Raw genomic sequence first — 115,343 nt, 5'->3', positions numbered from 1 at the left:
GTCCGCCGGAGAGACTGGTACCGGGCTGGTCGAGGGAGTCCTTGACCTCATCCCAAAGGCCTGCTCGTCGCAACGAGTTCTCGACCACTTCTTCGAGTTCCGCCTTATTCTGCGTCAAGCCGTGGATGCGCGGTCCGTAGGCAACATTCTCGTAGATCGACTTCGGAAACGGGTTGGGCTTCTGGAATACCATGCCGATCTGCGCCCGCAGCGGCACAACGTCCATCTGCGGGTCGTAGATGTCTTGCCCGTCAAGCTGGATGGAACCCGTTACGCGGCAACCGACGATCGTGTCGTTCATGCGGTTCAGGCAACGGATGAAGGTCGATTTGCCACAGCCGGAAGGGCCGATCAGCGCGATGACCTCATTCCGCCCGATATCGAGATTAACCCCGTGAATCGCCTGTTTCGGACCGTAGAACACGTTCACATCCCGACAGACCATTCTTGCATTGGATGCCGTGACTTCGCCTACGGTATCGCCGTAGTCACGATCGAACGAGACGTTCGTACCTAGCCTCTTGGCCGGTTTCACCTCGGTCCTTTCGTCTCTCATAGCCGTTTTCAGTTCCAGCAAGCTGTTCATGGACGTTTTTGTCTCCTACCTCGACGCCTTCCTACCAGCGGCGCTCAAAGCGCCGCCTCAGGTAAACCGCCAGGCCATTCATCAATATTAGAAACGCCAATAGCACCAGAATGGCGGCGGACGTGCGTTCCACGAAGGCGCGTTCCGGACTGTCCGCCCAAAGATAGATTTGCACCGGAAGGACAGTGGCCGGATCCATCACGCTCCCCGGCACATCCACGATGAAGGCAACCATGCCAATCATCAGGAGCGGTGCACTCTCACCCAGAGCCCTTGCCATGCCGATGATGCCACCGGTGAGCATGCCCGGCAGAGCCAGGGGCAAGACGTGATGCAATACGGTCTGCATCGACGAGGCGCCGACGCCAAGAGCTGCTTCACGAATCGATGGGGGGACTGCCTTGAGAGCCGAGCGGCCCGCAATGATGATCACCGGCAAGGTCATCAGCGTCAGCACCAAGCCACCGACGAGCGGGGATGACCGAGGCAGTTGAAAAAAGTTGATGAATACCGCCAGACCAAGCAGACCGAACACGATGGACGGTACCGCAGCAAGGTTATTGATGTTGACTTCGATCACGTCCGTCCACCGATTGCGCGGAGCAAACTCCTCGAGGTAAATGGCGGCCGCGATACCCATCGGCAGCGACAAGGACAGGGTGACCAGCAGCGTGAAAAATGACCCCACGGCCGCCCCCCAGATACCCGATTGCTCGGGCTCGCGGGAATCGCCCGCCGAAAAGAATTGGGTATTGAACCGCTTCTCCAACCGATGATCCTGCTTCAGGCGCGCCAGCCATTCGATCTGGTCACTTTTGAGCCGGAAAGAGTCCGCATCTGGCGCCCCGAGTTGGCCCTTCTCGAACATGTCCACGTCGGGCGAAGCGGTAACCCAGATTGGGATCGTCTGACCGATGAGGGCGGGATCGGCGACGACGCGGTCGCGAAGCTCATATGACGCGCCTCCGCTCAGCAGCGCGCCCAGCAAGCGCTTACGCCCGCGTTCGGTGACCTCGGGAAACAGCTTACCAAGGCTCTGCCGGATCATCCCTGAATAATCGGCCTCCATCAGGCGCGTCCTCTCATCGCTGGAAGCCGCCACCATGGCGGGGTCGACAAACACGTCGAGTTCAATGCGAGTCTGCCAGAACGCCGAATGTCCCTTGAACAGGATATCGAGCAGCAAGATCGCGAGGACTGCCAGACCGCCGACGATGGCTGCGAGACCATAGGCGCGGAAACGCCTTTCAGCCGCTCGGCGCCGCGGCAGCCCCGCCTTGACCTTGGCGAGTGTTTCGCCGGGTGTGATCGGACGCGATGAGGACGCACTATTCATATTGTTCCCGGTATTTGCGCACGATCATCAGGGCCGCGATATTTAACATCAGCGTGACCAGGAACAGCACCAGACCCAGAGCAAATGCAGCCAGCGTCTTCGGGCTATCGAACTCTTGGTCACCGACCAGCAGTGTGACGATTTGCGTGGTCACCGTCGTCACGGCGGCCAGTGGATTGGCAGTGAGGTTGGCCGAAAGCCCAGCGGCCATGACGACGATCATCGTCTCGCCGATCGCGCGCGAAACCGCCAGGAGGATACCGCCGACGATTCCGGGAAGCGCTGCCGGAATGATGACTTGCCGGATGGTCTCGGATTGCGTCGCTCCCAGTGCATAAGCCCCGTCGCGCAGCGATTGCGGCACGGCATTGATGAAGTCGTCCGACAGCGACGACACGAAGGGGATGATCATGACGCCCATGACCAGACCGGCCGCGAGCGCGCTCTCGGACGACACGTCGAGCCCGAGCGACTGCCCGAGATCGCGGATGTACGGGGCAACGGTCAGCGCGGCGAAGAAACCGTATACCACGGTCGGTACGCCGGCCAGAATCTCCAGCAACGGCTTTGCGACCGTTCGCACCCGGGGACTGGCGTATTCGGCGAGATAAATGGCCGACATCAAGCCGATCGGGACCGCAACGACCATCGCGATAAAGGAGATGAGCAGAGTGCCTGTGAACAGGGGAACGGCCCCGAAGGCTCCGGAGGAGCCCACCTGGTCAGCGCGGATCGCCATCTGCGGACTCCAGCGCAACCCGAAGAGAAAGTCCGATACGGGCACTTTCTGGAAAAACAGAACGGATTCGAACACGACCGAAAGCACGATGCCGACCGTGGTGAAGATCGCGATCGTCGAGCAGGCGATCAGAAAGACCATCGTGCCCTTCTCGACCTTGTTGCGGGCGCGCTGCTCGACCTCGATTTGGCGGTGACCGAACCAGCCTCCAAGCGCGGCCAGAGCGATGACGCCAAGGCTCAACAGCCAGTCGCTGACAGCCTGCAGGTGCCGGTAATGATTGGCTGCTGCCTGTATGGACGGATCGCCACTTCCGGACCCCGCCCCGGCCATGGTATTCCTGATCTCGTTGATCAGAAGTGCAGCGCGTTCGCCGGAGTCGCCCTGTAGCTCGCCCGGCAAATCAGCCACCACGAGACGGCTAAGCACCGTGCCTTCGAACCCGAGCCAGATGAGCAGCAGCAACAGCGTGGGGACGCCGACCCACATCGCAAGGTAGTAGCCGTAGTAGCTAGGCAGCGAATGCAGTTCCTGGACCTTGCCCGACACGATGTCCAGTGAGCGCTTGCGACCGAAATAGTAGCCAGCGGTCGTCAGGACGAGGATCAGCAGAAGGAGAGTGGGCTTGTCCACGCGGTGCTATCCGGGGGAGGGTTCCAGGGCGACCGACACGTGTCGGTCAAGGTTTCGTTGATTCGAGGCGGGTGTCGCGTTATTGGCTTCCGACTGCGCGTCTCGCCGCCGACATGCCGTTGCCATGGTCGCGCGCGCTCCCGTCGGTACCCGCTGGGGCAAGCGCCTCGTGCGGCGTGAATTGTATACCCCTGGATTGGCATCATATAGGCCAAGTGTTACAGAAACATGTCGACGCGGCGTTCGTGCTCAGTTACATCTAACGGCTCAAGGCCTTGGCCAGCTCCACCCGCTCCCCGAGCGCCTCGGGCACGGCATGCAGTCCCTCGACCGTCCGCAAACGCTTCAAGAGGCCGGTGCGGTTCGCCAATTGAATCGCCAGTCCTGGGCGCGCATTCATTTCCAGCATCAATGGACCCAGCTCGCGGTCCAACACGATATCCACTCCGAGATAACCCAAACCGACCAGATCGTGGCAGCGCGCCGTGAGGGCGAGGATATCCTCCCAGTGAGGAATCTGCACACCCTCGATCTCACCGCCCGTATCGGGATGCTCCCCGACCAGGCTGTCGTGCCACACGCCCGAGTAGGTGCGCCCCGTTGCCAGGTCGATCCCAACACCGATCGCGCCCTGATGCAGGTTCGCTTTGCCATCCGAGGCGCGAGTCGGCAGCCGCAACATCGCCATGACCGGGATCCCACGAAATACGATGGTCCTGATGTCCGGAACGCCGAGATAGCTGATATCGGTGAAGATCGGGTCGAACTTCACGCGATATTCGATCAGCGCGCAGTCGGGCATGCCGCCCAGGCTATACATGCCACTCAGGATATTCGAGATGTGGTGCCCGAGTTCCTCCTCCGAAGCGACTGAGCCGCTGGCGCGACGATACGCATCATTGACCCGACCCGTGATCACCAGAACCCCCTCACCGCCGCTGCCGTGCGCCGGCTTCACGACGAAATCATCGTGCGGAGACAACCGCTCGCGCAGTTCTTCGATCTGGTGTTCGATTTCCACGACCCCGTACAGATCCGGTACCGGGATACCGGCCGCGACCGCGATGGCTTTGGTCTTCTGCTTATCGTCGACCAGCGGGAAATTGGGCCGCGGATTGTAGCGCAGAATGAAATCACCGTTCCGCTCGTTCATGCCCATGATGCCGTGCGCGCGCAGACGTCGCCAAGGCAACCATTCCCGGGTACGACTCATGATCCCGGGCGCGAAAACAGCACGGCGCGGAAACGCCAGAGTTCCAATAGCCGGTAGCCGGTATAGCGGCCAATCAGCAGGGTTGCCGCCAGCACGATCAGCAGGAGTTCCGGAAACACGAAGACAAGATGCCCGAGGTAGACGCTGCTCATCGACAGATAACCGAGTGCGGCGACAGAGAGGCTGCCGAAACCCTGCCGAAAGGCCGCCGCCGGTCCAAGCTCCTCCCAGACCAGGGACATGCGCTCGATGGTCATCGCAAGAATGACCATGGGGAACAAGGCCACGGACAGGCCGCGATCGATCCCCAGCTTATGGCTGACCAACCCGACGGCAAGCATCAACATGACGACGATAATCAGCACGGCAGCGAGCCTGGGCACCAGAAGCAATTTCAAATACTCGAGGTAAAACCGGATCACCAGGCCAAGCGCAATCAATGTCGTGAAAAGGATCAAACCCCACAGCAGTTCGGTTTCGCGAAAGGCCAGTGCGATCAGGATCGGCATGAAGGTACCGAAGGTCTGCACACCCACGATGTTGCGCAGAATCACGATCAGCAACGCACCAATCGGGACCAGCAGCAGCACCCGATACACGTTCTGGGTCTGCACCGGAAGACTGAACAGGGAGAATTCCATCAGCCTTGAGCCCATCTGGCGCGCTCGCTCCTCGGCGACCAGCGTCATTTCCTGCGTCTGCTGGCTGATCGAGTACTCGACCTTGCCGTGTTTGCCTCCCTGAAGGTCGAGCAGTTCCGCATCGCCCATCAACCAGACGACAGCGGTCTCGGGCAACCCTTGGTCACCGGTCTCCGGGTTGAAAGGCAACCAGGTCTGTCCATCGTGAATTTCGATCCAGGGAATCAGAGCGCCGTGGCTAACCCCGTCCTTCAGCAGCAGCACACGCACCAGGCGCGCGGGGATTTGCGCCACGGCAAGGACATCGACCAGACGCCGCGCCCAATCCTCGTCGCTCTGGATGTCCTGATGCAGCAGCATGACGTTGCTGTCCTGTGAGGCCAAATGCAGGCGCGTTACCAGTTGCTTTGCGAAGGTGGCGGCATCGGCCGACTTCCGCTGAACTTCGGCCAGAATCGCCCTGACCGCGGAGTGGATCGGCTCGGGAAAATCCGCGGACTCGGTAACTGGCGGCGGCGGCGCAGGCAGGGATTCGTGGGCGGGATCGCGGGCGAGTTGAATGCGGTAATAGAGGACCTGCCAGCCCCTCATTTTCCGGACCGCCCACTGCGCGAAGCGGTTGAGGCCATCGTCCTCGGTAGTCAACCCGTAGTTGCTGGCAACGAAGCTCTCATGAACCACGGTATAGCCATCCGGCGCTCTCGGGATCCCGAGCCGCACCTTGACCGGCGTATCGTGGCGGGCCTTGAACTCGACGCGGGCCTCGACAGTCCAGACCTCGGCATGCTGCGTCGGCAACAGCGGCAAGCCCAGCCGCGTCACCTTGTAGTAACACAGCCCGGCGCCGACCAGGACCAGCACCAGTGCCAGTATTTTGACGTGGAGATTGCGCACGCTGCTCTCGCTAGCCTCAGGCCCGCCGGGCGAGCGTCATGTTGCAGTGCTTAGTCGGTGTCCGCCTTTCGGCAGGGGTCGGTGTCCGCCTTGAACAGGAAGGTACTGCCGGCATCGACCAAGGCGTTATCCTTAAGAAAACTGCGACCGAGAAGTACGGGGTAAGTGAAATTGCTCCGGTCGACCAGCGTGAACTCCGTTTCGTACTCCCTGCCGTTCTTGCACAACGTCATCTTGACGACTTCGCGCTGCGACGAGCCCTTGCCGTGCTGCTTGATGTTGGCCATGCGGATTACCGGGCGCTCCACCGCCAATTTCTTGTGGTCGTCACCCCGGCCGAGTGCGAATCGCACCCACTTCTCCCCATTTCTGGAGAACCGCTCGATGCGCTCGGCGTGCAGCGACGAGGTGTTGGCGCCGGTATCGAGCTTCGCGGTCATCCGTACGTTCCACGGCCGGAAGAACACGGATTCGAGCCACCCCATCACCGCACGCTCCCTCGGTTGATCGCGCGCCGGGTCCCCAGGAGTCTTCGCCGCGGCCGTACCCGTGGTAACGGCGAGTCCCCATACCATGATGAGCACGGCGCCGTTCGCAGCGCGCCGCCGCGCTGCAACGCACGATCCGATCATGTCACCTCGCATCCTTCGGGTATCAGTTGACAGGTCCGATGTTCGGGACTTGGCTACGCGGGGGAACCGCCCCCGCCCGTCTCGTCAGACCGCGCCTAAAGTCAGTCCTGAACGACCAGTAGGCCCCGGCGCTGGCTCGCATAGAACGCGGACAGATCCCGAATCTGCTCCGGAGACAACTGTCCCGCGATGCTGTTCATGATGGCGTGCTTGCGTTCACCCGACTTGTACGCCTCGAGCACGTGAGTAAGGTAGCCCTGGTATTGCCCGGCCAAGCGCGGAAAACCCGCCTTGGGATCGCTGTTGCCATCTTCGCCATGGCAGCCCGCACACTCGGCTGCTTTCGCTTTGCCTGCAGCCACATCGCCATTGATGGGTAAGTCTACGGTGATGGACCGGAAACCGGCGACGTAAGCCGCCACGTCCTGCATATCCTCGTCCGAAAGGCTCACCGCATTGCCCTGCATGCTCCCGTGTTGGCGCTCGCCGGAGCGGTAAGCCTTCAGAGCGCTGACCACGTAATCAGCGTACTGCCCGCCAATTCGGGGCACAGGATACGAAGGATAGCTATTGGAATAACTGCTAATGCCGTGGCAACCAACGCAGGTATAGAACTTCGTTTTGCCCGCTTCGCGATCACCCGCTGCCTGGCTGGGGGCCGTCGACAGCGCGGCACTGAGTGCGGTCACCAACAAAGTCCAGTGGACGTTTTGTTTCATGTCAAAGTAGCTCCAAAGGATAAATCTCTCGCCGACAAGGTGCGGGTCGGGCAACGGGCAAACCGTGCAAATCACAAGACCGAGGCAGCGCCGCCATAGTTTAGCGGGGGGCGTGCGTTTCACAACCACACTGGCAGGAACCAGCGCGTCACCATGCGATCCGCAACCGCAACGAACTCGGTACGGATACGCCCGGCGCTGAACGAGATGGCTGTCCGGCGACCAGCGCCCCTGCCGCGAGCCTCGGCCGCAGCAGGGGCGCTTCCGGGTCGCGGCAGCTCGTTACGACCCGGCTTCGGTCAGTGCCTGTTTCAGCGCTTCCTCGACGTCGCTCGTATCCGCGACTGCGGATTCGGACTCCTCCGCCTCATCCATCCGGCTGCGCAGCTTGCGCTCCAGATGGTAGGCGAGCCCGGTACCCGCGGGGATCAGACGTCCGACGATGACGTTTTCCTTGAGCCCCAGCAAGCGATCGACCGAACCCCGAATCGCCGCCTCCGTGAGCACGCGCGTGGTTTCCTGGAACGAGGCCGCGGAAATGAACGACTCGGTGGTCAGCGAGGCCTTGGTGATACCCAGCAGCACCGGCTCGTAACAGGCGGAAAGCTTGCCCTCGGCCTCCAAGCGTTCGTTTTCCTCCAGCACACGGGAGCGGTCTACCTGCTCGCCGGATAGGAAGATCGAATCGCCGGCATCGGTGATCTCGACCTTGCGCAACATCTGTCGAATGATGACTTCGATGTGCTTGTCATTGATCTTGACACCCTGCAAGCGGTAAACGTCCTGGATCTCCTTGACAAGATAGGATGATAGCTCCGCAACACCCCGCAACCGCAGGATGTCGTGAGGTGTCAGATCGCCCTCGGCAATCGTTTCGCCCTGCTCAACGTGCTCGCCCTCGAACACCGTGATGATCCGCCACTTCGGAATCAGCAATTCGTGCTGTTCACCCTGTGCGTCGGTGATCACGACACGACGCTTCCCCTTGGTCTCCTTACCGAAGGACACCGTTCCGGTCGCCTCGGCCAGAATCGCCGGATCCTTAGTCTTCCGGGCTTCGAACAGATCCGCGACACGTGGCAAACCGCCGGTGATATCGCGCGTCTTGCTCGACTCTTGGGGTATTCGGGCTACGACATCGCCGATCTCCACCGAGTCGCCATCGCGAAGGCTGATGATCGCGCCAGCCGGCAGGAAGTACTGAGCCGCGATTTCGGTCGACGGAATACGGATGTCATTGCCGGCTTCGTCCACCAGCTTGACCAGCGGGCGGAGCTCCTTACCGGTGGTGCCGCGCTGCTTCGGATCGATCACGACCATCGAGCTCAGACCGGTGACGTCGTCCGACTGCTCCCTGACGGTGATGCCGTCGATGAAGTCGACCATGCGCACGCGACCCTTCACTTCGGTGACGACCGGATGGGTGTGAGGATCCCAGTTCACAACGATCTGCCCCGCACGAACGGGCGCGCCCTCCTTGACGGACAACACCGCCCCGTAGGGGATCTTGTAGCGCTCGCGTTCGCGTCCATGCTCGTCGATCACGCTGATCTCGCCCGACCGGGACACCGCGACAAGATTGCCATCCTTGTTGGTGACGGTCTTCAAATTGCCCAGCTTCGCAGTACCGTTGGACTTCACCTCGACATTGCTGATAGCCGCAGAACGAGAAGCCGCGCCGCCGATGTGGAAGGTGCGCATCGTCAGCTGCGTACCCGGCTCGCCGATCGACTGCGCGGCGATGACCCCGATGGCTTCGCCGATGTTGACTTTGTGTCCACGCCCCAGATCGCGCCCGTAGCACGAGCCGCACACGCCGTAGCGGGTCCGGCACGTGATGACCGAGCGGACGCGAACGTTGTCCACGCCGCGGCGCTCCAACAAGGCCACGGCCTGCTCGTCCAGCATCGCACCTGCTTCCAGGATCAGCTCGTCGCTACCGGGGTCGATGATATCCTCGGCCAACACGCGACCTAAGACGCGCTCGGCGAGCGGCTCCACGACGTCACCGCCTTCGATCAACGGCGCCATCAACAGGCCATCGGTCGTGCCGCAGTCGTGTTCCTTGATGACCAGATCCTGGGCCACATCCACCAGACGCCTCGTCAGATAGCCCGAGTTAGCCGTCTTCAACGCAGTATCCGCAAGGCCCTTCCGGGCGCCGTGGGTGGAAATGAAGTACTGCAGTACGTCTAGCCCTTCACGGAAGTTCGCCGTGATCGGCGTTTCGATGATCGATCCGTCTGGCTTGGCCATCAGGCCGCGCATCCCAGCCAGCTGTCGGATCTGTGCCGCCGAACCACGCGCCCCGGAATCCGCCATCTTGAAGATCGAGTTGAAGGATTTCTGCTCGATGACTTCCGGTCCGAGCTCATCATCCGAAACTTCCCCGGACGCTCGCGCCGTCAGGATCCGTTTCACTTCCGCCTCGTAGGCCGCGGGAGCAAGCTCACCGGCCTGCTTGCGGGCTTCCGCTGCGCGCAGCGCGTTAACGACCCAGCGGTTCAGCCGGCCCCGGTTGCTTACCCGCACCGGTTCAGTGCCAAGCCCCTCCATCATGACCTTCGCCACCTGGTCGTTCGCGTGCGACCAGATATCGACGACCTTGTTGTAGCGCTCGCCATCCGTCACCAGACCGGAGGCAAACTGGTTCTGGATTTCCTTCACCTCGCGCTCCGCGGCCTCGATGATCGCCGGCTTCCCTTCGGGGATCGCCATGTCGTCGATGCCGAACGATACGCCGGCACGGGTGGCGTAAGAGAAGCCCGTGTACATCAACTGGTCGGCGAAAACGACGGTCGCCTTGACGCCGAGCGTGCGATAACTGTGGTTGATCAGGCGGGAAATCGCCTTCTTGTTCATGTCCTGGTTGATCATCTCGAAGGGAATACCCTCCGGCACGACCCTCCAGATCAGGGCACGCCCAACCGTGGTCTCCACACGGCGCAGCTGCGAAACCGACTCCCCATTGGCGTCGGTGACACGTTCCCGGATACGCACTTGCACGCGCGCGTGCAACTCTACGGCCTTGCCAATAAACGCGCGCTCCAGTTCGTCGAGGTCACTGAAGGCCTGATGCTCGCCTTTCGCCAGCGGACGTTCCCGGCTCATATAGTAAAGGCCAAGCACGACGTCCTGCGTGGGATTGATGATGGGCTCACCGTTCGCCGGAGACAGGATGTTGTTCGTCGCCATCATCAGCGTGCGTGCTTCGAGCTGCGCTTCCAGCGACAACGGCACGTGCACCGCCATCTGGTCACCGTCAAAGTCCGCGTTGAACGCGGTGCAGACCAGAGGATGCAGCTGGATGGCCTTGCCTTCGATCAACACGGGCTCGAAGGCCTGGATGCCGAGGCGGTGCAGGGTCGGTGCCCGATTCAGCATCACCGGATGCTCGCGGATCACTTCATCGAGAATGTCCCAGACTTCCGGGGCCTCGCGCTCCACCATCTTCTTGGCCGCCTTGATGGTGGTCGCCAGGCCGCGCAACTGAAGCTTGCTGAAGATGAACGGCTTGAACAATTCCAGCGCCATCTTCTTTGGTAGCCCGCACTGGTGCAACTTCAGTGTCGGGCCCACGACGATCACGGAACGGCCCGAATAATCAACTCGCTTGCCCAGCAGATTCTGGCGGAAACGGCCCTGCTTGCCCTTGATCATGTCGGCCAGGGACTTCAACGGGCGCTTGTTGGACCCGGTGATCGCCCGGCCACGTCGGCCATTGTCCAGCAGCCCGTCGACCGCCTCCTGCAGCATGCGCTTTTCGTTCCGGACGATGATATCCGGCGCGTTCAGGTCGAGGAGTCGTTTCAGACGGTTGTTGCGGTTGATCACGCGACGGTACAGATCGTTCAGATCCGAGGTCGCGAAGCGGCCGCCATCCAGCGGCACCAACGGACGCAGATCAGGCGGCAGCACCGGCAACACCGTGAGGATCATCCACTCGGGCCGATTGCTCGATGTGATCATCGACTCGATGGCCTTCAGGCGCTTGGTGTGTTTCTTGATCTTCGTTTCGGAGTTGGTCGCATTGATCTCTTCCCGCAGTCGCGTGACCTCGGCGCTGAGGTCCATCGTACGGAGCAACTCGCGGATCGCCTCGGCTCCCATCTTGGCTACGAAGTCATCGCCGTGGGTCTGGGCAGCCTCCTGGTATTCCTCTTCATTCAGCAGCTGGCCCCGTTGCATCGGGCTCATGCCCGGGTCCACAACGACGTGCGACTCGAAATACAGCACGCGCTCGATTTCCCGCAGCGTCATGTCGAGCAGCAGCGCGATACGGGACGGGAGCGATTTCAGGAACCAGATGTGGGCCACCGGGCTGGCGAGTTCGATATGGCCCATGCGCTCCCGCCGCACCTTGGACAGCGTGACCTCCACACCACATTTTTCGCAAATCACGCCACGGTGCTTCAGGCGCTTGTACTTGCCGCACAGACATTCGTAGTCGCTGACGGGCCCGAAGATCTTCGCGCAGAACAATCCGTCGCGCTCTGGCTTGAAGGTCCGATAGTTGATCGTTTCGGGCTTCTTGACCTCGCCGTAGGACCACGACCGGATCATGTCCGGCGAAGCCAGACTGATCCGGATCGCATCGAACTCTTCGCTTTGGGTTTGGCGCTTCAGAAAATGGATCAAATCTTTCACGTACGTTATCTCCCCGTTACCGAGCCTCGGCGGGACACTGCCCAACCGGCATCGCAGGCCACTGCAGACACCCGCTGAACACCGATTCTGGACACACTCCCGGTACGACCCGGTCAAGAACCTTGCGAATCTGGGGCAGACACTCAGTCACCATCGGCTGTGCCTCCGGCTGCTTGGTCTGCCCGCCTTCTCCCCGAACGAAACACCCCGCAAACCGCGGGGCGCGGCCCCTCAATCCTGCTCCAGTTCGATGTTGATGCCGAGTGACCGAATCTCCTTGATCAACACGTTGAACGACTCGGGCATCGCCGCTTCCATACGGTGATCGCCGTCGACGACATTCTTGTACATCTTGGTACGACCGGTGACATCGTCGGACTTCACGGTCAGCATTTCCTGCAACGTATAGGCAGCGCCATAGGCTTCGAGCGCCCAGACCTCCATTTCCCCGAAACGCTGTCCGCCAAACTGGGCCTTGCCCCCGAGCGGCTGCTGGGTCACGAGACTGTAAGGCCCGGTCGAACGCGCATGCATCTTGTCGTCGACCAGATGGTTCAACTTCAGCATGTACATGTATCCCACGGTGACATCGCGATCGAACATCTCGCCGGTCCGGCCGTCGTAGAGCTTGGTCTGACCGCTCGCCGGTAATCCCGCCAGGCGCAGCATGCTCTTGATATCGTCCTCGCAGGCCCCGTCGAATACCGGCGTGGCCATGGGTACACCACCGCGAAGATGCCCGGCCAACTCGAGAATCTCAGCGTCGGACAGCTCGTCCAGGTGTTCCGTACGCCCGGTCCGGTTGTAGATCTCATCTAGAAAATCCCGGAGTTCCTGTATGCGGGACTTGGCATCCAGCATCTCGCCGATCTTTAGGCCGAGACCCTTGGCCGCCCACCCGAGATGGGTTTCGAGCACCTGACCGACGTTCATACGGGATGGTACGCCCAGAGGATTCAAAACGATGTCGACCGGCGTTCCGTCGGCAAGATGCGGCATGTCCTCGACGGGGACGATCTGCGAGATCACACCCTTGTTACCATGTCGTCCCGCCATCTTGTCGCCCGGCTGGACGCGGCGCTTGACCGCGAGATAGACCTTCACCATCTTCAGGACACCGGGGGCGAGGTCATCGCCCATCGTGATCTTGCGGCGCTTTTCCTCGAGTCGCGTGTTCATTTCCTCACGCTGCAGGGCGATCTGTTCCGCGATTGCCTCCAATTGCAGATTCGCATCCTCGTCCTGCAACCGGATCTCCAACCACTGGGCGGGCTTCACCCCGTCGAGGTACTCGGCCGTAATGGCGGTGCCACGCTTCAATCCGCCCGGTCCGGCGTCCGCGACCTTGCCGACCAGCATCGCTTCGACGCGCTGATAGAAGTCCTTCTCGATGATTCGCAACTGGTCATGCAGGTCCTTCTTGGCGCGCTCGATCTCCGCTTCTTCGATCTGCCGGGCGCGCTCGTCCTTCTTCACGCCATCACGGGTAAAGACCTGAACGTCGATGACCGTACCATCCATGCCCGAAGGCACGCGCAAGGAGGTGTCCTTCACGTCGGAAGCCTTCTCGCCGAAGATGGCACGGAGCAGCTTTTCCTCCGGGGTGAGCTGCGTTTCGCCCTTGGGCGTCACCTTGCCGACCAGGATGTCACCCGCCTTGACCTCGGCACCGATGTAGACGATGCCTGACTCGTCCAGCTTGGCCAGTGCCGCCTCGCCAACGTTCGGGATGTCGGAGGTGATTTCCTCCGGCCCGAGCTTGGTATCGCGTGCGACGCAGGTTCGCTCTTCGATGTGAATCGTCGTGAAACGGTCATCCTTCACGACCCGCTCCGAAATCAGGATCGAGTCCTCGAAGTTGTAGCCGTTCCAGGGCATGAACGCGACCAGAAGATTCTGGCCGAGGGCCAGTTCACCCATGTCGGTCGACGGCCCGTCGGCGAGGATGTCACCGCGCGCCACGGTGTCACCGGTCCGCACCAGGGGACGCTGGTTGATGCAGGTGTTCTGGTTCGAACGTGTGTGCTTGGTCAGGTTGTAGATATCGACGCCAGGGATACCCGCTTCGGTTTCGTCATCGTTGACTCGGACGACGATTCGACCGGAATCCACGAATTCGATGGAACCACCACGCCGGGCGATCACCGTTACGCCGGAGTCCTTCGCGACAATGCGTTCCATGCCGGTGCCGACCAGGGGCTTCTCGGAACGCAGCGTCGGCACGGCCTGACGCTGCATGTTCGATCCCATGAGCGCGCGGTTGGCGTCGTCATGCTCAAGGAAGGGAATCAGCGACGCCGCCACTGACACGATCTGCTTGGACGAGACATCCATGTAGTTGATCATGTCGCGCGATGCCAGGCTGAACTCGTCCTTGTGCCGGCAAGACACCAACTCGTCCTTCAGGCGCCCTTGCTCGTCCAGAGCCACACTGGCCTGAGCGATGTAGTACTGGCCTTCCTCGATGGCCGATAGGTATTCGATCTCGTCCGTCACCACACCATCAATGACCTTCCGATAGGGCGTCTCGAGGAAACCGTATTCGTTTGTCCGGGCGTAGACCGCCAGCGAGTTGATCAGACCGATGTTCGGACCTTCCGGCGTTTCGATCGGGCACACGCGACCGTAGTGCGTGGTGTGCACGTCGCGTACCTCGAACCCTGCACGCTCACGCGCCAACCCGCCCGGGCCGAGAGCGGACACGCGGCGTTTGTGGGTAACTTCCGACAAGGGGTTGTTCTGGTCCATGAACTGAGAAAGCTGACTGGACCCGAAGAACTCCTTGATCGACGCGGCAACGGGCTTGGCGTTGATGATTTCCTGCGGCACCAGGCTGTCCACGTCCGGCAGCGACAGGCGCTCCTTCACCGCGCGCTCGACCCGAACCAAGCCGAGACGGAACTGATTTTCGACCATCTCCCCTACGGAGCGGACGCGGCGGTTGCCGAGATGATCAATGTCGTCGACCGTGCCGCTGCCATTGCGGATCGCGATCAGTTGCCGCAATACGTCGATGATGTCCTCGTTGCTCAGGACCCCCGGGCCCTGGACCTCCTTGCGGCCCAGTCGGCGGTTGAACTTCATGCGCCCGACCGGCGACAGGTCATAGCGATCGGCGGAGAAGAAAAGATTCTCGAACAGCGACTGCGCTGCATCCTTGGTCGGTGGTTCGCCGGGACGCATCATCCGGTAGATCTCGACCAGGGCGTCGAGCTTGCTCTCCGTGACATCGATCCGCATCGTGTTCGACATGTACGGACCGCGGTCCAGGTCATTCACGAACAGGGTCTCGATAACCTTGACGCCGGCGGCCATGATGCGGCCGATGACCTCGTCGGTCAGCTCCTGGTTGACCCGCGCAATCAACTCCCCGGTGCTTTCGTCAACGACGTTATGGGCGAGGATGCGACCCACCAGGTAATCGCGGGGCACCTCGAGCTGCTTCAAACCCGACTTCTCAAGCAAGCGAATGTGCCGTGCCGTGATGCGATGGGCCGTCTCGACCAGCAGCTCGCCGTTCAGATGGATGTCGAAGCTCGCGATTTCACCGCGGAAACGCTCCGGGATGAGGTCCCATAGGATGCCCCGGTCGGTGAACTCGAAACGGTTCAGGTCGAAAAAGCGCCCGATGATCTCTTCGTTTTCCAAACCGAGCGCGCGCAACAGCACCGTGGCGGGCAGCTTGCGCCGCCGATCGATCCGCACGAACACGCAATCCTTGTGGTCGAATTCGAAGTCCAGCCAGGAACCACGGTAGGGAATGACGCGGGCATTGAACAGCAGCTTGCCCGAGGAATGTGTCTTTCCGCGGTCGTGATCGAAAAAGACGCCTGGGGAGCGATGGAGCTGCGACACGATGACCCGCTCCGTGCCATTGATGACGAAGGTACCCGTGTCGGTCATCAATGGGATTTCACCCATGTAGATTTCCTGCTCCTTGATGTCCTTGACCACCTTCGCATTGGCGGGCGCTTCGCGGTCGTAGATCACCAGGCGCACCAGGACGCGCAGTGGCGCCGCATAGGTTGCGCCCCGTTGCTGGCACTCCTTGACGTCAAACGTGGAATCCCCGAGGCGATAGCTCACGTATTCGAGCATCGCGTGCCCGGAGTGGCTGGCGATGGGGAAGATCGATTTCAGGGCAGCGTGCAGCCCCTCGTCCAGGCGTTCCCGATGCGCGGTATCGCTCTGCAGAAAACGTTTGTACGAATCCACCTGCGTCGCCAAGAGATACGGCACATCGAGTACGTCCCGGCGCTGTCCGAAACTCTTACGTACGCGTTTCTTTTCGGTGAAGGAGTAAGCCATAGTGATTCCCAAGCTGACTTGCTGCTCAATGCTGGTTATGCTGTACGCATTGCTCGGGGAGATTGAGCACGGCCCCGAACCACCGCGGCGGCGCTCGGCGCCGACGCATCGTTAGCAACACCAAAAGGCCGGCGACACGAGGTCGCCAGCCTTGGCTCAAAAACTGCCGATAGTGGAGTCGACAATTATTTGATGTCTACCGAAGCTCCGGCCTCTTCCAGCTGCTTCTTGATGTCGTCCGCCTCTGCCTTAGGCACGGCTTCCTTGACCGTCGAGGGCGCTCCCTCGACCAGATCCTTCGCTTCCTTGAGGCCCAGACCCGTGATCGCGCGAACGACCTTGATCACGTTGACCTTATTGGCGCCGAAGCTCGTCATCACAACGTCGAACTCAGTCTGCTCCTCTGCCGCGGCAGCAGCCGGCCCGGCAGCCGCCATCGGGACCGCAGCGACAGCAGCCGCGGCGGAGACGCCGAACTTTTCTTCCATGGCGGAAATCAGGTCGACGACCTCGAGGACCGTCATATTCCCAATGGTTTCCAAAATGTCTTCTTTAGATACAGCCATTTCGCACTCCAACGAAAAATCGATTCACCAGTAGCCCAGGGACTTAGGCAGCCTGCTTTTGGTCCCGTACGGCCGCTACGGTCCGCACCAGCTTGGCATGGGGTTCCTGTAGCGTACGAGCCAACTTTTCGATCGGCGCCTTCATCACGCCCAGCAGCATGCTGAGGGCTTGATCCCGCGTCGGCAATTTCGAAAGTCTCTCGAGCTCAGACGCCCCGTACTGCTTACCGCCCACCGCCACCAATTTCACGGACAACTTGTCGTGAGTCTTGGCAAAGTCGCTGAACAAACGCGCCGCCGAACCCGGGTCCTCAAGCGAGAACGCGAGAATGAGCGGACCGATCAGACTTTCCTGCATACAGGCAAAGTCGGTCCCCTCTACGGCTTTACGCGCCAGGGTGTTCTTCACGACCCTCAGGTACACTCCCGATTCCCGCGCGGTCTTGCGCAAGGTCGTGAGGTCCGAAACGGTCAGACCGCGATACTCTGCGGCCACGGCGGAATGGGCTTTTGCGGCGATAGCGGCAACTTCAGTGACGACAGCTTTCTTGTCATCCAGTCTCAGTGCCACGTGCTACCTCCAAGATAAACCGAGCAACCCTACGAGTCACTCAGAGCCTCAAAAAGCACCCCCTTTCCAGGGGGTGCGCTCTCAAAAACGGTTTCCGCGGCCGAATTGGCTTCAGTTACCGTCTGCGCAGGCAGATCATTAAGCAGCCACGCTGCACCTGCGGTCTTTGACGGCTACCGGGCTCACCCGGCAACCCAAAGTCTGCTTAGATTCAGGCCGACAGGCTGCTCTGGTCGACGCATAGGCCCGGGCCCATGGTCGACGAGACGGTGACCTTCTTCACGTAGACGCCCTTGGACGTGCTCGGCTTGGCCTTCTTCAGGTCGACCAGCAAGGCTTCGAGGTTCTCCCGCAGCGCCGCCGGCGTAAAGCTCACCTTCCCCAGCGTGCAATGGATGATGCCTTTCTTGTCGGTGCGATAACGGACCTGACCCGCCTTCGCATTCTTGACGGCGGTGGCCACGTCGGGGGTCACCGTGCCGGTCTTCGGGTTTGGCATCAAACCGCGGGGCCCGAGAATCTGACCCAGCGTCCCGACGACGCGCATCGCATCGGGCGCGGCCACGACCACGTCGAAATTCAACTCTCCGGCCTTGACCTGTGCCGCGAGGTCATCCATGCCGACGATGTCGGCACCGGCCTCACGAGCCGCATCGGCCGCAACGCCCTGAGCGAACACAGCAACCCGAACGGACTTCCCCGTGCCATTCGGGAGCACGGTGGCACCGCGCACGGCTTGATCCGACTTCCGGGGATCGACGCCGAGATTCACGGCTACATCAATCGCCTCGACGAACTTAACTTTCGAAAGACTGGTCAGCAGAGCGAATGCCTCTTCCGCGGCATAGACCTTGCCCGCCTCGACCTTGCTACGGAGTTCCTTCTGCCGTTTACTCAAACCGGCCATCACACGCCCTCCACTTCGAGGCCCATACTCACGGCGCTGCCCGCGATGGTGCGGACTGCCGCATCCATGTCCGCAGCGGTCAAATCCGGCATCTTTGCCTGAGCAACGGATTCAAGCTGCGCTCGCGTGACGGTCCCGATCTTGTTGGTGTTCGGATTGCTGCTTCCCTTGGTCAGCCCTACGGCCTTCTTCAGCAGCACGGTCGCCGGGGGCGTCTTGGTAATGAAGGTGAAGCTGCGGTCGCTATAAACCGTGATGACCACGGGCAACGGCAAACCCTTTTCGACGTTCTGCGTGTGAGCGTTGAACGCCTTGCAGAACTCCATGATGTTAACGCCGCGCTGACCCAGCGCCGGACCTACTGGAGGACTCGGATTTGCCTCGCCAGCCTTGACTTGCAGCTTGATGTAAGCCGTGATTTTTTTTGCCATGATGTTTCCTGATGGGTTGTAGCGCTTACGGGTAAGCTCCCCTGGGGCGACTGCGTACGGCAGTCAACGTGTTGATCAGGCCTTCTCGACCTGACCGAATTCAAGCTCGACCGGGGTAGACCGACCGAAGATCAGGACCGAGACACGCAACTTGCTCTTGTCGTAGTTCACTTCTTCGACCACGCCATTGAAATCCTTGAACGGCCCCTCGATGACCCGTACCACTTCACCGACCTCGAACAGCACCTTAGGACGAGGCCGCTGTGAGCCTTCTTCAACGCGACTAAGGATCGCGTCTGCTTCCCGGTCACTGATCGGTGCCGGCTTGTCAGAGGTGCCGCCGATGAAACCGAGCACTTTCGGCACTTCCTTCACCAAATGCCAAGTCTCGTCGTTCAACTCCATTTGCACGAGAACGTATCCGGGGAAGAACTTCCGTTCGCTGCGACGCTGCTGCCCCATGCGCATCTCCAGCACTTCCTCGGTTGGGACAAGGATCTTGCCGAAATATTGTTCGAGGCCGGCGCGAACGATGCGCTCTTCGAGGGACTTCTTTACGTGATTCTCGAAATTGGAATAAGCGTGGATCACGTACCAGCGCAATGACATCGTCACCCACCCTGCCCGGTCAGCGTCGTCACGACCCAAAAAAGCGCCATGTCGAGCAGCCACAAAATGAGGCCGACCAGGAAAACGAGAGCGAAAACGATCAAGGTCGTCTGCATGGTTTCCGGGCGCGTCGGCCAAACCATTTTGCGGACTTCGCTGCGGGACTCACGAAAGAACGCCCACAGTCCGCGCCCCAGACCGGTCGTAAAGACCAATGCACCCGCCAGCGCCGCCGCGCCCATTACACCGAGCACACGGTAGAACACGGACTGCTCAGTGAAGTAGTAGTACGCGACCACTCCAGCCACCATAAGGACGCCCGCGAAGACGAGCTTCGCAGTGTCAAATGCACTGGACATCGATTCTGCCTGGGTTGTCATCGGACTAACGACACGCGTGGGAAAAAGTGGCAGGCCAGGAGGGGCTCGAACCCCCAACCTGCGGTTTTGGAGACCGCTGCTCTACCAATTGAGCTACTGACCTGTAAAAGTGACCGGTCTCGCTCGCCACTGAGCGAGACCGGCTCGAGAACCGATTACTCGATAACCTTGGAAACGACGCCAGCACCGACGGTACGGCCACCTTCGCGTACCGCGAAGCGCAAGCCCTCTTCCATCGCGATCGGCGCGATCAACTTGATCTGCACCTTGATGTTGTCGCCCGGCATCACCATCTCGACACCCTCCGGCAACTCCACCGAACCCGTCACGTCCGTCGTCCGGAAATAGAACTGCGGCCGATACCCATTGAAGAACGGCGTATGACGACCACCCTCTTCCTTCGACAACACGTAAATCTCGGCCTCGAAATGCGTGTGCGGCGTGATCGAACCGGGCTTCGCCAACACCTGTCCGCGCTCGACATCTTCCCGCTTGGTGCCGCGCAGCAGCACACCGCAGTTGTCGCCCGCCACGCCTTCGTCCAGCAACTTGCGGAACATCTCAACACCGGTGCAGGTCGTCTTGACGGTGTCCTTCAAACCCACGATCGAGACTTCGTCACCGACCTTGACCTTGCCACGCTCAACACGTCCCGTCACCACCGTGCCACGACCGGAAATCGAAAACACGTCTTCGATCGGCATCAGGAACGGCTTCTCAATGGCCCGCTCCGGCTCCGGGATGTAGCTGTCCAGCGCCGCCACCAGGGCCTCGACCGCCGGCACGCCAATCTCGCTGGTGTCGCCTTCCAGCGCCTTCAGCGCCGAACCCTTGACGATCGGAATGTCATCGCCCGGGAAATCGTACTTCGACAGCAACTCACGGACTTCCATCTCGACCAGTTCCAGGAGCTCCGCGTCATCGACCATGTCCGCCTTGTTCAGGAACACCACGATGTACGGCACACCGACCTGACGCGCCAACAGAATGTGCTCCCGCGTCTGCGGCATCGGACCGTCCGCCGCCGAACACACCAGAATCGCTCCGTCCATCTGCGCCGCACCCGTGATCATGTTCTTCACGTAGTCGGCATGACCCGGACAATCCACGTGCGCATAGTGCCGGCTCGGCGACTCGTACTCGACGTGCGCCGTCGCAATCGTGATGCCCCGCGCCCGCTCCTCCGGTGCATTGTCGATCTGATCGTAGGCCTTGAACTCGCCCCCGAACTTAATCGCCATCACCTTCGTCAGCGCCGCCGTCAGCGTCGTCTTGCCATGGTCCACATGACCAATCGTCCCGACGTTCACGTGCGGCTTCGTGCGTGTAAATTTCTCTTTGGACATCCGCCGATACCCCTGCTCTTAGATTTATTAAAAGTCCTACAGCAAACTGGAGCCCATAACCGGATTTGAACCGGTGACCTCTTCCTTACCAAGGAAGTGCTCTACCGACTGAGCTATATGGGCGCGAACATGTAGCGCACCTGGAGCGGGTGATGGGAATCGAACCCACACAGCCGGCTTGGAAGGCCGGGACTCTACCGTTGAGCTACACCCGCTGGAAACAATCGAAACTGGTGGAGGGGGGAGGATTCGAACCTCCGAAGGCTGAGCCGTCAGATTTACAGTCTGATCCCTTTGACCGCTCGGGAACCCCTCCGAAATTAAGACGGCAATTATCGTCGCACTTGCGGCACGCTGTCAACCACCATCATGAGATCATCTTTGCGGCGGAGCGTTCAGCGCGTTCATCGCCGCAGCGAGATCGCCAGCAATCAAGGTGGGAAGCGAATCGGCGACTCTCCCTACGGCCGCCCTGATCGCCTCCTCCTCGCTGGCCGGCGCTTTCGCCAAAACATAAGCAGCACCTCCCTCTTTGGAGGTCGCCCGCCCGATGCCCAGGCGGAGGCGAGGAAAATCCGCAGTCGCGAGAACGGCGATCAGGTCGCGAAGACCATTGTGCCCGCCATGACCACCACCAAGCTTGAGCTTCGCCACACCCGGGGCAAAATCCAATTCGTCATGTACCACAAGAATCTCCGCTGGGGAGATATTCCGATACCGGGCATACGTCTGGACGGGCAGCCCGCTGCGATTCATGAACAACAAAGGCTTTAAAAGGTGGACAACTCGACCATTCACGGCGATTTCAGCCGCCTCACATTGCCCACGATTTTCGGACCGAAAAGTTCCGCCATGACGCCGCGCGACTTCCTCGACAAACCAGAACCCGGCGTTATGTCGGGTCCGCTCGTACTGCACACCCGGGTTCCCGAGCCCAACGATGAGCCGGATGCACGTTGGCGCCATGGATCCCTACCCGAGGTCGACGAGACAATGCTAACTTGCCAGCGCCGCGCCGACCGTCGAACCTCAGACTGACTCGTCCGTCGTCTCGGTGCCGGTGCGACTATGCTGAATAGCCACCACAGGCAAGTCATGCTCCGGACCCTGAGCCAACGCCGGCAGCTCGACGTTTGCGGGTAGCTTCAAATCGGACAGATGGAAGGTCTGCCCCAGATCGAGGAGCGCGAGGTCGACCTCCAGAAATTCAGGCAGATCAGCCGGAAGGCAGGCGACTTCGACATCGATAAGATTGCGACTGACCATACCGCCCTTTTTCACGCCCGGGCACGTACCCTCGTTGATGAAATGCAACGGAACATGAACACGGAGCTTCTCGGTCGCGCTGACGCGTTGAAAATCCATGTGCATGACGATTGGCCGACTGGGGTGGCGCTGGAGGGCTTTCAGCACCGCCTTCTCTTCGCGACCGCCAACCCTGATGGTCAGCACGTGGGAATACACTGCCTCGTTTTCCAGCTTCTTCAGCACATCATTATGGTCCAGTGAAACCGACACCGGGTCGGCCCCTGCACCATAGATGACGCCCGGGACGCGACTCGTACGCCGCAGCCGGCGCGCCGCGCCCTTGCCACATGGGGCTCTCAATTCCGCTTCAAACTCAAATCCGCCTACCATCTTTCTCTCCAAAATACTCTAAGCAGATAAAACACAGATTCGCTCAGTCCACATACAGGGAGCTGACCGACTCACCCATTGCGATGCGCCGGATCGTTTCGGCCAGCATCTCGGCGATGCTGAGCTGCCGAATCTTCCCGCACGCGGCCGCCTCCGCGCTCAGCGGAATCGTGTCCGTGACGACGAGCTCGTCCAACACGGAGCGGTTGATATTGTCCACCGCGGGCCCGGACAACACGGGATGGGTGCAATAGGCAACCACCCTCAGCGCGCCGTGGTCTTTCAACGCGCCAGCAGCCTTGCAGAGCGTACCGGCGGTGTCGACCAGATCGTCCACCATCACACAGCTACGCCCCTCGACGTCACCAATGATATTCATGACCGTCGACTCGTTCGCCCGCGGGCGGCGTTTGTCGATGATGGCCAGGTCGGCTTCGTCCAGACGCTTCGCCAAAGCCCTGGCCCTCACGACTCCGCCCACATCCGGCGAGACCACCATGAGCCCCTGATACTTCTGCCGCCAGACATCGCCGAGCAGGATCGGCGACGCATACACGTTGTCCACCGGGACATCGAAGAATCCCTGGATCTGATCAGCGTGCAAGTCGACCGTCAACACCCGATCGGCACCCGCCGAGCAGATCATTTTCGCCACCAGCTTGGCGGTAATCGGCACCCGGGCCGACCGGATGCGCCGATCCTGCCGGGCATACCCGAAATACGGGATCACGGCAGTGATGACCGAGGCCGATGATCGCCGCAGCGCATCAATCATGATCAACAACTCCATCAGGTTGTCATTGATCGGAGCGCACGTGGGCTGTACCACGAAGACCTCGCGTCCTCGAACGTGCTCATCGATTTCCAGCTGGATTTCGCCATCGCTGAAACGTCCGACGCGAGCCATGCCCAGTCGCATGTTCAGCTTGCGCGCGATGCCCTCCGCGAGGGGGAGATTGGCATTGCAGGAAAAGACCATGAAGGACGCGTCGGACATGGTACTGACCAAGACTGTTTCAGAGAGGATTCGCGCGAAAACTGGCTGGGGCGCTAGGACTCGAACCTAGGAATGACGGGATCAAAACCCGTTGCCTTACCGCTTGGCTACGCCCCAAAAAAATAAAAGACAGCTCCCTACGGCGCCGACGGCAGCGCCTGAAGCAAGGGCGAGCGATTGAGTGCCCGCGCCGTGAAACACAACCACTGCGACTCCAACATCTGCTCGGCCGCGCGCTCAGCCTGAGCCTGCTCCTCGAACGTCGCAAAGACGCACGCACCCGTTCCCGTCAGCCGCGGCTTCGCGCCCAGATCGGTCAAAGCCGCGAAGGCAGCCCGAACGGCCCCGTAACGCCCGAGAACTACCGGCAGGCAGTGATTCTCGTGGCTGCCGTCGAAAAAAGCGCGTATTGTGACGGGCGGGTTATCCCTTGTCAATTCCGGCGCATTGAACACGTCTGCGGTCGACACATGGCAGGCCGGGACGACAACGAGGTACCAGGGCTCAGGCAAGTCCAGGGGCACAAGCTGCTCCCCAACCCCCTCCCCCCAAGCAGCCTGACCGAACAGAAAGATCGGCACGTCTGCACCGAGCCTCAAGCCCAGATCCTGCAACTCCTGCAACGTCAAGCCGCATTCCCACAATGCATTCAGGCCAGCGAGAACCGTCGCTGCGTCGGAGCTACCCCCGCCCAGTCCGCCACCCATCGGCAGATTTTTCTCGATCGCAATGTCGACGCCCCGACGCGGGCCGGTGTGACTTTGCAACAGGGCCGCGGCACGCACCGTCAGGTCCGAGTCTGCAGGCACACCGGGAAGCGGGGTCTGCAGACGGATGCTACCGTCGCTGCGCTCCCGCAGCGTGATCCAGTCGCAGCGGTCAATGAATTGAAATACCGTCTGCAGCAAGTGGTACCCATCCGGCCGTCGCCCCACGACACGCAGCATCAGGTTCAGCTTGGCCGGCGCCGGCAAGCGCAGTACCTTCGCATCAGCCACGTCCGACACCCCTACGGCAGAACTTCCCATTCATCGACCACCAGCTTCAGTTTCATTTCATCTCCGCTCGCCGACAGCTTGCGCGGCAACGCCACGCCCTGCGCCGACACAAACTGCTCGTAGGCCAGCGACCAGCCTTCCTGCTTCAATTCCCGCAGAAGACCGGCAGCATCGTACCGTGGCACGGCGGCCCGAGCGGGCCGCGGCACACCGATCACCCAGTAGCGGAGACTGGACAATGGCACGGGAAAACCGAGTTCCTGCCGCACCAGCGCTCCGGCATCGCGTGAAGTCTTGACCTCGCCGCGGTCGTCCCGAATCAGGATCCAGTCGTCCTGTAAAACGATCGATACACCACCCTGACTCAGGGGACCGGAAACCTGGACGCGGTCCTGCGCGTTCTCGTGCTCCCACCGGATGCTGCCATGGAACCCCTCCGACGCGGTCTGGACCCCGATGCGACCCACCATCCGCCAGTGGGCCAGCCCGAGCAACCGACTTTGGGCGTCAGGCGTTGCAGCGACCGGCGGCAAGCGCGGAGCACAGCCCGACGATGCGAGACCGAGCAAGAAGGAGATCAGGGCATAGTAAACGCAAGACCGAAGGCTCACCGCAGAAACGCTTCCCGGTACTTGGACCGTATGCGCTGCATCTCCCGATGCTCCGGATCCTTGCTTAAGGCGCCCCGCCATACGCGCCGCGCTTCTTCCCGGCGCCCGCTTTCCCACAATACTTCACCGAGGTGGGCGGCGATTTCCGGGTCCTTGAAAAGACGGTGGGCACGCTCGAGATAATCCAGCGCGACATCCAGATTACCCAGGCGATAGTGGAGCCAACCCCAACTGTCCATCACCGCCGGATCATTCGGTTTCAGTTGCATCGCCCGTGCGATGAGGGACTTCGCCTCGTCGAGCCGAAGGTTGCGATCGGCCAGTGTAAAGCCGAGCGCATTCAACGCATTCGCATCGTTGGGGCTCTTCTCGATGACGGCGCGAAGATCTGCCTCCAGCAGATCCGCGCGACCCAGCTGATCAGCAACCAGCGCCCGGCTGTACAGAAGTTCTGCCCGTCCCGGATCCTCCGCCAGTGCCGAGGTCAGCAGATCGAAAGCCGCCTGCGGCTCCTTACGCTTCACGAGGAGATCGGCCTCGACCAGATACAGGCGCAGCGACTCGTTCGGAAAGCGCTGACGCAGTTCGCTAAGCCGGCCGCGCGCTTCGTCCACGCGTCCGAGACTGACCAGTACGGTCACCGCGTTGACTCGCGCATCGAACTCACTGGGCCCCGAGTCGACACGATCGAAAAAGACCAGCGCATCCGGGAGGTGGTTTTGACGCAGTTCGAGCAGACCGAGGTAGAAACTGGCCTGCCCGCGCCACTTCTCGGTACCCAGCAGTTTGCGCAACTCCCCCCGCGCCGACTCTTCCTTGCCGGTCTCCAGTAACAGCACCGCGAGACCAAATCGCGCATCATCGTTACCCGGATCACGGGACAGAACGCCTTTCAGTTCCCGCTCTGCGCCACGCAGATCGCCCGTCTTGGTCAGGAATTGCGCCAATATCAGGCGCAGTCGATCGTTCGCGGGATCGCGGCTGACGGCCTTGCGAATGATATCTCGCGCCGACTCGGAGTCACCCATTTGTGACATCAACTGAGCCTGCAGCAGTTGCGCGCGGCTCCACCGTGGCTGCATCGATAAGGCTTTCTGGGTCTGATCCAGTGCCAGCGCGTATTCCCCCTTGTTGGTGGCAAGCAACGCATAGGCGAAGTGGACCTCGGCGACATGCGGAAAGGCTTCCTGAAGCGACTTCATCACACTCAGGCCGTCTTCCTTAGACAACTCGCCGTCCAGCATCTTGACCAATTCGATCAGCGTGCTCTCGACATCGACCGACGGCAGGCTCAATAGCGTCCGCAACTGAGCCACCCCCTGTTCGAGATTGCCCTGCTTCAGATTCAGGATTGCGGAAATTCGCTTCGGGGCCGTGTTCGACGGATCGCGTTGGCTCCACAGAGACGCCGCTTCCGCCGCACTGCCGAGATTTTTGGCGTAGAGGGCTATCTGTGTCGCACGCTCCGCCACCTTGGGATCGGGGGTCAGCTTCGCGGCTTCGAGGTAATGCTCCAGTGCGCCTGCGTAATCGCCCCGCTGTCCAGCGATTTCGGCGCTGAGCACCAGATAGACATACTCCGAGGCCTGGGGCAACGGGGAATGGCTGGTCCGCAGGTCGTTCGAGGCAAAATCCACCCCATTGCGAGCCGTTCCGAAAAGCCCATTGCAGGCAACCAGCAGCGCGGCCAGCACAAGGCCGGGAAGCAAAGGTCTCAAGATGGAAATCACAATTGGCGCAACAACAGTCCGCGGGTCATGTCTGAAACCGCAACCGTCTGCGCGCACGGCCCGCAGCGCAGTCCCCCCCCCCTCCAACGAACGGCAGGAATCCTGCCGAACAAAGGATCGAGCGTAAGGTCGAGCGATCTGAGGTTTCCGTAAGCGACACGTCGAAATGGAAGGCTGGCCGCAGCGCGCTATGACGTTGCGCTTTGGACTTGAGGACGGGCTTTTCTTACAATTATACGCTTGATCGCCGCGATATTTCAGTAGATGTCGATTTTGACTTTGGGCTTAAGCCATCATACCGCCCCGCTTTGCGTTCGGGAACGGTTAGTGCTGCCCTCTGATCGGCTGGCCTCTGCGTTGCGCGATCTTGTCGCGATACCTGACGTGGAAGGTGCAGCGATTCTCTCGACCTGCAATCGGACCGAGCTGTACTGTGAATCGGAAGTGACCCAAAGCGAGGTGCTCATCGACTGGATCGCTCGCCAGCAGCAAATGTCACCCGGTGATATCCGCCCTTATCTCTATCAGCACCGCGGCGCCGACACGATCCGTCACATGTTCCGGGTCGCCAGTGGCCTCGACTCGATGGTTCTGGGGGAACCGCAGATCCTCGGCCAGTTGAAACAGGCTTACCAGACGGCCAATGCGGCCGGAACACTCGGCAAGGTCCTGAGCCGGCTCTTTCACCACGCATTCTCGGCCGCCAAGAAAGTTCGTACCGACACGGCGATCGGATCCAGCCCCGTATCGGTCGCGTTCGCTGCCGTGCGGCTGGCACAGCGCATCTTCGACGACCTGAGCGAGCAGACTGCGCTGCTAATCGGCGCCGGCGATACCATAGAGCTCACTGCGCGCCACCTCGCCGAAAACAGGATCGGCCGCCTGATCGTTGCCAACCGGACTTTTGACCGGGCCCATGCGCTGGCATCCCAGTTTGGCGGCTTTGCAATATCGCTCGACGAGTTGCCTCTGCATCTGGCCAAGGCGGACATTCTCGTCTCGTCCACTGCCAGTCCGCTACCGATACTCGGCAAGGGAAGCGTGGAGAGTGCGATCCGCGCGCGCAAGCACAAACCGATGTTCATGGTCGATCTCGCCGTGCCACGCGACATCGAAGCCGAAGTCGAACAACTCCCCGACGCCTACCTGTACACGGTCGACGATCTCAAGGACACGATTGAAGAGAACCTTGAATCGCGTCGCGAAGCGGCAAAGAAGGCTGAGGAGATCCTCGACGTCGAGGTGGCACATTTCGTCGGGTGGCTCAGGGCGCAGGGAGTAAACACGACCATCTGCGATGTCCGGGCACATGCTCAGGAATTGCGCGACCGCGCCTTGTCGAAAGCACTGCGCGCCCTACGCAACGGGCGGGCGCCCGAAGACGCGTTACAATTGCTGGCCGACACGCTGACCAACCAGCTGCTGCACACCCCCAGCCTGCAGATCCGCATGGCGGGCATCAATGAACGCCCCGATCTTGTCGCCGCGGCTCGGGAACTCTTTCAGCTCAAGGACCCCTCCGACCCGTGAAGGCGAGCATCCAGACCCGACTCGAAAGCCTGTCCGACCGCTTCGACGAAATCACGGCGCTGCTGACCGACCCCGAGGTACAGGGCGATCAGGACCGCTTCCGATCCATGAGCCGTGAGTATGCACAGCTGAACCCGGTGATCACCTGTTTTCGCGCCTACCGCGACGCACTGGACGCCGTCGTCTATGCCGAATCACTACAACAGGATCCGGATCCCGACGTGCGCGCCATGGCGCGCGAGGAATTGGACGACGCTCAAAACAAACGCGACGAACTGGACCAGCAACTCCAGATCTTGCTGTTGCCCCGCGATCCGAACGACGAACGCAATATCTTTCTCGAAGTCCGGGCCGGCACCGGAGGCGCTGAGGCCGCCTTGTTCGCGGGCGACCTGCTGCGCATGTACACACGCTATGCCGAAATCTCCGGCTGGAAAACGGAGATCGTCAGCGAAAGTGAAGGAGAGCACGGCGGTTACAAGGAAGTCGTCTTGCGGATCACGGGCCAGGATGTTTATTCGCGGCTGAAGTTCGAGGCCGGCACCCACCGCGTCCAGCGTGTGCCGGAGACCGAAGCCCAGGGCCGCATTCACACGTCGGCCTGCACCGTCGCAATACTCCCCGAGGTCGACGAGGTCGAGGTCGACATCAATCCGGCCGACCTGCGCGTGGACACCTACCGCGCCTCGGGTGCAGGGGGCCAGCACGTGAACCGGACCGACTCGGCAGTGCGCTTGACGCATATCCCCACGGGCATCGTTGTCGAATGCCAGGACGAGCGCTCGCAGCATAAAAACCGGGCGCGCGCGATGTCGCTGCTGAAGTCGCGCATCCTGGCCGCCGAACAGGAAAAGCAGAGCGCCGAAATCGCCGCGTCGCGGAAACTGCAGGTGGGTAGCGGCGATCGCTCAGAGCGCATCCGCACATACAACTTCCCACAGGGCCGGCTGACGGATCATCGCATCAACCTGACCTTGTACAAACTCGATGCGATCATCGCCGGCGACCTCGACCCGGTCATCCAGCCGCTGACCAACGAGCATCAGGCCGAATTGCTTGCCCAGCTTTCTGAAGCCTGACGGACCGGCGCCGACTCTGGCCGAGGCGCTCCGTACTGCCTCGCGTCGGCTCGAGACCGCCAGCCCCTCGGCACTGCTCGACGCCGAGATCCTGCTGGCGCATGTGCTCGGGAAATCCCGCACTTACCTTCGCGCGTGGCCAGAGGCATCCCTGGAACCGGAACCGCGGGCGCATTTCGATGCATTGATCGAACGGCGCGGCAACGGCACACCAATTGCCTATCTGACCGGGTCACGCGAGTTCTGGTCCCGGGACTTTCTCGTGACACCCGCGGTATTGATCCCGCGCCCGGAAACGGAGTTGCTCGTGGAGGTGGCGCTAGCCCACCTTCGTGAACATCCGACCGCGACGGTACTCGACCTTGCGACCGGTAGCGGCGCCATTGCCGTGACGCTGGCAACCGAGTATCGGACCGCCACCGTGTCCGCCTCCGATATCAGCGCTCCAGCACTGACAGTCGCTCGACGCAATGCGGCACGCTGGGGAGCCGCGGTGCGTTTCTTGGAATCCGACTGGTTCGCAAATTTGCCGGCCGGGCTGGAGTTCGATCTGATCGTCTCGAACCCGCCGTATATTCCGGACACCGACCCGCACCTGGGAGAGGGCGACCTCCGATTTGAACCACCGGTCGCGCTGCAGGGAGGGCCGGACGGCATGGCTGCCTACCGGACCATCGCCGAGCAGGCCTGCGCTCGCCTGCGCCCGAACGGCGTGTTACTGCTGGAACACGGCTTCGATCAGGCGGATGCCGTTGGCGCACTGCTGAAGCAGCACCGCTACCGCCACATCGACCATCACGCCGACCTCCAGGGGCACTGGCGTGTGACCCGCGCGACGGCCCCCGAGGGGTGAGCCGCTGCGTGGGCGCGGAGCCCTGAGGCTGCCGGAAACCCAGCTACTTGACCCGCATCCCGGGCTGCGCGCCGGCGTCGGGTGATAGCAGGAAGATGTCCGCGCCACCAGGTCCGGCCGCGAGCACCATGCCCTCGGACAGGCCGAACTTCATCTTGCGCGGCGCCAGATTCGCAACCATGACCGTCAACCGCCCGATCAATGCTTCGGGCGGATAGGCCGACTTGATGCCGGCGAACACTGTCCGGTTCTCGTTGCCGAGATCCAGCGTCAGCTTCAGCAACTTGTCCGCCCCCTCGACATGCTCGGCGTTCGCGATCTTCGCCACACGCAGATCGAGCTTGACGAAATCGTCGATCGTGATCGTTTCGGCAATGGGGTGAATCTCGTGCTGCTGATGCTCGCTGGGCTTGGCCGACGAGCGGACCGGCACTTCCGTCGCTGCCAAGCTGGCCTGATTGGCCGCGACCAGCGAATCGACGCGCGCCTTGTCGATACGTGTCATCAAGTGCTGATAAGGCTTAATGCGGTGCCCCGCCGTCAGCGGCATACCAGCATCCTCCCAACTCAGCGGCGGTACGGCCAGAAACGTCTCGACGGCCTCGACGACGGCCGGCAACACCGGCTTCAGGTACACGGTCAGGATTCGGAACAAATTGAGACTTAGCGAACAGATGCGCTGCACATCCGCCTCGCGGCCCGGTTCTTTGGCGAGTGCCCACGGCGCCTGATCGTTCACATACTGGTTGACGCGGTCGGCGGCCAGCATGATCTCGCGCATTGCCTTTGCGCAGTCGAGCTTTGCATAGCCCGCCTGCGCGCGAAACCCAGCCGCCAGCACGTCCGCTACCGTCGCGATGGCATCGTCTGCAGGTTCGGTCGCTTCCGCGCCCTGAAGCTCACGCCACTCCTGCGCTGCGAGCAGCCCGACTCCGAACTCGCCGAGGATCTCATTCGCGTAGTGCTGACCGCGATGGATCACCTGACGATACGCATCGAAAATCCGCTGGACTGCAGGCTCGGGTGCGGCGAGTTCTCCGCCGCTGCGCTCGGAAATGAACTTCGCGGTACGGCTCGCGATATTGACATATTTACCGACCAGATCGCTGTTGACGCGCAGCACGAAGTCATCGAGGTTCAGATCGATGTCTTCCATGGTGCCGTTCAGCTTGCAGGCGTAGTAATAGCGCAGCCATTCGGCATTCAGCCCCTGCTGCAGATAGCTTTCAGCCGTGATGAAGGTACCCCGGGATTTGGACATTTTCTCGCCGTTCACGGTCAGGAAACCGTGCGCGAAAATCCGGGTCGGTGTGCGGAAGCCGGAAAAACGCAGCATGGCCGGCCAGAACAGGGCATGGAAGTACAGGATGTCCTTGCCGATGAAGTGGTACAACTCGGTATCGGAATCCGCGCGCCAGTAGTCCTCGAAATCGAGGCCGGTGCGGCCGCACAGCTTCGCGAAGCTGCCCATGTAGCCGATCGGCGCGTCCAGCCAGACATAAAAGTATTTCCCCGGCGCGTCCGGGATCTCAAAGCCGAAATACGGCGCATCGCGCGAAATATCCCAATCCGCCAGTCCTGACTCCAGCCACTCGTTCATCTTGTTCGCAGCTTCCGACTGCAGGTGACCGGCCCGGGTCCACTCCTTGAGGAATGCCGCACATTCGCCGAGCTTGAAGAAGTAGTGCTCGGACTCCTTCCGGATCGGCGGAGCCCCCGAGATGGCCGAGTACGCATTGATCAGGTCGGTGGGCGCATAGGTCGCGCCGCAGGCTTCGCAGCTGTCCCCATACTGATCCACCGCGTGGCAGCGCGGACACTCGCCCTTGATGAAGCGGTCGGGCAGGAACATCGCCTTGACCGGATCGTAGTACTGTTCGATCGCCCGTACCTCGATCAGGTCCTTGTCGCGCAGCGCGCGATAGATGCGCTCCGCAAAAACGCGTGTCTCGTCGGAATGCGTCGTGTAGTAATTGTCGAACTCGACCCGGAAACCGGCGAAATCGCGCGAATGCTCGGCGTGCACGCGGGCGATCAACTCTTCGGCGGGAATGCCTTCCTTCTCGGCGCGGAGCATGATCGGCGTGCCATGCGTGTCGTCCGCGCAGACATACCAGCATTCGTGCCCCTGCATCCGCTGGAAACGCACCCAGATGTCGGTCTGGATGTATTCGACCAGATGGCCGAGATGGATGGGGCCATTGGCGTAAGGCAGGGCGCTGGTGACCAGGATTCGTCGCGGCGTGTTCATCGGGTTATGGCAGTCCATAAGGCAAGCCGGTCATTATCCCATATCCGCCGGGCGGCTCGTTCGCGGCGCCCTGCAGCTGCCCTGCCAGTGCGACGGCAGCGGCCCCACCGTGTACAATGACGATTACAACCGACCTGGCAGATTTTCCCGCATGCCTCTCTCGAACAACGACGTAGAAGCCGTTCTCCGCACTCTGATCGATCCCAACCTCGGCAGCGATCTGATCAGCGCCAAAGCCGTCAAGCAGATCGCGATCGACGGCACGTCCATCGAGCTATGCGTGCGGCTCGGTTATCCGGCCCGCAGCTTCTGGCCCGAACTGACCGAAGCTATTCGCGAGAGCCTGACGGCCACCCTCGGCGCGACGGCAGTGAGCATCGACATCGGCACAGAGATCGTCTCGCACGCGGTGCAAAAGAACCTGGCACCACTGCCCGGTGTCCGGAACATCATCGCAATCGCGTCCGGCAAGGGCGGCGTCGGCAAGTCGACGACCGCCGTCAACCTCGCGCTCGCGCTCGCCGCCGAGGGTGCCCGCACGGGCCTGCTCGATGCCGACATCTACGGCCCGAGTCAGCCCCTGATGCTCGGCGTCACAGGACGCCCCCAGACGGACGGCAAGAGCTTCTCGCCGGTCACGGCGCTTGGCTTGCAAACCATGTCCATCGGCTACCTGATCGATGACGACACGCCGATGATCTGGCGCGGCCCGATGGTCACCGGCGCGCTGACGCAACTGCTGAAGGACACGAGCTGGGACGATCTCGACTATCTTGTCATCGACCTGCCGCCCGGCACCGGGGACATCCAGCTGACCCTCGCGCAGCAGATCCCCGTTTCCGGGGCCGTCATCGTCACGACGCCTCAGGATATCGCGCTGCTCGACGCGCAGAAGGGACTCAAGATGTTCGAAAAGGTCAGCGTCCCGGTGCTCGGCTTGATCGAGAACATGAGCATTCATATCTGCAGCCAATGCGGGCATGCCGAGCCGATTTTCGGCGCCGGCGGCGGACAGCGGATGGCGGAGCGCTACGGCGTGGAGTTGCTCGGTGCCCTGCCCCTGGACATCCGGATCCGGGAAGCGGCCGACGGCGGTCGGCCGACCGTGATCTCCGACCCGGATAGCAGCGCAGCTCAGATGTACAAATCCATCGCCCGCAAAATGGCGGCGCGCCTCGCGCGCAAAGCCAAGGACTACAGCGGCCGGTTTCCCAAGATCACCGTCACGAACACCTGAACCTCCGCCGCCTGACACGACATTATGGGTATCAAGTCGGACCGCTGGATCCGCAGCATGGCGGCCGAGCACGGGATGATCGAACCGTTCGAGCCGCAGCAGATACGTCACGCCGCCGGTGAGCGCGTCATCTCGTACGGCACGTCGAGTTACGGGTACGACATCCGCTGTTCGAACGAATTCAAGATCTTCACGAACATCAATTCGGCCATTGTCGACCCGAAGAATTTCGATGAAAGCAGCTTCGTCGACGTCAAGTCAGAGGTCTGCATCATTCCCCCGAACAGCTTCGTGCTGGCCCGCACGGTGGAGTACTTCCGGATTCCGCGCGACGTGCTGACGATTTGCCTTGGCAAGTCGACCTATGCCCGGTGCGGCATCATCGTGAATGTCACCCCTCTGGAGCCCGAGTGGGAAGGCCACGTGACGCTCGAGTTCTCCAACACGACACCGCTGCCGGCAAAAGTCTACGCCAACGAGGGCGTTGCCCAGGTGTTGTTCATTGGCGCCGACGAGCCATGCGAAGTTTCCTACCGCGATCGCGGCGGCAAGTATCAGGGCCAGACCGGCGTCACCCTGCCCAAGGCCTGACCTGCCGCACCGTCCGCCGCGGAATACAGCCCCTCCCCGAGGACTCCATATCATGAATGCATCCCACGATGCTTTTCTGGAAGCCCAGCAGTACATTCCGGGCGGCGTCAACTCGCCGGTGCGAGCGTTCCGTGGGGTCGGCGGCGATCCGCTGTTCATCGCGCGCGCGGCAGGCCCCCACCTCTACGACACCGCTGGTCGCACCTACATCGATTACGTCGGCTCCTGGGGTCCGATGGTTCTCGGTCACGCCCATCCCGCGGTGTTGAGCGCGGTACATGCCGCCGTGGACCGGGGCCTCAGCTACGGTGCGCCGACCTTGATCGAAACAGAGATGGCAAGGCGACTGTGCGAATTGGTGCCCTCGCTGGAACTGGTCCGCATGGTCAGTTCCGGGACCGAGGCAACGATGAGCGCGATCCGGCTGGCGCGCGGCTACACCGGGCGCGACAAGATCCTCAAGTTCGAAGGCTGTTATCACGGTCATTCTGACTCGCTGCTCGTCAAGGCCGGTTCGGGCGCGCTGACGCTCGGCGTGCCGAGTTCTCCCGGCGTGCCCGCCTCGCTCGCCGAACACACGCTGACCGCCGCCTTCAACGACAGCGAACAGACCGAGCTGCTCTTTGCCGAGTATGGGGAGCAGATCGCGGGGGTCATCGTCGAGCCAGTGGCCGGCAACATGAATTGTGTGCCGCCTGCTCCCGGCTTTCTGGAGACACTGCGCGAGCAATGCACACGCTACGGCAGCGTGTTGATTTTCGACGAAGTAATGACCGGTTTTCGGGTCGGTATCGGCGGCGCCCAGGCGTTGTACGGCGTCATACCCGACCTGACGACACTCGGGAAGGTGGTCGGCGGCGGAATGCCGGTCGGCGCGTTCGGCGGCCGGCGCGACATCATGGAGCGGATCGCACCGCTTGGTCCCGTCTATCAGGCAGGGACCCTGTCGGGAAATCCCGTCGCGATGACCGCCGGACTGAAGACCCTGGAATTGATCGCGAAGCCGGGGTTCTTCGAGCGGCTTGCCGACCTGACACGTTATCTGACGGAAGGACTCAGTGAGCGGGCGCTAAGGGCGGGAATTCCGTTCATGGCGCAGAGCGTCGGCGGCATGTTCGGGCTGTTCTTCACTCCCGAGGCGGAAATCACCCGTTTCGAGCAGGTCATGGCCTGCGACCAGGAGCGGTTTCGCCGCTTCTTCCATGGCATGCTGGAGGAAGGCGTCTATCTCGCCCCGTCAGCTTTCGAAGCGGGATTCGTCTCGATTGCGCATGACGAACCCGTGATCGACCAGACACTGGCAGCGGCGGACCGTGTTTTCGCCCGCCTCTAGGCGGAACGCTGCGGGCGAAGGCTGACGCGCCTGGGGGCGCGCTTGCGTGAAGCTCGCTGACGAATGTCAGCGCTTCATCATGTTGAAAAACTCGGCGTTCGTCTTGGTGTCCTTCAGTTTGCCGAGCAGGAATTCGCTGGCCGCCATTTCATCCATCGGCTGGAGTATCTTGCGCAGGATCCAACATTTCTGCAGCTCGTCCGCCGGCACCAGGTATTCTTCGCGGCGGGTCCCCGACCGGTTGATATTGATCGCCGGATACACACGTTTCTCGGCAATCTTGCGGTCCAGGTGCAGCTCCATGTTGCCGGTACCCTTGAACTCCTCGTAAATGACCTCGTCCATGCGCGACCCGGTATCGACCAGCGCTGTGGCGATGATGGTCAGGCTACCGCCCTCCTCAATGTTGCGTGCGGCGCCAAAGAAGCGCTTCGGCCGTTCCAGCGCATTGGCGTCGACACCACCGGTCAGGACCTTGCCCGAGGGCGGGATCACGGTATTGTAGGCACGTGCGAGGCGCGTGATGGAGTCGAGCAGTATCACCACATCCCGCTTGTGCTCGACGAGGCGTTTGGCCTTCTCGATCACCATCTCGGCGACCTGCACGTGCCGGGCGGGCGGTTCGTCGAAGGTGCTGGACACCACGACACCCTTCACGCTGCGCTGCATCTCGGTGACTTCCTCGGGCCGCTCGTCGATCAGCAGCACGATCAGGTAGCACTCCGGATTCTTCTCGGCGATTGATTGCGCCAGATGCTGCAGGATCATCGTCTTGCCGGCCTTCGGCGGGGACACGATCAAGCCGCGCTGCCCCTTGCCGATGGGCGCGATCAGATCGATCACACGCGCCGTCAGGTCCTCCGTCGTACCGTTGCCCAACTCCAGCGTGAAACGCTCGACCGGAAACAGCGGCGTCAGGTTCGAGAACAGGATCTTGTGCTTGGCGTTTTCGGGCGGCTCATAGTTGATCTGCTCGACCTTGAGCATCGCAAAGTAGCGTTCGCTGTCTTTCGGCGGCCTGATCTTCCCCGAAATGGTGTCCCCGGTCCGTAGACTGAACCGCCGGATCTGGCTGGGCGACACGTAGATGTCATCCGGACCGGCCAGGTACGAGCTGTCGGTCGAGCGCAGGAAGCCGAAGCCATCCTGCAAGATCTCCAGCACCCCGTCCCCATAGATATCCTCGCCATTTTTCGCGAGCTTCTTGAGCATCGAGAAAATCAGGTCTTGCTTCCGGGTGCGGGCCACGCCCTCGATGTCCATCGACTCGGCGAGTTGGATGAGTTCGGATACGGGCTTGCGCTTAAGATCGGTCAGGTTCATGGCGTTAGAGCACGGCAGGATGATGCGAGGAACGAGAGTCTTGGAGATCGGAAGGAAGATCCCGGGAAGGGAGCCTGAACAGGCGGGCTTCCGCGACGTACGCGGAGCGGGGATCTACAGATGTGAACGGTCGTAGGTTACCACACGGGCCGCGCCCCGTCCACCGTGATGGGACGAGAGGCAGCCTGTGGCGAAGAGCCGCAAATTTACAGGTGCGTATCCAGGAAAGCGGTCAACTGGGACTTCGACATCGCACCGACTTTGGTTCCCTCGACCTCGCCATTCTTGAACAGCATCAGGGTGGGAATACCGCGAACGCCAAACCGCTGCGGCGTTGTCGGGTTGTCATCGATGTTCAACTTGGCCACGGTCAGTTTGCCGGCGTAATCGGCAGCGATTTCGTCGAGTATCGGCGCTATCATCTTGCAGGGCCCGCACCATTCGGCCCAGTAGTCCACGAGCACGGGTTCCGGAGACTTGAGAACCTTCTCCTCGAACTCTCCATCGGTCAAATGCACAATGTTCGCGCTCACCATTAACTCCTTGATCTCAGCACCAATTCGCAAACGGGTCCGGGCAACGCCACGGACCGGAACCACATGTAGGCAGAATGAACCGGAATTTGAGCCTAAACCGGGCGATTTTGCAAGCCCAAGGGGCAGCCGCAGAACGAGCCAAGCGACTCCGAGCAAGGCCTGTAGCTTGGAAGCCAGGACGACCCGGCAACCTTAGTTGCGGTTTCGCCGCAAACCGTGAACGAGATGCTCTGCCGAGTCACCCCCCAGAGCCGACACCACGTGTGAGCGGGTCTGTGCTGCCAGTTCATCCCGCGCCTTACCGCTGGCGGTGACCGGCGGACAGAAGCTCAACTCAACGGCGATGCGCCTTTCCCCGAGCAAGCGCCAAAGATGCGGCAGAAAGTCATCATCCCCAACGAACGGGACATGCTCGCGGCCCGCGCCGTGATAACGGATCGCGACCGGCTGGACCCGGGCTCCGACCCGCACGGCCGGCCCGAACAACCGTGCGTGGAACCGCATTACTGCGGCCCCGGTACTGCTTGTGCCCTCGGGAAACAGGGCGACGGCCTGCCCTTGCCGCAACAGCCAGGTCATCCGGTCGGCCACCAGACCACTGCTTGCCAGATCGCCGCGCCGGACGAGCAGAGTTCCCGTACCCTTGGCCAGAAAGCCGACAAGGGGCCAAGTTCCCACTTCACTCTTGGCAACAAAAGTCAGTGGTCGGCAGGTGCCGAGCAGCACGATATCCAGCCAGGAAACATGGTTGCTGACCCACAAAGCCGCGTCGGGACACGGACGCCCTGTTACCCGCACGTTCACGCCCAGGATGCTCAGCAAGGCGCTATACCAAGCCACTTGGATAGCCCCTTCCAAACGGCGGGCGGGCAAGAGCGGAAGACAGCGAAGCACCGGGAAAAGCAGGCCGACAGTCGCCAAGCCAGCGGCGAACATGAGCCCGATCAGCGCGGCTCTAGACCATTGCAGAAATCGTCGCATGCTCGGCTTCCTTGACTCCGACGAAGCGGCGCTCGTAACGTTCCGCCAACCGGTCCAGCGACAGCAGGACGAATACATCCATGACGTTGAAATCAGGATCCCAGCAGGGATCGCCGCAGACCCAGGCGCCCAGCCTCAGATACGCCTGTAGCAGCGGTGGAATGCCACTCTCATCACGCTGGCAACGCTGTTGCGCGGGCACCGGGAGACGCGACCGCACGCCCAGTTCAGCCGGCCCCAACTGCGCCGGCGACAATTGGCTGTAGACCGCATCGACCGCAAAGCCGCTCGGGCCGGGCGGGATGCTCGCGCAGCCCATCAGATAATCGAAACCTCGTTGCGTGGCGTAGTCGGCCAATTCGGCCCACAGCGCCGCAATGATGACCCCTCCACGATATCCAGGCGCGACGCAGGTTCTCCCGATCTCGAGGAAACGGCCGGGACGCGCCAGCAGTCGGTCGAGTTCGAACTCGCTCTGCGAGTAAAATCGCCCGAGCCGCCGAGCCTCGGCGTCGCGCAACAGCCGCGTGCAGCCGATGACTCGATCGGACACCTGATCGACCACGACCAGATGATCGCAGTAGGCATCGTATTCGTCACAGTCGAGACCGGGTACCAGGGAGTGCAAACGAGCCCCCATCTCACCGGCAAAAACCTGGTAGCGCAAAGCCTGCGCCTTGCGCACCATTTCTCCGTCGCGCGCCAAGAGTGTGGCGAAGCGGCGCGATCGGGACGGCCGCGCCCCTGCAGTTGAGTCCAGCACTGTGCAATCTCCCGCGAGTTGGTAAATATCACGCCACCTTAGGGCAGGTGCGTGACAACTTGCGGAAGCTCAGATGACGCTAAGATGAAACGGCGCGGACCCGAGTCTCAGTCAGGCGTTACGGCGCGCAGGTCGTCGATTGCAGTAAATTCGTCGATGTGCCGCGGCGGTTGATTGAGGTCCGGCCTGCGGACGGCTATGGTCTGGCCTATCCCCTGACGCCGGGCGGACTGGAGCACTGCAAGGCTGTCATCGATGAGCACGCTCCGGTGCGGCAGGAACGGCTCGACCTCGTGCAGCCGCGTCCAGAAAACAGACGACTCCTTCGGCACACCGAGTTCATGTGAACAAACCTGTGCCGCGAAGAACCGATCCAGGCCGGTGCGGTCCATCTTCAGGGAAAGACTCGCCGGATGAGCGTTGGTGACCAACACGACACGCACCGGGAGTGCCTGCAAGGCTTGCAGGAAAGCCTCCGCGTACGGCATCACCGTAATGGCCGATGCGACTTCCCGCTTGAGCGCGATCAGGTCCAGCTCGAGTTCGGCGCTCCAGTAATCGAGGCAATACCAGGCCAGCGCACCCTCCTGGGTCTGATAGCGCGCCGTAATCCGTGCCTGAGCATCGAGAACGCTCAAGCCGCGGGCTTCGGCATAGCGACGCGGCACCAACTCGCGCCAAAAATAATTATCGAACCCCAAGTCCAACAAGGTGCCATCCATATCCAGAAACACCGTGTCGATCCTGCTCCAGTCAATCATCGGTTATGATCCTCCAAAGAAACATGATCCCAACCCGACGAATGTGAGCAGCAAGGGAACCTATTCCATGCCAATATCCAGAGAACCATCGCAATATCTCGAATCCGTTGTCGCCTTGACACGCGAAGCGGGAAAGAAAATCCTCGACATCTACGGCACCGACTTTCTGGTTGACCTGAAGGGTGATGATAGCCCGTTGACACAGGCCGATCTTGCGGCACACGAAAGTCTGGTCCGCGGCCTGGCGACCCTGCACCCCACTCACCCGATCATCTCCGAGGAATCCACCGCCGTCGCGCCGGAGATCCGTAAGGCCTGGCAATCCTGCTGGATGATCGACCCGCTCGACGGCACCAAGGAATTCATCAAGCGCAACGGGGAGTTTACCGTCAATGTTGCGCTGATCTTCGACGGTCAGCCGGTGCTCGGCGTGGTTTACGCGCCTGTGCTCGACCTCACGTATTTCGCCGCGGAAGGTTGCGGCGCCTACAAGCAGAGCGGAGACGAGGTTCCCGAGCCAATCCGCGTCAGGGACCGCCGCGGGGATAGGCTGACGGTCGTCGGGAGCCGGTCGCACCAGACCGAGGAACTGATGCAGTACCTTACCCGCCTGGGGGATCACGACCTGACATCCATGGGCAGCTCGCTTAAGTTGTGCCTCGTCGCCGAGGGCGCCGCGGACATCTACCCGCGTATCGGGTTGACGTCGGAATGGGATACGGCCGCCGCGCACTGCGTCGTGCGTGAAGCGGGCGGCCGAGTAACGGATCTCAAGGGACTGGAACTTCGCTACAACGAACGGGACACCTTCCTGAATCCCTACTTTCTGGCGTTCGGCGACAAGACGACAGACTGGTGCCAGTACGCGGAAGGGATCGCTGGCTGATCGAGCGTCTAGGCCAACTTCCGCAACTGCGTCGGCCCCGCCACGTCACCGGCGCCGTAAACGACACGCTCCCAGACTGACGCAATCCAACGGGGATCAACCCGAAGATCCCCTCCCAGCAGCCACTCCACCACGGCCTCGGCGACGCGCGGATAGACCACGCGTCGCGCCTGGCCGTGCTTCAGCCAGAAACCGACGCTTGCCGCATCGAGATCCGGCATAACCGTGCCGAACCCAAGCTGCTCCAGCGCGAGCGCATTCGATAGCTGTTCCAACTGCGCGTGCAGCGGCTTGACCAGAAGCTTTTTTCCCATTTGCAGGGCTTCGCTGGCAAGCTCGAAACCGGCGTTGCAGATGACCCCGACGCAGTCACGTAGGTCATCGTGGAAGCCGTCGCGCGACGGAGGTCGGACGTGGATATGGCTCGGCTTGTCAGCGACCGGACCGGTCCCGTAGACATAGAACTGAAAGTCAGTGAAGCCCTGCAGCAGTCGCACGATCATCCGCGCATCTTCGAAGGGCAGATAGACGAGGATTTTCTCCGGAGCGACGCGATCCGGCTCGGCGGGCGTCTCGATGATCGGCGGGAGAATGGGCTGGTCGAAGTGATGCCAGTGCAAGCCGAGACTGATGCTGGCAGGGGCAAACGACTTCATGACCGTCCGCGCCAGGAAATCGTCGCCGGTGCGCGGAATCGGGAACGCAAAAGCATACTGATGCCCGATCCCAACCGCCCGTACGCCCCTGAGTTTTGCCGCCCAGGCGGTCACGGGTTCGAAATCGGTGATGACCAGATCGTATTCCCTTACCGCCAGTCTGTGCACATCCCGAACAAATCCCGGCAGATCGTTATGGAGGGCGGTCCTGAAATAATCCACCTGACCCGCGTGAGTCTGGAAGGTCAGCCCGGCGCGCCATTCGAAATCGCCGAAAATTTCCATGTCGAACAAGCGGGACCACGGTCGCCCGGTAAACAAGAACGTCACCTCGGCCCCCGCGGCACGCAGCAAAGGCGCCATGACCCGAGCGCGCGTGATGTGGCCGTTGCCGGTCGCCTGAACGCCGTAAAGGATTTTCACTAGCCCAGCACCCGCAGACTCACCGCCGCGACCGTGATTCCCATGGTCATTCCGACCAGCACGTCGGTCGGGAAATGCACTCCGAGAGAGATCCTGGACAAGCCCACCAGGCCGGCCCACAGATAGCCCGGCCATAGCAGCACGGGGCAGAAATAGCCCAGCAGCGTCGCCATCAGGAACGCGGCAGAGGTGTGCCCGGACGGGAAGCTGAAGCGGTCCGATGGAACAATGAGACTACGAAAGTTCGGCAGTGCCTGTTGTGGCCGCCCCCGCCTGAAGCCCTGCTTCAGCAACAGATAGCAACTCCGCTCGATGACGAAGGCGGCCGTGGCGCACGACAGGAACAGGGAGGCTGAGGGGAGTTCCGACCGATATCCATAGCAGTACAGGCCGATCAGCAGGTAGAGGTAACCGTCACCGGTGCGCGAAATCCACCGACTAACGCGAGCGCAGCGGCTAACCGGCCGGCAACCCATGAACCAGTTGAACATGACGACGTCATATTGATGAATCGTCTGGATTAGCTTCATGATCGGATCCTCAGCGCCATTGTCAGCACGAGACAGTAGGCTTACCGCATGAAACTATTCGGACAATCACTTGACCATTCAGTGACAGAATGCAGACAAAGCCCAATGAACATGCGTCCAAACTCGCCCAGACCTGACCTTCATACCGGAGGGATCGCCCCATGAGTACGGCCCGGGTCGCGTTGATTACCGGCGCAGGAAGGCGGCTCGGGGCTGCGATTAGCGCGGCCTTGCATGATGCCGGCTACCACGTCGTGCTGCATTGCAGGCATTCCGTAGCCGACGCCGCGGCACTCGCGGAAAGTCAGAATGCGAAACGGATGAATTCGGCGCGCGTCATTCAGGGCGATCTGCGGGATGTCGCCGCACTACCGCAACTGGTCGCGACCGCTTTTTCGTTCTGGGGTGCGCTGGATGTGCTGGTCAACAACGCGTCAGTGTTCTATCCGACCCCGTTCGAAACAGCGACTGACGCGATGTGGGAGGATCTGCTCGGAACCAATCTCAAGGCCCCCTTCTTTTTGGCCCGCGCGGCCGCACCCTATCTCACGAAGTCCGGCGGAACCATCGTCAACCTCTGTGACATCCACGCCGAACACACGCTCGAAGGCTATTCCATCTACAGCATCAGCAAAGCCGGCCTTGTGGCGCTGACCAAGAGCCTAGCGAAAGAACTGGCCCCAAGCGTTCGCGTCAACGGCGTCGCTCCCGGCGCGATACTCTGGCCGGAAAGCGCATCGAACCCCGAAGAGGAAAGGCAAATCCTGGCACGAGTGCCGTTGGCACGCACCGGATCTCCCGGCGACATTGCGAATGCGGTCGCATTCCTTGTCGATCGAGCGCCCTACGTCACGGGACAGATACTGGCCGTCGACGGCGGACGCACCCTGTTCAATTAGGCATGAGCCGCAGGTCCAGACGCCGCTGTCGCAGGCAGCGCTTGTCGAACGCTGCCCACAGTGTGGCGAAGCTGGTACCCAGCTCAGGGTGGACAAGATCCGCGGCCAATTCGGTTAAAGGTTCCAGGACAAAGGCATAGCGCGTAATGTCATCTCTCGGTATTCGAAGACTCCCGGCCTCGAACACCGCGTTGCCGTAGAGCAGCAGGTCGAGATCAAGCGTACGCGCCGCAAACTTGTCGTCAGCGCGGATTCGCCCCACGTGGGCCTCGATCATCGTCAGGCGTTCCGCCACTTCCAGCGCTGGCAACGTGCAGTCGAAACCGACGACCAGATTAAAAAAAGGATCGCCGACAAAGCCAACGGCTTCGCTCTCATAAACGCTGGACAAGCGCAGGGGACCAAATTCCCGACCGAGTCTCTGCAGGCCGGCACCGATGCTCAATTCCCGGTCGACGTTGCTGCCGACGCCGACGAAAATCTCAGGCACCCGCGCACCCGCGCTCGATGATGATGCCGACATCACTCGCTCCGCTGATGGCCCCTTTCTTATTTACGGTCAAGCGCAACCAGGGGATGGAGAATTCCCCGAGCAAAAGGTCGGCCACGCGTTCGGCCAGCGTCTCAACCAACAAAAACTCGCTGCTTTCCACGAATCCAATCAGGCGTTTCGACAACGCCTTGTAATCCAGTGTGTCGGCAATGTCGTCCGATGCCGCGGCTTTGCGGATATCGGTCCCCATCTCGAGATCAAGGATCACAACCTGCTTGATAACGCGCTCCCAGTCGTAGATGCCGATCGTCGTCTCGATCTGGAGTCCGCGTAGAAATATAATGTCCACCGCTCTCTATTCCCCTATGTTTCCGCCGGCATTGGTAACACACAACTTCGCCGACTGACAACCGACAGACCGCACTCATGATCAACTGGTTCCTAGTGCCCCTGGCCTATCTGCTGGGCTCCGTGTCGACGGCCGTCATCGTCAGCCGGATCGCCGGCCTGCCGGATCCGCGCGAGCAAGGGTCGAAAAATCCCGGTGCGACGAACGTGCTTCGCCTGGGCGGCAAAAAGGCCGCGGTCATCACCTTGCTCGGGGATGCCGCCAAAGGGTTGTTGCCGGTACTGATCGCGAAAAGTCTCGGCGCGGAACCGACGGTCATCGCGGCGACCGGCCTGGCGGCATTCCTCGGCCACCTGTTCCCTGCGTTTTTCAACTTCAAGGGCGGCAAAGGAGTTGCGACCGCATTGGGCGTGCTGCTCGGGTATTCGAGTTGGGTCGGCCTGGCGGCCGCACTGACTTGGCTAGGAATGGCCGCCGCATTCCGCATTTCCTCACTGTCGGCCCTGGTCGCGTCACTTTTGGCCCCGGCCTATTCCTGGTTCCTGATCGGGTCACCGGAGTTGGCAGCTGCGACGGCCGCGATGTCGGCATTGCTGATCGTTCGACACCGGGCCAACATCCAACGACTGCTACGCGGGGAAGAGGGCCGCATCGGCCGCTGAGGGCGGCAGGACAAGGGCTGGCTGGGTCGCCGTGAGACGGACTCAGAGCGGAGCCAGACTGTCCAACGGCCAGCGCGGGTAAGCCGCAATCCGAAGCGGCTCGGCGTGTCCGGCAAGGAGGCGCTGGCAGCCGGCATAGGCGATCATGGCGCCGTTGTCGGTGCAGAACTCGAGCCGTGGGAAATAGACCCGAACCCCTTCCTCCGCCGACATCGCGAGCAGCGCGCTCCGCATCGCGCGGTTGGCGCTGACGCCGCCCGAGACGACCAGGCGTTGCAACCCGGTTTCACGCAGCGCCCGGCGGCATTTCACCAGTAGCGTATCCACCACGGCGGCTTGAAACTCCGCGGCGACATCGGCACGTACGCCCGCGTTGTCGGGGTGAGCGGCGAGCACCTGCAGCACGTGGGTCTTCAGACCGCTGAAGCTGAAGCCGAGTCCCGGACGGTCGGTCATCGGCCGCGGGAAACGGAAACGTCCCGGCATACCGCGCTCCGCCAGCGCGGCCACCGCGGGTCCGCCCGGGTAACCGAGCCCAAGCATCTTGGCCACCTTGTCGAAAGCCTCACCCGCCGCGTCATCCAAGGACTCGCCCAGAATGCCATAACGACCGATACCGGCAACGTCGATCAACTGGGTATGCCCTCCGGATACCAGCAAGCACAGGAATGGGAAGTCCGGCCGATCCACCTCCAGCAACGGAGCAAGCAGATGCCCCTCCATGTGATGTACTGCCAGCGCTGGCACATCCAGGGCCCAGGCAAGCGCCCGGCCAGTGGCCGCGCCGGCCAGTAAAGCCCCCACCAGCCCGGGGCCGGCCGTGTAGGCGATACCATCGAGCTCCGAGCGCCCGATCCCGGCCGCCGAGAGCACCTCGCGCAGGAGTGGCAAAAGCTTGCGAATATGGTCTCGGGACGCCAGTTCGGGAACCACCCCGCCGTAGTCCGCGTGGAGTTGAACCTGACTGTGGAGCGCGTGCGCCAGCAGGCCGTACCGGCTGTCGAATACGGCCAGACCGGTTTCGTCGCAGGAGGTTTCGATCCCGAGCACCCGAAACGAAGTGTTGCTTTGCATGACCACCCGTTTATAATCTCTCGTTTTTCCAGGTCGGGCTGTCTTCAGGCCCGTAGTTTGAGTAGCTTGAGGAGCCCCGGGAAGTCATTCATGCCGTCCATCAGAATCAGAGAAAACGAACCTTTCGAAATTGCCATTCGCCGCTTCAAACGTGCCTGCGAAAAGGCTGGCGTACTGTCCGAAGTGCGGCGCCGTGAATTCTACGAGAAACCGACCGAAGAGCGGAAACGGAAGGCAGCAGCAGCCGTAAAGCGGCATTTGAAGAAGCTCTCCCGCGAGCGTTTCGCATTGCAAAACCTTCGTAAGGGCCGTCCCCAGGTCTGATTCGCCGGTGCGTACACCCCCGCATGAGTGACTCATCCCTCACACTGAAGGAGCGGCTGCAGGCCGACGTGAAGTCGGCAATGAAGTCGGGCGACAAGGCGCGCCTCGGCGCGCTGAGGCTGGCCATGGCGGCCATCAAGCAGCGCGAGGTGGATGAACGCGTCGAACTCGATGATGCGGCAGTCATCGCCGTGCTCGACAAGATGCTGAAGCAGCGACGGGAATCGATCAGTCAGTACGAAAAAGGCGGACGGCAGGACTTGGCCGAAATCGAGCGCGCTGAAATCGAAGTGCTCCAGCCGTTCCTCCCCCATCCGCTGAGCGAAGCCGAGTTGACAAGCCTCATTGAGGACGCGTTGAATCGGACAGCCGCGAACGCCATCGGCGACATGGGAAAAGTTATGGCAATTCTGAAGCCAGCGCTGCAGGGCCGCGCCGATCTGGCGGCCGTTAGCAAAACCGTTCGCACCCGTTTGGGGGCGTGAAGCGAGGTCGGGCAAACCCCATCGAGACCCGCTGCAGCTAGATGGCTGGACGCTTCTCACCCCAGTTCCTCGAAGACCTGCTAGCGCGCATCGACATTGTCGACCTGATCGACTCCCGAGTCAGCCTCAAGGCCAGCGGCACCAACTTCACCGCCTGCTGCCCCTTCCACACCGAAAAGACCCCGAGCTTCACGGTCAACCGACCGAAGCAGTTCTACCACTGTTTCGGCTGCGGTGTGCACGGTGATGCGATCGCTTTCCTGATGGCCTTCGAACGCCTGTCGTTTCCGGAAGCAGTCGCCAGCCTGGCACACAGCGCCGGTGTCGCACTGCCCGACACCCCTCCGGACGACCCGCGTCTTGCTGCCGAGCGGCGCCGCACGCAGAAGCTCTTCGAAATCCAGGACCGCGCTGCGCAGTTCTATGCACGCCAACTCAAAAGCCACCCGCATGGGCGCCGAGCGCTAGATTACCTAAGTCAACGCGGCATCAGCGCGGCGAGCATCGACCGCTTCCGCCTGGGTTATGCACCACCCGGCTGGAGCAACCTGCCGCCGGAGTGGGACCAGGACGACCTGCGGGAAGCCGGCCTCATGATCGCCCGAGAGCGTTCGCAATACGATCGCTTCCGTGACCGGATCATGTTTCCGATTCGCGATCGCCGGGGACGCACGATCGGCTTCGGCGGCCGGGTTCTGGATGACTCAACGCCTAAGTATCTGAATTCCCCGGAGACCGCGATGTTCAAGAAACACCGTGAGGTCTACGGCCTGTCCGAAGCGCTGGAAGCCCAGCGTAATCCGCAGCAGTTCCTCGTCGTCGAAGGTTACCTGGATGTCATTGCGCTGGCCCAGTTCGGCTTCACATCCGCGGTGGCCACGCTGGGGACGGCGATCTCAGAGGACCACATTTCCCTGTTGTTCCGCCACGCCGACGAACTCGTGTTCTGCTTCGATGGCGACGCCGCAGGGATCAAGGCCGCCTGGAAAGCGGTGCTGGCGACCCTCCGCATCCTACCGGACGGCAAGACGACGCGCTTTCTCAGGCTGCCAGACGGCCACGATCCGGACTCCCTCGTGCGCCAGGAAGGCATGGAGACCTTCGGGAATCGCGTTGCCGCAGCGCCCCCCTTGTCCGACTACTTTTTCTCCGAATTGGGGCGGACCACCGCCGATCTGAATACGATCGAAGGACGCGCGAAACTCATCAAGATTGCGACACCGCTGCTGCAGGGCATCAAGCCTGGCCCGTTTCGTCAGATGATGCTGGGGAAACTCGGGGAATTGACCACCCGGAAGGGAACGCCCGTTCCAACCCGGCGCTGGCAGGGGCGCCCACAGCGCCCCGCATCCTCACCCCGCCCCTCGGTACTCCTGCGTATGTTGTCGCTGCTCATAGCGCATCCGCGCCTGGCCAGCCTGATCGACGAGGACAGTCAGGCGAGCGCGGCCGCAGACCCCCGCCTGGGGCGCCTCTTCACGGCGATCATGTCGTTCCTGAGCGCACACCCGGCCGCAGCCGACACCGACCTCCGCGCCTATCTGCTGGGCATGCCCCAAAACGCGTTGATCGACGAGGTGCTAGCGCAGGATGCACTCGTGCCCGAAGGGGGTCTGGAGGCGGAGTTCGAGGGGAGTTTGCGACGCATCGTGGCACAAGCCCTCGACAGGCGTCACGACGAACTGATTCAAGGATCGCGCTCCCGCGCTCTCACACAGGACGAACGTACTGACCTCCGCCAGATCGATGAACTGGGTCGGAAACTGCTGTCCGGCGGACTAAACGCGCAGGAGCGCGCGGAGATACGACGCCTGATAGCCCGAATCGACCGCCAGATTTGACACATCATGCACCGACAGCGATAATTTCGCGTTTTCAGTCTTTCCAAGAATCGAGGTTTCGCTTTGGCCAACATTGCCTCCGCCAAAAAACGCGCTCATCAATCCGAGGAACGCCGCGCTCGCAACATGGCGCAGCGCAGCCGCCTCCGGACCTACATCAAGAAGGTTTTGCTCGCCGTGGAAAGCGGTGACGTGGCTCAGGCTCAGACCGCCTTCCGGGAGGCTGTACCGGTGATCGACTCGTCGGTGAACAAGGGCCTGATCCACAAGAACAAGGCGGCCCGCAGCAAGAGCCGTCTGAACGCCCGCGTCAAGGCGCTGGCGCTTGGTTCAGCAGCATCAGCCGCTAGCTGACCACGAGGTTGTCGCGGTGGATGAGCTCCGACTCGTCCACCCAGCCCAAACAAGCCTCGATTTCGCTGCTCGGCCGCCCCATGATGCGCTGGGTTTCGTCCGCTCCATAGTTGACCAAACCCCGGGCGATCTCAACGCCACTTGAATCGAGGCAGGCCACCAGATCCCCGCGCCTGAACTCACCCTCGACCGCGGTCACACCGATGGGCAGGAGGCTCCGCCCCTCGCCACACAAAACGCGCACGGCGCCGTCGTCCAGGCGAACCGCGCCCTTCAATTTCAGCTGACCCGCCAGCCAGCGCTTGCGCGCCAGCATGGGTGAGATATCCGGAATCAGGAACGTTCCGACCTCCTCACCGCGAAGGACCCGAGCCAGCACCTCGTGCTCGCGACCGCAGGCAATCACCGTCGCGGTACCGGAACGCGCCGCCAGACGCGCGGCCCGCAGCTTGGTTATCATGCCACCGCGCCCCAGACCACTCCGACTGTCACCGACCATGGCCGCGAGGCCCGGATCGTTGATGCTGGCCTGCGTGACCAATGCGGCGTCCGGATACAAGGTCGGATCCCGCTCGAACAGGCCCTGTTGATCGGTGAGGATGATCAGCAACTCCGCCTCGACCGAATTCGCCACCAAGGCCCCGAGCGTATCGTTGTCGCCGAAGCGGATCTCATCGGTTGCGACCGCATCGTTCTCGTTGATGATCGGGACAGCGCCGAGTTCCAGCAGCGTCAGCAGCGTACTGCGCGCATTGAGGTACCGCTGTCGGTCCGACAGATCGTCGTGGGTCAGCAAGACCTGGGCGGTAGGTAGCTGGTGCACCTGAAACAAGGTTTCATAGGTCTGCACGAGACCCATTTGCCCTACCGAAGCCGCGGCCTGCAGCCGATGCAATGAACGAGGCCTTACCTTCCAGCCAAGCCGGCTCATCCCCTCCGCAACCGCGCCCGACGACACTAGAACGACCTGGCGCCCGGAGCGACACAGCTGCGCGATTTGGTTTACCCAGCCCGTGACAGCCGAGTGATCGAGGCCGCGCCCGCCGCCGGTCAGCAGCGCGCTGCCGATCTTGACGATGACGCGTTTAGTCCGGTGAAAGTCCGTCCGGCTCTGCATATTCCGTATCCGCGCGTTCGAGAAAACTCATGATGTCGAAGACCATCTGTCGCAAACCGTCTCCGCGCAAAGCGGATATGCGGTAAACCGGACCTTGCCAGCCCAACGCCGCAATGATCTCGTCACAGCGCGCCGCCGCCTCGACAGCGGTCCAGGTATCGAGTTTGTTCAGCACCAGCCAGCGCGGTTTCAGGTCGACACCCTGCCCCCATTTAGCGAGTTCGGCATCCACTTTGGCAAAAGCGGAGATCGGTTCGTCATCGCTGACGATGCCCACATCGAGCACATGCAGCAACAGATGCGTGCGAGCGAGATGGCGGAGAAACTGAACGCCGAGCCCTGCACCTTCGGCCGCCCCCTCGATCAACCCAGGAATGTCGGCTACCACGAAACTCTGCTCGTCGTCGACGCGCACCACGCCAAGGTTGGGATGCAGGGTCGTGAAGGGGTAGTCGGCGACCTTCGGCTTGGCTGCGGAGATGGCCCGAATCAGGCTCGATTTCCCGGCGTTGGGCATGCCGAGCAGACCGACGTCAGCGATGAGTCGCAATTCGAGCAGCAGATCGCGTTTTTCACCGGGAGTGCCAGGGGTCGCGCGCTGTGGCGCGCGGTTGGTACTGCTCTTGAATCGCGTGTTGCCCAGACCGTGGAAACCGCCTCGCGCCACGACCAACCGCTGTCCGGCCACCGTAAGGTCGCCCAGTTTTTCGCCGGTTGCCGGATCGTGCACCACCGTGCCTACCGGCACCCGCAATACACAGTCTTCGCCGCGGGCTCCGGTGCAGTTCGCTCCGCCCCCTTTCTCGCCCCGCCCGGCGCGATGGACCGTGTGAAAACGGAAGTCGACCAGGGTGTTCAGGTTCTCGGCAGCGTCAAGTATGACATCCCCGCCGTCCCCGCCATCACCCCCGTCGGGACCACCGAAGGGAACGTACTTCTCGCGACGGAAGCTGACGCAGCCGTTGCCGCCATCGCCTGCTTCGACCCGAATGCGAACTTCGTCTACGAATTTCATTCGTGCATAGAAAAAGCCCCGGCAGCCGGGGCTTCTTGCGTTACTGAGCGCTGCCTGCGAGCGAGGCAGGCGTGTATGGCAGCACGACGGCCGTCAGTTACTACCGTGCACCGGCACCCGCCAGGCGGCGGCACAGCCGAAAGGATCAAGCGACGATGCTGACGTACTTCCTCTTGTCCGCACCCTTCACCCGAAACTGCACCTGACCGTCGGCCAAAGCGAACAGCGTGTGGTCCTTGCCCAGACCCACGTTTTCACCGGGATGGAACTTGGTTCCGCGCTGCCGGATGATGATGTTTCCGGCTTGCACGAACTCACCGCCGAAACGCTTTACGCCCAGCATTTTGGGCTTTGAATCGCGACCATTACGGGAACTGCCGCCCGCCTTCTTGTGCGCCATGGGTAGATCTCCTGATTGCTGGCTAGCCCGAGATGCCGTCGATTCGGATCTCGGTGTAGTTTTGGCGGTGCCCCATCTGTTTCATGTGGTGCTTGCGGCGCCGGAACTTGATGATTCGGATCTTCGGGTGCCGACCATGCGCGGTGACGGTCGCGGTGACCTTGCCGCCTTCGATGAACGGCCGGCCGACCCGGTTACCCTCTTCGCTAGCGATCATGAGCACGCGATCGAGCTCGATGACCTGACCTGCCTCGGCGGCGAGGGTTTCGATCCGCAGGGTCTCCCCTGGCGCAACCCGGTACTGCTTGCCACCCGTCTGAATTACCGCATACATGCCAACACTCCGCGTCGGTTTGTTACCGAAAGCCGCGCATGGTACAGCGAAAGGTCCGCAAGCGTCAACGACGGCCGGCACCGCGCGCCTTCGCTCAAGCGCGCCGCCGTGGGTCGGGCGCGAGCCGGGCTGCTCGTGACCCTCTCCGTGCTTGCATTTTTTGGGAACATTCTTTATAAAAACGCGGTGCCCTCAGGGCATAAACAAAGAAGCTTGTTATCTGACTTCGTACTAAGAAAGAGGAGGATTTATGAAAAAGGTACTGGTCCTGCTGAGCCTGGTCATGATGTCTCTGGGCGTCGTGGGTTGCGGCAACTCTCCCGATGGCGACAAGCAAAAGCTCGAATCTTCGTTCAGCTCGCTGCGCTGATCTTCGCTTCCGGATTGCCGGTTGCCTCGCCTGAACAACAACGAAGCGCTTACTAGCGAACAAACCACAAGCGAGAGGCAACGCGAGAGAATAGAGCCCGAGCATAGACTCGGGCTTTTTTATGGCCAACGGCGTCCGGGGGAAAGGTCTAAACGGCATCGGCTTGGGGAATCGGCGTACCCCAGCCCATCCGCCCCTATCGCTTTACTTAGATCGCTGACGCGTTTCTTCCTTGACAGCAGGTCAGCAACGGGTAACATATCGCCGCGATAGCAGCCGGATATCAATCTGCAGCCTATTCTGACTAAACTCCACTCAACTAAGGTAGGTAAAATGGGAGCTATACTCGATCTGGTCGAAAAAATGAGATCCCCGATGGGCATCGTGGTCACGATCGCCATCATTGCTATTGGTGTATTCTTCATTCGTTGGGTGTTTTCCGACAACGACAAGCAGTAAGCTGCGGGTGCGAGGCAAGCGTAGGGCGTGCCTCCAAAACAGCCGCATTAGTTTGCGCGTCTACTGCCCTTGCCCCGCAACGTTTCTGTCAGATAAAGCTGGAGCATACCGGCTTCAGCACGAAGAATTCGGTCAGTCACTATCGCCCCCGGCGTTCGCGTGTCGCAACCCGCGATCTTTAGTGGATAGTTTCAAATGCTAATCCTGGTCACGGGCGGGACCGGATTCATCGGGCGCTCTCTCTGCAACCGACTGTTGGCTGACGGCCACTCGGTCGCTGTACTGAGCCGGCAGCCCGCCAAAGTGGCGGGCCTGTTCGGTTCGAATGTTAGCCCTGTTCAGCCACATAGCCTGGCAGGCACCCTGCAACGGTGCGATGCCGTCATTAATCTGGCTGGAGCACCGATCTTCGGCCCGCGTTGGTCCGCCGCGCGCAAACGCGTGTTGCTGGACAGTCGGGTCGCTCTGACCGACCAGCTCGTCACCCAAATCGCGGACCAGCAAAATCGGCCGCGCATACTGCTCAGCGGATCGGCGATTGGCTACTACGGCGATCGCGGCGATGTGTCGCTCTCCGAAACCACCACTCCCTCCGACGGATTTCCCCACGAGTTGTGCGCTGCCTGGGAACGCGCGGCTGGCTGGGCTACCGAACTCGGTGTCCGCGTCTGCACGCTGCGAACGGGGCTGGTTCTGGGACCTAAAGGCGGTCTTCTGCAACGCATGTCGCTACCGTTTCGGCTCGGTCTCGGGGGTCGACTCGGCACCGGTCGTCAATGGATGTCCTGGATTCACATCGACGACCACGTCGAGGCGATGCTCGCGCTGTTGAACACGCCGCACGCTCAAGGCCCCTACAATCTGACTGCGCCGACCCCTGTCACGAATAGGGTGTTCACCGAAGCGCTCGCGCGCCAATTGCATCGGCCAGCCATAGCCCACCTTCCGGCCCCGCTACTGCGACTGCTGCTAGGCGAAATGGCGGAACTACTTCTTGCCAGTCAAAAGGTCATGCCACAACGCTTGACGGAGGAATTGGGCCTCGTCTTCAAGTTTCCAACGCTGGAACTTGCGTTGTCCGACTGCCTGAAGCCCTCCTGAACCGGTCTACCCGGCGCGTCTCGGACGGTGGCTGTTTGGCGTGTGACCGCACGAACTGACAGGGCGGACTTTCTCGTAATGCTAAACCTGATCTGAGCCGGTGCGAGTCCTGATCACGGGAGCCTCTGGCTTCGTCGGGCGCGCGCTCTGTCACGCCCTGAGCCGTGCAGGCTTGTGCGTCCGAGGCGCAAGCCGCAGGCCGCTGTCTGTCTCCGAGGATACCGAGGCCGCGTTGGTCGAGGAACTCGGACCAGACACCGATTGGTCCGCGGCACTGGCGGGCGTCGATGCCGTCGTACATTTGGCCGCCAGAGTGCATGTCATGCACGACCCATCAGCCGACCCGCTGGCTGAGTTCCGCCGGGTCAATGTCCTGGGCACGAAGGCGCTGGCGCGCGCTGCTGTGCGATCCGGCGTTCGCCGTCTCGTTTTCGTCAGTTCGATCAAGTCCATGGGAGAGCGGACACTGCCCGGACAGTCGTTTGACGAGAACGATCGCGCCGAACCGCTCGATCCCTACGGCATCTCAAAGTGGGAAGCAGAACAAGCGTTGACCGAAATCGCCGCGGAAACCGGCCTCGAAGTCGTCATCGTCCGCCCGCCGCTGGTCTACGGGCCGGGTGTCCGCGCCAATTTCCTGGGCCTGATGAAGCTTGCGTCCCTCGGCCTGCCGCTGCCGGTTGCCCGTCTCGACAACCGCCGCAGCCTCGTCTACCTGCCCAATCTGTGCGACGCGCTATTGCGGTGCACCATCGATCCACGCGCCGCCAATCAGCTGTTCCTGGTAGCCGATGACGAACCTCTCTCGACGCCCGAACTGATCCGCGCACTAGCGCCGTCACTGGCGGCCAAAACACGGCTGCTGGCCGTGCCGCCTGCCATGCTGAGGTTCGCGGCGGTCCTGACCGGCCAATCGGCCGTGTTTTCGCGACTTTCGGAGTCGCTCGTCATCGACAGCCGCAAAATTCGCGAGCATCTTGACTGGACGCCCCCGTTCTCGGCGCGGGAAGGGCTGGCCGTGACCGCGCAGTGGTACCGAAGCGGCCGGAACGCCTGATCTGCTGCCAGGCAGTTCAGCGCCCGCTCTGTTCCATCTCATCCACCATCTCGGCGAGCGCGTGCCCCAAGAACACCGGATATGGCTCCGCCCGTTCCAGTGTTTGCAAGGAGTCCGGCAGTTTTTGCAACTGTTGGGCCACTCGCGCGCGAATTTCATTGAGTGGTTCAGTTGCCGAGATCCGTTGCCCGCCGCGCATGACCTCAGTCAACAACGGCTCCCCCTCGGCCGCATGATCACAGAGTTCGATGACGTCTTGCCGCATCCTGCCAGCCTCGTCGAAGGCACGAAAGACCTGCTTTTGCCCCGGCAGCGTCTGACGGCCAGGAGAGCGCTTGCGGCGCGGACGACCCGCATACTCTTCGAGTTTGTAGGCGCAATTCAGCACCGGCACATCCGCAGACGTCACAAGCTGTGTTCCTATCCCAAAGCCGTCGATCGGCGCCCCAGCCGCCATTAGATCGTGGACGGCATACTCGTCCAGATCCCCGCTAACCACCACCTGGCATTGCGTCAGTCCCCCTTTGTCCAAGATGTCCCGGGTGCTGCGCGAAAGAGCCATCAGGTCACCGCTGTCGATCCGGACTCCCTGGAGACCGAACCCCTGCTCAAGCAGGCACGGTGCCAGCTGGACGAGTGTCTGCGCGGCCCGCAACGTGTCGTAGGTATCAATCAGCAGAACCGTCGGTACCGGCTGGGACGTGACGAAACGCACAAAGGCCTCGGCTTCGCTGTCATGGGCCATCACATATGAATGCGCCATCGTCCCAAACAGCGGAATGCCGAAACGCCGGCCTGCGAGCACATTCGATGTCCCTGCAAAACCTGCGAGATAGCTCGCGCGGGCTGCCAACAAACCGGCTTCCGCGCCGTGAGCTCGGCGTAGGCCAAAATCGACCACAGTCCGGCCACGCGCAGCGATCACCGACCGTACGGCTTTCGATGCGATCATCGTCTGGAACTGCAGTAAGTTGATCAGGCGCGTTTCGACAATCTGAGCCTCGGGAAGCGGCGCCGTGATCCGGACCAGCGGCTCGTTCGGGAAGCAAATCGTGCCTTCCGGCATTGCCGAAACATTGCCCGTGAAGCGCAAGTCTCGCAAATACTCGAGGAAGTCAGCGGCAAAATGACCCGTGGATCGCAGCCAGTCACAGTCCTCGGCGCTGAACGCCAGCCCGGACAGATACTCAAGCAGTTGTTCCAGACCGGCCGCGACGAAAAAATTCCGTGACGATGGAAGCGAGCGAATGAAGAACTCGAAACTGGCGGTTTCAGTCAACGACTCGCGGAAATACCCCTGCAGCATGGTTAGCTGATAGAGGTCCGTCAACAGCGCATCGCCAGCCGCCATCACAACCCCAACTGATCGAATGAAATGAAACGCGCTCCAGCCGCAGCCATGCGTTCGATCGCCCGTGCGCCGTCGCCGGGGTGCCGGTCCATGGCAGCAATCGCGTCGACCAGCACGATGACGGCGTAGCCGCGGTCCAGTCCATCCAGCACCGTCTCGAGCACGCAGTACTCAGTGGCGAGACCGCCGACGAACAGGCGATCGATCCCATTGCTTGCCAGCCTGACCTGCAGACCATCCGCGCCGAAACCCGAGAAATCTTCCCGATCCGCCGTCACAGCCTTGTCGACGACAGGGCATTGATGGGGCAAATGCAGCTGTTCCGGAAAGCGGGCGCCGGTACTGCCCGCGACACAGTGTGCCGGGAACGAACCGCCCTGTTCCCGGAATGAACAATGGGTTGGCGGATGCCAATCGCGCGTCGCAATAACTGTCAGACCATGCCGCGCGAAAGCGGCGACGTAACGGTTCAGAGGCTCGATCACCCGATCGCCGTCGGGAACCGGCAACGCGCCGCCTTTCAGGAAATCATTCTGCACATCGATGACGATCAGCGCGTCACCGATACCCAACTCCAGCGACTGACTGTGCTGCTGCGACATGCAAACACCCACCGAGAAACCATGTCGGACATGTTATGCCGGTATAATTTCAAGTCTCGGCTGGCGACTCAAGCCCGGAGCGGCCAGACGCCCGGCAAGCTACGGTCAGCCCCACTAAAACTGAAGGAGAGCGCATCATGACGACGGTCCAATTGAAGGTACAGGGAATGAAATGCGGCGGCTGCGAAAACAATGTCAAGGAAGCGGTCGGAGCGTGCCCTGGCGTCAAGTCGGTGAATGCGTCACATAAGGAATCCCGGGTCGAAGTCGAATACGACGAAGGCATCGCCGATGTGGCGGCCATTCGCAAGGCCATCGTCGAACGCGGTTTCGTGGTGTCCGACTAAGCGGGAATTCGACCCGAGCCGGCTTACCGCCCGGACCCGGGTGCCTCTTGCATGACACACTTCCCGATTGCTTTTCCATGGCACTTGGCGTCCAATAGCGCGCCGTGATGACGCTGCCTCGACGGCCTCCTGCCGCCTGAGACAGCCAGATCGCCTCGCTTGCACCCCAAGACCGCGGCCACTCGTGGTGACAAAGGGCGGTTACGAGACACAACCCCACCCACGGGAAACGCCAAGGGAATGACTTGAATTGACGAGGCAGCCTATGAGACCACCGGTACACATTGCCGTAACGGGCGCCGCGGGACAGATTAGCTACGCCCTAATCTTCCGCCTGATCGCCGGTGACCTGCTCGGCCCAGAACAGCCGATCGTGCTGCGGTTACTGGACGTGCCGGATGCCATCGGCGCCCTGCAGGGCATCGTCATGGAACTGGTCGACTGCGCCTCCCCTCTGCTGGACGACGTCGTCATCACCAGCACGCCCCAGATCGCCTTTCAGGATGCGGACCTCGCATTTCTGGTCGGCGCCCGACCGCGCACTCAAGGCATGGAACGGCAGGATCTGCTGATCGTCAATGCCGGTATTTTTTCGGAACAGGGCAAGGCGCTGAACGAAACCGCGAAGGAAACGATCAGGATTCTGGTCGTCGGCAACCCGGCCAACACAAACGCCCTGATCGCCATGACCAATGCCCCGAGATTACCGCCAGCCGCATTCTCCGCGATGACGCGTCTCGACCACAACCGTGCGGTAAGCCAATTGGCAATGAAATGCGCCTGCAGGGTTGGCGAGGTACGCCGCGTTGCGATCTGGGGCAACCATTCAACCACCCAGTTTCCGGACATTCATCACGCGATCATCCGTGGACAACCGGCGCTGGACTGCGTCGACTTCGACTGGTACGTGCAGGATTTCATCCCCACGGTGCAAAAACGCGGTGCGGTGGTCATCGAGGCCCGAGGCAAGTCGAGCGCTGCTTCAGCCGCCAACGCAGCGATCGATCAGATGCGGAACTGGCTCTATGGGACGCCGGACGGTGACTGGACCAGCATGGCGATTCCATGCCAGGGCCAGTACGGCATGGCAGACGACTTGGTGTTCTCCTTCCCGGTGACCACCCATGACGGCCACTACCAGGTTGTTCCGGGACTCGAACTGAACGAATTCAGTCGCAAGCAACTCGCGCTCACCGAACGGGAGTTACTGATAGAACGGGAGATGGTTGCCCACTTGTTGTAAGCGCGTTCGCCATGTTTGCGTTCGATCAATCGTCGCGATTCAGCAGCTTGACAATGTAGCCACCGGATTTCTCATCGTATTCCAGACCGAGCAACTTACGGTTCTGCGCCTCTTCCAGCAGTTTTCCGAAAGTCCGGAACCCGTGATAGGTTTCGTTGAAACCGGGATTACGGCGCTTCAAGGCCTGCTTGACCATTGAACCCCAAACCTTCTCCTCTTCCCCGCGTTCCTCGCTCAAGTCATCGATGGTAGCCATGACGAGATCGAGCGCCTCCTGCTTCTTTCGCTCGTCGTCGTTTGCCTTGTCCTCACCGGACTTCTTCTGGCTGGGCTTTTTCTCCGCCTCAGGTTTGACCTTGGCCTTTTGACTCTTTTCGGCGCCGCGGACCAGATCGTCGTAAAAGATGAACTCGTCGCAATTGGAGATCAAGAGATCGGAGGTCGACTTCTTGACGCCGACACCGATGACGAGTTTGTTGTTTTCACGAAGTTTGCTGACCAGCGCCGAGAAATCCGAGTCGCCGCTGATGATGACGAAGGTATCGACATGCGACTTCGTGTAGCACAAGTCCAGGGCGTCGACGACCATGCGGATATCCGCCGAGTTCTTGCCCGACTGACGCACATGCGGGATCTCGATCAGTTCGAAGGCCGCCTCGTGCATGCCTGCCTTGAATTCCTTGTAACGGTCCCAATCGCAGTAGGCCTTTTTGACCACGATGTTACCCTTCAGGAGCAGGCGTTCCAGGACCTTGCGAATGTCGAAGGCCGCGTACTTGACCTCGCGCACGCCCAAGGCGATGTTCTCGAAGTCACAAAAGAGCGCCAGGCTCTGGGTCTTCAGCTTTGCAGTCATGCCATCTCACAGATAAAGAAGAAAGAAAGGTGCCGTTCAGGCAGGATGGGCAGATCGGCAATCAGCCCGCACGAGCAAATCGGCCGCGATGGAGGACGAGTCCGGTAGCCGCGCGCCCGCACCCTTGGGCTCTAGCGCTGAAAACTCGATCTCGCTCTGCGATCACCGCGACCGGCGGGTGAATCCGGAAGGCCCAGATGCGCGCCCGCAAGCAAGCGTTCGGGAAAGTCGGGGTTGGCGAGAAATGAATGGCCGAAGCCGGTGCAGTCGGGACGGCCCTCGGTGACCGCCGCTGCCCGCCCCCCCCCTTCTCCGGGCGCCGCAGCCTCGAATGCAAAGCGAAAGGCGAGAGACCCTTGCGGTTAGGATAGTCGCCGCCGGCTTGATCAACCCGGCAGTCTCGGGGAGGCGCCAGGTCGGGATTGCATATGCTGCCGGCGGAGCTTGGCGCTTCTCGAGTGGCCGAGTAAGGGGGATCCACGAACCGCAGATCCGCCCGATTGTCGCCTGCTCCGCCGGTGACCGATGGCGAGCCGACCAAGCCAGCGCAGCTAGCCGAGATTCTGCGCAGCCACCATGAAGTACAACATCGGAATCGACAACATCGTGTTGAAACGGCTGGTCAGCATCGCAGTTCGCGCTGCCGCCTTCTTCTCATCATCGGATGCAGTGACCATACCCAGCGCTTTCTGCTGGTTGGGCCAGATGATCATCCAGACGTTATAGGCCATCACAAGCCCCAACCACATGCCGACACCGATAAAGGTCGCCTTGCCCCCCTTGAAGTAGCCGAGCAGCATGGCTTCCAGAATGTATTCGTTCAGCGCGGCGAGAATGAGTCCGGTCACTAGGGTTGCGAGCGCCGCCCATCGAAACCAGAACAAGGCCGTTGGCGCGATGACCTTGCCGATCGCCGGTTTCTGCTCATCCGGAATCTTGGGCATGGACGGAATCTGGACGAAGTTGAAGTACCACAACAAGCCAATCCACATGACACCGGACAGCACATGCAGCCAGCGGAACAGGAACGTCAGCCACTCCCTGGACATCTGGAAACTGCCCGTGACGAAAGCCAGGATCACCAGGATACCGGCGCCGAACATCAGTGCACGTTCCAGTTTGTCGAGGCCAGCCTTGCCTAGGCTATTGATCAGGATGAGCATGACATTTCGCATCGTTCTCCTCTCCCCTGTAGTCTGATGATGTTATTCGAGCCGGCGCTCAAAAGGCACCGGAGGGCACAGAGTAGTCGGTTGTCGAGCGCACCGCAAATGCCGCAGATATGTACTCAACAATTCAGCGGACGTGCTGGCGTTTGGACTGGAGCCGGGAGCGCCGGAAGCCAGTTACCCCCTGGGATCGCTGCCGCATCAAGTGTCAATTCCGCGTCATCAGCACTACGCCAGCCATCAGCAGCAGCGCACCAAGCACGCGAGGGCCGCTGAAGGGCTGCAAGGGCAAGCCCAGCCAACCGAAGTGATCCATCACCAGCGCAGCCATGAGTTGGCCGGCCACCGTGACGGCGACCAAGGTCGCCGCGCCCAACCGCGGTGTCACCAGGATCGCCGTCACCACGTAGAGCGCCCCGAAGAGACCACCGAGCCAGGCCCACCACGGCGCCAGGACCGCGCTCCGTAGATCGGCCATCGGTATGCGGCTCAGACCGATGTAGGCAATCAAGGCCGCCGTGCCGACGACGAATGAAATCAGCGCCGCCAGCACCGGGCTGGTCATGGACTGCCGGAGCTGCGCGTTCACGGCCGCCTGTATCGGCAGTACGACCCCTGAGACAAGGCCAATCAACACATAAGTCCATTGCATCAGCGCTTACCCCTGGCTTGTGGCACCGGCGCGCTAGAGGCTGCCATCACCTCTGAGCCCGACCCTGCGAGCCCCTCAGGCAGCGGCCGATTCTGCCGCCTTATCCCGATAGTCCGCGATCTGATCGAAATTCAGATACCGATAGGTGTCATCCGCATCCTTCTGAATCTGTTGCATGAAGCCCATATACTCCTGCATGGTCGGGATGCGCCCGAGGATCGAGCAAACCGAAGCCAGTTCCGCCGATGACAGGAACACCTTGGCACCGGCCCCAAGCCGGTTGGGAAAATTTCGGGTGGAGGTCGAAACCACGGTGGCGTTGTCGGCGACGCGGGCCTGGTTGCCCATGCAGAGCGAGCAACCCGGCATTTCCATGCGAGCCCCCGCCTTGCCATAGGCGCCGTAAAAGCCCTCTTCCATCAACTGGGCCTGATCCATCCGGGTCGGCGGCGCTATCCAGAGCCGGCCTGGGACTTGACCGCCGGCCTGCTCCAGCACGCGGCCCGCAGCCCGGAAATGCCCGATATTGGTCATGCAGGAACCCAGGAATACTTCGTCGATCGCGGTACCCGCCACCTCCGACAGGGGCTTGACGTCGTCGGGATCGTTCGGACAGCAGAGCAGCGGCTCGCGGATCGCATCGAGATCGATCTCGATGATTTCCGCGTACTCCGCATCGGCGTCAGCTTCCAGCAATACCGGATTCGCGAGCCACTCCTCCATGGACCTGATGCGCCGCTGCAAGGTGCGGGCGTCCCCATAACCCTGACTGATCATCCACTGCAACAGGACGACGTTGGAGCGCAGGTACTCTGCGATCGGCTCTTTGTTGAGGCGCACCGTACAAGCCGCCGCAGACCGCTCGGCTGAGGCGTCGGCCAGTTCGAAGGCCTGTTCGATCTTCAGGTCGGGCAAGCCCTCGATCTCGAGGATCCGCCCGTTGTAGACATTCTTCTTGCCCTTCTTCTCCACCGTCAGCAGACCCCGCTGCAAAGCAGCATAAGGGATCGCATGCACCAGATCGCGGAGCGTGATTCCGGGTTGCATCGTGCCCTTGAAGCGCACCAGCACCGACTCGGGCATGTCCAGCGGCATGACACCCGTCGCGGCAGCGAAAGCCACGAGGCCCGAACCGGCCGGGAACGAAATGCCGATCGGGAAGCGCGTATGCGAGTCGCCCCCGGTGCCAACCGTATCGGGCAGCAGCATCCGGTTCAGCCAGGAATGGATGATCCCATCCCCGGGGCGCAGCGCCACCCCGCCGCGGTTCATGATGAAATCAGGCAAGGTGTGGTGAGTCTGGACGTCGACCGGCTTCGGGTAGGCCGCCGTGTGACAAAACGACTGCAGCACCAAGTCAGCCGAGAAACCGAGACAGGCCAGATCCTTGAGTTCATCGCGCGTCATCGGACCGGTCGTGTCCTGCGAGCCCACTGTCGTCATGTGTGGTTCACAATAGGTCCCGGGGCGGACACCGGGCACACCGCAGGCTTTCCCGATCATTTTCTGGGCGAGGGTATAGCCTTTGCCAGAATCAGCGGTAGCAACAGGCCGTCGGAAGACCGGCGAGGTTACCAGTCCCATGGCCTTGCGAGCTCGGTCGGTGAGCCCGCGCCCGATGATCAGTGGAATACGCCCTCCGGCCCGGATCTCGTCGAGGAGGATCTCGGTCTTCAGCGCGAATGTGGTCACCAACTCGTCGGTCAGATGCCGCTTGATCTGGCCTTGATAGGGGTAGATGTCGATGACGTCACCGGTCGCGAGGCCGGTCACATCGCACTCGATCGGCAGTGCTCCGGAATCTTCCATGGTGTTGAAGAAGATCGGTGCGATCTTGCCACCGATACAGACACCGCCGGCTCTCTTGTTCGGTACGTGCGGGATATCGTCGCCCGTGTACCACAACAAGGAATTCGTTGCGGACTTGCGCGATGAGCCGGTGCCGACCACATCCCCGACAAAGGCGACCGGATGACCCTTGGCCTTGAGCTCGGTGATTTGCTGCTCGGCGTTGACGACACCCTCGCGCGGATTCTTCAGCATCGACTTCGCATGCAGCGGGATGTCGGGCCGCGACCATGCATCGGTCGCCGGGGACAAGTCGTCGGTATTGATCTCGCCGGGGACTTTGAACACCGTGACGGTAAGCTTCTCCGGCAAGGGCGGGCGCGAGGTAAACCAGTCCGCCTCGGCCCAGGATTGCATCACGGCCCGGGCGTGGGCGTTCCCGCTGTCCGCTTTTTCCTGGACATCGTGAAAGGCATCAAACATCAACAGGGTATGCGACAAGGCCTTGGCGGCCGTGTCACCGAGCGCCGCATCTTCGAGCAATTCGACCAGAGGCGCCACGTTGTAGCCGCCGAGCATGGTTCCGAGCCATTCCGTCGCCTGCAACCGATCGAGGATGGGCGACACCACGTCTCCACGAGCGACCGCAGCCAGAAAGCCCGCCTTGACGTATGCTGCGTCGTCGACGCCAGCCGGCACGCGGTTGCTCAGCAGATCCAGCAGAAACTCGGCCTCACCTGCCGGGGGATTCCGGATCAAGTCGACCAGAGCGGCCGTCTGCTCGGCCGTGAGCGGCTTCGGCACAAGCCCCATGGCCGCGCGCTCGGCGACCTGCTGGCGGTATTCTGTTAGCATCGGATCTACCCTGCGAATGATGGTTCGAGTGACGACACGGTCCGGCGGGATCCCAACGGTGGCCGTCAACCATTATAGGGGCGGACTTGGCCGATTTTCACACTGAAACAGTATGTCTACTTGGTATTACAGCCATCCCAGCTGCTTTCGACACGACACCGGCCCGGGGCATCCGGAGAGCATTCAGCGCCTTGAAGCCATCGAGCAGGCGCTCCAGGATCCGGGTTTCGCGAGCCTGGTTCGGTGCGAGGCGCCTGCCGCGGTGCACGAGCAATTGCTGCGCGTTCACTCCGAAGCCCATGTCAGCCGAGTTCTGGAAGCGATCCCGAGACAGGGCCGCGTGCATCTGGATGCCGACACCGTAGTATCGCCGGGCTCCGGGGAGGCGGCCCTGCACGCGGCAGGGGCGGTGTGTGCCGCCGTCGTCGCCGTGACCAGCGGTAAGGCGCGCAACGCGTTCTGCGCGGTCCGCCCCCCCGGACATCATGCGGAATCGGGTCGCCCCATGGGCTTCTGTCTTTTCAATAATATCGCCATCGCGGCGCGGCATGCCCAGCGGGCGTGTGGGCTCGCGAAAGTTGCCGTGGTGGATTTCGACGTCCATCATGGGAACGGGACCCAGCAGATCTTTCAGAAGGATCCCTCGGTGTTGTACGCATCGACCCATCAGTACCCCTGGTATCCGGGAACGGGTGGTGCCGAGGAAATCGGCGTCGGCAATATCGTCAATGTGCCGCTGCGCGAAGGCACCGATTCAAAGAGTTTCAGAAACGCGGTCGCGAACCGCATCCTGCCGGCCGTCGATACCTTTCGGCCGGACCTCATCCTGATCTCGGCCGGATTCGATGCCCACCGCGATGATCCGCTGGCCTCGCTCGATCTGATCGAGGAAGACTTCGAATGGATCACTAACGAGTTGAAACGGATCGCGGAGCGGCATGCCCGCGGCCACATCGTCTCGGCGCTGGAAGGCGGCTATGCGCTCGAAGCGCTCGGGAGGAGCGTTGCCGCACATGTTCGCGCCCTGATGACAACGCCCTGAGCGATCCCAGGGACGGGCCTGATCGAACGGAACGGCAGATACGACGCGAGTCGGCGTGCCCCTGCACCGAAGCGAGGGCACCGTCAAATCGCTATCGACACACGGGCCTATAGGGGCGAAGTCCCGCGCCCGATCCCGTAGTAGGTGAACCCCAGTGCCTTCATCCGCTGTGGATCGTACAGATTGCGCCCGTCGAAGATGACGGGCGCAGCGAGAGACGTCCTGAGGCGCTCGAAGTCCGGGCTCCGGAACACGTTCCATTCGGTCACGATGACCAGCGCATCGGCTCCGTCGAGCGTCGACTCCAGCGTCTCGCAGAGTGTCAGATCCTGACGCTCACCATAGATCCGCGCTGCTTCCTCCATCGCGACGGGATCGAAAGCCCGCACCGCCGCCCCGGACTCCCAAAGGGCTTCCATGAGCACGCGGCTCGGCGCTTCGCGCATGTCGTCGGTGTTCGGCTTGAACGCCAGCCCCCAGATCGCGAAGGTCTTCCCGCGGAGAGCCTCACCAAAGTGGGTACGGATCTTTTCAAGCAGCTTCAACTTTTGGCGATCGTTGACGTCTTCGACTGCCTTCAGCAGCTGCGCCGAGTACTGCACATCCCGGGCCGTGCGCTCCAAAGCCTTGACGTCCTTTGGGAAACAGGAGCCGCCGTAACCGCATCCGGGATAGATGAAGTGATAGCCGATGCGCGGATCGGACCCGATACCGACCCGTACCTTCTCGATGTCCGCACCGAGACATTCGGCCAGATTCGCCAATTCGTTCATGAAGCTGATCTTGGTCGCCAGCATCGCGTTGGCGGCATACTTGGTCAACTCCGCGGAACGCACATCCATCCCGACCATCCTGTCATGGTTACGGTTGAACGGCGCGTAGAGCGCCCGTAGCAACTCGAAAGTGCGCGGGTTGTCGGCGCCGACGACGATCCGGTCGGGCTTCATGAAATCATCAATCGCGGCGCCTTCCTTCAGGAACTCGGGGTTCGATACGACATCGAACTCGACCGCATCGCCCCGCTTCTCCAACTCGCCCGCGATCGCGTTCCGCACCTTGTCGGCCGTTCCGACGGGTACGGTCGACTTGTTGACGACCACGCGGTACTCCTGAAGCCGCGCGCCGATGCTGCGTGCGACAGCCAGCACATACTGCAGGTCTGCCGAACCGTCTTCATCGGGAGGTGTGCCAACCGCGATGAACTGAAACAACCCATGGGCTACCGCCGCGTCGACATCGGTCGTGAAGCTCAACCGCTTCTGCGCCATGTTCCGCGCAATGACGGCATCCAGACCCGGCTCATGGATCGGCACGACGCCTCGATTCAGCCCATCGATCTTTTCCTGGCTGATGTCGATACACAACACGTCGTTGCCCACCTCGGCCAGGCAGGCTCCCGTGACTAAACCGACATAGCCAGACCCAAACACTGTGACTTTCATGTCACCTCTCCTTTTGGCTGAGTGAAAGACGTTCTAGGCAGGAAGTCTAGTCAGGACTCGAGCCCCCGAGCCAGATCCCTTTGAATGTCGTCGCCATCCTCGAGTCCGACGGCCACACGAAGCAAACTTGCACCGATGCCGGCGGCGGATCGTTCAGACTCGGTGAGTCGGCCATGAGTGGTCGTCGCCGGGTGGGTGATGGTGGTCTTGACATCCCCGAGATTCGCCGTGATCGACACGAGGCGCGTCGCGTCGATCACCCGCCACGCAGCCTCTTGTCCTCCCCTGACATCGAAACTCACAATGCCGCCACCGGCGACCTGCTGCTGCTGTGCGAGATGGTATTGGGGATGTGACTCCAGCCCCGGATAGTAAACCCGATCGACCCAGGACCGGTTCTCGAGCCAGCGCGCCAAGCGCAGCGCACGTTCGGAGTGAGCCAACATGCGCAAGGATAGCGTCTCGAGCCCCTTCAGAAAGACCCAGGCATTGAACGGGCTCATCGCGGGCCCGCCGGTGCGGGAGAACGGGTAGATCTCGCCATCCAGTAGCGCCTGCGAACCGATAATGGCGCCGCCAATACAGCGCCCCTGACCATCGAGGTACTTCGTCGCGGAATGAATGACGATATCGGCACCCAGATCCAGCGGTCGCTGCAAAGCGGGCGTGCAAAAGCAGTTATCGACGATCAGCAGCGCTCCGCCGTCACGGGCCAGTGCGGCCAGACGCGTGATGTCCACGATTTCCGTCAGCGGATTGGACGGCGTCTCGACGAACAGGAACCGGGTGTCCGTCCGGATCGCCGCCTGCCAGCCGTCATAGTCCGTCAGGTCGACGAAGCTCGTCGTCACACCAAACTTCTCGAGATAGTTCCGGAATAGCAGCGTCGTGTTCCCGAACACGCCACGGGAGCAGACCACGTGATCGCCGCTCTTAAGCAGCGCAAAGGCCACGGAAGCGATCGCGGCCATACCGGAAGCTGTCGCGATACATCGCTCTCCTCCCTCCAGCATCGCCAGTCGTTGCTCGAAGGCGCGCACGGTCGGGTTCGTGAAGCGCGAATAGATGTTCCCAGGCTCCTTGCCACTGAAACGCGCTGCGGCTTCGGCGGCGCTGCGGAAAACGTAGCTAGAGGTCGCAAAGATCGGATCGCTGTGTTCCTGTTCTGCAGTCCGGCTTTGGCCGGCCCGGATCGCCAGCGTCGTCAGCGCGCACTCGCTCAAGTCGAAATCACTCATGCTGGCCCTGCCCTGAATCCCTACAGTGACGGATCAAACCGTGTTGTACATCTCGATGATCGAGGTTTCCGATTCACGCGCCCGTTTGGCGTGATCGGAGCGATCCTCACCCAGACGATCCAGATAGTCCTGGTTCACGTCCCCCGTCACGTACTCGTTGTTGAAGCACGATGTGTCGAAGCGGCGAATCTCCGGGTTACCCCGATGCACCGCATCGATCAGATCGTCCAGGTCCTGATAGATCAGCCAGTCGGCGCCGAGTGCCTGCTGCACCTGTTCGTCGGTGCGATCGTGTGCGATCAGCTCGTGAGCGGCCGGCATGTCGATACCGTAGACGTTGGGAAAACGCACCGGTGGCGAGGCGGAAGCAAAGTAGACTTTCCGGGCACCAGCGTCGCGCGCCATTTGTATGATCTGCATCGAGGTCGTGCCCCGCACGATGGAATCGTCGACGAGCAGCACGTTCTTGCCACGAAACTCCAGGTCGATCGCATTCAGCTTTTGCCGAACCGATTTACTGCGCTGCTGTTGTCCGGGCATGATGAATGTCCGACCGATATACCGGTTCTTGACGAAACCTTCACGGTACTTGACGCCGATCCGGTTGGCCAGTTGCAATGCGGACGTACGGCTCGTGTCCGGAATCGGGATGACCACATCGATGTCATGGTCGGGACGTTCCCGGAGCAACTTGTCGGCCAGCTTATCGCCCATCCTCAGGCGCGCCTTGTAGACCGAGATGTTGTCGATGATCGAGTCGGGACGCGCGAAATAGACATACTCGAAGATGCACGGCGAGTGCCAAACATGCTCGGCGCATTGGCGTGTGTGGAGGACGCCATCGTTATCGATCAGCACGACTTCACCGGGAGCGACATCGCGTATCAGTTTGAATCCCAGCACATCCAGCGCGACGCTCTCCGACGCGATCGCGTAGTCCTTGCGACCATGCCCGATGGCGCGCTCACCGAATACCAGCGGCCTGATGCCATAGGGGTCACGAAAACCGAACACACCGATGCCGGTGACCATCATGACGACCGAGTAGGCTCCGCGGCAGCGACGGTGCACCCCAGCTACGGCCTTGAAGATATCCTCGGCGTTGATCTTCAACTTCCCCAACTCTTGTAATTCGTGGGCGAAGACGTTGAGCAGTACCTCCGAATCGGAATCGGTGTTGATATGCCGCTGATCCTGCACGAATAACTCCCGCTTCAAGACTTCGGCATTTGTCAGGTTGCCATTGTGCGCCAGCGAGATGCCATAGGGAGAATTCACGTAAAAGGGCTGGGCCTCGGCCGAACTGGTACAGCCTGCTGTCGGATAGCGCACGTGTCCGATGCCCATCGTTCCACGCAGCGTCAGCATGTGGCGCGCATGGAACACGTCCCGGACCAGGCCGCTTTCCTTGCGAAGGTAGAGGCGATCATGCTCGCAGGTCACGATGCCGGCGGCATCCTGACCCCGGTGCTGCAACACCGTCAGCGCCTCGTAGAGTTCCTGGTTGACCTCGCCATGGGAAACCATACCGACTACGCCACACATAACTTCGTACTCCGGATTCAGTGAGCCGTCAGCGATAGTTCAAATTGCTCAGCCAACTGGCCGGCATCCTGTCTCGCATCCATAGCGCTGCCTTCTCGAACGGGGGAATGAGTGTTGCCTCTTTCCACCAGATTGCACGCGGCGCGGGCGTCAGACCCCCGACCAGAACCAACAAAGCCACCAGGATACCGCCGCGGAACACCCCGAAGATGAGACCGACAATACGGTCCGTACCCGAGAGCCCGGTTCCGGAGAGGATTCCGGCGAGCAGACTGCCAATCAGAGCGCCCAGGATCAGCACTACAAACAGGATCAGACAAAAAGCGGCGGCCTTGCGCAGCGGGGCTGCTTCGATCAAGTGCTGGAGATACACCGCCACTTGATCGCTGAAATGCACCGCCAGCGTAACGGCCGCCACCCAGGCGATCAGCGAAAAGATTTCCCGGACGAAACCCCTCATCAGGCCGAGCAAGCCTGAAATGACGAGTATGCCGAGGATCACATAGTCGGCCCAAGTGAAATGCATGACCAGCGCCAGACCTAGTCGCGGTCCAATCCCATCGTGCCGCTACCCATACCGGCAAAGGCAAACCCTGCGGATCTGATCATTTGCGGCCGCTAACCGTGCCGCTCATGCCTACCGACGCTTCGAGGCGCTTGCGGGCCTGCTCGGCACGTCCCTTGTCCGGCTCAGGGCCCACCGACACTCGGTAGTTGACACCCCCGGCCCCGGGAACGGTCTCTACGAAAGCATCGAACTTGTTCTTGCGCAACTTCTCTGCCAATGCCCTGGCGCTCGCTTCGCTGGTGAAGCTTGAGGTCTGGACAACCCAGCGTGTTGGAGCATCCTCGCCCTTCGGTTTCCGGGCCACCATCGACTTGGCCTGGGCGGGCGCCTTCGCGGGCTGAGTAACCGCAGAACCCGGAGCTGCGCCCTCGCCAGTGCCAGCCTCTGCGACGGTCGTCGCCGATTTACCTGCGACTTCGACCTTCTTTTTTTGAGGTGTCGCCGGGCTCGTCGCTTTCGAGGGTGCGGCGGACTTCGCCGGCTCACTGTGCTTTACGGAGGCTTTCTTCTCCTCCCGCCGCGCCGTTCCGCCGGTGGCGGCAGGCTTGGCCGCGGAATGGGACGGAGCTGGTGGCGGGGCGGAAGGAGGCGCCTTGGCCGCTGTCGGCTTTTTGGCAACCTCGGCCGATGCTTTCGGATGCGGTGGAGCGGCCTTACCAGCGGCCGGCTGAGTTTTGACCGGCCGGTCATCATCCGGCACCTTCGCTACAGCGCCATGCGACAGGTCGTTGCCGGGCGCCTCGCCCGCCGGCTTCTTCTTCGCCAAGGATTTCTCTGCGGCAGGGGCAAGAGGCGCGACGCTGCGAGCACCCTGTCCCAGTGGGCTATCAGGTGTTGGGACTTCAACGGTGCCGGCGCCCTCGTCTTCCAAATATTCGGATTGCTGCTCTGGACTCGATACCGTTGACGGTTCATCCCTCCGGGGGGTAACGGCCACGGGTTCCGAGCCGGCCGAGTCGGTGAGGGGGATGATCTTGTACCCGTCACCCTCGACCGATGGCTCGCTGACGCCAGCCACAGGCTCAACGACCTCGGTGCCCGGAGGCAGCGACTGCGCGGCCGTTTCGTCAACGGCTTCCGTACTTGGATCTGGCGCTGCGTCGAACAGCAAGGGAACGAACAGCACGACCAGTGCGACGATGATTGTCGCCCCAATGAGCCGCTGCTTTAATTCATCATCCAATGGCATTCACCCAATCGATCGGCCATCTTGAGCAAGGTACTCGGCAATCAGAAAAAAGGAACCGAAGACGACAATGGGCTCACCGGCAGCCGCTCCGTCGCGTGCTGCCGCGACGGCATCGCTGACCCGGCTGAATCCACATTCTACCCTCTCCACACCAGAACTTCTAAGCACATCCCTCAGTTGCTCCGGCGTTGCGGCGCGCGGCACTTGCAGGCGAGGAAGATACCAGGCCGCAACCAGATCCTTCATCTGCGTCACCACCCCAATCTGGTCCTTGTCGCGCATCAAGGCGAAGACTGCATGTAAGCGCCTCGCGGGAAAGTGCTCCCGCAGTTGCGCCGCGAGTACACCGACGGCCTGAACGTTGTGAGCAACGTCGATCACAATCGGATGGTCACCGGGAACCACCTGAAACCGGCCGCTAACGCGAGCCTCCGATAGGCCTGCCCGGATGGCCGATTCGCTGACCGGCAGCACGCCCGCGATCAGATCGATGGCCTGCAACGCTCCGGCCGCATTCCGAAGTTGGTGGGTGCCGCCGAGGAGCGGCAGCGGAAGATCGTCCACCCGAACCGCACGGCTGCGCCACGACCACCCGGCAGAGGATTCGAGAAAATGAAAGTCCCTCCCGATGACTCGCAAGTCGACCGAGAGGCTGTAAGCATGAGCCAACATCGATTCGGGTGGCTCGGGATCGGCAATCACTGCCGGACGTCCGCGCCGCATCACACCGGCCTTTTCTAGGCCGATCGCCTCGCGGGAGTCGCCGAGCCATTCCTCATGGTCAATACCGATGCTGGTCACCAGAACCACGTCGGCGTCTACGATATTCACGGCATCCAGGCGGCCCCCAAGCCCCACCTCGAGCACCTGAACGTCGACGCGTTCCCGACCAAAAATATCCAGAGCCGCAAGGGTCCCGAACTCGAAGAAGCTCAGCGTGGTTTCGCCGCGCGCATCATCGATGTCCGCGAACGCGCGGCAGATAGCGGCATCGCCAACCGGCTCCCCATCGATGGAGATGCGTTCGTTGTAACGCAGCAGGTGAGGCGAGGTATAACTGCCGACACGGTAGCCCTGCGCCCGGAGGATAGCGGACAAATAGGCTACGGATGAGCCTTTGCCGTTCGTTCCCGCAACCGTGATAGTTACCGGAGACGGCCCCGGAGACGGCGCAGCGAGCCGTCGATGCACGGACTCGACGCGGTCCAGGCCTAAGTCAATGGTGCGCGGATGCAGCGTCTCCTGCCAGGCCAACCAGTCAGCCAGCCTCCCGAAACGCATTGTTCAGAGGGCTTCGGGACTATCCAGCGCCGAGCGAAAGGCTGACGTCGGTGCGGCAACCTCCGGTCGCGACAGCTCCGATTCGCGCCCCTTGTCTCTGGACTGGGCGCCCGTGAGCAGCAACAGCAGCCGATGGATACGGTCACGCATTTCACGCCGATCGAGTATCAGGTCGATAGCGCCATGCTCCAACAGAAACTCGCTCCGCTGAAACCCTTCCGGCAGCTTCTCGCGGACCGTCTGCTCGATGACTCGTGGACCGGCAAAGCCGATCAGGGCGGCCGGCTCTGCTACGTTGATGTCGCCCAGCATGGCGAGACTCGCCGAGACTCCCCCCATCGTCGGATCGGTCATGATTGAGATGAACGGCACACCCGCAGCGGACAGCCGGGCGAGGGCAGCACTGGTCTTGGCCATCTGAAACAGGGAGATGAGCGACTCTTGCATGCGTGCGCCGCCGCTGGCACTGAACACGACCAGTGGGATACGCTCGCGTAGGCTCTCGTTGACGGCACGCACGAAACGTTCGCCCACGACCGAACCCATCGAGCCGCCCATGAACTCAAAATTGAAAGAGGCGGATACGATGGGAAGTCCTTTCAGATACCCCCGAACGACGATCAGCGCATCTTTCTCGCCCGTGCCTTTCTGCGACTGTACCAAGCGATCCTTGTACTTCTTGCTGTCCTTGAACTTCAGGGGGTCCACCGGCGACAGTTGCTCACCGATCTCCTGACGATTGCCGGGGTCAAGGAAGAAATGCAGACGACGTCGCCCATTGATACGCAAATGGTGGGCGCATTTCGGACAGACCTCGAGGTTCCGTTCCAACTCGGCCCGATACAGAATCGCGCCGCAGTGCGGGCATTTCGACCACAGGCCTTCGGGAACGGTGCTCTTGGTCGATGCCTCGGTCCGGATCTTTGCCGGAACGAACTTTTGAAACCAGCTCATGCGTCCCTCGCGGCGCTTGCGTCCATAGCCTCGCGCATGGCCCTGAGGATGTCAACGATCTGGGCCTGCGCCTGGTCCGGACTGTCCTGGAAGGCTTCGATCTGGCTCACCAACGCGCTCCCGACCACGACCGCATCCGCGAAACGCGCAATCGTGCCCGCCATCTCGGCATTCTTCACGCCAAATCCGACGCCGACGGGCAATGCGCTGATTTCCTTGATCGCTCGAATGCGTCGTTCGACATCATCCAAGTCGAGATTCGACGCACCCGTTACGCCCTTCAGCGAGACGTAGTAGAGGTAGCCGCGACCGAGATCGGACATCTCTTGAACGCGCTCCGGACCGCTATTCGGTGCCAATAGGAAAATGGGATCCAGCCCGGCCTCGAGCATCAGGGGCAGCAACTCCCCTGACTCTTCGGGCGGCAGATCAACCGTCAACGCCCCATCGACACCAACTTCCCGTGCGCGCTCAACAAAAGTTCGATAGCCCAGACTCTCGATCGGATTCAGGTAACCCATCAGCACCACCGGCGTAACGGTGTCGGTTCGGCGGAACGCCTCCACCAGACCGAGCGTCTTGCGCAAGCTCATCTTGTGAGCGAGTGCGCGCTCACTTGCACGCTGAATCACCGGCCCGTCGGCCATGGGATCCGAGAACGGAATGCCCAGTTCAATGATGTCGGCGCCTGCCGCGACCATCGCATGCATGCAAGGCACGGTGAACTCGGCCGTCGGATCCCCGGCGGTCACAAACGGGATCAGCGCCTTGCGCCCGGACTCCCGCAGCGCAGCGAACGTGTTCTGGATCCGACTCACAGGCGGATACCCTCTCGTGTGGCTATCGTGTTGATGTCTTTGTCACCGCGACCGGAAAGGTTCACGAGGATCTGCTGATCGGGCCTCATCGTAGCGGCCAGCTGGATCGCGTATGCCACGGCATGACTGGACTCGAGAGCCGGAATGATGCCCTCGGTCAACGTCAAGGTGTGGAAGCCTTCCATCGCCTGCGCATCGGTGATGCCCACGTACGTCGCCCGACCACTGTCCTTCAGCCAGGCATGCTCGGGGCCAACGCCGGGGTAGTCCAGCCCGGCAGAAATGGAATGGGTTTCGATGATTTCGCCATCCTCGTCCTCCATCAGATACGTCCGGTTGCCGTGCAGCACCCCGGGCCGGCCCGCGCTCAGCGGAGCTGAGTGTCGACCGGTCTCGATGCCATCGCCCGCCGCTTCCACCCCATACATCGCGACATCGCAGTCGTCGATGAAGGGATGAAACAAGCCGATGGCATTCGACCCGCCGCCGACGCAGGCCACCAGCGCGTCGGGTAGTCGCCCCGTCAGTTCCCGCATCTGCTGTTTCGCCTCGCGCCCGATAACGGACTGGAAATCACGAACCATGGCCGGATAGGGATGCGGCCCGGCCACGGTACCAATGATGTAAAAGGTGTCGTCCACATGCGTCACCCAGTCCCTTAGCGCCTCGTTCAGCGCGTCCTTCAGAGTCCGGGAACCCGACTCCACGGGCACCACCTCGGCACCCAGCAACTTCATGCGGTACACATTGAGGGACTGGCGCTCGACGTCCACGGCCCCCATGTACACAATGCACTTGAGACCGAGGCGCGCAGCCACTGTTGCCGTTGCGACCCCGTGCTGACCGGCACCGGTTTCGGCGATGATGCGCGGTTTATTCATGCGGCGCGCCAACAACGCCTGGCCAACCGTGTTGTTGACCTTATGCGCACCGGTGTGATTCAGGTCTTCACGTTTCAGGTAGATCTGCGCTCCGCCGACCTCCCGGCTCAATCGCGCGGCGTGATACACGGGCGATGGACGGCCGACATAGTGCTTGAGGTCGTAATCAAGCTCGGCGATGAAATCGGGGTCCGTTCGGTAGCGTTCATACGCGGCACGCAGCTCGGTCAGCGGCTCCATCAGCGTTTCCGCGACGAAAATGCCGCCGTAGGGGCCGAAGTGCCCCCTTTCGTCCGGGAGATTGTAGGGTCCGCTAACGCGACCGCTGTCTTTGATCAAAGTCATAAACCTCTGTTAAGAAACGCGCGATCCTGGCAGCATCCTTGATGCCCTTCGCGCTCTCCACGCCGCTCGACACGTCGACGGCATAGGGTCTTGCTACTTCCAGCGCCTGCCCCACGTTGTCGGGGTTCAGTCCTCCCGCCAGAATGAGCCGCCGGCCCGGCGGCGCGACCGCGCGCTGCCAGTCGAAAGCCTGCCCGGTACCACCGCGGATATCTCCGTGGTAGGCGTCGAGCAACAGCGCTTGCGCATCGGGAAACCGGGCAAACTCCGCTACGAGATCGATGTCCGGCGCCATCTGCAACGCCCGGACATACGGTTTTCGAAAGCTGGCGCAATACTCGGGGGACTCGTCCCCATGGAACTGAAGCAAATCGATGCGCACATTGGACAGAACGCCGTTCACTTCGTGCCAGGTGGCGTTGACGAACAGGCCAACCACCGTCACGAACGGTCCGACCGCCGCCAGCACGGCCTGTGCGCGATCGATATCGACCGCCCGCGGGCTTGGTGGGTAGAACACCAGTCCGATCGCATCGGCGCCCAGCGCCACGGCCTGCTCGGCATCGCCGGGCTGAGTCAGGCCGCAGATTTTAACGCGAGTTCGTTGCCAGGGATACGCCGTCATCGGGATGATGGGGTCTGAAGCGGTCCACGCCCGGGGGCAGGCGCGAAAAGATCGAATCTTGTGGCACGGCGAAAGTGGCCGGGTACATGACGCTGGCGAAATATAACCCATCCGGCGGTGCGGTGACACTCGCGAGCGACCGGGATCGGGCGTCGAGGACTTCCTGGGCCCACTCGGGTTCAGCCTTGCCCGCACCTATTGTCATCAGAACACCGACGATGTTCCTAACCATGTGATGCAGGAATGCGTTGGCGACCAGATCCACGACGACCTGATCACCGTCACGGCTCACGTCGAGCAAGTGCATCCGACGGAAGGGGCTTTTCGACTGACAGCCCTGAGCCCGAAAAGACGAAAAATCGTGCTCGCCGAGCAGATGCTCGGCCCCACGCTGCATACGTACCTCGTCCAGTGGGTAGAAACACCAGGTGGCCCTGCGGTGCAATAGCGCCGAACGCATCGGGCGATTCAGTATGGCATAGCGGTAATACCGGGCGATCGCACTGTAACGTGCATGAAAATCACACGGAACCACCTGAGCCCACAGCACCCTGACATCGTCGGGAAGCGCGCTGTTGGTCCCCATGATCCAGCCCCGCATTGGGCGCTCCACCGCGCAATCGAAATGGACGACTTGTTGCAGGGCATGGACGCCGGCGTCGGTGCGCCCTGACGCATGCACCCGAACGGAAATGGCCGCGACGCGACTCAGAGCGGTTTCGAGAACCTCCTGCACGGTCCTGCGCCCCTTTTGCCATTGCCAGCCCGCGAAGCGACTGCCGTCGTACTCGATCCCGAGGGCAACGCGCACTGGCCTCTCGCCATTCCGGACCTCGGAACGACTCACGGAGAAGACCGGGAAGGCATGGCCCGCGCCCGAACAGGCTGTCCTGATTTCATGTTGGCTGCGGCCCCATCACTCGGGTACGAAGGCGCGGGACCCACCCGCGTGTCAGGTAAGCGGCCGCGAGCCGCCACTTGAATGGGCGGGTCACGACGCGCAGCAGGTCGTACCCGCGCTGGATGCGCTGCCAGTGCTCCTGTTCTGCTGCCTCGCCACCCAGGCCACGCACCTCACGGAGATGAACCACAATCGTATCCCTGGCCAGCGCGGCATGTCCGCTCGCAAGATTATCGATCGACTGGTGCAGCCTGACGATTTGGGCATCGATGCCCCAGTATTCGAGATCGCGCGCGACCCGTCCGTACGACGCGCCCAGGCCGCTGACCTCGATCGCCAGATTCAGACCCAACAACTCGGGCAGGAAGCGATGGGTGTGGACCGAAATCGACAGCAGCAGCGCCGGAAGCTCGAAGGCCGCATCGAGAAAGCGGGGACTCGATGCAAAGTCTATCGACTCGACCGCCGGACAATCGATGCCGAGGCTGACCAAGAGCCTCCGATAGATCCAGGGATGATTCTGAACGACGTTACTGCTGCCCAGTTCGTCGGCGTAAATGGTGGTGAGCCGCCGCGCAACCCCAGGGGACACGCGCGCCAGACCGTCCACCCGTTGCAGCCAGCACCCATCAACCAGAACCGCGGGGGCGAGTTGTTCGATACCGAACACATAGGCCCCACGAGGCAGCTTCGGTACGCTTCGCGGCTTTGGTGAGGCTGAGTCGGTCTGGCGCCGGTAGAGCGCGTTCAACCACGTTTCGAAGGTTGCCTCGGAATAGGGAAACCGGTCGCATCGGTGCCATAGATCGCGGGCTACCCGCTGCAGACAGCGCTCGACGTAGCGGCGTGCCGAGCAGAACGCCCCCGGTTGCTGTTCCTCCGGATTGACCAGCGCGTGAAACAGGCTTCTGGGAACCGTGCGCAACCTCCGGGCATCCCGCCGCACCAACGCCCCGACGCCGACCTCAGCGACCACCTGCGGCGCGCCACCACCCGTTCCAGCGGCAGCTCTATCTCCCGACTCCACCGCCATCGGAACCTTGTACGTAGGATCTGACACCGGTCGTCTGAGTCCGGCGAGCCAGGCTCGCAGCGTGGCTTCCTCGTCGGCGGTCAGTACCCCGAACATAGGCCCGCCGAATCGGAACAGGGTCAACAGATGACTCCGCTCGGGGACCTCGCGGTCGACCCATGCCGATGCCGCCAATGCTGACAGAAAGGCATCGGTCTGGAATGGGTGATCAGCAAACCATGTGTCCAGACTGCGTCCGCCGATCGTCACGCCGGCGTGATAACCCGTCGCGAACGGTGCCTTGCTCAGCAGCAATCGTCGCATCGCGCCGACAACATCCACTGCGTCACGGGCACGCGCTTCGAGCGCCCGCCAAACCTGTTCGGTCAGCGATTGATGCAGGGCGATGCCGCGGACAATGCGCGCATTGAGCAAGCTTCGGGTCTGGCCAGTGGCGCTGCGCCGCGCGGCTTTCCAAGCAGCAGCCAACACCGGGCGTTCGGCCTGCAGGCAACGCGCCTGAGTTTGCAGAACCTCCAGCACGCCAGCGTGCTCCCGCGTGACATCACGCAGCCGTTCACACAGCAGAGCGGCGCTGCGAAGCTCGGCGAGCACGTAACCCAGAATCTCGGGGAAGAATGAGACCGGAAAACAGCCGAGGCCAAGGCGCAGGAATACCGCTTCATGGAGCAGCTCAGAGGCCGAGTCCACGACGCCGCCAGCCGTCGCTGGCTTGCTGTCATCGGCCGCGTGCGCTGCAGCGCGCAGCTGATCGGAAGGGCTTCCCGGCGCAAAGCATCGAACATAGATGCCGAACAACAAGGCATGCGCCTGCCGATGGCCCGTGGCCGCCTGTGCAATACGGCACAGTTCGGCTCCCGCTCCGGCCAGCCAGGGCAAAAGGTAGCGAAAATCGTCGATGCTCGCACTTGGCCCAGGACCGGCCGGGGTTGCCGGTCGCTTGCTGTCCCGCTTCACAAGTGTTGCCAGGCGCGTCTCCAGTGCGGTGTGGGCCATCGACAACAGTTCGGGCGCATCGTCATCGGTGGCCAAACGGCGACACAGAGTGCGATAGTCCGACCCCGCGCTGACCCGGGGGAAGCCGGTCGTCACCGCGCTGCGTGGGATGGACCGGCACGCTTCGACGCCCGCGGTTGGATACGATCTGAACATGTCGGCTAGAACACCGCGGAAAACGGCAGCACCGCCACCTGGCTACCCGCGGCAATCGGCCCTTCGGGCGCTGGCAGGACGATGAGGCCGTTGGCCAGGCTCATCGAGCGGAGAATCCCCGAGCCCTGGTTTCCGGTGGTCCGCACCTGATATCCGCTGCCCTCGGCCCGCGGAGTCAAGATGCCCCGTTGGAACTCCATACGTCCAGGCTGCTTTCGCAGCGGCGTTTCGACCATTGCGTTGATCAGAGGAATCAGCGGGCGGTCCAACACGCCCATCCGCTTTTCCATCACCGGCCTCACGAACCAGCAGAACGCTACCAGCGCCGCGACCGGGTTGCCCGGCAACCCGAAAAACATCGCGTTCCCTACAGACCCGAACGCCAACGGTCGCCCGGGCTTCATCGCCACTCGCCACTGGCTGATCCGCCCGATGTCGGCCACGACCTCGCGAATACGGTCGGCCGCACCGCTGGACACACCGCCGCTGGACACGATCAGGTCCACATGCCTCGCCGCCGAGTGCAAGGAGGCCACCAGCTCGCCGGGATCGTCGCGCACGATGCCGAGGTCGCAGACTTCGGCTCCCATACGCCGCAGCGCGGCCGAAAGCTGGTAACGATTGCTGTCATACACCATCCCGGGTGTCAGCCGATCACCCAAACCGCGCACCTCGTCGCCGGTCGACAGGACGCCAACGCGCAAGCGCCTGTAAACGGAAATCTCGACCAGACCTATCGAAGCCAGCAGTCCGATATCCGCGGGCATCAACCAGCGTCCGCCGGCCAACAGGACCTCACCGGCGCGCAAATCCTCACCGGTCTGCCGCACGTTGGCGCCCGCACGCAGCGGCGGCGCAAAACGCACACGGTCGTCATCCAGCGCCTGCGTCTGTTCCTGCATCACGACAGTATCAGCGCCGTCGGGCATGACCGCGCCAGTCATGATCCGAACCGCTTCGTGGGTCGCTAGCGGATCGCCGTGGTAAGGAGACCCGGCATACGCGACCCCGACGACCCGAAAAGAGCTCTCCACTTCGGCCAGATCGCTCGCGCGCACGGCGTAGCCATCGACTGCGGAATTGGCATGAGCGGGGACCGGCCTGGGAGCGACCACGGATTGGGCCAAGACCCGCCCCACCGCCTCCCAGAGCGGGACGCGCTCGCTGGCGGACACCGGAGCGACCTCTGACAGCATGGCGTGCAAAGCCAGATCGACCGGGAGGCCCTGTTGGTCAACGATGTCGTCGCAACTCATCTTGGCTTTCAGCTTCAGGAGCGTTCATGAACGTGCGATGCTACCATGCGCCATTGAGGATTCAGTCGGACTTCCCCCCACGTCGCCATGGTCAACGGACCCATCAAAGGTCGGGGCGCCATTACCAATCGTGCATCACGGTTCGACACCACCGTTCGGGAGCCCGACGAAGCCGCAGAATCCGGCAGCGGGATCGAAGTGCCGCGAACGGAAGTCACCGAAGAATACGCGCGCTCCATCGTCTCGAAGAACCGCTCGCCGGACATTCCTTTCGACCGGTCCATCAACCCTTACCGCGGCTGCGAACACGGCTGCATCTATTGCTACGCCCGACCGACACATGCCTACCTGGGCTTGTCGCCGGGGCTGGATTTCGAGACGCAGCTCGTCGTCAAGCGCAACGCCGCAGAGCAGCTGTCTACCGAGCTGGGGCGCAAGGGCTACCGATGCGAACCGATCGCGCTCGGCGCCAATACCGACCCTTACCAGCCGGTCGAGCGGATCCATCGCGTGACGCGGGAAATTCTCGAGGTCCTGCACGATTGCCGACACCCGATCACGATCACGACGAAGTCGGCACTGATCGAACGTGATCTCGACCTGCTGGTGGCCATGGCCGAGCGCCGGCTGGTCGAGGTGCAAATCTCCATCACGACGCTGGACGGACAACTCGCTCGGGTCATGGAACCCCGCGCCACAGCGCCTGCACGGCGCCTGGAGACAGTGCGGACACTGGCGGATGCCGGTGTGCCGGTGCGCTTGATGGTTGCCCCGTTGATCCCGTTCGTCAACGATGCGGATCTGGAGAATCTGGTCACCGAAGGCGCGCGCCACGGCGCGCAGTCGGCGGGATACATCGTTCTCCGGCTGCCGCTGGAAATCAAGGACCTGTTCCGGGAATGGCTGGAGGCCCACTTTCCGCTCCGGGCCCACCGCGTGCTTGCCTGCGTGACCGAACTGCATGACGGTCAGTTGTACAACCCGCAATTCGGCAAGCGCCAGACTGGCACCGGGATATTCGCTGACTTGCTGCGACAGCGGTTCGCAATCGCGCTGCGGAAATCGGGTATGCGTTGCGAGTTGCCACCGCTGGACTCCTCGCTGTTCCGTCCGCCGCGTCGGCACGCAGCGCAATTGGATCTGTTCGCGGAAGACGACTGAGGTCGTTCAGGTAGGGCGGCGGCTTTGGGCCGGATGCCGCGCGGAGCTTGACCCCGTGCGGCACCCGGCCGGAGTCGAGGAACTCCTATTCAGGCTGCTCGGGTGTTTGAGCGTCGTCCTCCGGTACTTCCTCCTCCGGTGGAACCTGCTCCTCAATGACCGTCTCCTCCTCGACCTCAACCGGTCCGCCAGCCTCGGTCGATTCGTCGTTGTCATCCGGCACTTCGGTCGCAGCGGGCGCCCCGGTCGCCGCAGGTGCCACGCCAGCGGGCGGCTGCCCCGGCTTGCCGGCGGCGGGGGCGTCGTACTTGATCAGCGTCTCGATCTTCGCCTGACTCTTTTGTTCATCCAGATACTTCTGCAGCTTGTCACTCTGCAGGAACGACTGGACCTGCGGCTTCACGGACTCGTAGCTCGGCGCTTCCTGCTCCCGCGAGCTCTCCCGCTGGATGACGTGCCACCCAAAATCCGTCTTCACCGGGGCCTTGGTCGTTTCGCCATTCTTCAGCGCGATCACGGCATCCGCGAAGGGCGGAACCATCTGGTCCGGTGAGAACCACCCGAGATCACCACCATTGTTCTTGGAACCCGGATCCTTGGACAGCTTCTTTGCGAGCGCGTCGAACTTCTCACCCTTGCCGAGGCGCTTGATCACATCCAGAGCCGTCTTCTCGTCTTCTACCAGAATGTGCCGGGCCTTGTATTCACTCGCCTTCATCGCGCCAACACGCTGGTCGTATTCCTTCCGAATTTCCTCTTCGGTAGGCGCCAGCTTCTTGAGCAGGCTTTCGGCTGCCACCTGCGACAAAGTCATCCGGATGGCATTGTCGACCCGCGCCGCTATCGACGGATCCTTCAACAATTGGTCCTTCTCGGCGGACTGCCGCAGGATCTCACGCTTGACCAGTTCGTCGACGATCTTGTCCTTCGGCACCCCTTCGCCACCGCGCCGTTGAGCGATCTCGTTGGCGAGCATGTCGACCGACTGCTTGCTGATCGGACGGCCGTTCACGAGTACCGCCGTGTCATCGCGGGAAACCGGAGGTAGCACGATGGCTCCCTCGGCGGATGTCTTGCCGGCCTGGTCACAGGACCACAGTGATACACCGCTTAACGCGGCCAGGACCAAAAGGCGTTTATTCATCTTGCAATTCCCTATTGTCTGTTTTCAATTCGGTCGAACTCGTCGGGCGCATAGACTTTCATGCTGAAAGCATGAATATCGGTCTGCATCAGATCGCCCAAAGCTTGATATACCAGCCGGTGCCGCGCGACGAGACTCTGGCCGGCAAACGGCTCGGCGACGATGATGGCGGAAAAGTGTCCGCCACCGCTTTGCCGGGCTCCGGCATGACCTGCGTGGGCGGCACTGTCGTCGAACAGTTCGAGGTGCAGGGGCTCAAGGGCCTTTTCCAAGCGCGCACGGATCCGCTCGATTCGGGCACTCATCTCGGAAACACTCGCTTGAAGGGCTTGACGACGACCCGATCATAGACGCCCGCTCGACGGTACGGATCTTCAGCGGCCCAGGCTTCGGCTTCCGCCAAACCAGGAAAATCGGCCACGATCAGGCTACCGGTAAATCCGGCATCGCCCGGATCGTCGGCATCGATTGCCGGGTGCGGGCCGGCGAGAATCAGGCGCCCCTCGTCCGCGAGCACCTCCAGGCGGGCCAGATGGTCCGGTCGCGCCTTCCGACGCAACTTGCCACTGCCCGGCACGTCCTCACACAGGATCGCGTACAGCACCCATTCACTCCTGATGAGGTTCAGCCACGTACCGGTGCAGGTACAGGGTTTGCAGGATCACGAAAAAGAGCGTCAGCCCGATCAGACCAAACAGCTTGAAATTGACCCAGGTGTCGGTGTCGAAGCGGTAGGCAACGAACAGGTTGACGCAGCCGACGACGATGAAGAAAGAAGCCCACATCAAGTTGAGGCGTTTCCACACCCCCGAAGGGAGTTCCACCTTGCCACCCAGCAAGCGCTCGATCGCGGTCCGCCGCCCGAAAATCTGGCTGAGCAGAAACGTCACACCGAACAGCCAGTTCACGACGGTCGGCTTCCACTTGATGAACAGCTCATCCTGAAAGTACAGCGTTGCGCCACCGAAGACGGCGATCACGGCCAGGGTAATCAGATGCATCGGCTCGATGCGTCGGGTTCGAAACCAGACGAAAGCGACCTGCACGACGGTCGCGATGATCGCCACTACGGTCGCGACATAGATGCCGTAGACCTTGAAAGCGCCGAAGAACAGCAGGATCGGGAAAAAATCGACTAGAAGTTTCATGGTGAGCAGCGATTAGCGGGATCCTGCGTCATAACAGTGTTTCCTAACTGCAAGCCCTGCCGACGGCGGGCGCCAATACGCCAGGGGCATGGTCAGCAAACGTTCTGATAGGGCGGACCGGCCCTGAATGCGGATTCGACACTCGGTTTCCCGAACATCGACGGGGCCTTGCGTTGCCTGAGCAGGGAGCTATGATACAAGAAAACGTCGTCGACTGACGTTTCCGCTAGATGCGCTGCGTGGCTTGGCCTCAGCCGGCACTTGCACATTCCCTGTAGCTCCCAAGGTTGTAGACCCAACGTGTCACTGGATTCATCCACCCAAACGGCGATCGAAGCGGCGGCCTTTCGCCGCCTGCTGCAGCACCTCAGAGAACACCCCGAAGTCCAGAACATCGACCTGATGATCACGGCTGACTTCTGCCGGAACTGCTTGGCCAAGTGGCTGACGGAGGCCGCGCAGCAAGCCGGTGAACCGTTGGACGAGAGCGCCGCCCGCGAGTTGGTCTACGGAGAGCCGTACGCTCGGTGGAAGGAAAAATTTCAGCGCGAAGCCACTCCCGAGCAACTCGAAGCCCTGAAACAGCGGCAATCAAAAGCCGATACCTAGGGCTTACCCTTCGTTGCCGGTGCCGGTTTCGTGACGGCGCTCCGAATTCACGGGTTTTCCAAGCAACGACCGATCAGTTCGATTCGGTATCCGTCCGGATCTTCTACGAAAGCAATTACGGTACGGCCGTGTTGCATGGGGCCGGCTTCCCGAACGATCCGCGCTCCCCGGTTACGCAACTCCTCGACCGCAGCGTAGACGTCATCAACCTCTACGGCCAGGTGGCCGAAGGCGTTCCCGAGCTCGTACCGTTCCACGCCCCAATTGAAAGTCAATTCGAGCACCGTATGCTCGGATTCGTCGCCGTAGCCAACAAAGGCCAAGGTGAATCGGCCCTCCGGGTAATCATGTTGCCGCAGCAGCTTCATACCCAACACATTGACGTAAAAGTCGATCGAGCGTTCCAGGTTTCCGACCCGGATCATCGTATGTAGCAAACGCATGAGTTTTCCCGTTGGCAGTAACGACCGGCGATGGCTTGCGAGCGACTCAGAGCGACAGAGCGGCGCGGACATCGTCCGCCAGGCGATGCGCGAGCTGGTCGACGAGTTCGCGATCCTGACCCTCGACCATCACGCGTACCAGCGGCTCTGTTCCGGATGAGCGCAACAACACGCGCCCCCTTCCCTTAAGCCGAGCTTCGACATCTTCCCTCGCACGCCGGATGGACTGATGGGACTCGAGGTTGGTCCTCACGTCGACACGAACGTTGACCAGACACTGCGGATACTTGGTCATGCCAGACTTCAGCTCGTGCAGGGATTTCCCCTGCGCCTTCATCTCGGCAAGCACCTGCAAGGCCGCGACGATACCGTCCCCCGTCGTCGTGCGGTCACGGCAGATGATGTGCCCGGAGCCCTCGCCACCGAGCATGCTGTCGTGCGATTCCATCAGTTCCAGTACGTAGCGGTCGCCGACCGCGGCGCGCTGCAGCGGGACATCGATCGCCGCAAGCGCATGCTCCAGCCCCAGATTGCTCATCAAGGTACCGATCACCGGGCCCCGCAACTGCCCCTGATCCAGGCGGGAACGGGCGATGATGTACAACAATTCATCACCGTCTACGATTTCACCACGGTGATCCACCATGATCACGCGATCCCCGTCACCATCGAAGGCGACCCCGAGATCGGCACCTGCCTCGACCACGGCCTGGCGCAAGAGCTCCGGCTGGGTCGCACCCACGGCGTCATTGATGTTGAGCCCGTCGGGTGAAACGGCAAGCGCCGTGACTTTCGCGCCGACTTCACCGAACACATGGGGAGCGATGTGGTAGGTGGCTCCGTTGGCACAGTCGACAACGACCTTTAGCCCGGCGAATTCCGTACCGGCCGGGATCGTACTCTTGCAGAATTCGATGTAGCGCCCCGCGGCATCCTGGATGCGAGCGGCCTTGCCCAGCCCCGATGAGGGCACGGTGGTCATGGGCTGATCAATCTGTTCCTCGATGCGCAGTTCGACATCGTCGGGCAGCTTCAATCCCTGCCCGGAAAAGAACTTGATTCCGTTGTCCGCGTACGGGTTATGGGAAGCGCTGATCACGATGCCCGCCTGGGCCCGAAAGGTGCGGGTCAAATAGGCGACCGCGGGTGTCGGCATGGGGCCGAGCAACTGGGTATTGACCCCCGCCGCGGCTAACCCGGCCTCCAGCGCAGACTCGAACATGTAGCCCGAGATGCGGGTATCCTTGCCGATAATCACCTTGCGCGGTCCAGTGCCTCCGGCAAATACCTTGCCCGCAGCCCAGCCCAGCTTGAGCATGAAATCCGGTGTGATCGGATAGGTGCCGACCGTACCGCGTATACCGTCGGTCCCAAAAAAGCGCTTCTTCATGAGTATTCTCCTCCCTTCCCAGGGATTGGCCGGATCACCGCAGAAAAACGCGACAGCGTAACGGTGAAGTTATGGCGGGCGCGGCACTGATTGCATCAAACAATCCGCCTTAATTTAACAATCTACAGACTCCGGACATTCCCCCAACGCCGATTCGCCTGTCCAAGGAATCACGAAACAGGAGCGAGTGTAGCGAAAATCGTCGTCGGGAGGGAACGGGAACCGAGCGCGGGCGTGTCACCCAAGGTCGCGTGATCGCCGGGGAGGCAGGCTCAAAAAAAAAGCCCCCGGGCGCAATCGCGATGCGCCCGGGGGCTTGGCTTCAGCGCAACGAGCTAGTGTTGCGCGGCAGGACGACCGAACGTCGGCGCTTCGTCAGAGCGAGGCGGCGCGTCAGCCGTCTGTCCCCCACTGGGCGGCGTCTGGTCTTCCCAGCCCTGCGGCTCGCGCGGCACACGCCCCTCCATGATGTCGTCGATCTGCAACCGATCGATGGTCTCGTACTTCATCAGGGCATCGGCCATCAAGTGCATCTTGTCGATGTTCTCGCGCAGGATACGCTCCGACCGCTCGTAGTTCCTGTCGATGATGGAACGAATTTCCTCGTCGATCAGGTGTGCCGTCTCTTCCGAAACCGACTTGTGCTTCGTCACGGATCGCCCGAGGAATACCTCACCCTCCTCTTCACTGTAAGCCAGGGGACCCAGCCGCTCGGACAAACCCCAACGAGTCACCATGCTTCGTGCCAGATTCGTCGCCCGCTCAATGTCGTTTTGAGCGCCAGTGGTCACCCGTTCCTTGCCAACAATCATTTCTTCAGCGATACGGCCACCGAAAAGACTGGAGATTTGACTCTCAAGCTTCTGCTTGCTGGCGCTGTACTGATCGCGCTCGGGCAAAAACATCGTGATGCCCAAGGCCCGACCACGCGGCATGATACTGACCTTGTAGACCGGATCGTGTTCCGGGACCAGTCGGCCGACGATTGCATGCCCTGCCTCGTGATAGGCGGTCAGCCGCTTCTCGTCTTCGCTCATGACCATGGACTTGCGCTCGGCGCCCATCAGGATCTTGTCCTTGGCCTTCTCGAAATCGGACATGTCGATCACGCGCTTGTTTTTACGCGCTGCGAACAAAGCCGCTTCATTGACGAGGTTGGCAAGATCGGCGCCCGAGAACCCCGGCGTACCACGAGCCAGATACTTCGGCTCGACGTTGTCGGCCACCGGAGTACGCTTCATGTGCACCTTCAGGATCTGCTCGCGACCACGCACATCCGGCAGGCCGACTGTCACCTGACGATCGAAGCGACCAGGGCGCAACAGGGCCGGGTCCAAAACGTCCGGTCGGTTGGTGGCCGCAATCACGATGATGCCTTCCGTGCCCTCGAAGCCGTCCATTTCGACGAGCAACTGGTTGAGGGTCTGCTCCCGCTCGTCATGTCCGCCGCCGAGGCCCGCCCCGCGGTGACGACCAACGGCATCGATTTCGTCGATGAAGATGATGCACGGAGCGTGTTTCTTGGCCTGTTCGAACATGTCCCGAACGCGGGAGGCACCCACACCCACGAACATCTCGACGAAATCCGAGCCAGAGATCGAGAAGAATGGCACTTTCGCTTCGCCGGCGATAGCACGAGCCAACAGCGTCTTGCCGGTTCCAGGCGGACCCACCATCAAGGCGCCGCGCGGAATCTTGCCGCCGAGCTTCTGGAATTTGCTCGGATCCTTCAGGAAGTCGACCATCTCGGTCACATCTTCCTTCGCTTCTTCAACACCTGCCACGTCGGCGAAGGTCACCTTCACCTGATCTTCTTCGATTAGCCGCGCCTTGCTCTTACCGAAGGACATTGCCCCACGACCACCGGCGCCGCCCTGCATTTGCCGCATGAAGAAAATCCAGACGGCGATCAGCAGCAACATCGGGAACCACGAGATGAAGATCTGCATCAGCAGCGACTGCTGCTCCGGCGGCTGCGCCTTGATCTCGACATGGTTCTTCAGCAAATCGTCGACCATGTGAGGATCTTCGGGAGTGTAAGTGGCGAATTTCTCGCCGCTACCGAGGACACCTTTGATCATCGGTCCGTCGATGGTCACTTGCTTGACCTGCCCTTCATTCACCGCAGCGATGAATTGCGAGTAGGACATACTGGAATCGGTGGCTTTACGATTGCCGAAGTTGTTGAACACGGACATCAACACGACGGCAATAACCACCCACAGGACAATGTTCTTCAACATATCATTCACGTCCACCACTCCCTAATTCGGATTGGAACCCGAGTGTATCTCATTGTTTAGCGAAATTCTAAGTTTGTAACCCGGACCGCGGGTGCACGGTGTTTTTCCGCGCACCAAAAATAGGACAAGGCCCCCGCGGGATGGTTCCAGTAAGGATCAGGTGGATTGTTCGTCACCCTACCGACGCACGGTAACCGCTTGCGACGACGTAGGTTTCCGGGCTACGACTCCGCGACGCCTTGGGCTTGCTGAGCGCTACACGGCTGAAGTTCGCGCGGACCGTGCGCAGAAATTCGTCGAAACCCGTACCCGAGAACGTCTTTACGACCAGCGTGCCGCCCGGACGCAAGACATGTTGCGCCAAGTCCAGCGCGAGTTCCACCAGGTATAACGAGCGCGGTATATCGACCCCGCGTATGCCGCTCATGTTGGGAGCCATATCGGACAAGATCAGGTCCACCGGCCGCCCGGCCAGTTCTTCCCGCAAGCGAGCGAGCGCCGCATCCTCACGAAAGTCGCCCTGAATGAAGGTCACCCCGGGCAAGGGTTCCATGGCCAGGAGGTCGAGCGCTATAATCGCCCCGCCCGGCCTGATGCGGTTGACCGCAAACTGCGACCAGCCTCCAGGGGCCGCGCCAAGGTCCACCACGGTCATTCCGGAACGGAACAGCCTAAAACGTTGGTCTAGTTCTTCGAGCTTGAACACTGCGCGCGAGCGGTAGCCCAGTTCCCTCGCTTTCTTTACATATTCGTCGCTGTGATGCTCGGCGAGCCAACGGCTGCTCGTGGGGCGTCTAGCCAAATCGGAACGCTCCGGCGGCAGCGGACATCCGAACACTTTCACCAGACAACATCGGCATGATCACTTCCCAGCAGAAGAAACTTCTCAAGGCGAGGGCGCATACCCTCAAGCCCGTCGTCATCACCGGCGCAGCCGGACTCAGCCCTGCGGTCACTGCCGAGATCGACCGAGCGCTCGAACATCATGAACTGATCAAGGTCCGGATCAACGCCGACACCCCACAGCAACGGTCAGCGCTGGCAGCCGAGGTCTGTAGTGGACTTCAGGCCGACCACGTACAGACCGTCGGCCATGTCGTCACGCTCTATCGGGAAAAACCGCCGGAGCCCCCCAAGGGCCGCAGTCTCCCGAAAAAACGGACTAGATATACCGGATCTGCAAAATCTCGTACTCTCTGACGCCGCCGGGAGCCTGCACGGTCGCAACATCCTCGACGTGTTTGCCGATCAGCGCCCGCGCGATCGGCGACGAGATTGAAATCAGCCCCTGCTTGATGTCGGCTTCGTCTTCCCCGACCAGCTGATAGGTGACCGTGTTCCCGGTCGCGAGATCTTCCAGTTCGACCGTCGCACCGAAAACAACCTTGCCGTCCGCATTGACTCGCGTGACGTCGATGATTTGCGCGTTGGCCAGCTTCGCCTCGATTTCCTTGATGCGGCCTTCGGTAAACGCCTGCTCCTCGCGGGCCGCGTGATACTCGGCATTCTCCTTCAGATCGCCGTGCGCCCGCGCCTCGGCAATGGCCTGGATGATTTTAGGACGGCGCACCGACTTGAGGTGATTCAGTTCTTCCCTCAACTTCTCGGCACCGCGAGTGGTAATCGGCGTTTTGTTCATGATTGTGGTTCGGGATGCGGATGGAAATGTCGCCGCCGTTCAGAAGTCCCCGTGGAGATCCTGCAGCCTGCAGACGCCAGCCGATTGCGCTTCGTCGAGTGCGAAGCAGATCGCGCGTGCGCCTGACACCGTTGTCGTGTAGGTGACCTGTCGTTGTAACGCCTGCCGCCGGATCGTGAATGAATCGGCGATCGCCTTCGCGCCTTCGGTCGTGTTGATGATCAGATGCAGTTGCCCGTTCTTGATCATGTCGACGATGTGCGGACGGCCCTCATAGACCTTGTTGACCACCTCGCACGGCACGCCGGCGTCCAGCAAGGTCTGCGCTGTTCCACGGGTTGCAACCAGCGAAAAGCCCTTCGCGACCAAGTCGCGGGCGATCGGCACGATCTTGACCTTGTCCGCATCACGGATGCTGATGAGCGTCACCCCGCTAGTCGGCAGCCGAACATTCGCGGCGCGCTGCGCTTTTCCGTAGGCTTCGCCGAAGGTGGCACCGACACCCATGACCTCGCCGGTGGATTTCATCTCGGGACCAAGTACGGGATCAACGCGCGGAAACTTGATGAACGGGAACACCGCTTCCTTGACCGAGAAATAAGACGGAACCCGCTCCTCGAGGATACCCTGCTCGGCGAGGGTTCGCCCGACCATGCAGCGTGCCGCGACCTTGGCGAGCTGATACCCGGTTGCCTTCGACACGAATGGAACGGTGCGGGAGGCCCTGGGGTTCACTTCCAGGATGAAGACATCCCGCCCCTGGATCGCGAATTGCGCGTTCATCAGGCCGACCACGTTCAGCGACTCGGCCAGCAGCTTGACCTGCTCGCGAATCTGCGACTGGATGGCGGCATCCAAATCGTAAGGCGGAATGGAGCAGGCCGAATCGCCCGAATGGACTCCTGCCTGCTCGATATGTTGCATCAATCCGCCGACGAGAACCTCCGACCCGTCCCGAACAGCGTCGACATCCATCTCGATCGCATCGTCCAGAAACCGGTCCAGCAAAACCGGCGACTCGTTCGAGACGCTGACCGCCTCGCGCATGTAGCGGCGCAACTCCTCATCGTTGAAGACGATCTCCATCGCCCGTCCGCCCAGCACATATGATGGCCGCACAACCAGCGGATAACCGATCTGCTGCGCGCAGGCCACAGCCTCATCCAGGGAACGGGCCGTCTTGTTGGGCGGCTGCTTCAGACCGAGACGCTCGATCAAGAGTTGGAAGCGCTCCCGATCCTCGGCCAGATCGATGGAATCGGGCGAGGTGCCAATGATGGGCGCGCCAGCCGCTTCAAGCGCTCGCGCGAGCTTAAGCGGCGTCTGTCCTCCGTACTGCACGACAACTCCGTAAGGCTGTTCGAGATCGATGATCTCCAGCACGTCTTCCAGCGTCAGCGGCTCGAAGTAGAGCCGGTCGGAGGTGTCGAAATCGGTAGAGACCGTTTCCGGATTGCAATTCACCATGATGGTTTCAAAACCATCCTCACGCAGCGCCATCGCGGCATGGACGCAGCAGTAGTCGAATTCGATGCCCTGCCCGATCCGGTTTGGCCCGCCACCGAGCACCATCACCTTCCGCCGCGTCGACGGCTCCGCCTCGCACTCCTGCTCGTAGGTCGAGTACAGGTAGGCCGTCGAACTCGCAAACTCGGCGGCGCAGGAATCGATACGCTTGTAGACTGGCTTGATACCGAAACCACGGCGCAGGGAACGGATCGCGTCGGCGCTGCTGCCCAGCAAAAAGGCGAGACGCGAGTCGGCGAAACCCTTGCGCTTCAGGGCGAGCAAGTCGGCCCGGGACAACCCGGTCGCCTGACGCCCGGCCAGATCGGCCTCGGTCGCAATCAGGTCTTCGATTTGCGCCAGAAACCACGGGTCGATCCGGCTGTGGTCATGGACCTCGTCCAGTGTCCAGCCGCTGCGAAAGGCATCGGCAACATGCAGGATGCGCTCCGGTCCCGGGTAGTGCAGTTCGCGCTGCAGGCTTTCGCGGGCGTCGCCGGCCGTGGGATCCAGCCGGCTGACCAAACCGTCGATCCCGGTTTCGAGACTGCGCAAGGCCTTCTGCAGGGACTCTTGGAAGGTGCGGCCGATCGCCATCGCCTCGCCAACCGACTTCATCTGGGTGGTCAGCCGATCATCCGCCTGCGGAAACTTTTCGAACGTGAAACGCGGAATCTTTGTTACGACGTAATCGATGGTCGGCTCGAATGATGCCGGCATCGCGCCGCCGGTGATCTCGTTGCGCAACTCGTCGAGCGTATAACCGACCGCGAGTTTCGCTGCGACCTTGGCAATCGGAAAACCGGTCGCCTTCGAGGCCAGGGCCGAGGAACGCGATACGCGCGGATTCATTTCGATGACGACCATGCGGCCGTCAGCCGGATTGACTGCAAACTGCACATTCGACCCGCCGGTGTCGACGCCAATCTCACGCAGCACCGCGATCGATGCATCCCGCATCAGCTGGTATTCCTTGTCGGTCAGCGTCTGCACCGGTGCAACAGTAATCGAGTCGCCCGTATGCACGCCCATCGGATCGAAGTTCTCGATCGAGCAGACGATGATGCAGTTGTCGTTGCGGTCCCGCACGACTTCCATCTCAAACTCTTTCCAGCCGAGCACCGATTCTTCGATCAGCAGTTCCCGGGTTGGCGACAGGTCGAGCCCACGCTCGCAGATCTCGATGAATTCCTCGCGGTTGTAGGCGATGCCACCGCCACTGCCGCCCAGCGTAAACGAAGGACGGATAATCGTCGGGTACCCGATGCGGTCGAGCACCTCCAACGCCTCATCCAGCGTGTGCGCGACTTCGGAGCGGGGCGTCGCCAGCCCGATGCGGTTCATCGCCTTGCGGAAACGATCGCGGTCCTCTGCCTTGTCGATCGCGTCCTTCTTGGCACCGATCAACTCCACGCCGAACCGATCAAGCACCCCTTCCCGATCGAGATCGAGGGCGCAATTCAGGGCTGTCTGTCCACCCATCGTCGGCAGCAAGGCATCCGGGCGCTCCTTTTCGATGATCTGGGCGACCGTCTGCCAATCGATCGGCTCGATGTAGGTCGCATCGGCCATTTCCGGGTCGGTCATGATCGTGGCCGGATTCGAGTTGACCAGGATTACGCGGTAGCCTTCCTCGCGCAAAGCCTTGCACGCCTGGGCCCCGGAGTAGTCGAACTCGCAGGCCTGGCCGATGACGATCGGCCCGGCGCCCAGCAGCAGAATGGATTCGATATCGGTTCTTTTCGGCATGTCGTGCTCAGCTACATTCGGCGACTCGTGCCCTTCATTCTCTCGATGAAGGCATCGAACAAGGGGCTCAGGTCATGCGGACCCGGACTGGCTTCCGGATGACCCTGGAAGCTGAATGCGGGCCGGTCGGTCCGTTCGATGCCTTGCAGGCTCTGGTCGAACAAAGACCGGTGAGTTGCGCGCAGCGTCACGGGCAGACTGTCTTCATCGACCGTAAAGCCGTGGTTCTGGCTCGTGATCATGACCTTCCCCGTTGCAAGATCCTGCACCGGATGGTTCGCGCCATGATGGCCGAACTTCATCTTGACGGTCCTTGCACCGCTGGCCAGTGCCAGCAGTTGGTGGCCCAGGCAGATGCCGAAGACCGGGACTCCGGCGTCGACGATGGCGCGTATCGCCTCGATCGCATAGGTGCAGGGCTCGGGATCACCCGGACCATTCGACAGAAACACCCCATCCGGGCGCCGCGCGAGAACGGCGGCGGCCGGCGTCGCCGCCGGCACCACGGTGACGCGGCACCCGCGGTCGGCGAGTAGCCTCAAGATGTTGTGCTTGATACCGAAGTCGTAGGCCACGACCTCGTAACCGAACTCGGCCAGCTCACGATGCCCCTCGCCGAGTTGCCAAGCGCCTTGAGTCCACGCGTACTCTTCATTGACGGTGACCTCCCGCGCCAAGTCCATACCTTTCAGCCCGGGAAATTCCTGTGCCAGCGCGATCGCGCGCTCGGGGACAATGTCACCCCCGGCGACCAGACACCCGCGCTGCGCACCCTTGTCCCGCAGGATCCGGGTCAACTGGCGGGTATCGAGGCCGGCGATTCCGACGATCCCCGAGGCTCGCAGAAAATCGGTGAGACTCCGACCGGACCGCCAGTTGCTGAACCGCGCCGGCACATCGCGGACAACCAACCCGGCGGCGAACGGACGCACTGATTCCGCATCTTCGTCGTTGATCCCGGTATTGCCGATATGAGGATACGTCAGGGTGACGATCTGCCGCGCGTAGGAGGGGTCCGTTAGGATCTCCTGATAGCCCGTGATCGCGGTATTGAACACCACTTCACCGACAGAACTGCCGTCGGCACCGACGGCGACGCCATCGAACACCGTTCCATCTTCGAGAGCCAGGAATGCGGGTCTATCCAAAAAAGCCACCTTTAGACGTGCAAAACGGGAGGAGCCCGGAGGACTCGTCCCGTCAATCCGCGTACGAACTTAATCGCATAATTTTACGCAACCGCCCCCCCTCGTGTCCACGGCAGGGCCGCGTCAGAGCGACTTCAAACCAAGTACATCCTGCATATCGTAAAGGCCGGACTCACGCCCCATGACCCATTGCGCAGCGCGCAGCGCGCCCTTGGCGAAGGTCAACCGGCTGGACGCCTTGTGGGAGATTTCAACGCGCTCACCGTCGTCGGCAAACATCACCGTGTGCTCGCCGACGATGTCGCCGGCGCGTATCGTCGCAAAACCGATGGTTTTCGGGTTGCGCGCACCGGTGGTCCCTTCGCGCCCGTAGACGGCGCACTCCGCCAGGTCGCGGTCGAGCGCTGCCGCGATCACTTCGCCCATGCGCAGCGCCGTGCCCGATGGCGCGTCGACCTTGTGCCGGTGATGCGCCTCGATGATCTCGATGTCGGTCTGGTCGCCGATCGTACGCGCCGTAAGCTCGAGCAACTTCAGCACGAGGTTGACGCCGACGCTCATGTTCGGGGCGAGAACCAGGGCCATGGACTGGCTCGCGGCCTCTATCGTCTGGCGCTGCTCGGCGGTAAACCCGGTCGTGCCGATGACCATGCGCACCCCGGCAGCGCGGCAAATCGCGACATGGCCGAGAGTGGGCTCCGGCCGCGTGAAATCGATCAGCACGTCGAGTTGTTCGCAGGCGCTCTCCAGGCCGGTCGCCACCGGAACGCCGACCGCTGGCAACCCGGCGAGTTCGCCGGCATCCATCCCCAGGTACGGGCTCTGCGCGTGCTCCAGCGCAGCCGCCAAAACGAGGCCGGGGGACTCCTGGCACGCGGCGATCAAGCTCTTGCCCATCCGGCCGGCCGCGCCGGCTATCCCAATACGTAAAGCCACACTGATCTCCCGGAATAAAAAACTTCGGTTCCGTCACTTATCGCCCGATTGCCCCACAGGGGCCTGAGCGCGGGGAATCGACTACCCGCGTAGCATCTCGGCAGCAGATGAAGGCCGCGGCTACAAACCCAATTTATCGAAGAACTGCTTGACCCCATCGAGCCAACCGTGAGCCTGCGGACTGTGGCGGCTACCGCCGCCGCTCAAGGACTCATCCAGACGCCTGATTAGTTCTATCTGGTCCTTATCGAGAGAAACGGGCGTCTCGATCTGCACCCGACACAAGAGGTCGCCCTGCGGCCCGCCGCGGACCGGCTTTACGCCCTTGCCGCGCAGGCGGAACAGCTTACCAGTCTGGGTTTCCGGCGGTATTTTCAGCACCACCTTGCCATCCAGCGTCGGTACGTCCAACTCCCCGCCCAGACATGCGCACGGGAAACTGATTGGCACTTCACAATAAAGATTGGCGCCGTCGCGCGTGAAGATCGGGTGGTCCTTGACCGCGACTTGGACGTACAAGTCGCCGGGCGGCCCCGCATGGTCGCCTGCCTCCCCCTCCCCGGCGAGACGGATGCGATCGCCGGAATCCACGCCCGGAGGGATCTTGACCGACAAGGTCTTGGTGTCCTGTATGCGCCCCTGCCCCTGGCACGACCGACACGGATCCTTGATCTGCTGGCCGGTGCCGCGGCACGCCGGACAGGTCTGCTGCACCGAGAAGAATCCCTGCTGCATCCGGATCGCGCCATGGCCCTGACAGGTCGTGCAGGTTACGGGACCCGACCCCTTCTTGGCGCCGCTGCCACCGCATTCCTCACAGGTGTTCCAGGTCGGCACGCGAATCTTGACCTCGGTACCCGCAACGGCGTCTTCCAGCGTCAGTTCGAGGTTGTAGCGCAGGTCGGCGCCGCGCTGCGCTCTACCTCCCCCACCGCGGCGCTTTCCACCGCCGAAGATGTCGCCGAAGACGTCGCTGAAGATGTCGCTGAAACTGTCGCCAGAGAAACCGAAGCCACCCGCGCCCCCCATCGAAGGATCGACGCCGGCGTGTCCGAACTGATCGTAAGCGGCCCGCTTCTGCGGGTCGGACAAGACGTCGTAGGCCTCCTTGACCTTCTTGAACTGCTCCTCGGCGTTCGGGTTGTCGGTGTTGCGATCCGGATGGAACTTCATCGCAAGCCGCCGGAAGCTTTTCTTGATATCGCTATCGCTGGCGTTGCGAGCGACCCCCAACAATTCGTAATAGTCTTCTTTGGCCATGATGCAACACAACCGCCGGCTTACGCCGGCGGTAATCGACTGATGAATCTACCGACCATCGAGGCCGGCAGAGCGGTTATTTCTTGTCGTCCTTCACTTCCTCGAACTCGGCATCCACGACATCATCCGCCGTGGCGTGCGCCGTCTGCTCGGACGAACCCGCTGACTCATGCGACGCAGCGCTGGCATCGCCATCGGACTTCTGCGCGTATACCCGCTCCGCCAGTTTGCCCGATACCTCCATCAACGCCTGCGTCTTACTCTCGATCGAGGCATGGTCATCGCCCTTGATGGCTTCCTTCAGCTCGGCAATGGCGCTCTCGATCCGGCTCTTTTCGTCCGCATCGACCTTGTCGCCGAGGTCGTGCAGCGACTTGTTCGTCGCGTGGATCATCGCGTCCGCGTGATTACGCGCATTCACCAGTTCGTGCATCTTCCGATCGTCTTCGGCATGCAATTCGGCATCCTTGACCATTCGCTTGATCTCGTCTTCGGAAAGTCCGCTCGACGCGCGAATCTGGATCGACTGCTGCTTACCGGTCGCCTTGTCCTTGGCCGACACGTGCAGGATGCCGTTGGCGTCGATGTCGAACGTGACTTCAATCTGCGGAATGCCGCGCGGAGCCGGCGGGATGTCGGCCAGATCGAAGCGTCCGAGCGACTTGTTGTCCTTGGCCATCTCGCGCTCGCCCTGCAGGACATGGATCGTCACCGCCGTCTGACTGTCCTCGGCCGTCGAGAATACCTGTTGCTGCTTCGTCGGGATGGTCGTGTTCTTCTCGATCAGCTTGGTCATGACGCCGCCCAGGGTCTCGATACCCAGCGACAACGGGGTCACGTCCAGCAGTAGCACGTCCTTCACCTGACCGCCCAGCACGCCGGCCTGAATCGCCGCACCGACGGCCACCGCCTCGTCGGGGTTGACGTCCTTGCGCGGCTCCTTGCCGAAGATCTCACGGACGAAATCCTGCACCTTGGGCATGCGCGTCTGACCGCCAACCAGGATCACTTCATCGACCTCGGCCGCCTTCAGACCGGCATCCTTCAGCGCGGTAAGGCACGGCCCTTTCGTGCGTGTGATCAACTCCTCGACCAGTGATTCGAGCTTGGCTCGCGTCAGCTTCAGGTTTAAATGCTTCGGGCCGCTTGCATCCGCCGTTATATAGGGCAGATTGATTTCCGTCTGCTGGCTGCTCGACAGCTCGATCTTGGCCTTTTCCGCCGATTCCTTGAGTCGCTGTAGGGCCAGCGGATCGTGGTGCAGATCGATACCGCTTTCCTTTTTGAACTCGTCGGCGATGTAATCGATGATCCGAAGGTCGAAATCCTCGCCTCCCAGGAACGTGTCCCCGTTCGTCGACAGCACTTCGAACTGGTGCTCACCGTCCACTTCCGCGATCTCGATGATCGAGATGTCGAAGGTACCGCCGCCCAGATCGTACACCGCGATTTTCTGGTCGCCCCGGCTCTTGTCCATGCCGTAGGCCAGCGCTGCCGCGGTCGGCTCGTTGATGATGCGCTTGACTTCGAGGCCAGCGATACGCCCGGCGTCCTTGGTCGCCTGCCGCTGGGAGTCATTGAAGTAAGCCGGCACCGTGATGACCGCCTCGGTGATTTCCTCGCCAAGGTAGGCTTCCGCGTCCTTCTTGAGTTTCATCAACACGCGCGCCGAAACTTCCGGCGGCGCCATTTTCTTTCCGCCCGCATCGACCCAGGCGTCGCCGTTCTCTGCCTCAACGATTTTGTAGGGCACCATCTTGATGTCCTTCTGCACGACGTCGTCCTTGAAGCGCCGTCCAATGAGTCGCTTGATCGCGAACAGCGTGTTCGTCGGATTCGTAATGGCCTGGCGTTTGGCCGACTGGCCGACCAGGACTTCGCTATCCGAAGTGAAGGCGACCACCGACGGCGTCGTCCGGCCGCCCTCTGAGTTCTCGATGACCCGCGGCTTGTCCACCTCAAGGATCGCGACACAGGAGTTGGTCGTGCCGAGGTCGATACCAATAATTTTTGCCATTTTTTGAACGCGCTCCGGTATTCGTTGTTTAAGTTCGTGAATCGGTCACTGCCGGGGTCTTGGGGTGCATCGAGCGGGATTTCAAGCCTGGCCTTCGGCCGACACGGGAACCGGCTGCGCGACAACGACGAGAGCAGGCCGGAGCAAACGGTCGTGCAGCAGATACCCTTTCTGGAACACGCGAATGACGGTGTTCGGCTCGGCATCCGCCGTCGGTTCCGCGGCCATCGCCTGATGGAACTCCGGATTGAAGCGCTCGCCCAGCGGATCGACTGGCTTGACATCGAAACGCTCCAGCGCCGCACCCAACTGCTTCAACGTCAGCTCCATACCTTCCCGCACCCCGTCGGCATTCGCGTCGGAGGCGGAAGCCGCCTGCAATCCCAGTTCCAGGCTATCCACCACCGCGAGCAACTCCTTGGAAAAGCGCTCCAGCGCGAACTTGTGCGCGTTCTGCAAATCCTTCTCGGCACGGCGCCGAACGTTTTCCATCTCAGCCTGGGCGCGCACGAACCGCTCCCAGTTCTCCTCCGCCTTCTTGGTCGCCTCGTTCAGCCGCTGCTCCATCAACTCGATGGAAGGCGGCTCATTCGCGTCGCCGACGGACGCGGCTGGTTCGAGGGTGACTTCGAGGTTCGGTTCCGGAGCCTCGGCAGTGTCGACTGGATGATTCATCTCTTGTTGTTGCATGGCAATGTCTCCCGAATTCTCTTTATGCAAGGCGGCAGGGCAAACATCGCCCGCGCTGCCGCGTGGCGATGACCGCAACCGCGAAGGGGATCGAGGGTCCGCTCCTTTGGTGACCGGTGCGCTAGGATCTCCGGCAAAGCGCCAAACCGAGCAACCTTGCGGTGATGTCGACCAGAGGGATCACGCGCTCGTATTCCATCCGCGTCGGGCCGATCACGCCCAATACGCCGACCACGCGGCCGTCGATCGAATACCGTGACGTAACAAGACTGCACGGCTCGAGCGAGCGGCACCCGCTCTCTTCACCGATGAAGATCTGAACACCCGGCGTTTCCAGACAGCGATCCAGAAGATGCACGATGTCTTCCTTCTGCTGGAAGATCTCGAAGAGGCCTCTCAGGCGCTCCATGCTCGCCAGTTCCGAAAACTCCATCAGGTTGATCTCGCCAGCCAGCACGAACGGCTTGCGTTTCTTCCCGCCCTGATTCAGCGCGAGCTTGACCATTTCCGCGGCGTCGATCATCTCCTGTCCTATCCGGTCGCGCGACTCCTGAAGGTCACGAAACAGGCCCTCCCGGATGCCGCTCAAGTCCTTCCCGGCGCAGGTCGCGTTGAGGTAATTGGCGGCAACCGTGAGCTGCGCCGCACTGAACGGGCGCGCCGTATGGATGATCTTGTTGTGCACCTCACGGTCGTTAGTCACCAGAATCACCAGGACGCGGTGATCCGACAAGGGCACGAACTCGATGTGCCGAAAGGTCGGCGCATCACACCGCGGCACGGTCACGAGACCGGCCATGTGCGTGGCGTCGGATAGCAGCCTCGAGGCCGCCTCCAGCAAGTCCTCCGGGGTATCCTGTGTCTCCAGGTCGCCCTGAAACTGGGCAATCACCTCTTGCTGCAAAGGTCGCACCGTCAACAGCGAATCGACGAAGAATCGATACCCCGAAACGGTCGGCATGCGCCCGGCCGACGTATGCGGCGCCGTCACCAACCCCAGCTCCTCGAGGTCAGCCATCACGTTCCGTATCGTTGCCGGGCTCAGATTCAGACCGGCATCGCGCGCGAGGACACGCGAGCCGACCGGCTGGCCGTCGTCGATATAACGTTCGACCAACACCTTAAACAGGTGCTGGGCCCGATCGCTCAGTTCCGGTAGATTAGACACGCAGGGGACGACTTTTAGCACTCTCGGCGTGAGAGTGCTAAAGGTAGCAACCCCTAGATTATGTGTCAATAAGCTCATACCATAGCCCGCGGATGTGCGGGGCCGCGGTATCTGCGCATCAAGTCCCCAAGGCGTGCAGTTGTGCCACTCATCCCCTGATCTTCCGGAGTAACCACATGAAGGGCGACCCCAAGGTTATCGATTGTTTGAACCGCGTCCTCGGCAACGAACTGATTGGCATCAATCAATATTTTCTTCACGCGCGGATGCTGAAAAATTGGGGCTACCACAAGCTCAATGACTATGAGTACCGGGAATCGATCGACGAGATGAAGCACGCCGACCGACTGATCGAACGTATCCTTTTCCTGGAGGGCCTGCCGAACCTGCAGGAACTCGGCCATCTGCGCATCGGTGAAAACGTTCCGGAAATGCTGGCTGCGGACCTGCAACTGGAACAACAGGCGCACACCGTGCTGAAGGACGCGGTTGCGCTGTGTGAGACGGTCGGGGATTTCGTGTCGCGGGAACTGTGTCAGGAGATTCTCAGCAGCGAGGAAGAGCACATCGACTGGATCGAGACACAGCTCGGCCTGATCTCGGCGCTGGGACTCGAGAACTATCTGCAGTCACACTGTTGATGAGGCCGTCGCCGATTTCGTGCTGATCGCCCCGATGCAGCGGCAATTCAAGACCATAGGGCTGATCGGCAAGCCGGACGCCGAACGTATCTCGGCCACGCTCGAACACATACACCAGCACCTGACCGCACAAGGTTTCCGCGTTCTGCTCGACCGCGGCTGCGCGGGTTTCGTGTCGGGTAATTCGACCGTTTGCGACATCGACGAAATCGGCAGAAGTTGCGACGCCGCAGTCATCGTCGGCGGCGACGGCACCCTGCTGAGAGCGGCGCGGCTCCTGGTCGACCACGAAATTCCCTTGATCGGCGTCAACCTCGGGCGACTCGGGTTTCTCGTCGATATTTCGCCGGACGAGGTGCGCACGCGGCTCGACGCCATTCTGGGCGGCGACTACCAGTTCGAGGAACGTGCCCTTCTCCGCGTGCGCGTGTCCCGCAACGGCACTGTCGTGCACGACCGGGTCGCAGTGAACGAAATCGTCGTGCACAGCGCCATCGCGACCAGCATGATCGAGATCGAAACCTGGATCGACGGCGCGTTCCTCAACACGCAGCGCTCCGACGGGCTGATCATTTCGACCCCGACCGGATCGACGGCCTACGCCCTGTCGGCGGGCGGTCCGATACTGCATCCGGGACTGAACGCCCTCGTGCTGGCTCCGATCAACCCGCACACCCTGACCAATCGACCCATTGTCATTGGCGGCGACAGCCTCATCGAAATCGGCTTCCGGCCCAGCAAGCAGTTCCGCGCCCAGGTCAACTGCGACAATGTCTCGATCCCTGACGTCGAGGCAACGGATCGCCTGCGCATCACCCGGCATGACCGCCCCTTCCGGATGCTGCATCCCGTCGACCACGACTTCTTTGCCATCCTCCGGTCCAAGCTGAACTGGAGCAGCGGCAACCGCAACTGAACCATGCTAACCAGCCTGAGCATACGCGACCTCGCTCTGGTCGAAGCCCTGGAACTGGAACTCGCGCCCGGCTTCACGGTGCTGACCGGCGAGACTGGCGCCGGCAAGTCGATACTGCTCAATGCGCTGGGCCTCGCGCTCGGGGACCGCGCGGACTCCGGGCTGGTGCGCCCGGGCGCCAGCCGGGCCGAAGTCACGCTGCAGTTCGATGTGTCCGACCTTGCGACAGCCCAGGCCTGGCTGGACGAACACGAACTGGTCGACGATCTCGACTCATGCTTCATACGCCGCACCATCGGTAGTGACGGCCGATCCAAGGCCTATATCAATGGCCGGCCGGTGACGCTGCAGCAACTGCAGGAGTTCAGTTCACTACTGGTCGAGATCCATGGGCAACACGCTCATCTGGCCTTGCTGCAGGCTCGGGAACAGCGACGACTCCTCGACGAGTCATCAGGAACGCTCGCTCTGGTCGGCGAGGTGGGCGAACTTTACGAACGCTGGCGGACGCTGCAGGACCAGCTCACGCAGCGTCGCCAGACGTCGGCGCAGCGGGCCGCGCGTGAGGAACTGCTGCGCTATCAGGTCGAGGAACTGGAACGCCATGAGGTCTGCTCCGCCGACTACGAGCAAGTGCTCGCCGAACACTCGCGGCTGGCCAACATCGGACGCATTCTGGCACTGAGCCAGCAGCAGCTGGACCTGCTGTACGACGACGAAACCGGTTCGGCCAACCGGCTTCTGGCGCAGGCCGTTACGTCAATGAAGGAGCTCGGCGCGCTGTGCCCGGAACTGGGCGAGGTCATGCCGATGCTTCTGGAAGCGCAGATCCAGATCAAGGAAGCGGCCGCATCGATCCGTCATCATGTCGACCGGCTGGAGTCGGATCCAAAGCGGCTTGAATGGCTGGAAGAGCGCATCGGCGATCTGAATCGCCTGGCCCGCAAACATCAGGTGACGCCGGCCGAGCTGGGACCGCAGTATGCGGCACTGAGCGCCGAGCTGGAGAGCCTCGGCCGCAGCGAGGAGCAGGTTGCGGAGCTGGAGCGCGCAGTACAGGATACGCTGGAACGTTACCAGGTATCGGCCCGTCGCTTGTCTGAGCAGCGGAACATCGGCGCCGCGCAGCTCAGCACGCGGATTACGGCTGTGATCCGTGAACTCGGCATGCCCTATGGCGAGTTTCGAATTTCCGTTCAACCGTCGGATGACTCCGAAATGGGGCCCCATGGAATGGATCGGATCGAGTTTTCGGTTACGGCCAACCCCGGCCTGCCGGCGCGTCCCATCGGCAAAGTGGCATCGGGCGGCGAACTGTCCCGTATCAGCCTGGCAATACAGGTCAGCGCGATGGCCTACAAGTCCACACCGACTCTGATCTTCGACGAGGTCGACACCGGCATCGGGGGCGGTGTCGCGGAGATCGTCGGCCAGAAGCTGCGGTTGCTGGCCGCCGATCGGCAGGTGTTGTGCGTAACCCATCTGCCACAAGTCGCGGCCCAGGGCCACAACCATCTGCTGGTCGCGAAGTCGACCCAGAACGATGTCACGCAAACCATCGTCAGTCCAATCTGCCCGACCGAAAGAACCCGGGAAATCGCCCGCATGCTGGGCGGCGTCCGAATCACCGAACAGACGCTTGCACACGCCGAGGAGATGCTGGCGCAAGCCCTCTCCTGAAAGTCGGAGCAGCGCTTCTCGCCCGCCGCGCCACCACGCTCATCCAGAAGCCAAGAACGAACTGAGGGAACCCGTGACCCATCGCCATTTTCCGCCCGAATGGGCCGAGCAAAGCGCCGTCCTGATCGCCTGGCCGACCAGGGACGGCGCCTTCGCCGACTGCCTCGACGAAGCAGTCGAAACCTATGTCCATATCGCCACCGCCATCAGCCGGCGCGAAATCGTTCTGATCGCCTGCTCTGATCCCACGCTGCAGGCGCCGATACGCGATCGAATCGAAGCGTCGCAAGGAGTGACCTCGCGCGTCCGATTCGTCGATGTACCGTATGACGACATCTGGGTTCGCGATACCGCCCCGCTAAGCATCGAAACGAGCGCAGGACCAATCCTACTCAATTTCCGCTTCAACGGATGGGGAGGGAAGTACGACTGCGCCAATGACGCAGCATTCGGCAGCGGCGTCGTTCAGGCCGGCGTTTTTTGCGGTGTGGGCACCGAGGCGAGCCCCATGGTGCTCGAAGGCGGCAGCATCGAGACCGACGGCGCGGGCACACTTCTGACCACGCGCTTCTGTCTGAGCAACCCGAACCGAAATCCGGATCTTTCGGCCGGCGCAATCGAGGCGGAACTGACAGAGCGCCTCGGCATTGACCGACTGCTCTGGCTCGACCACGGTCACGTCGCGGGTGACGACACCGACGCGCATGTCGACACGCTGGCACGTTTCTGTGACGAACACACGATCGCGTTCACGGCTTGCGACGACCCTGGCGATCCGCATTATGCGAGCCTGTCCGCGATGGCCGAGGAACTGCGTTCCTTCCGGACCCGAACCGGCCTACCCTATCGTCTAATCCCCCTGCCGATCCCGCAACCGATTCTCGCGCCGGATGGAACCCGTCTGCCGGCCACCTACGCGAACTTTCTGATCATCAACGAGGCCGTACTGGTGCCGATCTATGGTGATGCGAATGATGCGCTTGCGATAGAGCGCCTTGACCGCTCCTTCCCCGGACGCGAAATCGTGCCGATCGACTGCCGCATCCTGATCCGACAATATGGGAGCCTGCATTGCATGACCATGCAGTTTCCGAAAACCTTTTCACTGACCTCGCCATGAAAGACACCGTGATTTTGGGCCTCGTACAGCAGGGTTGCAATGCTTCCGACCCTGCCACCAATCTCGCCGCCTCGCTTGCCGGTATCCGCGAGGCTGCAGCGCTGGGAGCCAAGCTAATCCTGCTGCCGGAACTTCATCTCGGACCTTATTTTTGTCAAACAGAAAACACCACTGAATTCGACCTGGCTGAACCGATTCCCGGGCCAACCACCGAAAAGCTCGCCGCGGCGGCAAAAGAACTCGGCGTCGTGATCGTCGGATCCCTGTTCGAGCGGCGCGCCGCCGGCTTATATCACAATACCGCCATAGTTCTAGATGCCGATGGAACGCTCGCCGGCAAATATAGAAAAATGCATATTCCAGATGACCCTGGTTACTACGAGAAGTTTTACTTCACGCCAGGCGACCTGGGCTTCACGCCGATCGATACCTCCGTCGGCCGACTCGGGATATTGGTCTGCTGGGATCAGTGGTACCCGGAAGCCGCGCGACTCATGGCACTCGCAGGAGCCGACATCCTGCTATATCCCACTGCAATCGGCTGGAATCCGCTGGATGAACCCAAGGAAAGGGAACGCCAACTTGAAGCCTGGGTCACGGTACAGCGCGGGCATGCCGTTGCAAACGGTATTCCGGTGGCCGCTTGCAACCGCATTGGTCAGGAAATGGACCCCAGTGGCACAACACCGGGCATCCGCTTTTGGGGTAACAGTTTCGTTGCCGGCCCTCAAGGGGAAGTGCTCAGCCGCGCCGATGACACAGGACCGCAGGTCCTGCGGGTCGAAATCGACCGGATGCGCTCGGAATCCGTACGACGGATTTGGCCATTCCTCCGGGACCGCCGCATTGATGCCTATGGTGACATCCTAAAGCGTTTCAGAGACTGAGGTCTCTCGGAAACGCGCCCCGTGCCCCCGGAACCCTTGAACCGTCACACGGCATGAGTCGCTTTCGCTACGACGCCACTTCGAACTCTTCCAACTTTCGCCCATGGGCCAACAACTGTTGCAGCCACTTGGGTTTCACACCCCGGCCGCTCCATTGCTCGGCAACATTGTCTGGATTCCGATATTTGATTGGAACCTTGCGGCCCTTGCGCCCAGGAGCGGCAGAGGGCCCGTCGATTATCTCCACGGCAACACCGATCGAGGCCGCAAGCTGCTTCATCTGACTCAAAACCTCCTTCCGCTTTCCTTGCTGCTTCTCCTTCAGAGCCCGCGTGGCTTCCTCGATCATCGATTCCAATTCCCTTTCGGTCATTTCGACGTATTTTTTACTCATCGCTTCTCTCACGGTTAAATTGAAATTTCTTTTGGCCTGTCTCGCCCGAGTTCTTCAAGAAGCGATCGATACCAAAAAAACAGCAAGACCCTACAGAGTAGCTGTGAGCGAATGGTATAGTTGCGTGGAAAGAACTTCAACTAGGGTATGTTACTTTTCCCGCTTCAACAAACCGAATGCCGGAGAATCCGGCCTCGCCCAATTGTTGAAAGCGTTCCTGTACCGAAGACTGCGGATTGGATAGAAGCAGTTCGTCAAGAATTAGGCAAGCTAAGTTTAACCTCATTCCCCAGCCCGGCTTGCTAGCATGCCGCCACTGAAGGCAACAGCCCGGAACATACCAACGCTGTCGACGAGCAGGAGTGACCCCCGATCCCCCCGATGCACTAAACCACCCTGGGAATCGTGGAGGCGGGTTAATTAGGTCAGGCTAAGGTAGCCGCCTGCTCGGCGATTTGCCGATCGTGGTTTGCTTGTCAGCGCTCCACAAACCCCAGGTATTCGGTGCGGATCAGGTGGTGATCAAATCCGCGGGTCGGCAATGCCAGGATAGCTGGGCTTCGACGTGTTCGGCAGTGGTGCGGTGGGCAAGCGGCGCAAGACAGGGTGCAGCCACAGGTAGGTTCGACGCCGTTGGCTTTGACGGTTTCGACCAGCGAATAGATCAGCGCGCTGGCGTGGGCCCCAGCCGGCGCATCGGCAATCCGCCAGCCTCTGCCGCCCGCTGGCCCAGCCGCCTGCGCGTTTCGAACAACTCACCCGATGCGCCGGTATGACGACGTAAGGGCTACTGACCTCGTTCGTGGCTGACCCAGTTGATCAGGCCGCCCGCCAACACTACCCGGACCTCCCGATCACTGAGTTCGTGGAGAACCTGAAAGTGGGCCTGTCGGCTGAGGTTTTCCACCGTGATCGGCGCATGCCGTTCCAATTCGGCGCGCACCCCTTTGATCCGCAACGTGTCGCCGGGTCGGACGTCATAGGCATCGGCGGCGTAGATGAAGCGCAGAGGCAGCACGCCGAAATTCACCAGGTTGTCCCGATGGATTCGCGCGAAGCCCTTGGCGATGACCGCGCGGAGTCCCAGATAGCGCGGCGCGAGCGCGGCATGCTCGCGGCTGGATCCCTGACCGTAGTTGTCGCCGGCGATCACGAAGAAGCCCGAGTCGCGATGCGGAAGCGCTCGCTTATGGAAGCCTCGGTCGATCGGGGCGAACACGAACTCGCTGATCTTCTGGATGTTGCTGCGGTACGGCAGAGCCTTGGCACCGGCCGGCAGGATCTCGTCCGTGGATATGTCATCGGCAACCTTCAGCAACACAGGCCCTTCCAGGCAATCCGGAAGAGGCTCGAGAACGGGCAGCGGCTGGATGTTGGGACCTAGCTCCAACGGCGTCCCGAGTTCTCGAGGGTCCGGCTCCACCAGCATCGCCGTGTTGATCAGGGGCCTGTCCGGTTCCTCGAACGCGGGATACACCATCTCGAGCGTTCGCGGATCGGTGATCACCCCGGTCAGGGCCGACGCCGTGGCCGTCTCCGGGCTGCACAAATAGACATGATCGTCTCGAGTACCCGATCGCCCCGGGAAGTTGCGGGGTACGGTACGAAGGCTGATGCGGTCGGTTGCCGGCGCCTGGCCCATGCCGATGCAGCCATTGCAGCCGGCCTGATGGAGCCTCGCACCGGCCCGCACCAGCCTGCCCAGTAACCCGAGTTCGATCATGTTTTCCAGAATCTGGCGCGAGGTCGGATTTACGTCGAAGGAAACCCGCGGATGCACCTGTCTGCCGTCGACCATCCGTGCGGGAATCGCGAAGTCACGCAAACCGGGATTAGCGGACGATCCGATGTAGGCCTGGTAGATCTCCCTGCCCGCCACTTCCCTTACCGGGACCACGTTGCCCGGACTCCCGGGCAACGCGATCAGCGGCTCCAGACTCGTCAGGTCGATCTCATCGTGCTCGTCATAGGTCGCACCAGGATCCGACAGAATCTCGCGAAACGCTGCCTCCCGTCCCTGCGCCCTCAGAAAGACCCGTATCGCTGTGTCGGCCGGAAACACCGTTGTGGTCGCGCCGAGTTCCGCGCCCATGTTGGCGATCACGTGCCGATCCATGGCGGTCAAGCGTTCGAGACCCGGCCCATAGTATTCGATGATCCGGCCACGGCCGCCGCTGACCCCATGCCGGCGAAGCATTTCCAGAATCACATCCTTGGCACTGACCCAGGCTGGCAGCGTCCCGTGCAGCCTAACACCCCAGCTGCGCGGCATGCGCAGATGAAACGGTTCACCGGCCATGGCCATGGCGACCTCCACTCCCCCGGCACCGAACGCCAGCATGCCCAGCGCACCGGCCGCGCAGGTGTGACTATCGCATCCGAGCAAGCTCTTTCCGGGCGCACCGAACCGTTCCATGTGGACGGGGTGGCTGACACCGTTACCGGGACGGCTGTACCACAGACCGAACCGCCGGCACGCGCTGTACAGAAACAGATGATCGTCCGGGTTCCGATAGTCTTCCTGAAGCAGGTTATGATCGATGTATTGCACCGAGAGCTCAGTGCGGACCCGCGGAACGTTCATGGCCGCGAACTCGAGCATGGCCAGCGTGCCGGTTGCATCCTGTGCCAGGGTCTGATCGATGCTCAGGGCGATCTCCTCGCCCTCTGCCAGACAACCGGAAATCAGGTGATTCGAAATCAACTGTTGGGCGACGTTCTGCTTCATGTTCGTCCCTCGGCGAAAGGGCCGCGCAGTCGAGTTCCGAGCGGTTGCTTCAAGGGCTTTGACCCTTATAGCCGAACGTGACGTCCCTAACCATCAGCCTGACTACGTAGGATTGCCCCCTCGGTACCGACGGTTCCCGGCAAGCGATGTGCCTCGTCGCAACCCGTCCAGCCCAAGGCGCTGGAGCCCAGAACCCGCCCCTTCGCTCGCCGGTTACGGGCAGCACGTACGTGACAGCACGGATAGTCACGGCGCAATGCTTGTCGGATAGCGGCCGGGAACCGACTTGGCCCTGCAGCAACCACCAACCTGCAATTCGGGGCCGGGCGGCGCCAATACAGTCCGCCGCGAGGTCCCACCCGTCTGCCCGAAAGAAGCACAGGTTTGGCAACACACTCGCTGACGAACGATACCTGTCGACGGAACCGTCAGGGTCTCGCCGTCTCATCCATATTCCGAAGGCGTCGGAGGCAGTGTGAAATTCAGGGCGTGTCCATCGCACAGGCGAATCATCGATGGCACCCCAGGAGGCGACTCGGAAGGCGAGCCGGACAGAGTTCCAGACAGCGAACGAAAGGCTCACGGCACTCATCCGGGAAGGTCGCGAACGAGTCGCCGAATTGAGCCGCGCGAACGCTGCATTCGACAGCCTGGTCGCCACCGCGGAGATCGGTACCTTGCTCCTTGACTGCCAACTGACGCCCGTGCACTTCTGGGAAATGCATCAGTCCGGCATTCAGAACGCACTGGGGCGGGCCGCCAACTTGGCGCATGCTTCCTTGCGTGTCTCCAGCCCGAAATGACCAGAGACGGTTGGCATCCTGGTCCAGGATATCGAGAGCGATAAGCGGCGCGGACGAATACGGGCAAGCGCCAGGTCGCGACGTCATATGCCCCGGAACCAGCCACTCGTCAGACCATAGCAGGCCCAAGGAACACAGATCATCCGTACGGCTACTGGGGGGGTTGTACAGATTGCCGTCGAAGCCGGCCCGATCTATTGGCTCGAACTGGCAACCAGTGACCGGCTCGCGCGTCGCGATCGCGCGGCCCGCGGCTTGGACCGCCCGCGATGTTCGGGGGTGAACCAGAACCGTGACGGCATAAATCAGGAACGTGGGCTGTCTGCCGCTGGCGCCTGCACCGATCCGCTCCCGGACTGGCGCGGTGCTCTGACAGCTTGGATAGGAGAAAGGCAATGAACGGTTACAAGATCAATCACGTCCTGGTAGCGGAAGCCCTGGCCGGCGAAGGGAACGAAGTCGCACATATCGAACTGATCATGGGACCGCGCGGTAGCGCAGCCGAAATCGCCTTCTGTACCGCCTTGACCAACCAGAAACGAGGCGACAGTGCGCTGTTGGCCCTGGTTGCACCGAACCTGATGGCGAAGCCTGCGACGGTGATGTTCAACAAGCTTGAGATCAAGGACGAGCGGCAAGTCACGCAGATGTTCGGGCCCGCCGAGCGAGGCATCGCCAAGGCGGTGGTGGACTCGGTCAAGGAGGGCATCATCCCCAGAGATGAGGCCGATCACGTATTCATCTGTATCGGGGTATTCATTCACTGGGACGGGAAGGAAAACAACAAGATCCAGGACTGGAACTATCAGGCGACCAAGTTGGCGATCGCTCGCGCGCTGGCCGGGGAACCGACCGTCGCCGACGTGATTGCGCAGGAAGACATCATGCACCACCCATTGGCTGCACATGACTAGCTCCTGTGGAATCTGGAGCGTCGGGCCGAAATCAGAAGTTGGTATGGCGCGGTCCCCATCGGTTCGCAAGCGCTCCTGCGAGCACACGATACGCCCAGCGCCCAGCCGAAAGGAAGGCGCAGGGCTACTACGCAGCGCAACCTATCTGATTTCGAGCGACCGCGAATGACGCGAAGTCTTATTGCCCGACTGAAACGGCATCCTCTGATGATCGCGGCGCACCTGACAGATACTGCGGCGTTACCGATCGACTGCTGGGCTGACCTATTGAACGGAGCGGACTTCACGGGCAAACAAGAGCGAATTTACGTTGTCATGGAACACTTGGGATTACGTCGATTCAGCGTGTACCCTGACAGCTAATACAGGAGTTAAGCGAGCGTCCGCGACGGAGCGACGGCCATGACCACATCTGATCCCGAAGCGACCGCGCAACACCGCTGACGGGCGGGCGCGAGTCCACCCACTCCGGTCTGATCAACCGGTCGCGGAGGGCAATGCTCTGACCATCACGCGTCGGTGATCGGGGACTCCTGGGTACGAGGCGCACAGATCGCTGCGAGCGTATCGCCGACCTCATTCTCGGTGATTTCCTTGCTTTGCTCACCGCACTCTCGCATTGCCTCTTGGGCCAAGTCGGCGAGTGAGATCATGCCGATGACAGCGCCTTGGTCGTTTACGACCGGAAGTCTTCGGACCTGCCCCGATCGCATCCGTTGTTCCGCCTCAGCGAGTGAGTCATCCGGACGGCACGTCAAGACGTCACGCGACATCGTATCCTTGACATATAAATCGCGAAGGGGCTGGCCCTTGAGCAGGGCGGACATCGCGATATCGCGATCAGTGACAATGCCCACCGTCTGGCTTGCGCCATTGCCGGTACATACCGCAACAGCCCCACAGTCAAAATCCCACATTAACTGCGCGGCACGCTCCAAGGAGTCGTCTGGCTGGCAGGTATGGACTCGCTTGCTCATGATCTGATCTATACGCACAGCGTTACCTCGTCTATCTCGATCCAATGGTTTGGACGCCAAAAATGTCCGGCCACTTGATGTGGCCCCGCGACATTTCAGGGAAGCCCCTTCCAGGTTCTGCTTTTTGGCGAGGATATGTTCGAGTATCCGGAAGCGTTGTGCCATTCGTATATCCACTTAGGTAGCGCCCCGGGTTGCGCATGGGGCGGATGAGGTCCGCCGTGCCACTCACGTCAGCATTTTGCCAGAGCACACAGTGACAGCGACTAAGTACCACCAGGGATAGTCGCACCAGCTTCAGCTCCGTATCCTTACGCATAGGCCCCAGGCGAGGAAACCCGCTGGTTCCTTCGCCGTTAAATGCCTCGCGGTTTCGAAGGCCGGAACCTGTACCCGTCTAGCGCAGGGCCGCCTTTTTCGCTCGAATTCGGCGAAACCTTTCCCCAGCCGAATATCTCAGGCCCCAGTGCCAACACGGTTGATGCGGTCAAACGGGGTGTGAGCGCAGGCGCGTGCATGGGAACACGTTCGATGTATGGAAGGCCATACGCCGGACCGAGTAGAGTTCAGTTGAGGCCTCAAGGCTCGAATACACGGAAACGGCCGTGTGTAGCCAGTGCCCCGATCAAGCGCTCGTCTCAACACTGCGGGGTCTTCCAACCCTGCGCCGCCGATGCCCAAAGACAGCGATTCATAAACCTCGCCGCAACTACCCACCGTGTTCGAACCGCTGTACTTTCGACATCGGATCCCTAAAGGACAAAGAGCAGACCGCCGACTGCTCAGGCGCGCGTCAGCAATGCGGAAGCGAGTCGACACGGATCCGTGATGATCGCGGCTCGGTGCTCTTCCACAAGAAGCTTACCGCGGTGGGCCGCATCTGCGAGAGAATGCGCACTTGCCGTGTCTGTATTCGATCACCGTTTTCGGCAACGATCTTATACCTGCCGGGCGCCAGGTGTGCATACAGATACGGACCTTCAGAGCGCGTGTCGAGCACCGTAGCACCATCCTGACTTATTATCCTGACCGGGATATCCGCCAAAAATTGACTGGCAGGTGTCTCCGCGAAAAGTAGATGCAGATTGAACGCAGCTTTCATGCCCTTGATCTGGCAAACCTCATCCTGACCAACACCGCCGCTGACGTAGGAGACCCTACCCTGTGTTTGCAGCGATATTGCTTCCGCTTGGCTGTACATGCCGAGCGCGGTCAGACAGGCCAGTAGTGAATTTAATGGACATCTGTGGGCTACTACTGAACCGATATCTTGACTGGTTTGGGTAGCCATCGTGTTGTCCTCCGTTCAGAGGTTATAACGGGCGAGGGCCGGTTCACCGGATTGACCGGATTGCGTATGTTCTATACCCTATCTATGCGACGGAGTTGGAAGGCGCGCAGGCCCTGAGGCCTACAGAAATCATGATGGTTTCGCGGCCTTGCTTATTTGACCTGAAATTCCATCGGCTGGTTTCGCGAAGCCCCTCCGGTTGAGCACGTCCGTACGAATACTGAGCGCCAAGATGTCGGCGTTGGACTTGCGGAGGGCAGCTGCGGCGATCAACACGGCGATCAGCGTGATTGATCGCTCCGTTAACCCAGCTCATTCGCGCGCCTGTTGCCACTCTGCGTGACAAGGAGACAGGCACAATCATTGCCCGCGAGTGCCGCAACATGCTTTCTCTGGCGAATGGCACGCTTTCTCGGTACCGCTGCTCGCAAGCATGATCTCGTGTTACACCGGTATTCCCTTGTGGCTCCGGAAGCGTTGGTTCAGCCCCCTTCGCCTCCATGTTGGTGATGGGATTCGACGTCGAGCCGGGAACGCGGTGTCATTCGCCCCATTCCGGAGCGATGGAATCTAACCAGAGTTTGGTTCCAGTAGGTATCAGGGACTTCAGTGACACACGCCGACCCTCGCCATAAGTATTTAGCGCAAGCATCAAGAGCGCGCAGAAAACGCTGATAAACCGTCATCACCCTGCTGGCCGAATGAAGGAGAACGACGCGTTTTCGATTCCATCTCACCGATACTCGATCTATCCGCGTGTGGTTTCTAGCGACCTGATCCGGCCCGCATAGATGAGGCTGTCCCAGACGTCACACCACGTCGCCGCAAGACTGGCGAGTGGACACACGATCGTGGCGCAGATCCGGCCGTCAGAACCCCGGAGTTCCAGCACATTGGACGCTCCATCACCGGGCTGGCCCGTTGCCACGTAAGCGGCTTCCAGGCCTTGCTCATTCATGTGGAAACTAAAGCATTCGCCGATAAGGCTGAACAGGCCTTGTTGACGTTGGGAGCGCCGGATTTCACGCCCCAGATTCGCATACCCCGAAGGAATGGCGACCCTGACCTCACAGGGCACCTCCAATACCAATAGTAATTCGAGCCGGTCTTGAACCGCCTGAATGGACTCTATTTCCCACCCTCGAGCCTGGCACGGGTCTGGGGTTCGAGCCACCATCGCAACTGGTTTGGGCCTCGTACATGTCGAGTTTGCCCGTCTCGATAAAGTGATGTGCTGATCTGACTGATTTTGTGAAGTTTGCCTATGCATTCCACGGTCCGCGCTTTTTTCTCGTACGGAATCGCTGACCGCGCTAAGACGCCCTCAACGACAGCTTGTCCTTGACTCTCGGGGGCGGAACCCGGGTAGGTCGCGCCGGGGAATCATTTGGGGCCCAACAGCCATATGCTGTATCGAATACGCGGTTCAGGCTACATGAGGGTGGCAGCATTCCCGAATCAACTCGTCCAGCAAGTTCGAGGCATCGCTTGTTGCTATCCACCCAGGTTACCGTGGTCACGCTAGCGCCGAGGGTCACCGCAGACTATCCGTCTGAATACGGATGCGAGACCACCGTCGGCAAGGCCTGGCGATCGCTGCGTGGCGTGCGAAGCGGCGCGACCGACTCGTGGATGATGGGACTGCGGTCATACCGCTCTGGGATTGATGATGTGCCGCCCTGTCACGCGGGCGTTCCCCGCCCCTTTCGTTCGGTCAGCGGAGTCATGCCACATCCCCTCGGTCACAATGCCCGTTCACACCGCCGCAACCCCGAGCGGTTTCAAAGTCTCGGGACGCGCGGGAAAACGAAAGCTCAGCAAGACACTGCCGCCATTCCGCTTGTCGATCCTCAAGCCCGTGTGCAAGCCTTCGGCCGTTTCCAGCAGATGGAGACCTGACACCTCGGAGATCAACTCATGGATGTGAAGCTTACCGTCCCCGAGCGACAGTTCCAGGCCGCGACCATTCGGCAGAACATGCAGTCCCGCAAAGGGAAAGTCCCGCGCCGTCAGGTGTGCGTGGGGATGCTCGGTCTCACCTGGCGACAGAGGTGCCTCCTGCTCGATGACGGACGTCGCGACCAGACAGCCATGGTGTTCCAGACTGAACTCATCGCAAAATTCCGCCCACTGATGCCGTGCAATGTCCTTCACCCTAATCACGCAATGCCTCCGAATACAGCTGATTTGACCGATGCGAAACGAGATTCGGCGTGAACCTCCGACCAGCCTAGCAGCCGAGGAAGTAATATGGGATTCGTAAGCGCACGGAGGCGGAGCACCGTGAGCAGTCGTGGGACAAAGCGGCAGAGATCAAGCCAGAGCCGGCTAGCAGGCTGGTGAAAAACTCCGAAGGCGTTGTGTGGCGGGGGCTCCGGCGTTCTGGACGGGGTAAAATACGGTATCTAC

Annotated in this window: 106 protein-coding genes and 5 tRNA genes (1 of these 111 running past the window's edge); 28 read left to right on the top strand and 83 right to left on the bottom strand. The window is 61.4% G+C overall.

What is annotated here, in order from left to right; genetic code table 11:
- The 27 genes from pstB to ACW73L_RS06455 form a co-directional block, all read right to left on the bottom strand.
- Positions 1 to 586 carry the 5' portion of a phosphate ABC transporter ATP-binding protein PstB gene (gene pstB, locus ACW73L_RS06585; protein ID WP_498920856.1) on the bottom strand. Its footprint begins 302 nt before the window's first position, so the window shows 586 of its 888 coding nt (coding positions 1–586); it begins with the start codon at positions 584 to 586; its stop codon lies beyond the left edge, outside the window.
- Positions 587 to 617: 31 nt separating this feature from the next.
- Entirely contained in the window at positions 618 to 1,922 is a 1,305-nt protein-coding gene (pstA, locus tag ACW73L_RS06580) for a phosphate ABC transporter permease PstA (RefSeq protein ID WP_498920855.1), read from the bottom strand.
- Positions 1,915 to 3,294 (bottom strand): phosphate ABC transporter permease subunit PstC, encoded by a 1,380-nt coding sequence (gene pstC / locus ACW73L_RS06575; protein ID WP_498920853.1) that lies wholly within the window; start codon positions 3,292 to 3,294, stop codon positions 1,915 to 1,917. The genes pstA and pstC overlap by 8 nt, the downstream gene beginning before the upstream one ends.
- 259 nt (positions 3,295 to 3,553) lie before the next feature.
- Positions 3,554 to 4,507 carry an alpha-L-glutamate ligase-like protein gene (locus tag ACW73L_RS06570; protein WP_498920851.1) on the bottom strand — a complete coding sequence of 318 codons (954 nt, stop codon included), beginning with the start codon at positions 4,505 to 4,507 and terminating at the stop codon, positions 3,554 to 3,556.
- On the bottom strand, positions 4,504 to 6,042 hold the full coding sequence (locus ACW73L_RS06565; protein ID WP_498920849.1) for an inactive transglutaminase family protein: 1,539 nt from the start codon (positions 6,040 to 6,042) through the stop codon (positions 4,504 to 4,506). The genes ACW73L_RS06570 and ACW73L_RS06565 overlap by 4 nt, the downstream gene beginning before the upstream one ends.
- 50 nt (positions 6,043 to 6,092) lie before the next feature.
- Complete coding sequence (locus ACW73L_RS06560; RefSeq protein WP_498920848.1) at positions 6,093 to 6,674, bottom strand: ATP-dependent zinc protease family protein; 582 nt, start codon at positions 6,672 to 6,674, stop codon at positions 6,093 to 6,095.
- A gap of 101 nt (positions 6,675 to 6,775) precedes the next feature.
- The gene (locus ACW73L_RS06555) at positions 6,776 to 7,393 is read right to left on the bottom strand and encodes a c-type cytochrome (RefSeq protein ID WP_498920847.1); all 618 of its coding nucleotides are present in this window, start codon (positions 7,391 to 7,393) and stop codon (positions 6,776 to 6,778) included.
- Positions 7,394 to 7,675: 282 nt separating this feature from the next.
- A complete protein-coding gene (gene rpoC, locus ACW73L_RS06550) occupies positions 7,676 to 12,040 on the bottom strand; it encodes a DNA-directed RNA polymerase subunit beta' (RefSeq protein ID WP_498920845.1) in 4,365 nt (1,454 codons plus the stop codon).
- A 231-nt stretch (positions 12,041 to 12,271) separates the two neighbouring features.
- Positions 12,272 to 16,348, bottom strand: a complete 4,077-nt coding sequence (gene rpoB / locus ACW73L_RS06545) for a DNA-directed RNA polymerase subunit beta (RefSeq protein ID WP_498920844.1) — start codon at positions 16,346 to 16,348, stop codon at positions 12,272 to 12,274.
- 185 nt (positions 16,349 to 16,533) lie between these two features.
- Positions 16,534 to 16,914, bottom strand: coding sequence for a 50S ribosomal protein L7/L12 (rplL, locus tag ACW73L_RS06540; RefSeq protein ID WP_139557377.1), 381 nt, complete (start codon positions 16,912 to 16,914; stop codon positions 16,534 to 16,536).
- 43 nt (positions 16,915 to 16,957) lie between these two features.
- Complete coding sequence (gene rplJ, locus ACW73L_RS06535) at positions 16,958 to 17,485, bottom strand: 50S ribosomal protein L10 (protein ID WP_139557378.1); 528 nt, start codon at positions 17,483 to 17,485, stop codon at positions 16,958 to 16,960.
- Between the two features lie 211 nt (positions 17,486 to 17,696).
- Positions 17,697 to 18,392, bottom strand: coding sequence for a 50S ribosomal protein L1 (gene rplA / locus ACW73L_RS06530; protein ID WP_498920842.1), 696 nt, complete (start codon positions 18,390 to 18,392; stop codon positions 17,697 to 17,699).
- Positions 18,392 to 18,823, bottom strand: coding sequence for a 50S ribosomal protein L11 (rplK, locus tag ACW73L_RS06525; protein ID WP_139557380.1), 432 nt, complete (start codon positions 18,821 to 18,823; stop codon positions 18,392 to 18,394). Before rplK ends, rplA begins: the two co-directional genes overlap by 1 nt.
- A gap of 75 nt (positions 18,824 to 18,898) precedes the next feature.
- Positions 18,899 to 19,432, bottom strand: a complete 534-nt coding sequence (nusG, locus tag ACW73L_RS06520) for a transcription termination/antitermination protein NusG (RefSeq protein WP_139557381.1) — start codon at positions 19,430 to 19,432, stop codon at positions 18,899 to 18,901.
- Between the two features lie 2 nt (positions 19,433 to 19,434).
- On the bottom strand, positions 19,435 to 19,812 hold the full coding sequence (secE, locus tag ACW73L_RS06515) for a preprotein translocase subunit SecE (RefSeq protein ID WP_139557382.1): 378 nt from the start codon (positions 19,810 to 19,812) through the stop codon (positions 19,435 to 19,437).
- Between the two features lie 27 nt (positions 19,813 to 19,839).
- Positions 19,840 to 19,915, bottom strand: a tRNA-Trp gene (locus tag ACW73L_RS06510).
- A 52-nt stretch (positions 19,916 to 19,967) separates the two neighbouring features.
- Complete coding sequence (tuf, locus tag ACW73L_RS06505; RefSeq protein ID WP_139556295.1) at positions 19,968 to 21,158, bottom strand: elongation factor Tu; 1,191 nt, start codon at positions 21,156 to 21,158, stop codon at positions 19,968 to 19,970.
- 47 nt (positions 21,159 to 21,205) lie between these two features.
- Positions 21,206 to 21,281, bottom strand: a tRNA-Thr gene (locus tag ACW73L_RS06500).
- A gap of 18 nt (positions 21,282 to 21,299) precedes the next feature.
- Positions 21,300 to 21,373: transfer RNA gene (locus ACW73L_RS06495), tRNA-Gly, on the bottom strand.
- Between the two features lie 16 nt (positions 21,374 to 21,389).
- Positions 21,390 to 21,474, bottom strand: a tRNA-Tyr gene (locus tag ACW73L_RS06490).
- A 59-nt stretch (positions 21,475 to 21,533) separates the two neighbouring features.
- Entirely contained in the window at positions 21,534 to 22,124 is a 591-nt protein-coding gene (gene pth / locus ACW73L_RS06485; RefSeq protein WP_498920839.1) for an aminoacyl-tRNA hydrolase, read from the bottom strand.
- 63 nt (positions 22,125 to 22,187) lie between these two features.
- Positions 22,188 to 22,796: a 50S ribosomal protein L25/general stress protein Ctc gene (locus ACW73L_RS06480; protein WP_498920838.1), complete on the bottom strand. Its 609-nt coding sequence runs from the start codon at positions 22,794 to 22,796 to the stop codon at positions 22,188 to 22,190.
- A gap of 43 nt (positions 22,797 to 22,839) precedes the next feature.
- Positions 22,840 to 23,793 carry a ribose-phosphate diphosphokinase gene (locus ACW73L_RS06475; protein WP_139557385.1) on the bottom strand — a complete coding sequence of 318 codons (954 nt, stop codon included), beginning with the start codon at positions 23,791 to 23,793 and terminating at the stop codon, positions 22,840 to 22,842.
- 42 nt (positions 23,794 to 23,835) lie between these two features.
- A tRNA-Gln gene (locus ACW73L_RS06470) sits at positions 23,836 to 23,910 on the bottom strand.
- Between the two features lie 20 nt (positions 23,911 to 23,930).
- Positions 23,931 to 24,821, bottom strand: coding sequence for a 4-(cytidine 5'-diphospho)-2-C-methyl-D-erythritol kinase (gene ispE, locus ACW73L_RS06465; RefSeq protein WP_498920837.1), 891 nt, complete (start codon positions 24,819 to 24,821; stop codon positions 23,931 to 23,933).
- Complete coding sequence (lolB, locus tag ACW73L_RS06460; protein WP_498920836.1) at positions 24,803 to 25,402, bottom strand: lipoprotein insertase outer membrane protein LolB; 600 nt, start codon at positions 25,400 to 25,402, stop codon at positions 24,803 to 24,805. The genes ispE and lolB overlap by 19 nt, the downstream gene beginning before the upstream one ends.
- The gene (locus ACW73L_RS06455) at positions 25,399 to 27,111 is read right to left on the bottom strand and encodes a tetratricopeptide repeat protein (RefSeq protein WP_498920834.1); all 1,713 of its coding nucleotides are present in this window, start codon (positions 27,109 to 27,111) and stop codon (positions 25,399 to 25,401) included. The genes lolB and ACW73L_RS06455 overlap by 4 nt, the downstream gene beginning before the upstream one ends.
- A gap of 285 nt (positions 27,112 to 27,396) precedes the next feature.
- On the opposite strand from ACW73L_RS06455, the gene hemA reads away from it, so the two are divergent.
- Genes hemA through prmC form a run of 3 tightly spaced genes read left to right on the top strand, consistent with a single transcriptional unit; the run spans position 27,397 to position 30,594 of the window.
- The gene (gene hemA / locus ACW73L_RS06450) at positions 27,397 to 28,662 is read left to right on the top strand and encodes a glutamyl-tRNA reductase (RefSeq protein WP_498920832.1); all 1,266 of its coding nucleotides are present in this window, start codon (positions 27,397 to 27,399) and stop codon (positions 28,660 to 28,662) included.
- The gene (prfA, locus tag ACW73L_RS06445) at positions 28,659 to 29,741 is read left to right on the top strand and encodes a peptide chain release factor 1 (RefSeq protein ID WP_129884064.1); all 1,083 of its coding nucleotides are present in this window, start codon (positions 28,659 to 28,661) and stop codon (positions 29,739 to 29,741) included. The genes hemA and prfA overlap by 4 nt, the downstream gene beginning before the upstream one ends.
- The gene (gene prmC / locus ACW73L_RS06440) at positions 29,719 to 30,594 is read left to right on the top strand and encodes a peptide chain release factor N(5)-glutamine methyltransferase (protein ID WP_498920829.1); all 876 of its coding nucleotides are present in this window, start codon (positions 29,719 to 29,721) and stop codon (positions 30,592 to 30,594) included. Before prfA ends, prmC begins: the two co-directional genes overlap by 23 nt.
- A 43-nt stretch (positions 30,595 to 30,637) precedes the next feature.
- Here prmC and metG read toward each other — a convergent pair whose 3' ends face one another.
- The gene (gene metG, locus ACW73L_RS06435; RefSeq protein WP_498920828.1) at positions 30,638 to 32,845 is read right to left on the bottom strand and encodes a methionine--tRNA ligase; all 2,208 of its coding nucleotides are present in this window, start codon (positions 32,843 to 32,845) and stop codon (positions 30,638 to 30,640) included.
- A gap of 151 nt (positions 32,846 to 32,996) precedes the next feature.
- Here metG and apbC point away from each other — a divergent pair, with 151 nt between their 5' ends.
- Genes apbC through hemL form a run of 3 tightly spaced genes read left to right on the top strand, consistent with a single transcriptional unit; the run spans position 32,997 to position 36,006 of the window.
- Complete coding sequence (gene apbC, locus ACW73L_RS06430; protein ID WP_498920826.1) at positions 32,997 to 34,082, top strand: iron-sulfur cluster carrier protein ApbC; 1,086 nt, start codon at positions 32,997 to 32,999, stop codon at positions 34,080 to 34,082.
- A gap of 24 nt (positions 34,083 to 34,106) precedes the next feature.
- Positions 34,107 to 34,673, top strand: a complete 567-nt coding sequence (gene dcd / locus ACW73L_RS06425; RefSeq protein WP_498920824.1) for a dCTP deaminase — start codon at positions 34,107 to 34,109, stop codon at positions 34,671 to 34,673.
- Between the two features lie 52 nt (positions 34,674 to 34,725).
- Positions 34,726 to 36,006 carry a glutamate-1-semialdehyde 2,1-aminomutase gene (gene hemL / locus ACW73L_RS06420; protein WP_498920822.1) on the top strand — a complete coding sequence of 427 codons (1,281 nt, stop codon included), beginning with the start codon at positions 34,726 to 34,728 and terminating at the stop codon, positions 36,004 to 36,006.
- Between the two features lie 66 nt (positions 36,007 to 36,072).
- Here the strand turns inward: hemL and rho are convergent, their stop codons facing one another.
- From rho to yrfG, 5 genes are all read right to left on the bottom strand, one after another.
- Positions 36,073 to 37,329 carry a transcription termination factor Rho gene (rho, locus tag ACW73L_RS06415; RefSeq protein ID WP_498920821.1) on the bottom strand — a complete coding sequence of 419 codons (1,257 nt, stop codon included), beginning with the start codon at positions 37,327 to 37,329 and terminating at the stop codon, positions 36,073 to 36,075.
- 206 nt (positions 37,330 to 37,535) lie between these two features.
- On the bottom strand, positions 37,536 to 37,865 hold the full coding sequence (gene trxA / locus ACW73L_RS06410; RefSeq protein WP_201276208.1) for a thioredoxin TrxA: 330 nt from the start codon (positions 37,863 to 37,865) through the stop codon (positions 37,536 to 37,538).
- A 192-nt stretch (positions 37,866 to 38,057) separates the two neighbouring features.
- Entirely contained in the window at positions 38,058 to 38,846 is a 789-nt protein-coding gene (locus tag ACW73L_RS06405; RefSeq protein WP_498920820.1) for a lysophospholipid acyltransferase family protein, read from the bottom strand.
- Positions 38,821 to 39,609 (bottom strand): GNAT family N-acetyltransferase, encoded by a 789-nt coding sequence (locus ACW73L_RS06400; protein WP_498920818.1) that lies wholly within the window; start codon positions 39,607 to 39,609, stop codon positions 38,821 to 38,823. Before ACW73L_RS06400 ends, ACW73L_RS06405 begins: the two co-directional genes overlap by 26 nt.
- A gap of 107 nt (positions 39,610 to 39,716) precedes the next feature.
- Positions 39,717 to 40,370, bottom strand: coding sequence for a GMP/IMP nucleotidase (gene yrfG, locus ACW73L_RS06395; RefSeq protein ID WP_498920816.1), 654 nt, complete (start codon positions 40,368 to 40,370; stop codon positions 39,717 to 39,719).
- 67 nt (positions 40,371 to 40,437) lie between these two features.
- Here yrfG and cysQ point away from each other — a divergent pair, with 67 nt between their 5' ends.
- Positions 40,438 to 41,256 carry a 3'(2'),5'-bisphosphate nucleotidase CysQ gene (gene cysQ / locus ACW73L_RS06390; RefSeq protein WP_498920815.1) on the top strand — a complete coding sequence of 273 codons (819 nt, stop codon included), beginning with the start codon at positions 40,438 to 40,440 and terminating at the stop codon, positions 41,254 to 41,256.
- An 8-nt stretch (positions 41,257 to 41,264) separates the two neighbouring features.
- Here the strand turns inward: cysQ and ACW73L_RS06385 are convergent, their stop codons facing one another.
- Together ACW73L_RS06385 and ACW73L_RS06380 are read right to left on the bottom strand one after the other, a co-directional pair.
- Complete coding sequence (locus ACW73L_RS06385; protein ID WP_498920814.1) at positions 41,265 to 42,335, bottom strand: MJ1255/VC2487 family glycosyltransferase; 1,071 nt, start codon at positions 42,333 to 42,335, stop codon at positions 41,265 to 41,267.
- Entirely contained in the window at positions 42,335 to 42,865 is a 531-nt protein-coding gene (locus ACW73L_RS06380) for a phosphatase PAP2 family protein (RefSeq protein ID WP_498920812.1), read from the bottom strand. Before ACW73L_RS06380 ends, ACW73L_RS06385 begins: the two co-directional genes overlap by 1 nt.
- Before the next feature lie 161 nt (positions 42,866 to 43,026).
- Between ACW73L_RS06380 and ACW73L_RS06375 the strand changes: the two genes are divergently transcribed.
- Positions 43,027 to 43,764 (top strand): pteridine reductase, encoded by a 738-nt coding sequence (locus ACW73L_RS06375; protein ID WP_498920811.1) that lies wholly within the window; start codon positions 43,027 to 43,029, stop codon positions 43,762 to 43,764.
- Here ACW73L_RS06375 and folK read toward each other — a convergent pair.
- Positions 43,757 to 44,254 (bottom strand): 2-amino-4-hydroxy-6-hydroxymethyldihydropteridine diphosphokinase, encoded by a 498-nt coding sequence (gene folK, locus ACW73L_RS06370; RefSeq protein ID WP_498920809.1) that lies wholly within the window; start codon positions 44,252 to 44,254, stop codon positions 43,757 to 43,759. The genes ACW73L_RS06375 and folK overlap by 8 nt on opposite strands.
- Positions 44,247 to 44,606: a dihydroneopterin aldolase gene (gene folB, locus ACW73L_RS06365; RefSeq protein ID WP_129884051.1), complete on the bottom strand. Its 360-nt coding sequence runs from the start codon at positions 44,604 to 44,606 to the stop codon at positions 44,247 to 44,249. Before folB ends, folK begins: the two co-directional genes overlap by 8 nt.
- A 77-nt stretch (positions 44,607 to 44,683) precedes the next feature.
- Between folB and plsY the strand changes: the two genes are divergently transcribed.
- Positions 44,684 to 45,268: a glycerol-3-phosphate 1-O-acyltransferase PlsY gene (plsY, locus tag ACW73L_RS06360; protein ID WP_498920808.1), complete on the top strand. Its 585-nt coding sequence runs from the start codon at positions 44,684 to 44,686 to the stop codon at positions 45,266 to 45,268.
- Between the two features lie 42 nt (positions 45,269 to 45,310).
- On the opposite strand, the gene tsaD is transcribed toward plsY, so the two are convergent.
- The gene (gene tsaD, locus ACW73L_RS06355) at positions 45,311 to 46,342 is read right to left on the bottom strand and encodes a tRNA (adenosine(37)-N6)-threonylcarbamoyltransferase complex transferase subunit TsaD (protein ID WP_498920805.1); all 1,032 of its coding nucleotides are present in this window, start codon (positions 46,340 to 46,342) and stop codon (positions 45,311 to 45,313) included.
- A gap of 90 nt (positions 46,343 to 46,432) precedes the next feature.
- On the opposite strand from tsaD, the gene rpsU reads away from it, so the two are divergent.
- The 4 genes from rpsU (at position 46,433) to rpsT (ending at position 49,346) form a co-directional block, all read left to right on the top strand.
- Positions 46,433 to 46,666 (top strand): 30S ribosomal protein S21, encoded by a 234-nt coding sequence (gene rpsU / locus ACW73L_RS06350; protein ID WP_129884048.1) that lies wholly within the window; start codon positions 46,433 to 46,435, stop codon positions 46,664 to 46,666.
- A gap of 23 nt (positions 46,667 to 46,689) precedes the next feature.
- Positions 46,690 to 47,151, top strand: coding sequence for a GatB/YqeY domain-containing protein (locus ACW73L_RS06345; RefSeq protein ID WP_498920803.1), 462 nt, complete (start codon positions 46,690 to 46,692; stop codon positions 47,149 to 47,151).
- 41 nt (positions 47,152 to 47,192) lie between these two features.
- Complete coding sequence (gene dnaG, locus ACW73L_RS06340) at positions 47,193 to 48,992, top strand: DNA primase (protein WP_498920802.1); 1,800 nt, start codon at positions 47,193 to 47,195, stop codon at positions 48,990 to 48,992.
- A 63-nt stretch (positions 48,993 to 49,055) separates the two neighbouring features.
- Entirely contained in the window at positions 49,056 to 49,346 is a 291-nt protein-coding gene (rpsT, locus tag ACW73L_RS06335; protein ID WP_139557405.1) for a 30S ribosomal protein S20, read from the top strand.
- Here the strand turns inward: rpsT and proB are convergent.
- From proB to rplU, 4 genes are all read right to left on the bottom strand, one after another.
- Positions 49,339 to 50,463 carry a glutamate 5-kinase gene (gene proB / locus ACW73L_RS06330; protein WP_498920800.1) on the bottom strand — a complete coding sequence of 375 codons (1,125 nt, stop codon included), beginning with the start codon at positions 50,461 to 50,463 and terminating at the stop codon, positions 49,339 to 49,341. The genes rpsT and proB overlap by 8 nt on opposite strands.
- Entirely contained in the window at positions 50,432 to 51,478 is a 1,047-nt protein-coding gene (gene cgtA, locus ACW73L_RS06325) for an Obg family GTPase CgtA (protein WP_498920799.1), read from the bottom strand. The genes proB and cgtA overlap by 32 nt, the downstream gene beginning before the upstream one ends.
- Before the next feature lie 145 nt (positions 51,479 to 51,623).
- Complete coding sequence (gene rpmA, locus ACW73L_RS06320) at positions 51,624 to 51,878, bottom strand: 50S ribosomal protein L27 (protein ID WP_129884042.1); 255 nt, start codon at positions 51,876 to 51,878, stop codon at positions 51,624 to 51,626.
- 22 nt (positions 51,879 to 51,900) lie between these two features.
- Positions 51,901 to 52,212: a 50S ribosomal protein L21 gene (gene rplU / locus ACW73L_RS06315; protein ID WP_129884041.1), complete on the bottom strand. Its 312-nt coding sequence runs from the start codon at positions 52,210 to 52,212 to the stop codon at positions 51,901 to 51,903.
- A 1,024-nt stretch (positions 52,213 to 53,236) separates the two neighbouring features.
- Between rplU and ACW73L_RS06310 the strand changes: the two genes are divergently transcribed.
- Together ACW73L_RS06310 and ACW73L_RS06305 are read left to right on the top strand one after the other, a co-directional pair.
- Positions 53,237 to 54,142 (top strand): TIGR01777 family oxidoreductase, encoded by a 906-nt coding sequence (locus ACW73L_RS06310; protein WP_498920796.1) that lies wholly within the window; start codon positions 53,237 to 53,239, stop codon positions 54,140 to 54,142.
- Between the two features lie 100 nt (positions 54,143 to 54,242).
- A complete protein-coding gene (locus ACW73L_RS06305; RefSeq protein ID WP_498920795.1) occupies positions 54,243 to 55,199 on the top strand; it encodes a UDP-glucose 4-epimerase family protein in 957 nt (318 codons plus the stop codon).
- A gap of 16 nt (positions 55,200 to 55,215) precedes the next feature.
- Here the strand turns inward: ACW73L_RS06305 and ACW73L_RS06300 are convergent, their stop codons facing one another.
- Together ACW73L_RS06300 and ACW73L_RS06295 are read right to left on the bottom strand one after the other, a co-directional pair.
- Positions 55,216 to 56,550, bottom strand: a complete 1,335-nt coding sequence (locus ACW73L_RS06300) for a nicotinate phosphoribosyltransferase (protein ID WP_498920793.1) — start codon at positions 56,548 to 56,550, stop codon at positions 55,216 to 55,218.
- Positions 56,550 to 57,152: an isochorismatase family protein gene (locus tag ACW73L_RS06295; protein WP_498920792.1), complete on the bottom strand. Its 603-nt coding sequence runs from the start codon at positions 57,150 to 57,152 to the stop codon at positions 56,550 to 56,552. Before ACW73L_RS06295 ends, ACW73L_RS06300 begins: the two co-directional genes overlap by 1 nt.
- Before the next feature lie 137 nt (positions 57,153 to 57,289).
- Here ACW73L_RS06295 and ACW73L_RS06290 point away from each other — a divergent pair, with 137 nt between their 5' ends.
- A complete protein-coding gene (locus tag ACW73L_RS06290) occupies positions 57,290 to 57,499 on the top strand; it encodes a heavy-metal-associated domain-containing protein (RefSeq protein ID WP_498920790.1) in 210 nt (69 codons plus the stop codon).
- 265 nt (positions 57,500 to 57,764) lie between these two features.
- Positions 57,765 to 58,742: a malate dehydrogenase gene (locus ACW73L_RS06285; protein ID WP_498920788.1), complete on the top strand. Its 978-nt coding sequence runs from the start codon at positions 57,765 to 57,767 to the stop codon at positions 58,740 to 58,742.
- A 25-nt stretch (positions 58,743 to 58,767) separates the two neighbouring features.
- Here the strand turns inward: ACW73L_RS06285 and ACW73L_RS06280 are convergent, their stop codons facing one another.
- The 4 genes from ACW73L_RS06280 to acnB all read right to left on the bottom strand — a co-directional run bounded on the left by ACW73L_RS06280 (position 58,768) and on the right by acnB (position 64,062).
- A complete protein-coding gene (locus ACW73L_RS06280; RefSeq protein WP_498920786.1) occupies positions 58,768 to 59,598 on the bottom strand; it encodes an NYN domain-containing protein in 831 nt (276 codons plus the stop codon).
- Positions 59,599 to 60,149: 551 nt separating this feature from the next.
- Positions 60,150 to 60,773: a urate hydroxylase PuuD gene (locus tag ACW73L_RS06275; protein ID WP_498920785.1), complete on the bottom strand. Its 624-nt coding sequence runs from the start codon at positions 60,771 to 60,773 to the stop codon at positions 60,150 to 60,152.
- Between the two features lie 202 nt (positions 60,774 to 60,975).
- The gene (locus tag ACW73L_RS06270) at positions 60,976 to 61,419 is read right to left on the bottom strand and encodes a DMT family transporter (RefSeq protein WP_498920784.1); all 444 of its coding nucleotides are present in this window, start codon (positions 61,417 to 61,419) and stop codon (positions 60,976 to 60,978) included.
- A 75-nt stretch (positions 61,420 to 61,494) separates the two neighbouring features.
- Positions 61,495 to 64,062 (bottom strand): bifunctional aconitate hydratase 2/2-methylisocitrate dehydratase, encoded by a 2,568-nt coding sequence (gene acnB / locus ACW73L_RS06265; RefSeq protein ID WP_498920783.1) that lies wholly within the window; start codon positions 64,060 to 64,062, stop codon positions 61,495 to 61,497.
- 112 nt (positions 64,063 to 64,174) lie between these two features.
- Between acnB and ACW73L_RS06260 the strand changes: the two genes are divergently transcribed.
- Entirely contained in the window at positions 64,175 to 65,104 is a 930-nt protein-coding gene (locus ACW73L_RS06260; RefSeq protein WP_498920781.1) for a histone deacetylase family protein, read from the top strand.
- Positions 65,105 to 65,211: 107 nt separating this feature from the next.
- On the opposite strand, the gene ACW73L_RS06255 is transcribed toward ACW73L_RS06260, so the two are convergent.
- The 13 genes from ACW73L_RS06255 to moeA all read right to left on the bottom strand — a co-directional run bounded on the left by ACW73L_RS06255 (position 65,212) and on the right by moeA (position 80,332).
- Positions 65,212 to 66,546, bottom strand: coding sequence for a UDP-glucose dehydrogenase family protein (locus tag ACW73L_RS06255; RefSeq protein WP_498920780.1), 1,335 nt, complete (start codon positions 66,544 to 66,546; stop codon positions 65,212 to 65,214).
- A 50-nt stretch (positions 66,547 to 66,596) separates the two neighbouring features.
- Positions 66,597 to 67,784: an O-succinylhomoserine sulfhydrylase gene (locus ACW73L_RS06250; RefSeq protein ID WP_498920779.1), complete on the bottom strand. Its 1,188-nt coding sequence runs from the start codon at positions 67,782 to 67,784 to the stop codon at positions 66,597 to 66,599.
- Between the two features lie 33 nt (positions 67,785 to 67,817).
- Complete coding sequence (purF, locus tag ACW73L_RS06245; RefSeq protein ID WP_498920777.1) at positions 67,818 to 69,329, bottom strand: amidophosphoribosyltransferase; 1,512 nt, start codon at positions 69,327 to 69,329, stop codon at positions 67,818 to 67,820.
- Between the two features lie 28 nt (positions 69,330 to 69,357).
- Positions 69,358 to 69,855, bottom strand: coding sequence for a CvpA family protein (locus tag ACW73L_RS06240; RefSeq protein WP_498920776.1), 498 nt, complete (start codon positions 69,853 to 69,855; stop codon positions 69,358 to 69,360).
- Between the two features lie 79 nt (positions 69,856 to 69,934).
- Entirely contained in the window at positions 69,935 to 71,080 is a 1,146-nt protein-coding gene (locus ACW73L_RS06235; RefSeq protein ID WP_498920774.1) for an SPOR domain-containing protein, read from the bottom strand.
- Between the two features lie 6 nt (positions 71,081 to 71,086).
- Positions 71,087 to 72,367 carry a bifunctional tetrahydrofolate synthase/dihydrofolate synthase gene (gene folC / locus ACW73L_RS06230; RefSeq protein WP_498920772.1) on the bottom strand — a complete coding sequence of 427 codons (1,281 nt, stop codon included), beginning with the start codon at positions 72,365 to 72,367 and terminating at the stop codon, positions 71,087 to 71,089.
- Between the two features lie 3 nt (positions 72,368 to 72,370).
- Positions 72,371 to 73,321 carry an acetyl-CoA carboxylase, carboxyltransferase subunit beta gene (accD, locus tag ACW73L_RS06225; RefSeq protein ID WP_139557425.1) on the bottom strand — a complete coding sequence of 317 codons (951 nt, stop codon included), beginning with the start codon at positions 73,319 to 73,321 and terminating at the stop codon, positions 72,371 to 72,373.
- Positions 73,318 to 74,139 (bottom strand): tryptophan synthase subunit alpha, encoded by an 822-nt coding sequence (gene trpA, locus ACW73L_RS06220; RefSeq protein ID WP_498920770.1) that lies wholly within the window; start codon positions 74,137 to 74,139, stop codon positions 73,318 to 73,320. The genes accD and trpA overlap by 4 nt, the downstream gene beginning before the upstream one ends.
- Complete coding sequence (gene trpB, locus ACW73L_RS06215; RefSeq protein ID WP_498920768.1) at positions 74,136 to 75,365, bottom strand: tryptophan synthase subunit beta; 1,230 nt, start codon at positions 75,363 to 75,365, stop codon at positions 74,136 to 74,138. Before trpB ends, trpA begins: the two co-directional genes overlap by 4 nt.
- A complete protein-coding gene (locus tag ACW73L_RS06210) occupies positions 75,334 to 75,990 on the bottom strand; it encodes a phosphoribosylanthranilate isomerase (RefSeq protein WP_498920767.1) in 657 nt (218 codons plus the stop codon). The genes trpB and ACW73L_RS06210 overlap by 32 nt, the downstream gene beginning before the upstream one ends.
- Positions 75,956 to 76,801: a tRNA pseudouridine(38-40) synthase TruA gene (gene truA / locus ACW73L_RS06205; protein WP_498920765.1), complete on the bottom strand. Its 846-nt coding sequence runs from the start codon at positions 76,799 to 76,801 to the stop codon at positions 75,956 to 75,958. Before truA ends, ACW73L_RS06210 begins: the two co-directional genes overlap by 35 nt.
- Before the next feature lie 85 nt (positions 76,802 to 76,886).
- The gene (locus ACW73L_RS06200; protein WP_498920763.1) at positions 76,887 to 79,076 is read right to left on the bottom strand and encodes an iron-containing redox enzyme family protein; all 2,190 of its coding nucleotides are present in this window, start codon (positions 79,074 to 79,076) and stop codon (positions 76,887 to 76,889) included.
- Between the two features lie 5 nt (positions 79,077 to 79,081).
- Positions 79,082 to 80,332: a molybdopterin molybdotransferase MoeA gene (moeA, locus tag ACW73L_RS06195; RefSeq protein WP_498920761.1), complete on the bottom strand. Its 1,251-nt coding sequence runs from the start codon at positions 80,330 to 80,332 to the stop codon at positions 79,082 to 79,084.
- 87 nt (positions 80,333 to 80,419) lie between these two features.
- Here moeA and ACW73L_RS06190 point away from each other — a divergent pair, with 87 nt between their 5' ends.
- Positions 80,420 to 81,493, top strand: coding sequence for a PA0069 family radical SAM protein (locus tag ACW73L_RS06190; protein ID WP_498920760.1), 1,074 nt, complete (start codon positions 80,420 to 80,422; stop codon positions 81,491 to 81,493).
- An 85-nt stretch (positions 81,494 to 81,578) separates the two neighbouring features.
- Here ACW73L_RS06190 and ACW73L_RS06185 read toward each other — a convergent pair whose 3' ends face one another.
- From ACW73L_RS06185 to ACW73L_RS06170, 4 genes are read right to left on the bottom strand one after another with little or no spacing between them, the layout of a single operon-like run.
- Positions 81,579 to 82,637, bottom strand: coding sequence for a peptidylprolyl isomerase (locus tag ACW73L_RS06185; RefSeq protein ID WP_498920758.1), 1,059 nt, complete (start codon positions 82,635 to 82,637; stop codon positions 81,579 to 81,581).
- Positions 82,638 to 82,648: 11 nt separating this feature from the next.
- Entirely contained in the window at positions 82,649 to 82,942 is a 294-nt protein-coding gene (locus ACW73L_RS06180; protein WP_498920756.1) for a BolA family protein, read from the bottom strand.
- Positions 82,939 to 83,241 carry a YciI family protein gene (locus ACW73L_RS06175; RefSeq protein ID WP_498920754.1) on the bottom strand — a complete coding sequence of 101 codons (303 nt, stop codon included), beginning with the start codon at positions 83,239 to 83,241 and terminating at the stop codon, positions 82,939 to 82,941. The genes ACW73L_RS06180 and ACW73L_RS06175 overlap by 4 nt, the downstream gene beginning before the upstream one ends.
- A 4-nt stretch (positions 83,242 to 83,245) precedes the next feature.
- Positions 83,246 to 83,785, bottom strand: a complete 540-nt coding sequence (locus tag ACW73L_RS06170; RefSeq protein WP_498920752.1) for a septation protein A — start codon at positions 83,783 to 83,785, stop codon at positions 83,246 to 83,248.
- Between the two features lie 300 nt (positions 83,786 to 84,085).
- Here ACW73L_RS06170 and ACW73L_RS06165 point away from each other — a divergent pair, with 300 nt between their 5' ends.
- Positions 84,086 to 84,394 (top strand): DUF1244 domain-containing protein, encoded by a 309-nt coding sequence (locus ACW73L_RS06165; RefSeq protein WP_498920750.1) that lies wholly within the window; start codon positions 84,086 to 84,088, stop codon positions 84,392 to 84,394.
- Between the two features lie 47 nt (positions 84,395 to 84,441).
- Here ACW73L_RS06165 and gloA read toward each other — a convergent pair whose 3' ends face one another.
- The 4 genes from gloA to rlmE all read right to left on the bottom strand — a co-directional run bounded on the left by gloA (position 84,442) and on the right by rlmE (position 89,272).
- Complete coding sequence (gloA, locus tag ACW73L_RS06160) at positions 84,442 to 84,837, bottom strand: lactoylglutathione lyase (protein WP_129884012.1); 396 nt, start codon at positions 84,835 to 84,837, stop codon at positions 84,442 to 84,444.
- A gap of 46 nt (positions 84,838 to 84,883) precedes the next feature.
- Positions 84,884 to 86,227 (bottom strand): phosphoglucosamine mutase, encoded by a 1,344-nt coding sequence (gene glmM, locus ACW73L_RS06155; protein WP_498920749.1) that lies wholly within the window; start codon positions 86,225 to 86,227, stop codon positions 84,884 to 84,886.
- Between the two features lie 335 nt (positions 86,228 to 86,562).
- Positions 86,563 to 88,470: an ATP-dependent zinc metalloprotease FtsH gene (gene ftsH, locus ACW73L_RS06150; protein WP_498921163.1), complete on the bottom strand. Its 1,908-nt coding sequence runs from the start codon at positions 88,468 to 88,470 to the stop codon at positions 86,563 to 86,565.
- Between the two features lie 172 nt (positions 88,471 to 88,642).
- Positions 88,643 to 89,272: a 23S rRNA (uridine(2552)-2'-O)-methyltransferase RlmE gene (rlmE, locus tag ACW73L_RS06145; protein WP_498920747.1), complete on the bottom strand. Its 630-nt coding sequence runs from the start codon at positions 89,270 to 89,272 to the stop codon at positions 88,643 to 88,645.
- A gap of 56 nt (positions 89,273 to 89,328) precedes the next feature.
- On the opposite strand from rlmE, the gene yhbY reads away from it, so the two are divergent.
- Complete coding sequence (gene yhbY / locus ACW73L_RS06140) at positions 89,329 to 89,670, top strand: ribosome assembly RNA-binding protein YhbY (protein WP_498920745.1); 342 nt, start codon at positions 89,329 to 89,331, stop codon at positions 89,668 to 89,670.
- Here yhbY and greA read toward each other — a convergent pair.
- From greA to hrcA, 8 genes are all read right to left on the bottom strand, one after another.
- Positions 89,633 to 90,109: a transcription elongation factor GreA gene (gene greA / locus ACW73L_RS06135; protein ID WP_498920743.1), complete on the bottom strand. Its 477-nt coding sequence runs from the start codon at positions 90,107 to 90,109 to the stop codon at positions 89,633 to 89,635. The genes yhbY and greA overlap by 38 nt on opposite strands.
- Positions 90,110 to 90,148: 39 nt before the next feature.
- A complete protein-coding gene (gene carB / locus ACW73L_RS06130) occupies positions 90,149 to 93,364 on the bottom strand; it encodes a carbamoyl-phosphate synthase large subunit (RefSeq protein WP_498920741.1) in 3,216 nt (1,071 codons plus the stop codon).
- Positions 93,365 to 93,375: 11 nt separating this feature from the next.
- On the bottom strand, positions 93,376 to 94,512 hold the full coding sequence (gene carA, locus ACW73L_RS06125; RefSeq protein WP_498920739.1) for a glutamine-hydrolyzing carbamoyl-phosphate synthase small subunit: 1,137 nt from the start codon (positions 94,510 to 94,512) through the stop codon (positions 93,376 to 93,378).
- Between the two features lie 123 nt (positions 94,513 to 94,635).
- Entirely contained in the window at positions 94,636 to 95,448 is an 813-nt protein-coding gene (gene dapB / locus ACW73L_RS06120; protein WP_498920737.1) for a 4-hydroxy-tetrahydrodipicolinate reductase, read from the bottom strand.
- 120 nt (positions 95,449 to 95,568) lie between these two features.
- Positions 95,569 to 96,708 carry a molecular chaperone DnaJ gene (gene dnaJ, locus ACW73L_RS06115; RefSeq protein WP_498920735.1) on the bottom strand — a complete coding sequence of 380 codons (1,140 nt, stop codon included), beginning with the start codon at positions 96,706 to 96,708 and terminating at the stop codon, positions 95,569 to 95,571.
- Positions 96,709 to 96,784: 76 nt separating this feature from the next.
- Positions 96,785 to 98,725 (bottom strand): molecular chaperone DnaK, encoded by a 1,941-nt coding sequence (gene dnaK, locus ACW73L_RS06110; RefSeq protein WP_498920733.1) that lies wholly within the window; start codon positions 98,723 to 98,725, stop codon positions 96,785 to 96,787.
- Positions 98,726 to 98,806: 81 nt separating this feature from the next.
- Positions 98,807 to 99,415, bottom strand: coding sequence for a nucleotide exchange factor GrpE (gene grpE, locus ACW73L_RS06105; protein ID WP_498920732.1), 609 nt, complete (start codon positions 99,413 to 99,415; stop codon positions 98,807 to 98,809).
- 121 nt (positions 99,416 to 99,536) lie between these two features.
- Positions 99,537 to 100,583 carry a heat-inducible transcriptional repressor HrcA gene (gene hrcA, locus ACW73L_RS06100; RefSeq protein WP_498920731.1) on the bottom strand — a complete coding sequence of 349 codons (1,047 nt, stop codon included), beginning with the start codon at positions 100,581 to 100,583 and terminating at the stop codon, positions 99,537 to 99,539.
- A 176-nt stretch (positions 100,584 to 100,759) separates the two neighbouring features.
- Here hrcA and bfr point away from each other — a divergent pair, with 176 nt between their 5' ends.
- From bfr to ACW73L_RS06075, 5 genes are all read left to right on the top strand, one after another.
- Positions 100,760 to 101,224 carry a bacterioferritin gene (gene bfr / locus ACW73L_RS06095; protein WP_129884001.1) on the top strand — a complete coding sequence of 155 codons (465 nt, stop codon included), beginning with the start codon at positions 100,760 to 100,762 and terminating at the stop codon, positions 101,222 to 101,224.
- 34 nt (positions 101,225 to 101,258) lie between these two features.
- A complete protein-coding gene (locus tag ACW73L_RS06090) occupies positions 101,259 to 102,140 on the top strand; it encodes an NAD(+) kinase (RefSeq protein ID WP_498920729.1) in 882 nt (293 codons plus the stop codon).
- A 3-nt stretch (positions 102,141 to 102,143) separates the two neighbouring features.
- On the top strand, positions 102,144 to 103,820 hold the full coding sequence (gene recN / locus ACW73L_RS06085) for a DNA repair protein RecN (RefSeq protein ID WP_498920727.1): 1,677 nt from the start codon (positions 102,144 to 102,146) through the stop codon (positions 103,818 to 103,820).
- A gap of 73 nt (positions 103,821 to 103,893) precedes the next feature.
- Positions 103,894 to 104,940: an agmatine deiminase family protein gene (locus ACW73L_RS06080; RefSeq protein WP_498920726.1), complete on the top strand. Its 1,047-nt coding sequence runs from the start codon at positions 103,894 to 103,896 to the stop codon at positions 104,938 to 104,940.
- Positions 104,937 to 105,827 (top strand): carbon-nitrogen hydrolase, encoded by an 891-nt coding sequence (locus tag ACW73L_RS06075; protein WP_498920724.1) that lies wholly within the window; start codon positions 104,937 to 104,939, stop codon positions 105,825 to 105,827. The genes ACW73L_RS06080 and ACW73L_RS06075 overlap by 4 nt, the downstream gene beginning before the upstream one ends.
- 67 nt (positions 105,828 to 105,894) lie before the next feature.
- On the opposite strand, the gene ACW73L_RS06070 is transcribed toward ACW73L_RS06075, so the two are convergent.
- Positions 105,895 to 106,233, bottom strand: a complete 339-nt coding sequence (locus ACW73L_RS06070) for an H-NS histone family protein (RefSeq protein ID WP_498920723.1) — start codon at positions 106,231 to 106,233, stop codon at positions 105,895 to 105,897.
- A gap of 775 nt (positions 106,234 to 107,008) precedes the next feature.
- Positions 107,009 to 108,949: an aconitate hydratase gene (locus ACW73L_RS06065; RefSeq protein ID WP_498920722.1), complete on the bottom strand. Its 1,941-nt coding sequence runs from the start codon at positions 108,947 to 108,949 to the stop codon at positions 107,009 to 107,011.
- A 620-nt stretch (positions 108,950 to 109,569) separates the two neighbouring features.
- Here ACW73L_RS06065 and ACW73L_RS06060 point away from each other — a divergent pair.
- A complete protein-coding gene (locus ACW73L_RS06060; RefSeq protein WP_498920720.1) occupies positions 109,570 to 109,752 on the top strand; it encodes a hypothetical protein in 183 nt (60 codons plus the stop codon).
- 395 nt (positions 109,753 to 110,147) lie between these two features.
- Positions 110,148 to 110,666: a formaldehyde-activating enzyme gene (gene fae, locus ACW73L_RS06055; RefSeq protein ID WP_498920719.1), complete on the top strand. Its 519-nt coding sequence runs from the start codon at positions 110,148 to 110,150 to the stop codon at positions 110,664 to 110,666.
- A 509-nt stretch (positions 110,667 to 111,175) separates the two neighbouring features.
- Here fae and ACW73L_RS06050 read toward each other — a convergent pair.
- The 4 genes from ACW73L_RS06050 to ACW73L_RS06035 form a co-directional block, all read right to left on the bottom strand.
- On the bottom strand, positions 111,176 to 111,808 hold the full coding sequence (locus tag ACW73L_RS06050) for a CBS domain-containing protein (RefSeq protein WP_498920717.1): 633 nt from the start codon (positions 111,806 to 111,808) through the stop codon (positions 111,176 to 111,178).
- 628 nt (positions 111,809 to 112,436) lie between these two features.
- Complete coding sequence (locus tag ACW73L_RS06045) at positions 112,437 to 112,934, bottom strand: hypothetical protein (protein WP_498920716.1); 498 nt, start codon at positions 112,932 to 112,934, stop codon at positions 112,437 to 112,439.
- Positions 112,935 to 113,682: 748 nt separating this feature from the next.
- Positions 113,683 to 113,892, bottom strand: coding sequence for a hypothetical protein (locus ACW73L_RS06040; protein ID WP_498920715.1), 210 nt, complete (start codon positions 113,890 to 113,892; stop codon positions 113,683 to 113,685).
- A gap of 797 nt (positions 113,893 to 114,689) precedes the next feature.
- Entirely contained in the window at positions 114,690 to 115,097 is a 408-nt protein-coding gene (locus ACW73L_RS06035; protein WP_498920714.1) for a hypothetical protein, read from the bottom strand.
- Between the last annotated feature and the right edge of the window lie 246 nt (positions 115,098 to 115,343).

The sequence above is a fragment of the Methylolobus aquaticus genome, assembly GCF_054172105.1.
Note: the sequence above shows the minus strand (reverse complement) of the source record. Positions and strands in the feature narration are given on the sequence as shown.

Excerpts from the sequence above, each read along its gene's own strand:
- dnaJ (WP_498920735.1), bottom strand. The coding sequence starts at position 96,708 with ATGGCCAAAGAAGACTATTACGAATTGTTGGGGGTCGCTCGCAACGCC.
- dnaK (WP_498920733.1), bottom strand. The coding sequence starts at position 98,725 with ATGGCAAAAATTATTGGTATCGACCTCGGCACGACCAACTCCTGTGTC.
- hemA (WP_498920832.1), top strand. The coding sequence starts at position 27,397 with ATGTCGATTTTGACTTTGGGCTTAAGCCATCATACCGCCCCGCTTTGC.
- ACW73L_RS06310 (WP_498920796.1), top strand. The coding sequence starts at position 53,237 with ATGCTAATCCTGGTCACGGGCGGGACCGGATTCATCGGGCGCTCTCTC.
- grpE (WP_498920732.1), bottom strand. The coding sequence starts at position 99,415 with ATGCAACAACAAGAGATGAATCATCCAGTCGACACTGCCGAGGCTCCG.
- ACW73L_RS06170 (WP_498920752.1), bottom strand. The coding sequence starts at position 83,785 with ATGAAACTTCTAGTCGATTTTTTCCCGATCCTGCTGTTCTTCGGCGCT.
- moeA (WP_498920761.1), bottom strand. The coding sequence starts at position 80,332 with ATGAGTTGCGACGACATCGTTGACCAACAGGGCCTCCCGGTCGATCTG.
- proB (WP_498920800.1), bottom strand. The coding sequence starts at position 50,463 with ATGCAGAGCCGGACGGACTTTCACCGGACTAAACGCGTCATCGTCAAG.
- ispE (WP_498920837.1), bottom strand. The coding sequence starts at position 24,821 with ATGGGAAGTTCTGCCGTAGGGGTGTCGGACGTGGCTGATGCGAAGGTA.
- greA (WP_498920743.1), bottom strand. The coding sequence starts at position 90,109 with ATGAACAAAACGCCGATTACCACTCGCGGTGCCGAGAAGTTGAGGGAA.
- rplK (WP_139557380.1), bottom strand. The coding sequence starts at position 18,823 with ATGGCAAAAAAAATCACGGCTTACATCAAGCTGCAAGTCAAGGCTGGC.
- pth (WP_498920839.1), bottom strand. The coding sequence starts at position 22,124 with ATGGCGCCAACGTGCATCCGGCTCATCGTTGGGCTCGGGAACCCGGGT.
- ACW73L_RS06260 (WP_498920781.1), top strand. The coding sequence starts at position 64,175 with ATGTCTACTTGGTATTACAGCCATCCCAGCTGCTTTCGACACGACACC.
- yrfG (WP_498920816.1), bottom strand. The coding sequence starts at position 40,370 with ATGATTGACTGGAGCAGGATCGACACGGTGTTTCTGGATATGGATGGC.
- ACW73L_RS06295 (WP_498920792.1), bottom strand. The coding sequence starts at position 57,152 with ATGTCGCAGCAGCACAGTCAGTCGCTGGAGTTGGGTATCGGTGACGCG.
- ACW73L_RS06290 (WP_498920790.1), top strand. The coding sequence starts at position 57,290 with ATGACGACGGTCCAATTGAAGGTACAGGGAATGAAATGCGGCGGCTGC.
- fae (WP_498920719.1), top strand. The coding sequence starts at position 110,148 with ATGAACGGTTACAAGATCAATCACGTCCTGGTAGCGGAAGCCCTGGCC.
- rplU (WP_129884041.1), bottom strand. The coding sequence starts at position 52,212 with ATGTATGCGGTAATTCAGACGGGTGGCAAGCAGTACCGGGTTGCGCCA.
- ACW73L_RS06185 (WP_498920758.1), bottom strand. The coding sequence starts at position 82,637 with ATGAATAAACGCCTTTTGGTCCTGGCCGCGTTAAGCGGTGTATCACTG.
- purF (WP_498920777.1), bottom strand. The coding sequence starts at position 69,329 with ATGTGTGGCGTAGTCGGTATGGTTTCCCATGGCGAGGTCAACCAGGAA.
- ftsH (WP_498921163.1), bottom strand. The coding sequence starts at position 88,470 with ATGTTGAAGAACATTGTCCTGTGGGTGGTTATTGCCGTCGTGTTGATG.
- acnB (WP_498920783.1), bottom strand. The coding sequence starts at position 64,062 with ATGCTAACAGAATACCGCCAGCAGGTCGCCGAGCGCGCGGCCATGGGG.
- ACW73L_RS06250 (WP_498920779.1), bottom strand. The coding sequence starts at position 67,784 with ATGAGTGATTTCGACTTGAGCGAGTGCGCGCTGACGACGCTGGCGATC.
- tuf (WP_139556295.1), bottom strand. The coding sequence starts at position 21,158 with ATGTCCAAAGAGAAATTTACACGCACGAAGCCGCACGTGAACGTCGGG.
- ACW73L_RS06090 (WP_498920729.1), top strand. The coding sequence starts at position 101,259 with ATGCAGCGGCAATTCAAGACCATAGGGCTGATCGGCAAGCCGGACGCC.
- rplA (WP_498920842.1), bottom strand. The coding sequence starts at position 18,392 with ATGGCCGGTTTGAGTAAACGGCAGAAGGAACTCCGTAGCAAGGTCGAG.
- ACW73L_RS06475 (WP_139557385.1), bottom strand. The coding sequence starts at position 23,793 with ATGTCCGACGCGTCCTTCATGGTCTTTTCCTGCAATGCCAATCTCCCC.
- ACW73L_RS06480 (WP_498920838.1), bottom strand. The coding sequence starts at position 22,796 with ATGGTAGGCGGATTTGAGTTTGAAGCGGAATTGAGAGCCCCATGTGGC.
- ACW73L_RS06345 (WP_498920803.1), top strand. The coding sequence starts at position 46,690 with ATGAGTGACTCATCCCTCACACTGAAGGAGCGGCTGCAGGCCGACGTG.
- ACW73L_RS06570 (WP_498920851.1), bottom strand. The coding sequence starts at position 4,507 with ATGAGTCGTACCCGGGAATGGTTGCCTTGGCGACGTCTGCGCGCGCAC.
- dcd (WP_498920824.1), top strand. The coding sequence starts at position 34,107 with ATGGGTATCAAGTCGGACCGCTGGATCCGCAGCATGGCGGCCGAGCAC.
- nusG (WP_139557381.1), bottom strand. The coding sequence starts at position 19,432 with ATGTCATTGCGCTGGTACGTGATCCACGCTTATTCCAATTTCGAGAAT.
- cgtA (WP_498920799.1), bottom strand. The coding sequence starts at position 51,478 with ATGAAATTCGTAGACGAAGTTCGCATTCGGGTCGAAGCAGGCGATGGC.
- ACW73L_RS06405 (WP_498920820.1), bottom strand. The coding sequence starts at position 38,846 with ATGCGACGATTTCTGCAATGGTCTAGAGCCGCGCTGATCGGGCTCATG.
- ACW73L_RS06555 (WP_498920847.1), bottom strand. The coding sequence starts at position 7,393 with ATGAAACAAAACGTCCACTGGACTTTGTTGGTGACCGCACTCAGTGCC.
- ACW73L_RS06255 (WP_498920780.1), bottom strand. The coding sequence starts at position 66,546 with ATGAAAGTCACAGTGTTTGGGTCTGGCTATGTCGGTTTAGTCACGGGA.
- ACW73L_RS06075 (WP_498920724.1), top strand. The coding sequence starts at position 104,937 with ATGAAAGACACCGTGATTTTGGGCCTCGTACAGCAGGGTTGCAATGCT.
- ACW73L_RS06050 (WP_498920717.1), bottom strand. The coding sequence starts at position 111,808 with ATGGCACAACGCTTCCGGATACTCGAACATATCCTCGCCAAAAAGCAG.
- apbC (WP_498920826.1), top strand. The coding sequence starts at position 32,997 with ATGCCTCTCTCGAACAACGACGTAGAAGCCGTTCTCCGCACTCTGATC.
- pstA (WP_498920855.1), bottom strand. The coding sequence starts at position 1,922 with ATGAATAGTGCGTCCTCATCGCGTCCGATCACACCCGGCGAAACACTC.
- rpsU (WP_129884048.1), top strand. The coding sequence starts at position 46,433 with ATGCCGTCCATCAGAATCAGAGAAAACGAACCTTTCGAAATTGCCATT.
- ACW73L_RS06560 (WP_498920848.1), bottom strand. The coding sequence starts at position 6,674 with ATGATCGGATCGTGCGTTGCAGCGCGGCGGCGCGCTGCGAACGGCGCC.
- ACW73L_RS06240 (WP_498920776.1), bottom strand. The coding sequence starts at position 69,855 with ATGCATTTCACTTGGGCCGACTATGTGATCCTCGGCATACTCGTCATT.
- rpoB (WP_498920844.1), bottom strand. The coding sequence starts at position 16,348 with ATGGCTTACTCCTTCACCGAAAAGAAACGCGTACGTAAGAGTTTCGGA.
- gloA (WP_129884012.1), bottom strand. The coding sequence starts at position 84,837 with ATGCGTTTGCTACATACGATGATCCGGGTCGGAAACCTGGAACGCTCG.
- rho (WP_498920821.1), bottom strand. The coding sequence starts at position 37,329 with ATGAACCTGACCGATCTTAAGCGCAAGCCCGTATCCGAACTCATCCAA.
- ACW73L_RS06045 (WP_498920716.1), bottom strand. The coding sequence starts at position 112,934 with ATGGCTACCCAAACCAGTCAAGATATCGGTTCAGTAGTAGCCCACAGA.
- ACW73L_RS06040 (WP_498920715.1), bottom strand. The coding sequence starts at position 113,892 with ATGAATGAGCAAGGCCTGGAAGCCGCTTACGTGGCAACGGGCCAGCCC.
- ACW73L_RS06270 (WP_498920784.1), bottom strand. The coding sequence starts at position 61,419 with ATGCAATGGACTTATGTGTTGATTGGCCTTGTCTCAGGGGTCGTACTG.
- trpB (WP_498920768.1), bottom strand. The coding sequence starts at position 75,365 with ATGACTTTGATCAAAGACAGCGGTCGCGTTAGCGGACCCTACAATCTC.
- recN (WP_498920727.1), top strand. The coding sequence starts at position 102,144 with ATGCTAACCAGCCTGAGCATACGCGACCTCGCTCTGGTCGAAGCCCTG.
- plsY (WP_498920808.1), top strand. The coding sequence starts at position 44,684 with ATGATCAACTGGTTCCTAGTGCCCCTGGCCTATCTGCTGGGCTCCGTG.
- carB (WP_498920741.1), bottom strand. The coding sequence starts at position 93,364 with ATGCCGAAAAGAACCGATATCGAATCCATTCTGCTGCTGGGCGCCGGG.
- ACW73L_RS06275 (WP_498920785.1), bottom strand. The coding sequence starts at position 60,773 with ATGCGAAATGTCATGCTCATCCTGATCAATAGCCTAGGCAAGGCTGGC.
- tsaD (WP_498920805.1), bottom strand. The coding sequence starts at position 46,342 with ATGCAAAGCAACACTTCGTTTCGGGTGCTCGGGATCGAAACCTCCTGC.
- ACW73L_RS06300 (WP_498920793.1), bottom strand. The coding sequence starts at position 56,550 with ATGGCGGCTGGCGATGCGCTGTTGACGGACCTCTATCAGCTAACCATG.
- yhbY (WP_498920745.1), top strand. The coding sequence starts at position 89,329 with ATGATCACTTCCCAGCAGAAGAAACTTCTCAAGGCGAGGGCGCATACC.
- ACW73L_RS06190 (WP_498920760.1), top strand. The coding sequence starts at position 80,420 with ATGGTCAACGGACCCATCAAAGGTCGGGGCGCCATTACCAATCGTGCA.
- ACW73L_RS06280 (WP_498920786.1), bottom strand. The coding sequence starts at position 59,598 with ATGACTGCAAAGCTGAAGACCCAGAGCCTGGCGCTCTTTTGTGACTTC.
- ACW73L_RS06065 (WP_498920722.1), bottom strand. The coding sequence starts at position 108,949 with ATGAAGCAGAACGTCGCCCAACAGTTGATTTCGAATCACCTGATTTCC.
- glmM (WP_498920749.1), bottom strand. The coding sequence starts at position 86,227 with ATGAAGAAGCGCTTTTTTGGGACCGACGGTATACGCGGTACGGTCGGC.
- secE (WP_139557382.1), bottom strand. The coding sequence starts at position 19,812 with ATGACAACCCAGGCAGAATCGATGTCCAGTGCATTTGACACTGCGAAG.
- rplL (WP_139557377.1), bottom strand. The coding sequence starts at position 16,914 with ATGGCTGTATCTAAAGAAGACATTTTGGAAACCATTGGGAATATGACG.
- ACW73L_RS06380 (WP_498920812.1), bottom strand. The coding sequence starts at position 42,865 with ATGAAGCTAATCCAGACGATTCATCAATATGACGTCGTCATGTTCAAC.
- rpmA (WP_129884042.1), bottom strand. The coding sequence starts at position 51,878 with ATGGCGCACAAGAAGGCGGGCGGCAGTTCCCGTAATGGTCGCGATTCA.
- folC (WP_498920772.1), bottom strand. The coding sequence starts at position 72,367 with ATGCGTTTCGGGAGGCTGGCTGACTGGTTGGCCTGGCAGGAGACGCTG.
- cysQ (WP_498920815.1), top strand. The coding sequence starts at position 40,438 with ATGCCAATATCCAGAGAACCATCGCAATATCTCGAATCCGTTGTCGCC.
- ACW73L_RS06200 (WP_498920763.1), bottom strand. The coding sequence starts at position 79,076 with ATGTTCAGATCGTATCCAACCGCGGGCGTCGAAGCGTGCCGGTCCATC.
- bfr (WP_129884001.1), top strand. The coding sequence starts at position 100,760 with ATGAAGGGCGACCCCAAGGTTATCGATTGTTTGAACCGCGTCCTCGGC.
- trxA (WP_201276208.1), bottom strand. The coding sequence starts at position 37,865 with ATGGTGAGCGCGAACATTGTGCATTTGACCGATGGAGAGTTCGAGGAG.
- ACW73L_RS06210 (WP_498920767.1), bottom strand. The coding sequence starts at position 75,990 with ATGACGGCGTATCCCTGGCAACGAACTCGCGTTAAAATCTGCGGCCTG.
- ACW73L_RS06375 (WP_498920811.1), top strand. The coding sequence starts at position 43,027 with ATGAGTACGGCCCGGGTCGCGTTGATTACCGGCGCAGGAAGGCGGCTC.
- ACW73L_RS06180 (WP_498920756.1), bottom strand. The coding sequence starts at position 82,942 with ATGAGTGCCCGAATCGAGCGGATCCGTGCGCGCTTGGAAAAGGCCCTT.
- hemL (WP_498920822.1), top strand. The coding sequence starts at position 34,726 with ATGAATGCATCCCACGATGCTTTTCTGGAAGCCCAGCAGTACATTCCG.
- ACW73L_RS06285 (WP_498920788.1), top strand. The coding sequence starts at position 57,765 with ATGAGACCACCGGTACACATTGCCGTAACGGGCGCCGCGGGACAGATT.
- dnaG (WP_498920802.1), top strand. The coding sequence starts at position 47,193 with ATGGCTGGACGCTTCTCACCCCAGTTCCTCGAAGACCTGCTAGCGCGC.
- metG (WP_498920828.1), bottom strand. The coding sequence starts at position 32,845 with ATGAACACGCCGCGACGAATCCTGGTCACCAGCGCCCTGCCTTACGCC.
- accD (WP_139557425.1), bottom strand. The coding sequence starts at position 73,321 with ATGAGCTGGTTTCAAAAGTTCGTTCCGGCAAAGATCCGGACCGAGGCA.